This is a genomic window from Bradyrhizobium sp. NBAIM08 (assembly GCF_020193935.1).
GTDB classification, from domain to species: domain Bacteria; phylum Pseudomonadota; class Alphaproteobacteria; order Rhizobiales; family Xanthobacteraceae; genus Bradyrhizobium; species Bradyrhizobium yuanmingense.
Genome location: NZ_JADYVR010000003.1, coordinates 169,008 through 281,739, shown reverse-complemented (window position 1 = coordinate 281,739; position 112,732 = coordinate 169,008). Strand labels below are relative to the sequence as shown.

Annotated in this window: 116 protein-coding genes and 1 tRNA gene (2 of these 117 only partly in view); 45 read left to right on the top strand and 72 right to left on the bottom strand. The window is 64.8% G+C overall.

Features of this window, described 5'->3' with window-relative positions; translation table 11 throughout:
* From I6F37_RS12215 to motA, 24 genes are all read right to left on the bottom strand, one after another.
* Positions 1–72, bottom strand: partial view of a transglycosylase SLT domain-containing protein gene (locus I6F37_RS12215; RefSeq protein ID WP_225151325.1) — the start only. 510 nt of this gene lie to the left of the window's left edge; the window shows 72 of its 582 coding nt (coding positions 1–72); its start codon is at positions 70–72; the stop codon falls past the left edge of the window.
* Complete coding sequence (locus tag I6F37_RS12210) at positions 23–1,366, bottom strand: flagellar hook-length control protein FliK (RefSeq protein WP_225151323.1); 1,344 nt, start codon at positions 1,364–1,366, stop codon at positions 23–25. The genes I6F37_RS12215 and I6F37_RS12210 overlap by 50 nt, the downstream gene beginning before the upstream one ends.
* Positions 1,363–2,538 carry a chemotaxis protein gene (locus I6F37_RS12205; protein WP_036007028.1) on the bottom strand — a complete coding sequence of 392 codons (1,176 nt, stop codon included), beginning with the start codon at positions 2,536–2,538 and terminating at the stop codon, positions 1,363–1,365. The genes I6F37_RS12210 and I6F37_RS12205 overlap by 4 nt, the downstream gene beginning before the upstream one ends.
* A complete protein-coding gene (locus tag I6F37_RS12200) occupies positions 2,535–3,848 on the bottom strand; it encodes a MotB family protein (protein WP_036007025.1) in 1,314 nt (437 codons plus the stop codon). The genes I6F37_RS12205 and I6F37_RS12200 overlap by 4 nt, the downstream gene beginning before the upstream one ends.
* Positions 3,849–3,854: 6 nt before the next feature.
* The gene (locus tag I6F37_RS12195; protein ID WP_036007023.1) at positions 3,855–4,550 is read right to left on the bottom strand and encodes a hypothetical protein; all 696 of its coding nucleotides are present in this window, start codon (positions 4,548–4,550) and stop codon (positions 3,855–3,857) included.
* Complete coding sequence (gene fliF / locus I6F37_RS12190) at positions 4,547–6,172, bottom strand: flagellar basal-body MS-ring/collar protein FliF (RefSeq protein ID WP_036007021.1); 1,626 nt, start codon at positions 6,170–6,172, stop codon at positions 4,547–4,549. Before fliF (I6F37_RS12190) ends, I6F37_RS12195 begins: the two co-directional genes overlap by 4 nt.
* Positions 6,173–6,468: 296 nt before the next feature.
* Positions 6,469–7,383 (bottom strand): flagellin, encoded by a 915-nt coding sequence (locus I6F37_RS12185; protein WP_225151321.1) that lies wholly within the window; start codon positions 7,381–7,383, stop codon positions 6,469–6,471.
* A gap of 268 nt (positions 7,384–7,651) precedes the next feature.
* Positions 7,652–8,560 carry a flagellin gene (locus I6F37_RS12180; RefSeq protein ID WP_036007017.1) on the bottom strand — a complete coding sequence of 303 codons (909 nt, stop codon included), beginning with the start codon at positions 8,558–8,560 and terminating at the stop codon, positions 7,652–7,654.
* A 264-nt stretch (positions 8,561–8,824) separates the two neighbouring features.
* The gene (gene fliP, locus I6F37_RS12175) at positions 8,825–9,565 is read right to left on the bottom strand and encodes a flagellar type III secretion system pore protein FliP (RefSeq protein WP_036007014.1); all 741 of its coding nucleotides are present in this window, start codon (positions 9,563–9,565) and stop codon (positions 8,825–8,827) included.
* A complete protein-coding gene (locus I6F37_RS12170; RefSeq protein WP_057030123.1) occupies positions 9,562–10,005 on the bottom strand; it encodes a flagellar basal body-associated FliL family protein in 444 nt (147 codons plus the stop codon). The genes fliP and I6F37_RS12170 overlap by 4 nt, the downstream gene beginning before the upstream one ends.
* A gap of 42 nt (positions 10,006–10,047) precedes the next feature.
* Positions 10,048–10,746, bottom strand: coding sequence for a flagellar basal body L-ring protein FlgH (flgH, locus tag I6F37_RS12165; protein ID WP_036007011.1), 699 nt, complete (start codon positions 10,744–10,746; stop codon positions 10,048–10,050).
* Positions 10,747–11,493: a MotE family protein gene (locus I6F37_RS12160; protein WP_036027426.1), complete on the bottom strand. Its 747-nt coding sequence runs from the start codon at positions 11,491–11,493 to the stop codon at positions 10,747–10,749.
* 67 nt (positions 11,494–11,560) lie between these two features.
* Entirely contained in the window at positions 11,561–12,691 is a 1,131-nt protein-coding gene (gene flgI / locus I6F37_RS12155) for a flagellar basal body P-ring protein FlgI (protein ID WP_036007006.1), read from the bottom strand.
* Positions 12,688–13,164 carry a flagellar basal body P-ring formation chaperone FlgA gene (gene flgA, locus I6F37_RS12150; RefSeq protein ID WP_074447553.1) on the bottom strand — a complete coding sequence of 159 codons (477 nt, stop codon included), beginning with the start codon at positions 13,162–13,164 and terminating at the stop codon, positions 12,688–12,690. Before flgA ends, flgI begins: the two co-directional genes overlap by 4 nt.
* A 13-nt stretch (positions 13,165–13,177) precedes the next feature.
* On the bottom strand, positions 13,178–13,966 hold the full coding sequence (gene flgG / locus I6F37_RS12145) for a flagellar basal-body rod protein FlgG (RefSeq protein WP_036006992.1): 789 nt from the start codon (positions 13,964–13,966) through the stop codon (positions 13,178–13,180).
* 18 nt (positions 13,967–13,984) lie between these two features.
* The gene (locus I6F37_RS12140) at positions 13,985–14,314 is read right to left on the bottom strand and encodes a flagellar hook-basal body complex protein FliE (RefSeq protein ID WP_036006990.1); all 330 of its coding nucleotides are present in this window, start codon (positions 14,312–14,314) and stop codon (positions 13,985–13,987) included.
* Positions 14,315–14,316: 2 nt separating this feature from the next.
* Positions 14,317–14,733: a flagellar basal body rod protein FlgC gene (gene flgC / locus I6F37_RS12135; protein WP_036006988.1), complete on the bottom strand. Its 417-nt coding sequence runs from the start codon at positions 14,731–14,733 to the stop codon at positions 14,317–14,319.
* Positions 14,734–14,744: 11 nt separating this feature from the next.
* Positions 14,745–15,146 (bottom strand): flagellar basal body rod protein FlgB, encoded by a 402-nt coding sequence (gene flgB, locus I6F37_RS12130; RefSeq protein ID WP_225151318.1) that lies wholly within the window; start codon positions 15,144–15,146, stop codon positions 14,745–14,747.
* Positions 15,147–15,210: 64 nt separating this feature from the next.
* Positions 15,211–16,296 (bottom strand): flagellar biosynthesis protein FlhB, encoded by a 1,086-nt coding sequence (gene flhB, locus I6F37_RS12125; RefSeq protein WP_036027429.1) that lies wholly within the window; start codon positions 16,294–16,296, stop codon positions 15,211–15,213.
* Between the two features lie 13 nt (positions 16,297–16,309).
* The gene (locus I6F37_RS12120) at positions 16,310–17,350 is read right to left on the bottom strand and encodes a flagellar motor switch protein FliG (protein WP_036027431.1); all 1,041 of its coding nucleotides are present in this window, start codon (positions 17,348–17,350) and stop codon (positions 16,310–16,312) included.
* A 2-nt stretch (positions 17,351–17,352) separates the two neighbouring features.
* Positions 17,353–17,727 (bottom strand): flagellar motor switch protein FliN, encoded by a 375-nt coding sequence (gene fliN, locus I6F37_RS12115; protein WP_036006979.1) that lies wholly within the window; start codon positions 17,725–17,727, stop codon positions 17,353–17,355.
* Positions 17,728–17,803: 76 nt separating this feature from the next.
* On the bottom strand, positions 17,804–18,118 hold the full coding sequence (locus I6F37_RS12110; RefSeq protein WP_036006976.1) for a hypothetical protein: 315 nt from the start codon (positions 18,116–18,118) through the stop codon (positions 17,804–17,806).
* Positions 18,099–19,040 (bottom strand): flagellar motor switch protein FliM, encoded by a 942-nt coding sequence (locus I6F37_RS12105; protein ID WP_036006973.1) that lies wholly within the window; start codon positions 19,038–19,040, stop codon positions 18,099–18,101. The genes I6F37_RS12110 and I6F37_RS12105 overlap by 20 nt, the downstream gene beginning before the upstream one ends.
* The gene (gene motA, locus I6F37_RS12100) at positions 19,037–19,933 is read right to left on the bottom strand and encodes a flagellar motor stator protein MotA (protein WP_036027433.1); all 897 of its coding nucleotides are present in this window, start codon (positions 19,931–19,933) and stop codon (positions 19,037–19,039) included. The genes I6F37_RS12105 and motA overlap by 4 nt, the downstream gene beginning before the upstream one ends.
* 143 nt (positions 19,934–20,076) lie before the next feature.
* Here motA and I6F37_RS12095 point away from each other — a divergent pair, with 143 nt between their 5' ends.
* The 5 genes from I6F37_RS12095 (at position 20,077) to I6F37_RS12075 (ending at position 26,502) form a co-directional block, all read left to right on the top strand.
* A complete protein-coding gene (locus I6F37_RS12095) occupies positions 20,077–20,865 on the top strand; it encodes a DUF1217 domain-containing protein (protein ID WP_036006968.1) in 789 nt (262 codons plus the stop codon).
* Positions 20,866–20,868: 3 nt separating this feature from the next.
* Positions 20,869–21,597: a flagellar basal-body rod protein FlgF gene (gene flgF / locus I6F37_RS12090; RefSeq protein WP_225151316.1), complete on the top strand. Its 729-nt coding sequence runs from the start codon at positions 20,869–20,871 to the stop codon at positions 21,595–21,597.
* A 40-nt stretch (positions 21,598–21,637) separates the two neighbouring features.
* Positions 21,638–22,963, top strand: a complete 1,326-nt coding sequence (fliI, locus tag I6F37_RS12085; RefSeq protein ID WP_036006962.1) for a flagellar protein export ATPase FliI — start codon at positions 21,638–21,640, stop codon at positions 22,961–22,963.
* A gap of 815 nt (positions 22,964–23,778) precedes the next feature.
* On the top strand, positions 23,779–24,414 hold the full coding sequence (locus I6F37_RS12080) for a MarR family winged helix-turn-helix transcriptional regulator (RefSeq protein ID WP_036006959.1): 636 nt from the start codon (positions 23,779–23,781) through the stop codon (positions 24,412–24,414).
* Between the two features lie 1,023 nt (positions 24,415–25,437).
* Positions 25,438–26,502, top strand: a complete 1,065-nt coding sequence (locus tag I6F37_RS12075) for a ketopantoate reductase family protein (protein WP_036006955.1) — start codon at positions 25,438–25,440, stop codon at positions 26,500–26,502.
* Positions 26,503–26,524: 22 nt separating this feature from the next.
* Here the strand turns inward: I6F37_RS12075 and I6F37_RS12070 are convergent, their stop codons facing one another.
* Both I6F37_RS12070 and I6F37_RS45535 read right to left on the bottom strand, forming a co-directional pair.
* Positions 26,525–27,109 (bottom strand): LysE family translocator, encoded by a 585-nt coding sequence (locus I6F37_RS12070; protein WP_036006951.1) that lies wholly within the window; start codon positions 27,107–27,109, stop codon positions 26,525–26,527.
* Positions 27,106–27,228 carry a hypothetical protein gene (locus I6F37_RS45535; RefSeq protein ID WP_276324960.1) on the bottom strand — a complete coding sequence of 41 codons (123 nt, stop codon included), beginning with the start codon at positions 27,226–27,228 and terminating at the stop codon, positions 27,106–27,108. Before I6F37_RS45535 ends, I6F37_RS12070 begins: the two co-directional genes overlap by 4 nt.
* 118 nt (positions 27,229–27,346) lie before the next feature.
* On the opposite strand from I6F37_RS45535, the gene I6F37_RS12065 reads away from it, so the two are divergent.
* On the top strand, positions 27,347–28,861 hold the full coding sequence (locus I6F37_RS12065; RefSeq protein WP_036006945.1) for an ATP-binding protein: 1,515 nt from the start codon (positions 27,347–27,349) through the stop codon (positions 28,859–28,861).
* Positions 28,862–28,864: 3 nt separating this feature from the next.
* Here the strand turns inward: I6F37_RS12065 and I6F37_RS12060 are convergent, their stop codons facing one another.
* From I6F37_RS12060 to I6F37_RS12025, 8 genes are all read right to left on the bottom strand, one after another.
* The gene (locus I6F37_RS12060; protein WP_036006942.1) at positions 28,865–29,602 is read right to left on the bottom strand and encodes an ABC transporter ATP-binding protein; all 738 of its coding nucleotides are present in this window, start codon (positions 29,600–29,602) and stop codon (positions 28,865–28,867) included.
* Positions 29,599–30,447 carry an ABC transporter ATP-binding protein gene (locus I6F37_RS12055; protein WP_036006938.1) on the bottom strand — a complete coding sequence of 283 codons (849 nt, stop codon included), beginning with the start codon at positions 30,445–30,447 and terminating at the stop codon, positions 29,599–29,601. Before I6F37_RS12055 ends, I6F37_RS12060 begins: the two co-directional genes overlap by 4 nt.
* A complete protein-coding gene (locus I6F37_RS12050) occupies positions 30,447–32,270 on the bottom strand; it encodes an ABC transporter permease (RefSeq protein WP_036006935.1) in 1,824 nt (607 codons plus the stop codon). Before I6F37_RS12050 ends, I6F37_RS12055 begins: the two co-directional genes overlap by 1 nt.
* 54 nt (positions 32,271–32,324) lie before the next feature.
* Positions 32,325–33,482, bottom strand: a complete 1,158-nt coding sequence (locus I6F37_RS12045) for an ABC transporter substrate-binding protein (protein WP_225151313.1) — start codon at positions 33,480–33,482, stop codon at positions 32,325–32,327.
* Positions 33,483–33,540: 58 nt separating this feature from the next.
* Positions 33,541–34,116: an alkylhydroperoxidase domain protein gene (locus tag I6F37_RS12040; protein ID WP_036006929.1), complete on the bottom strand. Its 576-nt coding sequence runs from the start codon at positions 34,114–34,116 to the stop codon at positions 33,541–33,543.
* Positions 34,117–34,127: 11 nt separating this feature from the next.
* Positions 34,128–34,727, bottom strand: coding sequence for a CMD domain protein (locus tag I6F37_RS12035; RefSeq protein WP_036006927.1), 600 nt, complete (start codon positions 34,725–34,727; stop codon positions 34,128–34,130).
* Between the two features lie 38 nt (positions 34,728–34,765).
* Complete coding sequence (locus I6F37_RS12030) at positions 34,766–35,803, bottom strand: putative FMN-dependent luciferase-like monooxygenase (RefSeq protein ID WP_036006924.1); 1,038 nt, start codon at positions 35,801–35,803, stop codon at positions 34,766–34,768.
* Between the two features lie 160 nt (positions 35,804–35,963).
* Entirely contained in the window at positions 35,964–36,746 is a 783-nt protein-coding gene (locus tag I6F37_RS12025) for a MetQ/NlpA family ABC transporter substrate-binding protein (protein WP_036027487.1), read from the bottom strand.
* Positions 36,747–37,079: 333 nt separating this feature from the next.
* On the opposite strand from I6F37_RS12025, the gene I6F37_RS12020 reads away from it, so the two are divergent.
* Positions 37,080–38,867, top strand: a complete 1,788-nt coding sequence (locus tag I6F37_RS12020) for a peptide ABC transporter substrate-binding protein (protein WP_225151311.1) — start codon at positions 37,080–37,082, stop codon at positions 38,865–38,867.
* Positions 38,868–39,151: 284 nt separating this feature from the next.
* Here I6F37_RS12020 and I6F37_RS45900 read toward each other — a convergent pair whose 3' ends face one another.
* The 11 genes from I6F37_RS45900 to I6F37_RS11965 all read right to left on the bottom strand — a co-directional run bounded on the left by I6F37_RS45900 (position 39,152) and on the right by I6F37_RS11965 (position 51,076).
* Complete coding sequence (locus tag I6F37_RS45900; RefSeq protein WP_225151309.1) at positions 39,152–39,430, bottom strand: DUF2934 domain-containing protein; 279 nt, start codon at positions 39,428–39,430, stop codon at positions 39,152–39,154.
* A gap of 129 nt (positions 39,431–39,559) precedes the next feature.
* The gene (locus tag I6F37_RS12010) at positions 39,560–39,745 is read right to left on the bottom strand and encodes a hypothetical protein (protein WP_074447556.1); all 186 of its coding nucleotides are present in this window, start codon (positions 39,743–39,745) and stop codon (positions 39,560–39,562) included.
* The gene (locus tag I6F37_RS12005; RefSeq protein WP_074447557.1) at positions 39,742–39,903 is read right to left on the bottom strand and encodes a DUF2934 domain-containing protein; all 162 of its coding nucleotides are present in this window, start codon (positions 39,901–39,903) and stop codon (positions 39,742–39,744) included. The genes I6F37_RS12010 and I6F37_RS12005 overlap by 4 nt, the downstream gene beginning before the upstream one ends.
* A gap of 292 nt (positions 39,904–40,195) precedes the next feature.
* On the bottom strand, positions 40,196–42,214 hold the full coding sequence (locus I6F37_RS12000; protein ID WP_225151307.1) for a S8 family serine peptidase: 2,019 nt from the start codon (positions 42,212–42,214) through the stop codon (positions 40,196–40,198).
* Between the two features lie 47 nt (positions 42,215–42,261).
* Positions 42,262–42,492 (bottom strand): hypothetical protein, encoded by a 231-nt coding sequence (locus tag I6F37_RS11995; protein ID WP_036006916.1) that lies wholly within the window; start codon positions 42,490–42,492, stop codon positions 42,262–42,264.
* Positions 42,493–42,553: 61 nt separating this feature from the next.
* Positions 42,554–43,702 (bottom strand): hypothetical protein, encoded by a 1,149-nt coding sequence (locus I6F37_RS11990; protein WP_225126204.1) that lies wholly within the window; start codon positions 43,700–43,702, stop codon positions 42,554–42,556.
* A 97-nt stretch (positions 43,703–43,799) separates the two neighbouring features.
* On the bottom strand, positions 43,800–44,624 hold the full coding sequence (locus I6F37_RS11985; protein WP_051056908.1) for a BTAD domain-containing putative transcriptional regulator: 825 nt from the start codon (positions 44,622–44,624) through the stop codon (positions 43,800–43,802).
* 449 nt (positions 44,625–45,073) lie between these two features.
* On the bottom strand, positions 45,074–46,249 hold the full coding sequence (locus I6F37_RS11980; protein ID WP_225126205.1) for a Gfo/Idh/MocA family protein: 1,176 nt from the start codon (positions 46,247–46,249) through the stop codon (positions 45,074–45,076).
* Between the two features lie 15 nt (positions 46,250–46,264).
* Entirely contained in the window at positions 46,265–47,320 is a 1,056-nt protein-coding gene (locus tag I6F37_RS11975; RefSeq protein WP_225126206.1) for a sugar phosphate isomerase/epimerase, read from the bottom strand.
* A gap of 142 nt (positions 47,321–47,462) precedes the next feature.
* Positions 47,463–49,583 (bottom strand): glucans biosynthesis glucosyltransferase MdoH, encoded by a 2,121-nt coding sequence (gene mdoH, locus I6F37_RS11970; RefSeq protein WP_225151719.1) that lies wholly within the window; start codon positions 49,581–49,583, stop codon positions 47,463–47,465.
* The gene (locus I6F37_RS11965; protein WP_225151305.1) at positions 49,571–51,076 is read right to left on the bottom strand and encodes a glucan biosynthesis protein G; all 1,506 of its coding nucleotides are present in this window, start codon (positions 51,074–51,076) and stop codon (positions 49,571–49,573) included. Before I6F37_RS11965 ends, mdoH begins: the two co-directional genes overlap by 13 nt.
* 153 nt (positions 51,077–51,229) lie before the next feature.
* Between I6F37_RS11965 and I6F37_RS11960 the strand changes: the two genes are divergently transcribed.
* Together I6F37_RS11960 and I6F37_RS11955 are read left to right on the top strand one after the other, a co-directional pair.
* Complete coding sequence (locus I6F37_RS11960; protein ID WP_157785121.1) at positions 51,230–51,367, top strand: hypothetical protein; 138 nt, start codon at positions 51,230–51,232, stop codon at positions 51,365–51,367.
* An 18-nt stretch (positions 51,368–51,385) separates the two neighbouring features.
* Positions 51,386–52,210, top strand: a complete 825-nt coding sequence (locus I6F37_RS11955) for an SDR family NAD(P)-dependent oxidoreductase (protein ID WP_225123894.1) — start codon at positions 51,386–51,388, stop codon at positions 52,208–52,210.
* Positions 52,211–52,458: 248 nt separating this feature from the next.
* On the opposite strand, the gene I6F37_RS11950 is transcribed toward I6F37_RS11955, so the two are convergent.
* Positions 52,459–54,006, bottom strand: a complete 1,548-nt coding sequence (locus I6F37_RS11950) for a tetratricopeptide repeat protein (RefSeq protein WP_225151303.1) — start codon at positions 54,004–54,006, stop codon at positions 52,459–52,461.
* Positions 54,007–55,332: 1,326 nt separating this feature from the next.
* On the opposite strand from I6F37_RS11950, the gene I6F37_RS11945 reads away from it, so the two are divergent.
* The 3 genes from I6F37_RS11945 to I6F37_RS11935 all read left to right on the top strand — a co-directional run bounded on the left by I6F37_RS11945 (position 55,333) and on the right by I6F37_RS11935 (position 59,119).
* The gene (locus tag I6F37_RS11945) at positions 55,333–55,749 is read left to right on the top strand and encodes a hypothetical protein (RefSeq protein ID WP_225151300.1); all 417 of its coding nucleotides are present in this window, start codon (positions 55,333–55,335) and stop codon (positions 55,747–55,749) included.
* Between the two features lie 122 nt (positions 55,750–55,871).
* Positions 55,872–57,488, top strand: coding sequence for an ATP-binding protein (locus I6F37_RS11940; RefSeq protein WP_225151298.1), 1,617 nt, complete (start codon positions 55,872–55,874; stop codon positions 57,486–57,488).
* Positions 57,479–59,119, top strand: a complete 1,641-nt coding sequence (locus I6F37_RS11935; RefSeq protein ID WP_225151296.1) for a hypothetical protein — start codon at positions 57,479–57,481, stop codon at positions 59,117–59,119. The genes I6F37_RS11940 and I6F37_RS11935 overlap by 10 nt, the downstream gene beginning before the upstream one ends.
* 18 nt (positions 59,120–59,137) lie before the next feature.
* On the opposite strand, the gene I6F37_RS11930 is transcribed toward I6F37_RS11935, so the two are convergent.
* The 4 genes from I6F37_RS11930 to mnmA form a co-directional block, all read right to left on the bottom strand.
* Positions 59,138–59,214: transfer RNA gene (locus tag I6F37_RS11930), tRNA-Met, on the bottom strand.
* A gap of 245 nt (positions 59,215–59,459) precedes the next feature.
* The gene (locus I6F37_RS11925) at positions 59,460–59,813 is read right to left on the bottom strand and encodes a hypothetical protein (RefSeq protein ID WP_057027990.1); all 354 of its coding nucleotides are present in this window, start codon (positions 59,811–59,813) and stop codon (positions 59,460–59,462) included.
* 46 nt (positions 59,814–59,859) lie between these two features.
* The gene (locus I6F37_RS11920) at positions 59,860–60,498 is read right to left on the bottom strand and encodes a class I SAM-dependent methyltransferase (protein ID WP_225151295.1); all 639 of its coding nucleotides are present in this window, start codon (positions 60,496–60,498) and stop codon (positions 59,860–59,862) included.
* Between the two features lie 301 nt (positions 60,499–60,799).
* On the bottom strand, positions 60,800–61,981 hold the full coding sequence (gene mnmA / locus I6F37_RS11915; protein WP_225151293.1) for a tRNA 2-thiouridine(34) synthase MnmA: 1,182 nt from the start codon (positions 61,979–61,981) through the stop codon (positions 60,800–60,802).
* A 371-nt stretch (positions 61,982–62,352) separates the two neighbouring features.
* Between mnmA and I6F37_RS11910 the strand changes: the two genes are divergently transcribed.
* The 9 genes from I6F37_RS11910 to I6F37_RS11870 all read left to right on the top strand — a co-directional run bounded on the left by I6F37_RS11910 (position 62,353) and on the right by I6F37_RS11870 (position 72,044).
* A complete protein-coding gene (locus tag I6F37_RS11910; protein WP_368736768.1) occupies positions 62,353–63,930 on the top strand; it encodes a flagellar hook-length control protein FliK in 1,578 nt (525 codons plus the stop codon).
* A gap of 13 nt (positions 63,931–63,943) precedes the next feature.
* Positions 63,944–64,651 (top strand): flagellar hook assembly protein FlgD, encoded by a 708-nt coding sequence (locus I6F37_RS11905; protein ID WP_225151289.1) that lies wholly within the window; start codon positions 63,944–63,946, stop codon positions 64,649–64,651.
* A gap of 385 nt (positions 64,652–65,036) precedes the next feature.
* A complete protein-coding gene (locus I6F37_RS11900; RefSeq protein ID WP_002714638.1) occupies positions 65,037–65,312 on the top strand; it encodes a DUF1153 domain-containing protein in 276 nt (91 codons plus the stop codon).
* A gap of 178 nt (positions 65,313–65,490) precedes the next feature.
* Complete coding sequence (fliF, locus tag I6F37_RS11895; RefSeq protein WP_225151287.1) at positions 65,491–67,101, top strand: flagellar basal-body MS-ring/collar protein FliF; 1,611 nt, start codon at positions 65,491–65,493, stop codon at positions 67,099–67,101.
* A 32-nt stretch (positions 67,102–67,133) separates the two neighbouring features.
* Positions 67,134–68,228, top strand: a complete 1,095-nt coding sequence (fliG, locus tag I6F37_RS11890; RefSeq protein ID WP_035999044.1) for a flagellar motor switch protein FliG — start codon at positions 67,134–67,136, stop codon at positions 68,226–68,228.
* Positions 68,228–68,851 (top strand): FliH/SctL family protein, encoded by a 624-nt coding sequence (locus I6F37_RS11885; protein WP_035999041.1) that lies wholly within the window; start codon positions 68,228–68,230, stop codon positions 68,849–68,851. Before fliG ends, I6F37_RS11885 begins: the two co-directional genes overlap by 1 nt.
* Before the next feature lie 3 nt (positions 68,852–68,854).
* Positions 68,855–69,205 carry a flagellar motor switch protein FliN gene (gene fliN, locus I6F37_RS11880; RefSeq protein ID WP_035704875.1) on the top strand — a complete coding sequence of 117 codons (351 nt, stop codon included), beginning with the start codon at positions 68,855–68,857 and terminating at the stop codon, positions 69,203–69,205.
* Between the two features lie 48 nt (positions 69,206–69,253).
* Complete coding sequence (locus tag I6F37_RS11875; protein ID WP_025034232.1) at positions 69,254–70,639, top strand: sigma-54-dependent Fis family transcriptional regulator; 1,386 nt, start codon at positions 69,254–69,256, stop codon at positions 70,637–70,639.
* Positions 70,640–70,895: 256 nt separating this feature from the next.
* Positions 70,896–72,044, top strand: a complete 1,149-nt coding sequence (locus I6F37_RS11870; protein WP_225151285.1) for a M20 family metallopeptidase — start codon at positions 70,896–70,898, stop codon at positions 72,042–72,044.
* A gap of 112 nt (positions 72,045–72,156) precedes the next feature.
* Here I6F37_RS11870 and I6F37_RS11865 read toward each other — a convergent pair whose 3' ends face one another.
* From I6F37_RS11865 to I6F37_RS11830, 8 genes are all read right to left on the bottom strand, one after another.
* Complete coding sequence (locus I6F37_RS11865) at positions 72,157–72,312, bottom strand: hypothetical protein (protein WP_192893091.1); 156 nt, start codon at positions 72,310–72,312, stop codon at positions 72,157–72,159.
* 94 nt (positions 72,313–72,406) lie between these two features.
* Positions 72,407–72,988 (bottom strand): flavin reductase family protein, encoded by a 582-nt coding sequence (locus I6F37_RS11860; RefSeq protein ID WP_225151284.1) that lies wholly within the window; start codon positions 72,986–72,988, stop codon positions 72,407–72,409.
* 33 nt (positions 72,989–73,021) lie between these two features.
* Positions 73,022–73,870 (bottom strand): ATP-binding cassette domain-containing protein, encoded by an 849-nt coding sequence (locus tag I6F37_RS11855; protein ID WP_225126218.1) that lies wholly within the window; start codon positions 73,868–73,870, stop codon positions 73,022–73,024.
* A 19-nt stretch (positions 73,871–73,889) separates the two neighbouring features.
* Entirely contained in the window at positions 73,890–74,696 is an 807-nt protein-coding gene (ssuC, locus tag I6F37_RS11850; protein ID WP_035999023.1) for an aliphatic sulfonate ABC transporter permease SsuC, read from the bottom strand.
* Complete coding sequence (gene ssuD / locus I6F37_RS11845) at positions 74,693–75,859, bottom strand: FMNH2-dependent alkanesulfonate monooxygenase (RefSeq protein ID WP_225151282.1); 1,167 nt, start codon at positions 75,857–75,859, stop codon at positions 74,693–74,695. Before ssuD ends, ssuC begins: the two co-directional genes overlap by 4 nt.
* A gap of 8 nt (positions 75,860–75,867) precedes the next feature.
* Complete coding sequence (locus I6F37_RS11840; RefSeq protein ID WP_035999020.1) at positions 75,868–76,821, bottom strand: sulfonate ABC transporter substrate-binding protein; 954 nt, start codon at positions 76,819–76,821, stop codon at positions 75,868–75,870.
* A 38-nt stretch (positions 76,822–76,859) separates the two neighbouring features.
* Positions 76,860–77,810 (bottom strand): sulfonate ABC transporter substrate-binding protein, encoded by a 951-nt coding sequence (locus tag I6F37_RS11835; RefSeq protein WP_035999017.1) that lies wholly within the window; start codon positions 77,808–77,810, stop codon positions 76,860–76,862.
* A gap of 370 nt (positions 77,811–78,180) precedes the next feature.
* The gene (locus tag I6F37_RS11830) at positions 78,181–79,347 is read right to left on the bottom strand and encodes a cytochrome P450 (protein WP_035999015.1); all 1,167 of its coding nucleotides are present in this window, start codon (positions 79,345–79,347) and stop codon (positions 78,181–78,183) included.
* 655 nt (positions 79,348–80,002) lie between these two features.
* Between I6F37_RS11830 and I6F37_RS11825 the strand changes: the two genes are divergently transcribed.
* Together I6F37_RS11825 and I6F37_RS11820 are read left to right on the top strand one after the other, a co-directional pair.
* Positions 80,003–81,115, top strand: a complete 1,113-nt coding sequence (locus I6F37_RS11825; RefSeq protein ID WP_035999013.1) for a helix-turn-helix transcriptional regulator — start codon at positions 80,003–80,005, stop codon at positions 81,113–81,115.
* Between the two features lie 127 nt (positions 81,116–81,242).
* Complete coding sequence (locus tag I6F37_RS11820) at positions 81,243–81,446, top strand: hypothetical protein (protein WP_050995847.1); 204 nt, start codon at positions 81,243–81,245, stop codon at positions 81,444–81,446.
* A 49-nt stretch (positions 81,447–81,495) separates the two neighbouring features.
* Here I6F37_RS11820 and I6F37_RS11815 read toward each other — a convergent pair whose 3' ends face one another.
* Entirely contained in the window at positions 81,496–81,879 is a 384-nt protein-coding gene (locus I6F37_RS11815) for a hypothetical protein (RefSeq protein WP_225126226.1), read from the bottom strand.
* A gap of 290 nt (positions 81,880–82,169) precedes the next feature.
* On the opposite strand from I6F37_RS11815, the gene I6F37_RS11810 reads away from it, so the two are divergent.
* Positions 82,170–82,493, top strand: a complete 324-nt coding sequence (locus I6F37_RS11810; RefSeq protein ID WP_225151280.1) for a hypothetical protein — start codon at positions 82,170–82,172, stop codon at positions 82,491–82,493.
* A gap of 31 nt (positions 82,494–82,524) precedes the next feature.
* Positions 82,525–83,427, top strand: a complete 903-nt coding sequence (locus I6F37_RS11805; protein WP_225137776.1) for a tetratricopeptide repeat protein — start codon at positions 82,525–82,527, stop codon at positions 83,425–83,427.
* Positions 83,428–83,754: 327 nt separating this feature from the next.
* On the opposite strand, the gene I6F37_RS11800 is transcribed toward I6F37_RS11805, so the two are convergent.
* Positions 83,755–84,531 carry a helix-turn-helix transcriptional regulator gene (locus tag I6F37_RS11800; protein WP_035998997.1) on the bottom strand — a complete coding sequence of 259 codons (777 nt, stop codon included), beginning with the start codon at positions 84,529–84,531 and terminating at the stop codon, positions 83,755–83,757.
* Between the two features lie 195 nt (positions 84,532–84,726).
* The gene (locus I6F37_RS11795) at positions 84,727–84,993 is read right to left on the bottom strand and encodes a hypothetical protein (RefSeq protein WP_141697582.1); all 267 of its coding nucleotides are present in this window, start codon (positions 84,991–84,993) and stop codon (positions 84,727–84,729) included.
* Between the two features lie 101 nt (positions 84,994–85,094).
* Between I6F37_RS11795 and I6F37_RS11790 the strand changes: the two genes are divergently transcribed.
* The 3 genes from I6F37_RS11790 to I6F37_RS11780 all read left to right on the top strand — a co-directional run bounded on the left by I6F37_RS11790 (position 85,095) and on the right by I6F37_RS11780 (position 87,911).
* Positions 85,095–86,000, top strand: coding sequence for a LysR family transcriptional regulator (locus tag I6F37_RS11790; RefSeq protein ID WP_035998963.1), 906 nt, complete (start codon positions 85,095–85,097; stop codon positions 85,998–86,000).
* Positions 86,001–86,157: 157 nt separating this feature from the next.
* Complete coding sequence (locus I6F37_RS11785) at positions 86,158–87,432, top strand: SDR family oxidoreductase (RefSeq protein ID WP_225151277.1); 1,275 nt, start codon at positions 86,158–86,160, stop codon at positions 87,430–87,432.
* Positions 87,432–87,911 carry a DUF2269 domain-containing protein gene (locus I6F37_RS11780; RefSeq protein WP_035998956.1) on the top strand — a complete coding sequence of 160 codons (480 nt, stop codon included), beginning with the start codon at positions 87,432–87,434 and terminating at the stop codon, positions 87,909–87,911. Before I6F37_RS11785 ends, I6F37_RS11780 begins: the two co-directional genes overlap by 1 nt.
* A gap of 84 nt (positions 87,912–87,995) precedes the next feature.
* On the opposite strand, the gene I6F37_RS11775 is transcribed toward I6F37_RS11780, so the two are convergent.
* The 5 genes from I6F37_RS11775 to I6F37_RS11755 form a co-directional block, all read right to left on the bottom strand.
* Positions 87,996–88,730, bottom strand: a complete 735-nt coding sequence (locus I6F37_RS11775; protein ID WP_225151275.1) for a hypothetical protein — start codon at positions 88,728–88,730, stop codon at positions 87,996–87,998.
* Positions 88,727–89,143 (bottom strand): phage holin family protein, encoded by a 417-nt coding sequence (locus I6F37_RS11770; protein ID WP_035998950.1) that lies wholly within the window; start codon positions 89,141–89,143, stop codon positions 88,727–88,729. The genes I6F37_RS11775 and I6F37_RS11770 overlap by 4 nt, the downstream gene beginning before the upstream one ends.
* On the bottom strand, positions 89,140–89,817 hold the full coding sequence (locus tag I6F37_RS11765) for a hypothetical protein (RefSeq protein WP_035998948.1): 678 nt from the start codon (positions 89,815–89,817) through the stop codon (positions 89,140–89,142). Before I6F37_RS11765 ends, I6F37_RS11770 begins: the two co-directional genes overlap by 4 nt.
* 11 nt (positions 89,818–89,828) lie before the next feature.
* A complete protein-coding gene (locus I6F37_RS11760) occupies positions 89,829–90,788 on the bottom strand; it encodes a DUF3618 domain-containing protein (protein WP_035998945.1) in 960 nt (319 codons plus the stop codon).
* A 255-nt stretch (positions 90,789–91,043) separates the two neighbouring features.
* Positions 91,044–92,249 (bottom strand): LLM class flavin-dependent oxidoreductase, encoded by a 1,206-nt coding sequence (locus I6F37_RS11755; protein WP_225151273.1) that lies wholly within the window; start codon positions 92,247–92,249, stop codon positions 91,044–91,046.
* A 230-nt stretch (positions 92,250–92,479) separates the two neighbouring features.
* On the opposite strand from I6F37_RS11755, the gene napE reads away from it, so the two are divergent.
* From napE to I6F37_RS11720, 7 genes are all read left to right on the top strand, one after another.
* Positions 92,480–92,665, top strand: a complete 186-nt coding sequence (gene napE / locus I6F37_RS11750) for a periplasmic nitrate reductase, NapE protein (RefSeq protein ID WP_225139232.1) — start codon at positions 92,480–92,482, stop codon at positions 92,663–92,665.
* Between the two features lie 26 nt (positions 92,666–92,691).
* Positions 92,692–93,006: a chaperone NapD gene (locus I6F37_RS11745; RefSeq protein ID WP_035998976.1), complete on the top strand. Its 315-nt coding sequence runs from the start codon at positions 92,692–92,694 to the stop codon at positions 93,004–93,006.
* A gap of 16 nt (positions 93,007–93,022) precedes the next feature.
* Positions 93,023–95,536, top strand: a complete 2,514-nt coding sequence (gene napA / locus I6F37_RS11740) for a nitrate reductase catalytic subunit NapA (protein ID WP_074447709.1) — start codon at positions 93,023–93,025, stop codon at positions 95,534–95,536.
* Positions 95,533–96,003, top strand: a complete 471-nt coding sequence (locus I6F37_RS11735) for a nitrate reductase cytochrome c-type subunit (RefSeq protein WP_035998936.1) — start codon at positions 95,533–95,535, stop codon at positions 96,001–96,003. The genes napA and I6F37_RS11735 overlap by 4 nt, the downstream gene beginning before the upstream one ends.
* Entirely contained in the window at positions 96,000–96,653 is a 654-nt protein-coding gene (locus tag I6F37_RS11730) for a NapC/NirT family cytochrome c (protein ID WP_035998932.1), read from the top strand. Before I6F37_RS11735 ends, I6F37_RS11730 begins: the two co-directional genes overlap by 4 nt.
* Positions 96,654–96,919: 266 nt before the next feature.
* Positions 96,920–98,035, top strand: coding sequence for an ATP-dependent RecD-like DNA helicase (locus I6F37_RS11725; protein ID WP_035998929.1), 1,116 nt, complete (start codon positions 96,920–96,922; stop codon positions 98,033–98,035).
* Positions 98,036–98,310: 275 nt separating this feature from the next.
* Positions 98,311–99,396: a lysophospholipase gene (locus I6F37_RS11720; RefSeq protein WP_225151271.1), complete on the top strand. Its 1,086-nt coding sequence runs from the start codon at positions 98,311–98,313 to the stop codon at positions 99,394–99,396.
* Between the two features lie 6 nt (positions 99,397–99,402).
* On the opposite strand, the gene I6F37_RS11715 is transcribed toward I6F37_RS11720, so the two are convergent.
* Complete coding sequence (locus I6F37_RS11715) at positions 99,403–101,091, bottom strand: caspase family protein (RefSeq protein WP_225151269.1); 1,689 nt, start codon at positions 101,089–101,091, stop codon at positions 99,403–99,405.
* Positions 101,092–101,338: 247 nt separating this feature from the next.
* Here I6F37_RS11715 and msrA point away from each other — a divergent pair, with 247 nt between their 5' ends.
* The 4 genes from msrA (at position 101,339) to I6F37_RS11695 (ending at position 103,272) form a co-directional block, all read left to right on the top strand.
* Complete coding sequence (msrA, locus tag I6F37_RS11710; RefSeq protein WP_035998921.1) at positions 101,339–102,043, top strand: peptide-methionine (S)-S-oxide reductase MsrA; 705 nt, start codon at positions 101,339–101,341, stop codon at positions 102,041–102,043.
* A gap of 30 nt (positions 102,044–102,073) precedes the next feature.
* Entirely contained in the window at positions 102,074–102,493 is a 420-nt protein-coding gene (msrB, locus tag I6F37_RS11705; protein ID WP_109142549.1) for a peptide-methionine (R)-S-oxide reductase MsrB, read from the top strand.
* 108 nt (positions 102,494–102,601) lie between these two features.
* Complete coding sequence (locus I6F37_RS11700; RefSeq protein ID WP_035998916.1) at positions 102,602–102,766, top strand: DUF3309 family protein; 165 nt, start codon at positions 102,602–102,604, stop codon at positions 102,764–102,766.
* A gap of 212 nt (positions 102,767–102,978) precedes the next feature.
* On the top strand, positions 102,979–103,272 hold the full coding sequence (locus tag I6F37_RS11695; protein WP_024337713.1) for a hypothetical protein: 294 nt from the start codon (positions 102,979–102,981) through the stop codon (positions 103,270–103,272).
* A gap of 239 nt (positions 103,273–103,511) precedes the next feature.
* Here I6F37_RS11695 and I6F37_RS11690 read toward each other — a convergent pair whose 3' ends face one another.
* The gene (locus I6F37_RS11690; protein ID WP_085972009.1) at positions 103,512–104,054 is read right to left on the bottom strand and encodes a DUF4112 domain-containing protein; all 543 of its coding nucleotides are present in this window, start codon (positions 104,052–104,054) and stop codon (positions 103,512–103,514) included.
* A 57-nt stretch (positions 104,055–104,111) separates the two neighbouring features.
* On the bottom strand, positions 104,112–104,537 hold the full coding sequence (locus I6F37_RS11685; protein ID WP_225151267.1) for a DUF5413 family protein: 426 nt from the start codon (positions 104,535–104,537) through the stop codon (positions 104,112–104,114).
* A gap of 142 nt (positions 104,538–104,679) precedes the next feature.
* Here I6F37_RS11685 and I6F37_RS11680 point away from each other — a divergent pair, with 142 nt between their 5' ends.
* From I6F37_RS11680 to I6F37_RS11670, 3 genes are all read left to right on the top strand, one after another.
* The gene (locus I6F37_RS11680) at positions 104,680–104,922 is read left to right on the top strand and encodes a hypothetical protein (protein ID WP_035998910.1); all 243 of its coding nucleotides are present in this window, start codon (positions 104,680–104,682) and stop codon (positions 104,920–104,922) included.
* Positions 104,923–104,958: 36 nt separating this feature from the next.
* Positions 104,959–105,177: a hypothetical protein gene (locus tag I6F37_RS11675; RefSeq protein WP_036022080.1), complete on the top strand. Its 219-nt coding sequence runs from the start codon at positions 104,959–104,961 to the stop codon at positions 105,175–105,177.
* A gap of 252 nt (positions 105,178–105,429) precedes the next feature.
* Complete coding sequence (locus tag I6F37_RS11670; RefSeq protein ID WP_036022099.1) at positions 105,430–105,702, top strand: hypothetical protein; 273 nt, start codon at positions 105,430–105,432, stop codon at positions 105,700–105,702.
* Positions 105,703–105,823: 121 nt separating this feature from the next.
* On the opposite strand, the gene I6F37_RS11665 is transcribed toward I6F37_RS11670, so the two are convergent.
* Both I6F37_RS11665 and I6F37_RS11660 read right to left on the bottom strand, forming a co-directional pair.
* Complete coding sequence (locus I6F37_RS11665) at positions 105,824–107,413, bottom strand: hypothetical protein (RefSeq protein WP_225151265.1); 1,590 nt, start codon at positions 107,411–107,413, stop codon at positions 105,824–105,826.
* A gap of 37 nt (positions 107,414–107,450) precedes the next feature.
* On the bottom strand, positions 107,451–108,743 hold the full coding sequence (locus I6F37_RS11660; RefSeq protein ID WP_035998896.1) for an adenylosuccinate synthase: 1,293 nt from the start codon (positions 108,741–108,743) through the stop codon (positions 107,451–107,453).
* 423 nt (positions 108,744–109,166) lie between these two features.
* Between I6F37_RS11660 and I6F37_RS11655 the strand changes: the two genes are divergently transcribed.
* A complete protein-coding gene (locus I6F37_RS11655) occupies positions 109,167–110,099 on the top strand; it encodes a DMT family transporter (protein WP_035998893.1) in 933 nt (310 codons plus the stop codon).
* Positions 110,100–110,293: 194 nt separating this feature from the next.
* On the opposite strand, the gene I6F37_RS11650 is transcribed toward I6F37_RS11655, so the two are convergent.
* The gene (locus I6F37_RS11650) at positions 110,294–110,695 is read right to left on the bottom strand and encodes a DUF1330 domain-containing protein (protein WP_035998891.1); all 402 of its coding nucleotides are present in this window, start codon (positions 110,693–110,695) and stop codon (positions 110,294–110,296) included.
* A gap of 92 nt (positions 110,696–110,787) precedes the next feature.
* Here I6F37_RS11650 and I6F37_RS11645 point away from each other — a divergent pair, with 92 nt between their 5' ends.
* Entirely contained in the window at positions 110,788–111,723 is a 936-nt protein-coding gene (locus I6F37_RS11645) for a DMT family transporter (RefSeq protein WP_035998888.1), read from the top strand.
* Between the two features lie 97 nt (positions 111,724–111,820).
* On the top strand, positions 111,821–112,732 hold the 5' portion of the coding sequence (locus I6F37_RS11640) for a tripartite tricarboxylate transporter substrate binding protein (RefSeq protein ID WP_035998887.1). The gene runs 66 nt beyond the window's last position; only the first 912 of its 978 coding nucleotides appear in the window; it begins with the start codon at positions 111,821–111,823; the stop codon falls past the right edge of the window.

Below are 112,732 nucleotides of genomic sequence, written 5' to 3'. Positions count from 1 at the left end.
GGCGGCTTCCGAAGCGCTCGCGTTACAGATAAACAGGGCCGCGACGGTGATGCGGCGCCACGTCCTGCTCATGACGCGTCTCCTGGTTGAACTGGCGCCCCTCGCGGGCCTGCTTTGCGCCGCCGTCGGATTGCCCCGACGACGTGCCGGCACCGCCGAACGCGCCTTGCGACTGCGGCGAGGATTGTTGCTGGCCCGAGAGCTGGGGCTGGGACTGGCCGGAGCCGCTCTGGAATCCGTCCAGCGAGCCGTGCTGGACCGGCGCGACGTCGGCGACGTAGCCGGCCGACTGCATGAGCTCGCGGATCTGGTCGCGCTGCTGGTCGAGCATCTGGCTCGTGTCCTTGCGCTCGGCCGCGAGCTGGACGGACACTTCGGTGCCGACGAGACGCAGGCGCACCGTGACGTTGCCGAGCGCGGGCGGTTCGAGATTGACCGTCAGGATTCTGAGCGGCTGATCCGGTGCGTTGGTCTGGGATGCGGCGAGATCGGGTGCCGCGGACGCAGCCGGTGCCGAGGACTCCTTCAGCTCGGCGACGACTGCATTGGCAACCTGCTGCGGGGCGTTGAACTGCGCCGGTGGCAGATGGGTTTCCTGCTGGACCACGGTGACCTTGGTTGTCTCGGGTAGCGCGGCGCGCGCCGAAGCCTTGGCAGCGCGCTCGACATCGGCCGTAACCGCCTCGAAGCCGGGTGATGCCGGCCTTGCGCTCGAGGCTTCCGCACCTTGCGTCAGCGCAGATTGCGACGCCGCCATCGCTTGCGAAGCCGCCGCCTGCGAGCGCGCGCCGGCCGGGGCAGGACTGGATGGACCGGCATCGCCGGTCGCCGCCTTCACCGCGCCCGGTGCCTCGTGCTTCGCCGAGGGCGACCGCTCGTCACGCGCGGGCGCGTCCTTGTCTGCGGAGGGCACTTGCATCTGCGGTTTCACGGCAGACACAGCAGCTATCTCCTGCCCGACCATCACAGCGATGCCGGATTGATCCTGGCGATCTGTCCCGGTGAGATGATCGACCGGACGTGGTTGCTCCGCCAGCTTGTCGGACTTGGTGTCGGAGGTCTCGTCCATGGACTTTGGATCAGCAATGGTCGCGACGCGTTCGCGCAGCGCCGCCTCCTTCGGCTGCTCCTGCTCGGCCGGATGGATCGAACGCGTGCGCAGCGTTCCGGTCTTCGCGGCCGCCTCGCTGCCGTCTTCGCTCAGCGCCTGCTTGGCGAGATTCGAGACGGTGTGGAGCAGATCGTTGAAGGACGAGTTCGCCTGTGGTTTGGTCGCGGCACCCTTTGCCGCGCGCGACCCGCGCATGTTGAGACTCTCGGCGAGACCGTTGAAGAGCTGTCCGGAGGTTCCGCTGAGCTTGGTCATGGCCGGCGATCCTTGGTCAGGAGTTCGAGCTCCCCGAGCTGCTTCTGCGCGCGTGCGAGCGTCGCGGTCGATGACGCCAGATCGAGTCGCGCCGGCGTTGCCGGGGGCTTATCCGCCGCCGCGGCGGATCCGCCCGCGAACGGCTTGCGGACGTCGAGCGCGAGCTGCACCGTGGCATTGAGAAGGGGGACGTCGCGTTCGGGCAGCTTCGACCGGTCGAGCGCCTTCAGTTCGGCGAGACCGCCGTCATATTCGTCGGTGAGCACGCGCGAGGCGCCGCGGAGGAAATGGGCGCGCTCGCGTTCCGCCGATGTATCCGCGCTGAGGGTCAATGCCCGCTCGCCGGCCAGCCGGGTCACGGTCAGCCGTCCGCGCACCATCGCGGCGCGCGCCATCATGAGATAGAGCTTGAGGCGGCTGGCGCGATCGATCTGCTCGAGCAAGGCTGAGATCCGCGCAAAGCGGCGCTCGTCGAGTGCCAGGCTCGATTGCGTCAGCCCCGCGGAGAAGCGCTGCCAGAAATCGCCCGCATAGATCGAGTTGCGGTAATGGCGGATATAGGCCAGCGTCAGGAACTCGAACTTCTCGAAATCCTCCGCCTGCCCCACCAGCAGGATCTCGCGCCGCAGGGCCGCCTCCTCGACCAGCGTGCCGGGCAACAGCAGGCGCGCATCGTCCAGGCGCTCGATCGCGAGCGAGGCCTCGGCGCGCGCGAACAGCGCGCCCTGAACCAGCGCGACCTGTCCGCCCAGTCCCGAAGGAATCGTCCGCGGCTTGATCTCCTTGAGCAGCTCCCGTGCTTCCTCTTGGCGACCCTCGACATAGGCGAGCGCACCGTTGAACAGCCGCTCGTCGACGTTCAACTTGTCGCGCGGCAGTTTGCGGACGATTTGCGGCGCACCGCCGCTGAGCAGGTAGATAACGACCGCCTGGCCGTTCCGCGGATTGCTCCACACCGCGGGATCGGCCGCGAGAAACTTCTCGCCGATTTGCCGGATCAGCGCGATATGACTGCCATGTGCGGCGGTGTCGCCATTGGCGATGCCGTCCTGCACCGCTTGCAGCGCGCGGACGAGCTCATAGGGTTCGCTGCCCTGGGGTGCAGGCTGGGCAAGCGCATTTGCCGCGATGAACGGCAGCAGCAAGACGGCGCGGCGCAGCAGCCTGATCAAGGTCGCTTCTCCCGGATCAGGATTTCGATCCGGCGGTTCTGGGCGGCCGCCGGATCGTTCGGGAGCTTCGGCCGCCGATCGGCGTAACCTTCGATATGCTCGATCCGCCGCGCATCGACGCCGGAACGGACCAACATGTAATAGGCCATCTGCGCACGCGCGGTCGACAGCCTCCAATTGTCGTAGGTTTCCGATCGATACGGCCGATTGTCGGTATGCCCGCGGACGATGATCATGCCCTGGCGCTTCATCAGCAGCGGCCCGATCTTGTCGATCACGCGGATCAGCTCGGGCCGCGGCTCCGCCGAGCCGACCGCGAACATGCCGAAGCTCGCATCGTCGGTGAGGCTGACCAGGAGCCCTTCCTCGACCTGACGCACCTCGGCCGCCGGCCCCGCCCCTGCTTTGATGTCCGACAGCGCCTCCGCGACCGCGGACTGAAGCTGCTTGAGGGTGGGCTGCTGTGTTTGCGCCGCGTCGCGCGCCTCCGGCTCCTTCGCCGCATCGTTGGGACGAGCCTGCGGGGCGGTGCTCACCTGGACGCCAGCTTGGGCGCTGCCCTCGCGCGGCGACTGCGTCGGTGCGGCGCCCGGCGGCATCAGCGGCGACAGGCTTGCGGACGAGCTCTCCGGGCCCGGAGCCACGTTGCCGCCGGCATCATCCGTCCTGCTCCGGCGCGCCTGCACCTCGCCCGGATTTGCTCCGGCTGCGCCGTCTCGCGCGGAGGCATTCGGCTTCGGCTCGCTCTCGATGAAGCGATCGGCGTCCTTGGACGCCTGTGGCGCCAGCTTCCAATAGCCCGGATCGAATGGATCGCGATAGGCATCGCCCCCCTTGAGGCCGTCCTCTTCAGCGGAGGTCAGAGCGCCGGCGCGCCGCTGGCCCGTCGACTGGTTCGCGCTGTTGGCGATCTCGGCGAGCGTCGCATAGGGGTCACGGAACAGGACCTTCTCCTCGAAAGAGGCCGGCTTCTCAGCCGTCGGAGAATCGCCGCGCCTTTCCTCGTTCGTACCGGCCGGCTGACGCTTGCCGTCCTGGCCTTCGAACGACGACGGCTCCTTGTTGGAGAGATCCTTGAGGCCCTTTGGGGCAGGTGAGTTCTCAGCGAGCTTGATCGGATTGAAATAGCTCGCGACGACCTGCTTCTGGTCCTGGTTGAGCGCGTTGAGCAGCCACATGACCAGGAAGAACGCCATCATCGCGGTCATGAAGTCCGCATAGGCGATCTTCCAGACGCCGCCGTGATGCGCCTCCTCGGCGAAGGCGCTGCGGCGGCGGACGATCACGATCTCATGCTTGACCTCCTCCATGGCGGACTACCGGCGCGCTTCCTTGAGGCGTTCACTCCAGGCGGAGATCTGCGTCTCGATCACGGTCAGGTCGGCCACGACGCGCACCTCGAGCGTCTCGGCGGCCACGTATGCGATGCCCGTTCGCCTGGACGCCTCGAGCTGCGTCTTCACGAGGTCCAGCAGCTCACTCGGGCCGGTGACCTTGAAGGCGGGCGCCGACGAGCTGCCGGTCAGCGCCGCGATCTGCTCGACCAGCGATCCGATCGCCTTGTCGCGCACCGCATCGGCGAGGAACGGCAGCAGGATCCGCGCCACGGAGCTTGCGATGTTGGTCTCGATCTCGCGGCAGGCCGCCTCGAAGCCGCTGACGATCGCGACCGCCTGCTGGTCGGACCATTTGGCCCGCTCTTCGCCGAGCCGGATCGCACTGCGGACGCGCTCCTCGGCCAATTTGGCGTCGCCTTCCGCGACGCCCGCGGCATGGCCGCGCCGATAGGCATCGTCCAGGAGATTGACCGGCGGCGCTTCCGTCGCGGGCGCAGGGGACTGAGCCTGAAGCTGCGTGTGGGCCTGCGGCTGCGATTGAGGCTGCGGATCGCGCCTCGCCTCCTTTGGCCTGGTCAGCACGTCCTGGATTTTTGGAGGCGGGGGCGGCGGCGACGACTTGACCCGGCCGTTCGCATCGAACTGCGTCAGGAGTTTTCCGATTGCCGCGTTCATGCCGCCTCCTCGCGTCGCATCCAGTCTTTAAGGATCGCCGCCGCCTGCGTCTGATCGAGCCGGACGATCTGCTCGAGCCGCTTCTGCGGCGTTCGCTGCATCTTGCCTTCGAGGTCTTCGACGAGGTTGAGCTCGGCCTCCTCGCCGTCGGGCAGCGCAAGGGCCGCCGAGGCCTCGAGCTGGGCGGCCTCGGCCGCCTCGGCCTGCTCCTGCTCCGCGCGATGGGTCAGGATGCCGTTGACCGCCGGCCGCAGCCCGAACCAGACCAGCATCGAAGCCACGGCCAGGATCGTGATCGCGTTGATGACGCTGCCGAGCTGCTTGTTGATCATCTCGACGAAGCTGATCGGCGGCACCGGCGCCAGCTCACGCGAGCCCTCGATGAAATCGACGGCCGTCACCTGGATCTGATCGCCGCGCGCCTTGTCCAATCCGCCCGCGGTCGCCGCGAGCTGGCTGATCTCGGCGAGCTTGCTGTCGATGATGGCCTGGTTGCTCTTGTCGCCGAGATCGGCGACCAGCCGAGCGCGATTCACCAGGACGGCGATGAACAGCTTCTTGACGGAATAGCCGTCGCTGACCGTCGTTGTGGTCTTGGAGGAGACCTCGAAATTGGTGACGTCCTCGCGGCGGGTCTTGTCCTCGCTGGAGTTCTTGCCGCCGCCCGCATTCACCTGCTGGTCGGGGAGATTCTGCTGCACCGTGGTCGGCGACGAGCGGTCGGCGTTCTGCGAGGATTCCTTCTCGCGTACGGCCCGCACCGAGCGCTCGGCGCGGTTCTCGGGATCGTAGACCGTCTCGTTGATCTGCCGCTTGTCGGTGGACAGCTGCGGAGCGACGCTCACCTCGAAATTGTCGAGGCCCAGATACGGCGTCAGCGCCTTGCGAATGCTCTCCTGCACCATGCCGCTGACCGTCTTCTGCAGGCTCGCCATCTTGGTTGGCGCGGCGCTGGCCTCGTCCTCTTCGGCGAGCAGCATCGAGCCGTCGGCATCGAGCACCGTCACCTTGTCGCGGCTCATGCCGGGAATGGCGGCGGCGACGAGATGCCGGATCGACTGTGCCGTGCGCGCCTCGATCGCGCCGTCGGTGCGCAGCACGACCGATGCCGAAGGCGGCTGCTGCGTGGCGCGGAACGAGCCGCGCACCGGCAGCACGATATGCACGCGCGCCGCCTTCACGCCCTTCATCAGCTGGACGGTGCGGGCGATCTCGCCTTCGAGCGCGCGCAGCTTGGTGACCTCCTGCATGAACGAGGTCAGCCCGAGCGAGCCGATCTTGTCGAACAGCTCGTAACCGGAATTGGCGCTGGTCGGCAGCCCCTTCTCGGCGAGCAGCATCCGCGCCTGCATGGTCTGGCTTGGACGCACCGAGACCGCATCGCCGGCGGAATTGACGTCGAAGGTGATGTTCTGCTCGCGCAGTGCCGCGCCGATGCGCGTCACGTCTTCGCGGGTGAGGCCGGTGTAGAGCGTTTCGAACTCGGGGCGGCTGAGATAATAGGCGCCGCCGACGACGGTGACGAGAACCGCAAAACCGATCAGTCCCAAGGCCATCAGGCGTCGCGGCCCAAGCTCCAGCAGATTGTTGAGCAGTTGCTGTACCTGCGCACGACTGAGCATATGACCTCGTACCAATGCGAATGGTGACGACACTCAGCTGCCAACCTTGTCTGAAGGTTGCGCGAGGCGCGAATGTTCGGGTTCGCTGGCGAGGCGTTGCAAATATGCAAGACGGGGCGACGCAATCGGTTTGGCAGGCGCGAGCAAGCGCTCGCGCGCAGGGCAGCCCGACCGGCTGCGGCATGTCGCAAGACGTATGACGAAGGTTCGATTGCCGGCATATCGCGTGTCGGCGCCCACCATCACGGCGGGGACCGTGCTCCCTGAGGGAGCACGGTCGTTTTCGAAAGCGCCGCTTAGCCGCGGAACAGCGACAGGATGCTCTGGCTGTTCTGGTTGGCGATCGAGAGCGCCTGAACGCCGAGCTGCTGCTGGGTCTGCAGAGCCTGCAGGCGGGTCGATTCCGCATTCATGTCGGCGTCGACGAGCTGGCCGACGCCGCGATCCACGGAGTCCATCAGGGTCTTGACGAATTCCGTGTTGGTCGAGATGCGGTTCTTGACCGCGCCGAGATCGGCAGCGGCCGAGGCCACCGAGTTGATCGCCGCCGTGACCTGCGCGATGTAGCCATCGAGCGTGGTCTGATCGGCCGCCGAGTCGGTCAGCGCGGCGATGTTGATCGTGTCGACCGAGGCGCTGCCGGCCACGGTGTCCAGAATGCCGGTCTGCGTGGTCGAGTAGAGCGTGTAATTGGCGGTCGTCACCGTGATCGAGCCGATGGTGGGCGTGCCGCCGACACGCGAGTAGGACGAGACGAGGTTGAAGCTCGTCGGGGTGGTGCCCGTCGTGGTGCTCAGCCAGTTGATGCCGTTGAAGGTGGCCGAATTGGCCTTCAGCTTCATGTCCTGCTGGATCTGGGTGATGTCGGCCTGGATCTTGGTGCGGTCGATACCGGCGGTCTTGGCTTCGACCAGCAGCGCCTGGAGCTTGGTCAGACCCGAGTCCTTGTCGCCGATCACCGAGGTCAGAGCGGTGTATTCGGTGTCGACGGTCGCAGCCGACAGGCCGAGCGAGTCGGAGACCGCGGACAGCGCGGCGTTGTCGGAGCGCATCGAGGTCGCAATCGACCAATAGGCAGCGTTGTCCGAGGCGGTGGACACGCGCTGCCCGGTGGAAATCCGGTTCTGCGTGGCGGCGAGTTGCGTGCTGACAGACCGCAGGGTCTGCAGCGCGGTCATGGCGGAGGAGTTGGTGAGAAGACTAGAACCCATTTTGATGTCCCTTTGAAGATTGACTTGAGTTGGGGACATACCGGGCTTGCACCGGTACGACAGGGCGGCGTCATGCCTTTGGGCGTGCCGCAAACGCGGGTTCAAGGCCCAATCTGTCGTAGCGGCGAGGTTAGCGAGCGAAGCTTGTGCGGGGCTTGTGGCCCTGTGTTCCGGCCGCAACAGTCGGCCGGACTTGGGCGCGTGGCCATGCCCAAACGAAAGGGCCGCGCTTCGCGAGAAGCGCGGCCCTCCCCAGATGACTTCCGCCTTAGCGGAACAGCGACAGGATGCTCTGGCTGCTGTTGTTGGCGATCGAGAGCGCCTGCACGCCGAGCTGCTGCTGGACCTGAAGGGCGGCCAGGCGGGTGGATTCCGCGTTCATGTCGGCGTCGACGAGCTGACCGACACCGCGGTCAACCGAGTCCATCAGCGACTTCACGAAGTTCGTGTTGGTCGAGATACGGTTCTTGACGGCACCGAGATTGGCGGCGGCCGAGGCCACCGAGTTGATCGCAGTCGTGACCTGCGCGATGTAGGCATCGAGCGTGGTCTGGTCGGCGGCCGAGTCGGTCAGCGCGGCGATGTTGATCGTGTCGACCGACGCACTGCCGGCCACGGTGTCCAGAATGCCGGTCTGCGTGGTCGAGTAGAGCGTGTAGTTGGCCGTCGTCACCGTGATCGAGCCGATGGTGGGTGTGCCGCCGACGCGCGAGTAGGACGACACCAGGCTGAAGCTCGTCGGGGTCGTACCCGTCGTGGTGCTCAGCCAGTTGATGCCGTTGAAGGTCGCCGAGTTGGCCTTCAGCTTCATGTCCTGCTGGATCTGGGTGATGTCCGCCTGGATTTTGGTGCGGTCGATACCTGCAGTCTTGGACTGGACCAGCAGCGCCTGGAGCTTGGTCAGACCCGAGTCCTTGTCGCCGATCACCGAGGTCAGAGCGGTATATTCGGTGTCGACGGTCGCGGCCGACAGGCCGAGCGAGTCGGACACCGCCGAGAGCGCGGCGTTGTCGGAGCGCATCGAGGTGGCGATCGACCAATAAGCGGCGTTGTCCGAGGCAGTGGACACGCGCTGGCCGGTGGAGATCCGGTTCTGCGTGGTGGAGAGTTGCGAACCCACAGACCGCAGGGTCTGGAGTGCGGTCATGGCAGTCGAGTTCGTAAGCAGGCTTGACATTGCGAATGTCCCTTTATGTACGCGTTTACATTTTCACGAGGGGACATACCGGGCTTTCACCGGTACGGAAGGGCGGCATCATGCCTTTGGACCGATCTGTGTGGGTCCAACCCGCCGTACCGTGTTGCTAGCACGCCGAATCTTGCTTCCGCATTAAGACGAGCTTGAATTCCGCAGCAAAATCATATGGTTAAAATTACGCGCCGCTAACCATATCCAGCGCGTTTCGTTTAACCATAATCGGCCGGCGGGCGCTCGCGGCGCTCACGAGAACGAGCGGACCAGCCCGGAGGCCAGCAGATTCCAGCCGTCGATCAGCACGAAGAACAGCATCTTGAACGGCAGCGCGAGGATCGTCGGCGGCATCATCATCATGCCCATCGACATGGTCAGCGTCGCCACGATCATGTCGATCACCAGGAACGGCAGGATGATGAGGAATCCGATCTCGAACGAGCGCCGGAGCTCGGAAATCATGAAGGCCGGAATGATGACGCGCAGATCGACCCGCTTGTCGTCGAACTTCCTGCGGAAGCTTTCGGCGGCGAGCGCTTCGAAGGTCTGGAGATCCTTGTCGCGGACATGGGCCAGCATGAACTCGCGGAACGGGTCCGTGATCTTCAGATAGGCTTCCTCTTCCGATATCTCGTTCTTCATCAGCGGCTGGACGCCGCTCTCCCAGGCCCGGTCGAAGGTCGGCGCCATGACATAGAAGGTCATGAACAGCGCGAGGCTGATCAGCACCAGGTTGGCGGGCGTGGTCTGGAGGCCGAGACCGGCGCGCAGGAACGACAACGCCACCGCAAATCGCGTGAAGCTCGTCACCATGATCAGCAACCCCGGCGCCACCGACAGCACCGTGATCAGCGCCATCAGTTGGATGATCCGGCCGCTTGTCGAGCCGTTTCCGGGCGGCAGCAGCGAATTCAGGTCGGGAATCTGGGCCAGCGCCGCTTCGGGCAGCACGACCAGAACCAGCGCGAGCAGCAGGACTTTCACCCTCACTGGATCACCAGCGTTTCGATGATCAATTCGCGGACCTTGCCTGACGAGCGGATACTGGCGCGCTCGGTCAGGTCGTCGCGCAGATGCTGGAGCCCGCGCGATCCCTCGAACTGCGCCACCGTAGCCGACCGCAGATAGGTCACGATGTCCTCGCTGATATGGGCGGCCAGAATGCCGGCATCCTCGTCGCTCATGCTGTCGGTCACCATCGAGGCTTCTATGCGCGCCCAATTGTTGGCTGGCGCCGCGAGATTGGTCACGATCGGAGACAATTTCCTGAGCCGCGCGCTGCCGGCGTAGCTCGACGCGATCGGCGGCGATGTGGCGTTCTTCTTGGCGTCGGCAACGCGTTCGGCGGTCGCGATCAGATGCAAACCGGCAATCGCGCCCGCGCCGATCGCGATCAGGGTCAGCACGACGATGGCGGCGATCAGGCGCATGGCGTCGCCCGCCATCGCGGCGCGATCAGGCCGGCTCGGGCGTCAGAATGGTGCCACGGCGTCATAGATCCGGTGTCCCCATCCAGGCTGCTGCACGTCCGACAGATTTCCGCGCCCGCCATAGGACACGCGCGCCTCGGCGATCTTGTCGTAGGAGATGGTGTTGGCTCGCGAGATATCGCGCGGACGCACGATGCCGCCGACCTTGAGCACGCGCATCTCCGTGTTGACGCGAAATTCCTGCGAGCCGCTGATCATCATATTGCCGTTCGGCAGCACGTCGGTGACGACGGCCGCGATCGAGAGCCTGATGTCCTCGGTGCGGTCGATCTGGCCGTTGCCCTTGATCTGGGTATTGGTGCTGAGATTGGCGTTGGCCGAACCCGTGTCGCTCCATCCAGCGATGTCCATCAGCCAGTCGAGCCCGAACTTGACCTGCGAATCGCGCGAACGGCCAGTCTTGTTGTCGAGCTTGGCCTTGTCCTGCATCGAGATGATCACCGTCACGACGTCGCCGGTGCGGCGGGCGCGCGGATCGCGGTAGAGATCGGTGCCGTCGTCCCAGGTCGAGCGATAGCTGACGGGCGTGCGCATGCGCGGCGTCACCGGGATCGGATCGGCCTGCATCCGCAGGCCGCTGCCGACGGGCGACATCTGCGGACCGGTCAGGACTTCGGCCGGATGGTAGCACCCGGCCAGGAGCACCGACGCCGCGAGCAAGGAAAGGATCGGCCTGTTCATCTATTTGCTCTTTCCGTCGTCCACGCGACGCATGCCGCCGAGCAGGTCTGCGAGGTGCGCCGCGCGTGCCGTGTCCATCTCGTTGAAGATCGCGCTCGAACTGCGCGGGCTGAGCTTGGCGAGCACGGCGGCAGCGGTCTCGTCGGCCATGCCGGCGATCTGCGTCGCCGCAGCTTCGGGCTTCATGCGCGAATAGATCTCGACGACGCTCGCTTCGGCCTTCTTCAGGAAGTCGTCGCGCAGCGCCATCCACTTCTCGTATTCGGCGCGCTTGGCCTCGACCTCGGCGATGCGCTCGCGCAGCAGGCTCTCCGCCTTCTCGAGCTCCTTGAGCTGCCAGGCCAGCCTGGCATCGACGGCGGGATCGGCGACGTTGCTGCAGAACAGCGCGATTTCGTTGTCAGGGGGCGGCGCAGCCTGCGGCGGTGCAGGCTTCGGCGGCGCCGTGACGCTGCCAGGCTTGGCCGGACGGGCAGGCGCCGGTGTCTCCGGCACCGCACCGGTGACCGCGGGGCCCGAATCTTCGGCCGCCCATGCCGTGGCCCGGACCGACGCATTGTCGACAGGTGTCGCGGTGGCCGACGGCTGCGGCTTCTGCGGTCCGCCCGCGCGGGCGCGGGCGAAGGAGAGCAGGTTGAGCGGTTTCGACGGCTTGGCCTCGTCCAAGGCGAGCGCGGGCGAGGCGCTCGCGAGCATTGCTGCCGCGGCCAGCAGGAGGAGTTTGCCTTTGTGATCCAGCTTCAGCATCGGGCCGCGTGCGATTCTCGCTTCAGACCTGAGCATTGAGCGACCAAGCTTGCACGACGCTTGCGCATCATTGCACGATGACGTCGGCCTGGAGCGCGCCTGCCGTCTTGATCGCCTGCAGGATCGCGATGATCCCCGATGGCTTCAGGCCAATCTGGTTCAGCCCGCGCACCAGGCGCTGGAGATCGACCCCGCTCAGGATCGCCACCTGCGATCCGGCCTCGTTGGCTTCGACCACGGTCTGCGGGACGACCACCGTCTGTCCCCGCGAGAACGGCGCCGGCTGCGACACAACCGGCATCTCCGTGACGCGAACCGTCAGATTGCCGTGGGTCACGGCGACGGTGGATATCCGCACGTCGCGCCCGATCACGACCGTGCCGGTGCGCTCGTTGATCACGACGCGCGCCGGCGTATCCGGCTCGACCACCAATTCGCCGATCTCGGCGAGGAAGCGGACAGGGCCGACATGACGCGGCTTCGACAGCACGATGGTGCGGTAGTCGCGCTCGAAGGCGATCTGCGCGCGGTAGCGACCGCCGGCGTAGCGGTTGACAGCGTCCAGGATGCGCGTTGCGGTGACGAAGTCCGGGTTCTTCAGCTGTAGCACCAGGAACTCCATCTCGTGGAGACTTCCCTGCACCTCGCGTTCGACCAGCGCACCGTTCGGGATGCGCCCGGCCGTCGGCGTGCCCTGGCTGACGTTCTGCGCCTGGCCTCCGACGCTGTAGCCGGCAACCGTGATCGCGCCCTGTGCCACCGCATAGACGGCGCCGTCCGCCGCGCGCAGCGACGTCATCACCAATGTGCCGCCGAGCAGCGACGTCGCATCGCCGAGCGAGGACACGGTGACGTCCATGCGCTCGCCGGGCCCGATCGAAGGCGGCAGGTCCGCCGTCACCATCACCGCTGCGACGTTGCGCGTGCGCAGCGTGGTCGGACGCGGGGGATTGTTGGTGCTCGTGGTCTCGTTCCTGACGTTGATGCCCATGTTCTCGAGCATCGACTGCAGGGACTGTTCGGTGAACGGAGCGTTGCGCAGCGTGTCGCCGGTACCGTTGAGGCCGATGACGAGGCCGTAGCCGACGATCTGGTTCTCGCGCAAACCCTTGATGTCCGCTATGTCCTTGATGCGGACGGCGGCCTGGGCGCCGGCGGCCGACACCAGCAGCATGAGCGCAAGCAGGAGCCTGGTCATGACCCGTCCATGACCTTGACGCTGCCGTCCGGCTGGACGACGCCCCTGATGATCACGCCGGTGTCCGTATTGCGCACGGGGATCAGCGCGCCGGCCGCACCCGACTGCATGGCCGAGCCGTAAGTGACGATGGAGAGGCCGCTGTCCTCGACCACGACCTTGACCATGGCGCCGCGCGCGACGGTCCAGGGGTCCTCCACCGCGTTCGTCGGAATGGGCTGGCCCGGTAACAGCGCGCGCCGCGCCATGCGGCCGACCAGGATCTGACGCGCCTCGATGAACATGGCGACGCCGAGCAGGCTCGGCGCGAAGGCGCGCTCGGTGATCATCTCCTCGCGGATCAGCTCGCCGGCGCGGATCGAGACGGCCGGCACGGGAAGCCGCTTCTCCTCGGCCGCGGCGACCCGCGCCGTTACGAGAACCAGCAGCACGGCGGCCAACCCGCGCACGATCAGGCCCACCCTGTTCAACATCGAGACACCGGAACTAGCGCATGCCCTTCGAGACCGTCTGGGCCATTTCATCCGAGGCCTGGATGACCTTGGCATTCATTTCGTAGGCTCGCTGTGCCGAGATCAACTCGGTGATTTCCTTGACCGGGTCGACGTTCGAGGCCTCGAGCCATTTCTGGTTGATCTTGCCATAGCCGGCATCGCCCGGCAGACCGACGACCGGCGTGCCGGACGCCGTGGTCTCCTTGTAGAGATTGCTGCCCAGCGGCTCGAGACCCGCTTCGTTGGCGAAGTTGGCGAGGTTGAGCTGGCCGATCTGCCGCGGATTCACTTCCGTGTCGAGCTTGGCAAACACCTGGCCGGTCTGGTTGACGGTGACCTCGACCGTCCCCTGCGGGATGGTGATCGCGGGATCCAGCAGGTAACCGTCGATCGTGACCAGCTGAGCGTTGGCGTTGACGTTGAACGAGCCCGCACGGGTGTATTGCACCTCGTTGTTGGGGCCGAGCACCTGAAACCAGCCACGTCCATTGATCGCGAGATCATAGGGATTGCCGGTCTGCGTCAGCGCGCCCTGGATGTGCAGCTTGCGGATCGCCGCGGACTTGACGCCGAGGCCGAGATTGGCACCTTCCGGAATCGGCGACGAGCCGTTGGTGTTCGCGACCCCCTGCATGCGGTCCATCTGGTAGAACAGATCGGTGAACTCCGCGCGCGCCCGTTTGTAGGAGGTCGAGTTGATGTTGGCGATGTTGTTCGCGATGACTTCGATGTTGGTCTGCTGGGCGTTCATGCCCGTGGCCGCGATGGCGAGCGATTTCACTGGTCCCACTCCTTCAGATCAAATCGACATCCGAACGACTTCCTGGTAGGCCTGGACGACCTTGTCGCGAACCGCGACCGCCGTCTGCAGGGCCTGCTCGGCCGACATCAGCGCTTCCACGACGCGGCGCGTCGATTCCTTGCCCTGCATTGCAGAGATCGATGCCGCCTCGCCCGCCTTCAGCGTCCCGATCGCATCCGACGTCACCTGCTTCATCACCGATTCGAAGCCGACGTCGTCACTGGTCTGGATCGCGGTGGTCGCCGCCGGCGAGACGGCCTGCGTCTCGGTCGCACGGCTCGCGGCTTGCCCTGCGGAAATCGCGGTGGATGAAATCGCCTCAAGCATGGTCAGCTCCTCAAGAGATCGATGGTCATGCCGAGCATGGACCTCACCTGCTTCACGACCTGGAGATTGGCCTCATAGGAGCGGTTGACCTCCCGCATGTCGGCCATCTCGATCATCATGTTCACGTTCGGCAGCTTGACGTAGCCGGCCTTGTCGGCGGCGGGATGCCCCGGATCGTACTCCACCCGGTAAGGCGTGGTGTCGACCCCGATCTCCTTGACCTTCGCGAGCTGTGCGCCCGAGGCGCGATCCATCGCCGCATCGAAGGTGATGGTCTTGCGCTGATACGGATCGGCGCCGGCGGCGCGCCCCGTCGAGGTGGCGTTCGCGAGGTTTTCCGAGACGATGCGCATGCGCGTCGACTGCGCTTCGAGCCCGGAGCTTGCGACCGTCAGCGAGGCGCTCAATGAGTCCAGCATGTCAATTCACCTCAGGCCTTTGCACTCGACAGCACCATGCGGTGAAACGACCGCACGATCGCCGCGTTCATCGAATAGTCGCGATTGACGTCGCTGCCCTTGATCATTTCCTGCTCGAGGCTGACGGAGTTGCCGGAGTGAACCACTTCCCAGCTGTCCTTCTTCGCGGTCGCCCGCGTGTCGGTCTCGGCTGCGGCCAATTGCATGTGCGAAGGCGACGTCGTCGCAAGCCTCACCGGCATGCCATCGAGCACCTTGTTGAACGGCTCGACGTCGCGCGCCCGAAAGCCCGGCGTGTTGGCGTTGGCGACGTTGGCGGCGATGGTCGACTGACGCAGCTCGAGATAGCGCGCCTGCGACGATGCGAGTTCGAAGAGAAAAAGCGGTCCCACGACGGCCCCATTCTGATCCATTCGGGACGAGCCTAGGGCGTTAAGCTTTCGTCAAGCTGTTGCGCGAAGCACCATCCTCGGAAATCTATCGAACGTTCTCGGGCCGCGGCGCCTGCTTGGATTGGAGGAAGTAGATGATCTCGGCAACGGGCCGGAAGAATTCCGCCGGAATCACCTGATCGACCTGGACTGCCTCGTAGAGCGCGCGCGCCAGCGCCTTGTTTTCGATGACGGGGATTCGGTTCTGCTCGGCAATCTCGCGGATCTTCAGCGCGATCACGTCCATGCCCTTGGCCACGACCAGCGGCGCGGCGTTTTCCTCGCGCTTGTAGCGCAGCGCGATCGCGAAGTGCGTCGGATTGGCAATCACCAGCGTCGCGCGCGAGGCCGAGGCGATCATGCGCTGGCGCGAACGGTCGCGCGCCAGCGAGCGCAGGCGCGCCTTGATCAGGGGATCGCCTTCCGCCTGCTTGTGCTCGTCCTTGATCTCCTGCTTGGTCATGCGCAGCTCGCGCCGCCAGTGGAAGCGCGCCCAGGCGAGATCGATCGCAACCAGCACGATGGTGGCGATGCAGATCGCCGAGACGATGCGCATCGCGATGTTGAGGATCATCTCCGGCAGCGCGACCGGGTCGGTGTACATGGCCTCGAACGCCCTCGCTTCGGACGCGCGCAGCACGAAGGCGACCACGGCGGTCACCGCGGCGAGCTTGAACAACGACTTGGCGAACTCGATCAGGCCCTGCGTCCCGAACAACCGCTTCCAGCCGCTGACTGGAGAGATTCGCGACATGTCAGGCTTGATCCGCTCGAGCACCAGGCGCGGCGCGTTCTGCAGCAGCGAGGCCGCGAGCCCGAACACAACCAGGATGACCACCAAGGGTACCAGGAACCGCAGCGCCTGCAGGCCGACCACGGTGAGCAGGTTCTGCGCGTCCGCACCGGTCGAGAGCGGGAAGCCCTCGGGATCGTCGAGCAGGCTCTTCAGCGTCGGCGTCAATTGCTGCACGCCCTGGCCGATCAGGAATGCCTGGATCACCATCAGCGCGGCCATCGAGGCGAAAATGGAGGCCTCCCGAGAGACCGGAATCTTGCCCTGTTCGAGCGCATCGCGGACTTTCTTCTCGGTCGGCTCTTCTGTCTTGCTCTCCTGATCGGATGTTTCTGCCATGCCCGTTCAGCGGTCAGCGGAAGACCAGCCCATCCTCCTGCTCGGGGTTGAGCTCGATTTCGCCCTTCTCCGCGAGGTCGAGTGCAAGGTCGGTGATCACACGGCGCGCCTCGAGCACGTCGCGCTGGTTCGACGGCTCGCCGATCGCGAGCTCGGCCTCGACGACGCGGCGGACGCGCGAGGCGACCGCGGACAGGATCACCTCGCGGAAATGCTTGTCGGTGCCCTTCAGTGCGACCACGATGCGGTCGGTCGGAACCTGGTCGAAGATCATGGTGCGCGCCTTCGGCGCCAGGTTGATGACGTCGTCGAAGGTGAACAACAGCTCCTTTAGCACCTCGGCCGACTTCGGACGCTTCTCCGACAGGCTCTTCAGGATGTCCTCGATGTGGCCGCGCTCCATCTTGTTGATGATGTCGGCGACGCGGGCGTAGGTGTCGGCGCCGAGGTTGCGGGCGAAATTCAGCGTCAGATCTTCGTGCAGCGTCTTCTCGAGGACCTTCATGGCGTCATCAACGATCGGCTTGAGGCTGAGCACGCGCCGCATCAACTCGTTGCGCAGACTCGACGGCAGCTGGCTCATGACCTTGGCGGCGCAGGACGGCTTGACTTTGGACAGGATGAGCGCCGCGGTCTGCGGATGCTCCTTGGACAGGTAGGTGGCCAGCGAATTTTCCGACACCGACGAGACGCGGTCCCACACAGAGCGGCTCGAATTGCCGAGTAGGTCCGTCATGATCGCCGAAACCTGATCGGCCGGAAGCACGTCGCCGAGCACCGCTTCCAGGCCACCGAGGGTGCCGAGAATGTTCGCGCCCATCGAGAACTGCTGGGCGAACTCCTCGACGATCCCCTCGAGCTCCTGCGCGGTGATCGGCCGCAGCTCCGCCGCCGCCTTGGTGACGATGCGGATCTCCTGCGGCTCGAACTGCTGAAGCACGCTCGCCGCCGCCTGCCGGCCCATGGCCAGCAGGAGCGCGGCGACCTTTTCCGTGCCGCCCAGCGTGGTAACGCCTCGCTGCTTGACGGGAGCGATGCCGACCGGTGCCGCCATGGTCAGGTATCACCCTGCCCCAGCGGTCCGACGATCTCCGTGAGTGAGACGCCGAAGCGGGAATTGTCCTCTTCGACGACGACCACCTCGCCGCGGGCGACGATGCGGCCGTTGACGACGACGTCGACGGGCTCCCCGACCCGGTGATCGAGCGGAACCACCGCGCCGCGTCCGAGCTTCATCAGGTTCGCCACCGGAATGGTCGCCGATCCCAGCACCACCTGCATGGTGACGGGAATGCGCAAGATGGCGTCGACATTGGCGAACTTGCCGGTCTCCTCGGCCGTGCGCTGGGCGATCTCGGCCAAGCGTTCCAGCGGTGACGTCTCGGTCTCAGCCGATGCAGGTGCAGACTCGTAGTCGAATGATTGCGCCATATGGTATCGCCTCTTGGTACTTCCGCTGCCGGAGCGCCGTGGCGTTCCGGCCGTATTGCTCTGCCGGTGCCGGCATTCAGTGCTTGTTCAGCTCGGCGGTCGCGGCCGTCGCCGCGGGTGCGAGCCCGCTGCGCGCATCGAGCGCTGCGATCGCCTCGTGAGCCTGGTCGATCTTCGTGCTCAGCACGTTGGCGAGGCGTCCGAGATTCGCCGTGGAATCGTGCGCCGCGGTGATGACCGTGTCGAAGGCACCCGCGGTCTCGTGCATGATGGTTGAGAATTCGCCCTGATAGCTGCGCAGCCGCGCCAGCTCGCGATGCATCCTGGTCACCCGCAGGCTGGTGAAGGCGAGCGCAACCAGCAGCACGATATCAACGAGATAGGATATCATCGACGAACTCCCGCTTCTGATCGACGGGATCTGCCACCTGCATGGCGTAATAGCCGTCGAGCTGGCCGATCTGACACCAGAACAACACCTGATTGTTGCTTTCGAGACGGGCCAGCGTGCGCGGCGTGGCCTCGAGCTCGAGCACCTGCCCGACCTCGAACTTCACGACGTCGCCGAGCGTCACCATCTTCTCGTCGAGGACGGCGCTGAGGGTCACCTCGGTCCGCTGCACCTCGCTTTCCATCTGTTCGCGCCAGCGTGGGTCGGCGGCGCGACCGTCGCTGACGACCACGTGAGCGAGCTTCTGACGCAGCGGGTTGAGCGCGGAGTGCGGAATGATCAGGAACATCTGACCGCCGCGGTAGAGTGCCTGCACCATCATGTTCGCGCAGATCGACATGTTGCTGGCGCGTCCGATCGCCAGCGACGCCATCGCGGTCTCGACACGCTCGACGCGGAAGGTGACGTTGGACGTTCCGGCGAAGGCGCCTTGCAGCGCCTTGGCGAACCGCTCGAACAGCGCCTGGACCAGCCGTATCTCAATGTTCGAGAACGTCCGTTCGACGTCAAGCGGCGGTTCCGCTCCGTCAGAGCCGAACATCGCCTCGACCATCGTGAATACGAAGTCGCGGTCGAGCATGATAATGACGCGCGAATCCCACTGCTCGGCATAGAGCACGGCCGCGACCGCGTTGCCCTCGTAGTCCTTGATGATGTCGCCGAGCGGATCGTTGGTGATGCCGTTGACCGAGAAATAGCAGGGCGTTCCGGCCATCGGCTGCAGGCTGTCGGTGCACGATGCCGCCATGCGATCGAAGATCACATTGAGCATCGGCATACGCTCGATCGATATGCCGGCAGCGTCCAGCAGGTAGTTCGGCAGCTGCTTGCGCTGGTCGACTTCAGCGTCTTCCATCATCATGCGCGCGCCGCCTTGGGTTCAGCGTCGGCAGCGACGGGCTTGGGACCTGCGATCGTCTCGTTCTCGACGACGTCGATCGAGGGACGTTCGCTGCTGGAGATCATCTTGCGGCCGTGCTCGACGGCGATCTGCGGCATGGCACCGTTCATGAACGCCAGCAGCGTCTGCTTGACGATGATGTAGGGCCGGCATTTCTTCTCACGCGTCATCTTGATCTTGATCGCGAAGGGCGAAAGCACGCCATAGGACAGGAAGATGCCTGCGAAGGTGCCCACCAGGGCTGCACCGATAAAGCCGCCCAATAGCTTCGGAGACTGGTCGAGCGCGCCCATCGCCTTGATGACGCCAAGCACGGCGGCGACGATGCCGAGCGCCGGCAGCGCCTCGGACACCGTCACCAGCGCATGATAGGGCGCCAGCTTGCCTTTCACGATGGTATGGATCTCCTCGTCCATCAGTGCCTCGATCTCGTGCGTGCGCGCATTGCCCATGATGATGAGACGGACATAGTCGCAGATGAACTGGAGCAGCGAGGGATCTCCGAGCACGCTCGGGAACGCCTTGAAGATCTCGGAATTCGAGGGGTCGTCGATATGCGCCTCGACTTCGTTGCGCCCCTTGCCCCGCAGCTCGCGCATCAGAGCGTGGAGCGCGCCGAGCAAGTCAAGGTAGTAGCGCTGGCCGGGCACCGCGCCGGTGATGGCCTGCATGCAGGCGACGCCCGTGTCCACCACCGTCTTCCATGGATTGGCCACGATGAAGGTGCCGACCGCGGTTCCCATGATGATCACGAACTCCCACGGCTGCATGAGCACGGCCAGGTGCCCGCCCATGGCGGCAAAGCCGCCGAGCAGCGCCGCTACCGTGATGAAAATCCCCACGAAACTGCCCAACGCGCCGCTCCATCGCCGATCCCACCTGGAATACCTAGTCGGCGACGCTTGCGCGAAGCTGGCTTCGAGGTCGCCAGCCCCGCGCAAGCAATTGGCGGCAGCTTGAAGCGGGGTCGCGACCTGCGGCCAGAGGGGCGCGTGTCATGCTATCCACCATCGCGGACTACACCAGGCTGACCAAAGACATGGGCAAGTCGCTGACGCAGGTCGCGAAGCAGCCGGACGTCAGCCGCGACACCGACTATTTCCTCGGCCATATCGGCAAAGTGAAGACTATCGACGATTTCCTGAAGGACTATCGTCTCTATTCCTATGCGATGAAGGCCTATGGCCTCAGCGACATGACCTACGCCAAGGCGTTCATGCGCAAGGTGCTGACCGAGGGGGTCACGAGCAAGGACGCCTTCGCCAACAAGCTGACCGACACCCGCTACCGGCAATTCGCGACCGCCTTCAATTTCGCCGCACTCGGCGACAAGGCGACCCAGACCGCCGCGGCCACGACCGGCACCGCGACCCAGTACGTCACGCAGACGATGGAGGAGAAGGCCGGCGATCAGAACGAAGGCCTGCGTTTGGCGCTGTATTTCACCCGCAAGGCTTCCACGATCACGACCGCCTACCAGATCCTGGCCGACAAGGCGCTGACGCAGGTGGTGCAGACCGCGCTCGGCCTGCCGTCGACGATCAGCGCGGCGAACATCGACGCCCAGGCCAAGATGATCGCGGACAAGATCAAGCTCACCGACTTCCAGGATCCCGCCAAGGTGACCAAGTTCGTGCAGCGCTTTGCGGCGATGTGGGATGCGACCCAGGCCCGGAACGACAGCTCGACCAATCCCGCGCTGGTCCTGATCGCCGGCGCCGCGACGTCGGTCAGCATGGATACCAACGTGCTCACGACGCTTCAGAACATCAAGTTCAACAGGTAAGTCATGCAATCGGCTCTCTATGTGGGATTGTCGGCGCAGGTCGCCCTCGAAAAGCGCCTCCAGACGATCGCCAACAACGTCGCCAACGTCAACACGGCCGCGTTCCGCACCGACGTGGTGAAGTTCGAGACCGTGCTGTCCAAGGCCGGTCCGACGCCGGTGGCGTTCTCCTCGCCCGGCGACAACATCATCTCGCGCGAGATGGGCAACATTACCGAGAGCGGCAACCCGCTGGACGTCGCCGTGGTCGGCCAGGGCTGGATCGCCTTCGCCGGTCCGAACGGCACGGTCTACACGCGCGACGGCCGGCTCCAGATCGCCCCCAACGGCGATCTTCAGACCGTGAGCGGCTTTCCGATCGTCGATTCCGGCGGCGCGCAGATCACGCTCGACCCGAACGGCGGACCGATCTCGATCGCGCGCAGCGGCGCGATCATCCAGGACAACAACGAGATCGGCACCATCGGCCTGTTCAGCATTCCGGCCGACGCCAATCTCGAACGCTATGGCAATTCCGGCGTGACGCCCGACCGGCCAGTGACCGCCATCGCGGACTTCTCCCGGGACGGCTTCAAGCAGGGCTATGTCGAAGGCTCCGGCGCCAATCCGATGCTCGAACTGACGCGGCTGATCTCGGCATCGCGCGCTTTCGATGGCACCAACTCGATGATCGAGGGCACCGAGAGCTCGCTGCAGAACGCGATCCGGACCCTCGGCGAACCCGGCAAGTAGATTGCGCGCCAAGCGCGCAGGATGAGGTTGGACGGTTTCCTTGAACGCTCTTCGGCAACTCGAGTGGGCGCTGCTGGAGCTTCAGCAGAGCACTCCCCTGGCAAGCGTCAGTGGCGCGATCTCCGAGATCGCGCCGACGCATTTCCGCGTCTCCGGCCTGTCGCGCTTCGTCAGGCTCGGCGAGCTCATCGGCGTCGATTGCGGCGGTAAGCGCCAGATCGGCGAGGTGGTGCGGATCGACAGCGACGGCATCATCGCCAAGCCGTTCGACCGGCAATTTGGTGGCGGGCTCGGCTCGGCGGCCTACCGGATGCCGCCGCTGTCCTTCGCGCCCGATCCGAGCTGGAAGGGCCGCGTCATCAACGCCCTCGGCGCGCCGCTGGACGGACAGGGGCCGCTCACGCAAGGGTCGCAGGCGGTCTCGGCGGAGGCGGAGGCGCCGTCGGCCATGAAGCGTGCGCGCGTGCACAAGCCGCTGCGCACCGGCGTACGCGTCATCGACCTGTTCGCGCCGGTCTGCGCCGGCCAGCGCGTCGGCATCTTTGCCGGATCGGGCGTCGGCAAATCGACGCTGCTCGCGATGCTCGCCCGCAGCCAGGGCTTCGACACCGTCGTGCTGGCCCTGGTCGGCGAGCGCGGCCGCGAGGTGCGCGAGTTCATCGAGGACGTGCTGGGCAACGACCGTCATCGCGCTGTCACAATCGTCTCGACGGGCGACGAAAGCCCGATGATGCGGCGACTGGCGCCGAAGACGGCGATGGCGGTCGCCGAATATTTCCGCGACCGCGGCGAATCGGTCCTGCTGATGGTGGATTCGATCACCCGTTTTGCCCACGCCGCCCGCGAGGTCGCGCTCGCCGCCGGCGAGCCCGCGGTGGCGCGCGGCTACGCGCCGACGGTCTTCACCGATCTGCCGCGCCTGCTCGAGCGCGCCGGTCCGGGCGAGGAGGGATCCGGCACCATCACCGGGATCTTCTCCGTGCTGGTCGACGGCGACGATCACAACGAGCCGATCGCCGACACCATCCGCGGCACGCTCGATGGGCACATCGTGCTCTCAAGGCACATCGCCGACCAGGCGCGCTATCCGGCCGTCGATGTTCTGGCCTCGGTCTCCCGCCTCGCCCACAACGTCTGGGACCCCGAGGAGCGCGAATTGGTGAGCAAGCTGCGCGCCATGATCGCGAAATACGAGGACACGCGCGACCTTCGCCTGATGGGCGGCTATCAGCCGGGACGTGATTCGGGCCTCGACCAGGCGGTCGAGATGGTTCCGCGAATCTACAACGCGATGCGACAGGGCGCATCGGCCCCGCCGAGCGCCGATCCGTTCCGCGAGCTTCGGGACATGCTCAAGGGCGACTGACGGGTGGAGAGGGTGAGGCGCCTGCCGTCCGCCCTGCCCGTGGTTTTCGACAAGAGATTGCGCATGTCGCTACGCTTCCAGCGCATGCGCGTGCACACCGGCTCACCCATTTTCGTCGTGAGCGAATTCGCCGTTCGCGGTGTGCACGAGCTGGCAAGCGCTGTGCAAGCGATCGAAGAGTCTATTCTGCAAGCACGACGGGAACAACCGCCGCGTGCAATTCCAATGAGTTCCCTCGACGATTCCGCGGCAGAACGCACAAGTTGTGGATGACGTGCCGCCAAACGTCATCGTGATGCACAAGCTTCGATCAGTTTGCATCAACGCAAGACAACAACGCGCGTGCAATCAAACTCTCACAATATCGAGTGCATATTACTCGCCGCGCCATGTATTGCGTTCACCATCATGTGTCCCGAACAACGAGATTGCCCTTGAACGTTACATTCGCCTGCCACGACATCCAGCCTGTGAGAGGGTCTCTACTTGATTTTGTTGAGAAGCTCATCCATCGTTTTGGTTGAGTATAAGAAACGTCTGCTTGTGACTTGAACTTTGGGGGCTTCGGTTGAGCTACTCCGATCCACCGTTTGCCGGCGACGGCAACCCGAGCTCCCGCGCGACGACCACGCCGTTGGCATGCCATCAGCGATACGGCTTCTCGCTGCGGACGATGCGACGCTCATCGGCCGAGGTCGGGCGCGGTGCGATCCGCGCCATTGTGCGAGAGTTCGACAGGGCATGCTCGTCTGACACTCAGGGCGCAAAGCGGCTTCGGGACGCCGCAGACGAAGTTCCGGGGACGAGGTAGATTCATGCCATTGGCGCGGGAAGCCGTCGAGCTGCTGGTTCAGGCGGCGCGGGCTTGGTATTTCGAAGGCAATCAGCATGGATTGCGCGATCGGGAATGGATGGCGCTGCGCTTTCTCGGGCGCGCCAACAGGTTTTCGCGCACGCCGTCCGCACTGGCCGGCTTCATCGGCGCCACACGCGCGACGGCGTCGCAGATCGTGAAGACTCTGGAGAGCAAGTCGTTCCTGGTGCGAAAGCCGTCGCATGAGGACAAGCGTTCCGTCGTCCTGCACGTCACGCCGCAGGGCGAGAAATGCCTGAGCCAGCACGACCCGATCAATCACGTGGTCAACGCAGTGACGTCGCTCGGGACCGAGGAGTGCATCAGGCTGCGCGACTCTCTCCGCGAGATCCTCAATCACCTCGATGCTGCCCATCAGCGGCTCGAAGCGAGCATCTGCCGGGACTGCATGTTTCTCGCAGAGCGCGGGCCGGGCACCGGCAAGGGGCGTGGAAACGCCGAATTCATGTGCCGGCTCTATCGTGCTCCGATCTCGCTCGAGGAGACCGAGCTGCTCTGCACCAGCTTCGAGCGCACGCGTGACCGCCCCAAGATCGAGCAGCATCTCGACCGCGAGCGCATGGCGAGCCAGGGCTGAGGCCGCCAAGAAGCGGCGCTCCATCAACGTCATTGCGAGCGAAGCGAAGCAATGACGGAGTATGAGGCGATAGCTCGCTCTCCGAGTGACGGCTGTCATTCCCCGCGAAGGCGGGGAATCCAGTACGCCGCGGCCTCTGCATTGAACAACTGTCGTCTCGGAGTACTGGATCGCCCGGTCAAGCCGGGCGATGACAGCGAGTGTGTGGTCGCAGACGTGCATATTCATTCTCGCGACTGATTTCGCCCGAGCTTTGCTTCGTCTCGCCGCCCTCATCGGCAAGAGGGCGCAGGGAAGACCGGGTGCTGACATCGCACCCGCGGTCCGCTGCGCAAAACGCACACGCAGAAAACCGCACAGCAGCATACAGGTGGTGCCGATCACTCGGCCTTCCCTGCGCGATGGTCGGACGGCTTATGCCGCGCTCTCCCGGGAGCCGAGTTCCTTCTGGCCTCCCTCGCCCTCACGGAATTCACCGGCCTCCGCGCCGGTTGACGCGAGATGCCGCCTCCGCAAGAGCTTGACCGTAGCAACGACGGCCAGGACCACACGGTTTTGCCGTACGCACGGCCCGCCATTTCGCCGCAGTATTTCTAGCTCCGTCGACGAAGCCGGAAACTTACAGACGAGACGAGACCTAGCAGCGCCGTTCGTCCGCGCGCGGCCGCGAGCTCACCGGGGACTACCCTCCCTGCCCGCACCTTTCGCGCCCGACGCTGCCGCGTCCACCGCAAGCCCGGCTCGCGACAATGACGACCTCATGATCGCCCCTCGAGATTGAGCCGGGATGACCGACACATACGACAAATCCGAATTTCGGTAAAGAAGAATATCTTTGCTTCACTGGGTTGACACGAGACCGAAACAGGCCGCCAGGCTGGCCCTCGAACCCGCGGGGACCAGACGCACTCTTGTATGCATTATCCCAGTTGCCATTCCCCTGCGCTTCGCTTTACATGCCCTCAACTGCCCCGCGGAACGGCCGGGGCCGGAAAAATCACACAGATTTCCAGGGGACGGAGCATGGCGCGCAACATATTGATTCTTGGGGCTTCTTACGGCTCCCTGCTGGGCACGAAGCTGCTGATGGCCGGGCACAACGTGACCCTGGTCTGCCGCGCAAAGACTGCGGAGCTGATCAACCGCGACGGTACCGAGGTGCGCATTAAGCTACGCGACGAGGCGGTGCACCGGGCGATCTTCTCGCGCAACCTCCCCGGCAAGCTCGATGCGGTCACGCCGGCCAATGTCGACCTCTCGCGCTACGATCTGGTCGGCCTCGCGATGCAGGAGCCGCAATACACCAACCACACGGTGCGCGTCCTCATGGTCAAGATTGCCGCGGCGAAGCTGCCGTGCCTGTCGATCATGAACATGCCGCCCCTGCCCTACCTGAAGCGGATTCCGGCACTCGCCGACATGGATCTCGAGGAGGCCTACACCAATGCGCAGGTGTGGGAGCGGTTTGAGCCCGGGCTGGTGACGCTGTGCTCGCCCGACCCGCAGGCCTTCCGGCCGCCGGAAGAGGCCGCCAACGTGCTGCATGTCGGCCTGCCCACCAACTTCAAGGCGTCGGTCTTCGCCGACGAGAAGCACAACAAGCTGCTGCGCGAGCTGGAGGCCGACATCGACGCGGTGACGCTCGACGGCCACGACGTGCCGGTGAAGCTGAAAGTGTTCGATTCCCTGTTCGTGCCGCTGGCGAAATGGTCGATGCTGCTGACCGGCAATTACCGCTGCATCACGCCGAACGAGCCGCAGTCGATCCGCGACGCCGTGCACGGCGATCTCAATCGTTCGCAGACGATCTACGACCATGTCGATGCGATCGCCCGCCGCCTCGGCGCCGATCCGCAGGACCAGGTGCCGTTCGCGAAGTACGCCAAGGCCGCGGAGAGCCTGCTCAAGCCGTCATCGGCGGCGCGCGCGGTCGCGAGCGGTGCGCCCTTCATCGAACGCGTCGACCTGCTGGTGAAGCTGATCTCGCATCAGCTCGGCGTGCCCAACGCCGAGATCGACCGCACCGTCGACACCGTGGACCAGAAGCTGAACGAGAAGATCGTGCAGGGCGGCTCCGGCGCGCAGTAGCGCCGCTCCCACCGAGGTCCGCTCAGGCAACCAGGAAGGATTGCAGCCAGATCAGGCCGGTCACGGCGACCAGCGTAACCGCGCCGGTGCGCGTGACGAGGTCAGGGCGCCCGAGGCGACGGGCGCCGCGGCCGAGCGTTGCGCCGAGAATGATCCACGCGGCGCCGGCGGTGAGAATCTGCAGCACGATCACGCCGAGCCACGGCAGCAGTTCGAGCGGCCCGGCCCCAAGCGGCAGCAGCAGGAACGCGAAGACCAGTGCTTTCGGGTTGAGCAGCGTCGTCAGCAGCACCTGGCCGAACGTCACCGCAGCGCCGTCGCGCAGCTCGCGCGTATTGACGCGCCAGAGCATGACCGCGAGGCACAGGATGTAGATGGTCACGGCGACGCGGAGCAGCAGCGCCGCAATCGGGATGTCGCTGATGACCGGACCGAGCGCCAGCCGCAGCACCGCGATCGCCAGCAGATAACCGCACAGCTCCGCGGCGAGCAGTGGAAGGGAGCGCAATACGCCGGCTCCGGCCCCTGATGTCGCAAGCAGGGTGTTGGTCGGCCCCGGTACCGCCAGCAGGAAATAGGTCGCCGTGAAGAAGGTCAGAAAGGTCATACGGCCAGATAGCAGCTCTCGAACCCGTCGATCTTGATCTGCGTCATTTGGCGAGCGATGGCGATCTGCACCATCTTCCCCGAGCCGAGGCCGTTCGGCACCGGGTTCCTGCCGCTCACGGCGAATGCTTTCCGTTTTGGCGTGGGCAACACCGCCTGATTCGCGCTGGAGCGCTCGACGCGCCGCGGCTGGATTGATAAGCCGCTGTCCGCGAATGACGGACTTTGAGTCGGGGACATGACGGTTGCGATCGAGATGGGGCAGACCACGGCAGGCGCCGCGGCCGCCATGGACCTCGAGGAACTGCTGGCGACCCGTCTCCTGGTGCAGGGCAATTCGGGCTCCGGCAAGTCGCATCTCTTGCGGCGGCTGCTGGAACAGAGCGCGCCCTGGGTGCAGCAGGCCATCATCGATCCCGAGGGCGACTTCGTCACGCTGGCCGAGCGCTTCGGCCATCTGGTGATCGAGGCCGAGGATCACACCGAGCGCGGCCTTCAGGTCGCGGGCGAGCGGGCGCGGCTGCATCGCGTCTCCACCGTGCTCAATCTCGAAGGGCTGGATGCCGAGAACCAGATGCGGCGCGCGGCTGCCTTCCTCGGCGGGATGTTCGACGTCGACCGTGATCATTGGTACCCGATGCTGGTGGTCGTGGACGAGGCGCAGCTGTTTGCGCCGGCGGTGGCGGGCGAAGTCTCGGACGAAGCACGCAAGCTCTCGCTCGGCGCCATGACCAATTTGATGTGCCGCGGCCGCAAACGCGGGCTTGCCGGCATCATCGCAACCCAGCGCCTGGCCAAGCTCGCCAAGAACGTCGCGGCCGAAGCCTCGAACTTCCTGATGGGCCGCACGTTCCTCGACATCGACATGGCGCGCGCCGCCGACCTGCTCGGCATGGAGCGGCGGCAGGCGGAAGCCTTCCGCGATCTCGAGCGCGGCCAGTTCATGGCACTGGGACCTGCGCTGTCGCGCCGGCCGCTGCGCCTCAACATCGGCCCGACCGAGACCAGCCCGCGCAATTCGACGCCGCGGCTGATGCCGCTGCCGGAAGCCACGCTTGAAGATGCCCGCGCGGTCATCCTCGCCGCACCGCCGCCCGATGCCAGCCGGCCGCAGCGACGGCCGGCTCCGGATCTGCTCGAGCAGCTTCGCGCGGCGAAGGCCGCCGCGGTGCCGGAGATTCGGCTAGAGGCGGTCGAGACTCCCGTCAGTGCCGAAGAGCTCGCCGAGCGGCGCGAGCGCGTGGATCGCACGCTGCGTGCCGTGATGGCCGAGCCCGATGCCGGCTTCCGCGCCATCGGCGTGCTCTATCAGGAGTTCGTGGTTCGCTGCCGCATCGAGGGGTTAGGGGCGGCGGTGCCCGATCTCAACGAATTCCGTCGCATGCTGACGCATGCGCGCGCCGGGCTCGGGACGGATCTCACCGAAGACGACGCCTGGCAGGACGTGGCGCTGCGCGCCTCGATCCTGCCCGACGACATGCAGGGCGTGTTCATGATGATCGCGCGCGCGGCGAAGGAAGGCTGGCCGTGCCCCGGCGATGCCGCGATCGCCCGCGCCTACGGCTCGCACTCGCTGCGCCGCGCGCAGCGCCTGCTCAGCTACATGGAGGAGCAGGGCCTGATCGTCGTCCAGCTCGACGGTGGCGGCCGCCGGATCGTGACGCTGGTGGAGCTCGCCTGGGCGACCGCGCCGGGCGATCCCAACGGCGATGATCAGCCGGCGGAGCAGGTCGCGAGCGCGGCGTCGGCTTGATTGTCAGGCCGCCTCGGAGCCGCCGAGATAGGCGTCGCGGATGCGGGGGTCGTCCTTCAGCGCGCGCGCGGGGCCCGACAGCACGATCTTGCCGGTCTGGAGCACATAGGCCTCGTGCGCGATCTCGAGCGCGAGGCTGGCGTTCTGCTCGACCATGAAAACCGAGACGCCCGCCTGGTTGATGCTACGGATCAGCTCCAGCACGCGATCGACATAAAGCGGTGACAGGCCCATGGTCGGCTCGTCCATCACGATCATGCGCGGGCGGCTCATCAGCGCGCGCGCCATCGCCACCATCTGCTGCTCGCCGCCGGAGAGCGAGCCGGCGCGCTGCGACAGCCGCTGGCCGAGCTTCGGGAACAGCGTCAACATCCTGTCGAGATCCTGCGCAATGGCGTCGCGGTCGTTGCGCACGAACGCGCCCATCAGGATGTTCTCGCGCACGCTCATGTCGGCGAACAGCCGCCGCGCCTCCGGCACCGAGGCGATGCCGCGGCGGACGATCTGCGGCGTGGTGAGCCCGATCAGCGAAGCGCCGTCGAACGTCACCTCGCCCGAGCGCGGCTTCACTAGGCCTAAGATGATCTTCATCGTCGTCGACTTGCCGCTCGCGTTGCCACCGAGCAGGCAGACGATGTGGCCGCGCGCGACCGTGATCGACAGGTCGAAATGCACCTGGGCCTGACCGTAGAAGGTGTTGACATCAGACAAAGCCAGCAGCGCTTCGGGTGCGCTCGTCATGCCGCGCTCTCCTGTTCCGCCGTCCCTGACAGGCCGTGACCGAGATAGGCCTCGATCACCTTGGGATCGGTCCGCACCTGCTCGCCCGGCCCTTCCGCGATCTTCTTGCCCTCGTCCATGACGATGACGCGGTCGGACAGGCGCATCACCATCTCCAGCTTGTGCTCGATCAGCAGGATGGTCAGCCCTTCGGCTTTCAATTCGGCGACGAGCCCCTGCATCTCCGCGGTCTCGGTCGGATTCATGCCGGCGGTGGGCTCGTCGAGCAGCAGCAGCCGCGGCTTCAGCGCGAGCGCACGCGCGATCTCGACGCGGCGGCGGTTGGCGTAGGAGAGGCTATAGGCGGGCTGGTCGATGCGCGGCAGCAGCCGTTCGCCGAAACGCGCGAGGATCGCTTTGACCTCCTCACGCAGCCGCTCCTCCTCGGCCCTGACGCGCGAGGGACGCAGCAGGGCCAGACCCAATTCCAGCAGCGGACCGATCACCGGCACGGCCGGCTTCACGGCGCGCAGCCGCGTGTGCGCGCCGATCAGGACATTGTCCATGACGCTGAGATTGCCGAACACGCGGCCGAGCTGGAAGGTGCGCGCGATGCCTTCGGCCGCGAGCCGCTCCGGGGACAGGCCGGTGATGTCCTGCCCTTCGAAGCTGACGGTGCCGGCATCCGGCCGGTCAAGCCCGGTGACGAGATTGAACAGCGTCGTCTTGCCGGCGCCGTTCGGGCCGATGATGCTGATCAGCTCGCCCCTGGCAAGGTCGAGGTCGATGGCGTCGACCGCGGTGAGGCCGCCGAAACGGCGCGTCAGGCCGCGCAGGGACAGCATGGCGTGAAGCTGCTTCTCCATCAGACCGTTCCCAACAGGCCCTGCGGCCTGAACCGCACCAGCAGCAAGAGAACGATGCCGTAGATCAGGATGCGGTACTCGGCCGCGATCCGGAACACCTCGGGCAGGCCGACCAGCGCCACCGACCCGACGATCGCGCCGACGACGTTGCCGAGGCCGCCGAGTATGACGACGGTCAGCGCCAGGATGGATTGCTGCGTGTTGAAGGTCTCGTGGTTGATGTAGGAATAAAGATGCGCGGCGATGCCGCCGCTGACGCCGGCGGCGAAGCCGCCGAAGATGAAGGCGATCGACTTGTAGCGGTTCAGGCTGAGGCCATAGGCGCGCGCGGCGATGTCGTCGTCGCGGATGGCGCGAAAGCTGCGGCCGAGATGCGAGGTGAGCAGCCGTCCCTGCAACAGCGCGAGCACGACCATGACCGCAAGGCTGAACCAATAGACCGAGGTCGGGCTGATCAGGTCATAGCCGAACAGCGACAGCGGCGGGATGCCGGAGATGCCGATCGGGCCGCGCGTCACGCTCTCCCAGTTCAGGATCACCAGCGCCACGATCTCGCCGATCGCGAGCGTCGCGATCGACACGTAATGCCCGCGCAGGCGGAAGGACGGCGAGATCAGGAGCGTGCCGAGCGCGGCGCTCATCAGGCCACCGCCGATGACGGCAAGTCCGGCCGGAACGGCCAGCGTCAGCGACAGCAATGCGGAGGTGTAGGCGCCGATCGCAAGCAGCGCGGCATGACCGAGCGAGACCTGCCCCATCGTGCCCGCAACCAGCGTCAGGCTGAGCGCGAGCATGCCGAGCAGCCAGGCGTTGATCAGGGTCTGGAGCACGTAGAAGGACACCGGAAACAGCGGCAGGATCGCAAAGCCGGCAACCGCGACCAACAGCGCCCAGCGGGGAATATTCACCGGGCGGCTCGGCGCGATGAACGTGCCGGTGAGCGGCTCGGGCGGCGCCTGTCGTGCGCTGACGAACAGGCCGTTCGGCCGCAGCACGAGCACGACGACGAGCAGCAGGAACGCGAACAAATTGCGGTAGCTGGTGCCGAGCACGGCGACGCCGTAGCTCTCGACGAGGCCCAGCAGCAGGCTGCCGATCACCGCGCCCGGCACGTTGCCGGCGCCGCCGACGACTTCCGCGACGACGCCCTTGAGCGTCGCCTGAAGGCTCATCGCCGTGTCGATCTGGTTGTAGTACATGCCGACCAGCATGCCGGAGACGCCGCCGAGTGCCGCCGCGATACCGAACACCGCTTGATTGACCCGGTTGACGTCGACGCCCATCTGCATGGCGGCGTCGCGGTCCTGTGCCGTGGCACGCACGGCCCAGCCGAGCTTGGTGTAACGCAGGAACACGAACAGCAGCAGCGCACTGGTGAGGCCGACGCCGGCAATGAGCAGATCAAGCGGCCCGATCGTCCCGCCACCGACCTGGAAGCGGACATCGGGCAACTGGCTCGGCAGCGCGCGCGGATTGGGCGAGAAGATCAGCATCACCAGTTGATCGAGCACGAAGCTGATGCCGATGGTCGCGAGCAGCGGCGCGATGCGCACCGAGTTTTGCAGCGGCCGCAGACCGAACCGCTCGATGATCAGACCGACGATCGCCGCGGCCACGGCGACCACGATGATGGTGAGAGGCAGCGGCGTGTGCAGCTGCACCACCGCGATCCAGCCGATATAGGCGCCGACCAGATAGATCGACCCTTGCGCGAAGTTGATCAGCCGGCTGACGCCGAAGATCAGCGCAAGCCCGACTGCAACGAGCGCGTAGACATTGCCGACGATCAGCCCGTTGATGGTGTGGTCGAGCCAGGAGGACACTTAGCATTCCTAATCAGGGAGAAAGCGGCCGGAGCGATCGCTTCGGCCATCACATCAGGTCGGCTTGCCGTCCCAGAGCGCGAACTGGCCCTTGCGCACGACGAGCTCGGCATTCATCGCGCCCTTGACGCGGCGGCTCTCGATGTCGAACGTCGCCTGACCGAAGATGACGCTGGAGACGTCCTTCACCTTGGCGAAGGCATCGCGGATGGCGCGGCGGTCGGTGCCGCCGATCTTCACCACGGCAGCGGCCATGTTCATCGCGTCATAGGAATAGGCATTGAAGGCGTCGGGCTCCTGCCCGTTGTACTTGGCCTTGAAGCCGTCGATGAACTTCCTCACCTCGGGCCGCGGATCTTGCGGGAAATAGCGCGTGCCGAGATGGACGTCCTCGACCGCCTCGCCCCCGAGCTCGATGAATTTCGGCGAATACACCGAGCTGGCCGCGCAGATCGTCTGCTTCAGGCCGACCTGGCGGGCCTGGCGCGCGATCAGCGCGCCGTCGGAATAATAGGAGATCAGGATCAGGCCGTCCGGGCTGGCGTCGCGCACGCGCACCAGAGTGGAGCGGAAGTCGCGTTCCTCCGCGATGTAGCCCTCGGTGATCGCGACCTCGGCGCCGTATTCCTTGGCCGCCTTGACGAAATGATCGCGGCTGGTGCGGCCCCAATCGGTGTTGAGGTGCAGCACCGCAAGCTTCTTCAGACCGAGCCGCCTGACGGCGTAGGACGCCAGCAGCGGCTGCTCGTCGGCCTGGCTCACGGACGTGCTCCACATGAAGTCACCGCCCTTGGTGAAGTCGGGGTGCGAATTGGTGAAGCCGAACTGCACCAGGCCGCCGCGCTGATAGATCGGGGAGGCCGCCATCGAGGCGGGACTGGAGAAATCGCCGAGCTCCATGACGATGCGGGGATCGGAGACGAATTTCTGGGCGATCGCGACCGACTGGCGCGGATCGCTCTGGCTGTCCTCGAACTGGTAGGCGAGCTTGCGGCCGTTGATGCCGCCGGCGGCGTGAATCTCGTCGAGCGCGAGATCAAAGCCCTGCTTCCACTGCGCGCCATATTGCGCATTCGGTCCCGTGAGGGGGCCGCTGACCCCGAGCAGGATCGGCTCGGCGGATTGCGCCAGTGCGGCGCGCGAAAAGGCTGTGCCTGCCATCATGGCGGCGAGCGAGCCTTTGACCAGGGTACGGCGATCGATGTTGCTCATTCACGGCTCCATCCATTCAATGTTGATACAGCAGCAATTCTCGTGCCGGTGAGATTGCCTATTTCGAGGGCTCGCCGAGCGACAGCATCAGCCGGTTCGCCCAGTTGAAGAACGAGGCGCCGTTGATGACGTCGACGATCTCGGCGTCGTCGAGACCGGCGCGGCGCAGCTCGGCGATATTGTCAGGCCCGAATGCGATCGGCGTTGCGGCCAACGCCACCGAGGCCTTGACCACCGCATTCCAGCGCTCACCGAGATCGGCCCCAACGCCCTCGTCAAGCAGACGCTGCACGTCGTCGCGGCGCTTGGAATAGGTGCTGGCGAAGCGCGCATGCACGGAGGCGCAATAGATGCAGCCGTTGTAGCGCGAGGTCGCCGCAGCTGCGAGCTCGCGCTCGGCGCGCGGCAGGCCGTCGGCGACGTTGTAGAAGATGTCCTTGTCGGTCTTGGTGCGGGCCTCCAGAACTTCGGGATCGCGCACCAAGAGACGAAAATATTCCGACTTGGCGCGGGCGCGGTCGACGAGGCCGGCGTAGTGCCGCTCGGTCAGCTCGGCCTCGGGCAGCGGGTCGATCCACGAGACCCAGCCGAGCTCGTCCTGGGTGAAGACGACGGGCGGATTGACGGTGCTCATGATTGGGCCTCCTACGCGCTTGCCGCGGCGAGCGTGCGCAAGCCGCTGACGACGCGCACCTGGAACGACAGGAATGCAACGAGCTGGGACAACGTGACGATGCCGGTGGATGACCAGCCGGCAGCCAGCAGCGCCTTCATGTCGGCGGACGCGGCATCGCGCGGGTGGAAGAGAAGCAGATGCGCGTGCTCCAATGCTGCGACCAGCCTGGCGCCGAGGACAGGCTTGCGCTCCGCGCTGACGCGATAGATCAAGCCGGCCTTGTTCTCGATCGACAACGGACCGGCCGGATAGGCGCCGTATGGGCCGGAGGTCTTGCCGCGCTCGATCTCGGCGTTGATCGCATCGAGCAGAGGCGCGCCATCCGCAGTCGCGGCAAGCTTGTCGCGATAGAAGGCGGCGACGGGGGACTCGCCATGGAGCCCGGTCACGAAGGCCGCGACCACCGCGCGCTCGGCAAGCGAAAAATCGCCGGCCTCGATCGGCTCGAACAAAGCGAGATAGCTCTTCTGCGCATTCTCGCGCGCCTGCAGGCGGCGCGCGCGGATGGCGTCGAGCGTGGAGCCGGGCTCGATGCCGGCGAGCGTGTCGATGATGTCTTGCGTTCCCATTATTCAGCCTCGTGCAACGCGTTTTTCGTTCATTCCGGCTAACCTGCGAGGGCAATGTCTTTGGCGGCCGTCCGGGTCCAGCCCAGCACTGGGGCGACCTGGTCGGCGACGAGCTCGATCGAGCGCAGGACGTCAGGATGCGGCGCATCGACCGAATGCACCTGGAAGACGAGATCGGTCACCCGTTCCAGCGTGGCGTCGGTGCGGAGCGAGGCAATGACGTGGTCGGCATCGCCGACATGGGTGTCGAACGCGGTGATCATCTCCTCCAGCGTCTCGCCCGGAGGGGGATGTCCGCCCTTCATGAATTGCGGCAGCGCGCGGCGCAGTCCGATATCGGCGAGGCGCAGCGCCTCGCGATGGTCGTCGGCAACGAAGATGCTGCGCGAGGCCATGATGCGCGGCTCGCAGCCCGGCGGCAGCGCGGCGAGATAGGCATCGATGATCGGGTTCTGGATCTCGGCGAGCGTCGCGTTCGGCGCGTCCTTGGCCCGTGGCTGCGTGCGCGAGAGCAGGAGGCCGTCGCCGGCCTTGCCGGCGCGGGCGCCGCCGGCAACGGAGAACGTCGCCTGCCAGATGCGCTTATCCAGTTGCGGCCGCTGCGGATAGAGCGTGTCGCCGCCATTGAGCGGCTCGCCGGTCAGGGCCTTGCGGACGATGTTCAAATTGCGGGCAAAGATCTCGTTGCGCTGGGCGCTGTCGAGGCCGAAAGCGGCGAAGGCCGACGGATTGCCGCCGGTGCCGACGCCGAGCTCGAAGCGGCCGTTGCAAAGGAGATCGAGCACCGCGGCGTCCTCCGCCACCCGCACTGCGTTCTCCAGCGGCAGCGTGACGATGCCGGTGCCGAGGCGGATGCGCGAGGTCTGCGCGGCCGCATAACCCAGGAACGTGAAGGGCGACGGCAGGCCGCCCTCGCGCTCATGGAAATGATGCTGAGCGATCCACGCGGAATCGAGCCCGGCCTTCTCGGCGCGCACGATCTGCTCGGCGGCGAAGCGATAGCGGTCCGCCGCCGGCGCCTCGTCGAGCAGCCGCGTGAAGAAGCCCAGACGTTTCAGATTGGCAAAGCGTTTCATACGATCCCTGTCGGGCGAGGATGGGCCCCGATGATGTCGGTTGCCGCAGTTCCCGACAAGCGGGCATTACGCAGGGCACATACGCAAGATTCCTGCGCAAGGCTGATCGCAAGGCTGCCCGCCGGATCGCCTTCATGTGGACTCTGGGCGGGCAGATTGCCTACCAGCTCGGCAGCACCGCGCCCTTGAACTTGGTCAGGACGAACTCCTTGACCTCAGGCGTGTGGTAGCTGTCCACGAGGATCTTGACCCAAGGCTTGTCCTTGTCGGCGCTGCGCACCGCGATCAGGTTGACATAGGGCCCCTTCGGGTCCTCGCGCAGGATCGGATCCTTGACCGGATCGAGGCCCGCCTGGGTTGCGTAATTGGTGTTGATCGCGGCGGCGTCGACGTCGTCGAGCGCGCGCGGTGCCTGCGCCGCGTCGACCTCGATGAACTTCAGCTTCTTGGGATTGTCGGTGATGTCGAGCACGGTCGGCTTGAAGCCGGTGCCGTCCTTCAGCTTGATCACGCCCTTGTCGCGCAGCAGCAGCAGCACGCGGCCGCCATTGGTCGGATCGTTCGGGATCGAGACCTTGCCGCCCGCGGGGATATCGCCGAAGGCCTTGTGCTTCTTCGAATAGACGCCGATCGGGAAGTTCACGGTCAGGCCGACGGATTCGATCTTGTAGCCGCGGTCGGCCTTCTGGTTGTCCAGGTAAGGCTGGTTCTGAAACGAATTGGCCTGGATCTCGCCGGCATCGAGCGCGGCGTTCGGCACCACGTAATCGGAGAATTCTAGCAGCTGGATGTCGAGGCCCTGCTTGGCGGCGATCGGCTTCACCGCTTCGAGGATCTGCGCATGCGGCCCGGGCGTCACGCCGATCTTGATGGTCTCGGCCGCGGCTGCGGCGGACCATGCGGCCAGCACGGCAGAGAGAATCAGGGGAAGGCGAAACGGCATCTTGGTCTCCTTGGGTCTTGCGGCAACGGACCCGTATTCCCTTTTCTGCGGTGCGAAATCAATGAAATGGAAATCCATATTGTCCGCGGCTCGGGGCCAGCCTTTCTCCATTCGGCCGCAAACGGAAAACGAATGCAGAGTGCGACAAAGTGCGCGCGCGTAACCCGGATGAAGCGCCGCGCAAGCAGGGCTGCTGCCGCTCGTGGCAAGAATCCCGGATTACACTTTCGTTCCATCCGCAGCCGGGCCGGCGTCCTTCTCTTTGACTCCACCACGCCCGACGTGCTGAGTTAGCGCGCACTGAGCCGGTGGCGACGAAGTGGGGATCATCCAATGAACGAGAACGAAATCCGCAATCTGGTCGCAGAGGTGAAGCAAGGCACGCTGTCGCGGCGCTCATTCATCAGGACAATGGCCGCGGTCGGAATCGCGGCGCCGATCGCGAGCCAGATCCTGGTCTGGCACGACGTCGCGATGGCTGACGCCACGCTGCCGTACAAGCCGGCCAAGGCCGGCGGCGGCGGCACGCTCAAGATGCTGCTCTGGCAGGCGCCCACCCTGCTCAATCCGCATTTCGCGCTCGGCACCAAGGACCAGATCGCCTCGCGCATCTTCTTCGAGCCGCTCGCCGGCTGGGACAAGGAGGGCAACCTCATCCCCTGCCTCGCCGCCGAGGCGCCGACCAAGGCGAACGGCGGCCTTGCGGCCGACGGCATGAGCGTGATCTGGAAGCTGAAGCGGGGCGTGACGTGGCATGACGGTAAGCCCTTCACCGCCGACGATGTCGTCTTCACCTGGCAATACGCCGCAGATCTCGCCACCGCGGCCTACACCACGGGCTCCTACAAGGACATCAAGGTCGAGAAGATCGACGACCACACCGTCAAGGTGATCTTCCGGGCGCCGACGCCGTTCTGGGCCGATCCGTTCGTCGGCTCGGTCGGGATGATCCTGCCGAAGCATCATTTCGGCGAGTATGTCGGCGCCAAGTCGCGCGAAGCGCCGGGCAATCTGAAGCCGGTCGGCACCGGCCCGTACAAATTCGTCGAGTTCAAGCCCGGCGATATGATCCGCGCCGAGCGCAATCCCGACTATCACATCAAGAACCAGCCGCATTTCGACATGGTCGAGATCAAGGGCGGCGGCGACGCGGTGTCCGCGGCGCGCGCCGTGCTGCAGACCGGCGAGTACGACTTCGCCTGGAACATGCAGGTGGAGGAGGAGGTCCTCAAGCGCATGGAGGCCGGCGGCAAGGGCAAGCTCGAGATCACGCCTTCAGGCAATGTCGAGTTCATCATCCTCAACACGACGGATCCCTGGACCGAGGTCGACGGCGAGCGCTCGAGCGTCAAGACCAAGCATCCGACGCTGTCCGATCCCGCCGTTCGCCGCGCGATCAACTTCCTGATCGACCGCGATTCGATCCAGAAGTTCATCTACGGCCGCGGCGCCATCGCCACCGCGAGCTTCGTCAACGCGCCCAAGCAGTTCAAGTCGCCCAAGCTGAAATACGAGTTCGACATCGACAAGGCCAACAAGATCCTCGACGAGGCCGGCTGGACCAAGGGCGCGGACGGCATCCGGGAGAAGGACGGCAAGAAGCTCAAATACGTATTCCAGACCTCGACCAACGCGCCGCGGCAGAAGACGCAGGCCATCATCAAGCAGGCGTGCCAGAAGGCCGGCATCGACATCGAGATCAAGGCGGTCACCGCCTCCGTGTTCTTCTCATCCGACGTCGGCAATCCCGACACCTACTCGAAATTCTATGCCGACATGGAGATGTACAACACCACGCAGCCGCAGCCCGATCCGGAGCGCCTCTTGAACCAGTGCGTGTCCTGGGAGATCGCCACCAAAGACAACAAATGGCTCGGCCGCAACAATTCGCGCTATTCCGATCCCGAAGCCGACAAAGCCTACAAGGCCGCGCAGAACGAGCTCGATCCGGTCAAGCGCGCCGCGCTGCTGATGAAGGTCGACGAGATCTTCTGCGAGGCCAACGTGTTCCTGCCCCTGCTCTCGCGCCACGTCGTCAACGCCGGCGCCAACAATTTGATGATCGACATCTCCGGCTGGGACACCATCACGTGGAACCTGTCGGCGTGGTATCGGACCTGAGGAGCTCGCGAGCGCGCTGATGGTTGCAGCGCAGCGCGGGTGTCCTAAACGCGAGGCCGAATCCTGTCCACTGTGTGCTCCAGATCACAGCGGAATCGTGCGCCATCGCCTACAAGGATCGGGCATGGCCGCAAACAAGGTAACGGCGGTACGCACGAGGCTGGGAAGATCAACAGCTACGGACTTGCGAAGCCGTCAGGATGAAAAATCCGGCGGCTTTTTCCTTGCTTTGCGCGAGCGGCACCCGCGAGACCGCGTGCAGCGGGCACGGATCCCGCCTGGCGCTATGAAGCGCCCGAGCCCTTCTTCTCCTCGCGCTCTTCCTCGATCTGGCGTTCGGCTTCGAGCCAGAACTCCAACTCGCGATTGCTCGGCCGTCCCGCCTGCTCCCAGAGCTCATATGCGCGTGTGCGCACCTTGCCACGGCGCATTATGCGAAGCAGCTTTCGTTTCAGTTCCTCCGCGAAGCTCCTGAAGCGTTGTCCGGTGGTTTCATCCCTGACGAGCGAGGCCGCTCGCGTTGCGAGTTCGATCTGGTGCTCTAGCTTCTTCTGCTCGTCCACCACCGAAGCTGCCGCGGAAAGAATTGTTGTCGGAGCCGTGCGGACACTAAATTCCTTTCCGGGATGGTCCGTTCCCTGAGGTGCAGCGTTTCGGAAGTGACCAGCCGAGCAGGCATCGGTTGGGCGCCGCTAGTGCCACGTCGTGTCGGCTTCGACGATCACCACCCTGATTTCAGGGTCCTCAGTCGTGTTGCAGGAGCAGGGCATGCCCTCGCCACAGCGGCAGCCGCCGAGCTTCTCGCTCCAGACCCGGAGCGGATGGTTTTCGCAGACCCATCCAAGACCCTGGCAGAATGGGCAGGTCTTGTCGGTCACAGCGTATCCGGCGTCCGCAGCGTGCTCGACCTGTCCTCGTTGCGCAGCTCCTGCTCCGCCGCGTGCCAAAATTCCTCCTCGCGCCCTTCGGGCTTGCCCGCCTGCTCCCACAATTGGTGCGCGCGTTCTCTGATCTCTTGCTCGGTCGGCTCGGACAATTGCACCTCCTGCTTGGAAGCACGGCCCCACCCAGGGGGGTATGGGGGGCTTGGAGGCGGGGCCGTGCAGGCCAGCGATCGGCGGCGATGCTGACCCGCGGAGTCAAGTTTCGATCGGGCGCGAGAGTTCCAAGCTGCGCCTGTGCGGCACGACGCCGCGAAGGAAAATCCAGGACGCGGCAAACAATCCACCATGTTCCCAAGGCGAGCGGCCGCAGCAATTGCCTCAAGGCAGTCGGCACTCGGGGCACAGCTGCTGCTGTGCCCCTTTCTGAGATGCCAAGGACGCGCGTTAGAGCAATCCCACCCTGTGCATGATTTCCCGGATCTGCGCCGGATTCGGATCCACCATCATGGGCGCGACTGCCGCGCCTGCGGTCTGTGCGGGACCGTGAGCGACGGAGCTCGATCCGTTCTTGATCGGATCGACGGACTGCAGATTCATTGCGGCCGCCGTTTGTGCCGGACCGCGCGCCACGTGGATCGCACTGCCGTGCACGGGATCGGCGGACGGCGGCGGCGACCCCACGGGAACCATGCTCGGCGCTTCGACCGACTGCAATCCAAGCAGACGCCGCAACGTTGCCAGCGCAGGATCGGTAGCGGCGGCGATCACCGGGGCGACGCCGGTTTCCAGGCCGAGTGCCCGCATCACGTTCGGCAATCCCGCGCCGGTCCGATTTGGGTCGCCAAACTGCAGCGGCGTCGCGGTTTCCTTCAGAATTTGGAACAGCCGCTCGACACGGCGTGCGTCGCGATTCTGAAAGTTGCCTTTGGTGAAGTCTGGATGATGCGCCAGCACCAGCGCGGCCAGGCCCGTGACATGGGGAGTCGCCATCGAGGTGCCGTCCCATGCTCCGAAGCCATCGGCGGGAAGCGACGAGACGATCGCCACACCAGGCGCGCAGACGTCGACCTCCGGACCGAAGCAGGAGAACTTTGCCGGAAAATATCCGTCGCGGCTCTGGAAGCCGTCGAGGGCCTGCTGCGAATGATAGCTGTCGTTGGGGAATTCGCCCCACTTGCCGATCGCGGCAACCGCCAGGCAATGCGGCGTCGACGCGGGAAACTGCACCGGCCCCGAGGAATTGCCCGCGGCGATGATGCAGGCCATACCCATTTGCTTGGCCCGGATGATGCGTTCCTCGATAATGCGCGAAGGCTCGCCGCCGCCCAGGCTCATATTGGCAACATCGATGCCATGCTCCATGCAGTAATCGAGCGCGGAGACGAGATCGCTGAACCGGCCGCCGGGGAAGATGCGGCAGACGTGGATTTCCGCCGCGGGAGCGAAGCCGCGGATGCCGCCACCGGCGCCGACGGGTCCGCCAGCGATGATTCCAGCGCAATGCGATCCGTGGCCGATCGTATCGACGGTCCAGGCCGCCTTGTCGGTCCCGACGATACTGGTGCCTGCCGTGATGCCGTGCAGATTGCGATGGGTCGGCGCCAGGCCGGAATCGATGACTGCGATCTTCATGCCGGCGCCATCGAAGGACGGAGGCAGACGATCAAGGCCCATCGCGCGCTCACCCCATCCCATCAATTGCTGGCCGGGGAAATTCCGCAACACGGCGCCGAGCGCCCTGGCAACGATCCGGTTGACGCTGTTAGGAACGAGCTGCGGACGATCGAGCCAGAAGGTCCAGTAGTCGATCTTCGGTTTGACCAGGATCGAGCGGATGGTCTCGGGTCTTTCGCCTTGCAGGGTCACTGTGGCGCGGCCGGTGGCGTCGGTGATGCCTTGGGCCGGCCACATGCTGCCGAACACATAAACCTCGGCTTCAGGCAGCGGACCATCCTGGCCCAGCACTTCGATCGTGGTCGTGAAGCCGTCGGCCAGCGGTGTCAGCACCCCCGGATTGGGCAGCTGCGGCGTGGTCGGATCGAGCATGTAGCTCAGCCGCTCGTCGCGCTCCACCGCGCAACGCTGTCCCGCCTGGGTCTGCAGCAACTTGGCCTTGTCAGGAGTCATCTTGGCGAGGACCAGCGGGCTGAGCGGCACTTGTCCGAGCTCTGCGCTCTGAAATCCGAACAGGCGCGGCGGAGAGACAGTTTTCACCACTTCGATGTCGGGACTGTTGCTGAGCTGCTGAGTCAGGAAATCGACGCTGAAGGTCGCAAGCCCGGGCTGCTGCTGCGGGGCGATCATGAATTGCGCCGGGCGCGCTGCGATCGTTGCGGGCTCCTGCCCCCGTGACGATGATGGAGCGGTGCCCTGGTCCGGAACGGACCCGTTGCCGTTCATCGCGGCTTCGGTCGCGTCGTGCTCGCCCTGCGTGGAAGTTCCTGATTTGCCTTTCGTGGCCATCTGCGGCCTCCTTGATGTCTTGCGTGTCCAATGTTTGCCCACCGACGTCAGTCGGCATCGAATGGCTTCAGCGCTGAATCCGGTTCGACCACCAGCGTGGCAAACGTCGATTTCAGGCGGTCGGCCTGTGTCGTCGTCATCGACAGGATGACGACATCGGGTGCGACTTGCGCGACTCGCTTCACGCCGGGTTCACGCTGCAAGTGTTCGTTGAGCTCACCGGATTGGACCGGGCCTCCCTGCACGATGAATTGCTGCGACGCGGTTGAATCGGCCATCTGGTTTCCATTCACGTCTAAGCGCAGAGGGCGGGCTTGCGCCCGCCCCCACGCGTTGGGTCTAGTGCATCGTGCCAGCGGGCTGGCCGGCGTTGAAGACTCCGAGCTGACGGCCGATATCGAGGCCGGTCTGGGCGCCTTGGCCGATCTTCTTCAGCACGCTCCAGAAGCCCTGCAGCTCGATGTCGGAGACCTGCGCCGCCGCGGGCTGCAGGCCGGGCTGGGCGCTGAACACGCCGAGCTGCTTGCCGACATCCAAGCCGGTCTGCACGCCCTGGCCGATCTTCTTCAGCACGCTCCAGAAGCTCTGCAGCTCCATGTCGGAGACTTGCGCCGCCGCGGGTTGCAGGCCGGGCTGGGCGCTGAACACGCCGAGCTGCTTGCCGACGTCCAAGCCGGTCTGCACGCCCTGCCCGATCTTCTTCAGCACGCTCCAGAAGCCCTGCAGCTCCATGTCGGAGACCTCCGCCGCCGCGGGCTGCAGGCCGGGCTGGGCGCTGAACACGCCGAGCTGCTTGCCGACGTCCAAGCCGGTCTGCACGCCCTGGCCGATCTTCTTCAGCACGCTCCAGAAGCTCTGCAGCTCCATGTCGGAGACTTGCGCCGCGGCAGGCTGACCGCCGGGGCCGGCACTGAACACGCCGAGCTGGCGACCGATATCGAGGCCGGTCTGGGCACCCTGGCCGATCTTCTTCAGCACGCTCCAGAAGCTCTGCAGCTCGATGTCGGAAACCTGCGCCGCGGCGGGCTCCAAGCCGGGCTGGGCGCTGAACACGCCAAGCTGCTTGCCGACATTCACGCCGGTCTGCACGCCCTGACCGATCTTCTTCAGCACGCTCCAGAAGCTCTGCAGCTCCATGTCGGAAACCTGCGCCGCCGCGGGCTCCAGGCCAGGCTGGGCGCTGAACACGCCGAGCTGCTTGCCGACATTCACGCCGGTCTGCACGCCCTGGCCGATCTTCTTCAGCACGCTCCAGAAGCCCTGCAACTCCATGTCGGAGACCTGCACGGTACCTTGCATGTCCGGACCGGCCGAGAACGGCAGGAAGCCACCACCGATGTTGCCGATCGCGCCGCCGATCTGCTTCCCCTTCTTGCCGCCGAGCAGGTTGCCGATAACGCGTCCGGCCGCGCCGCCGAGGATCGAGCCGAAGATCCCCTGCGGGTCCAATTGGCCGTAGTCCTCAGTCTGTTGCTGAAATCCAGTCATGTTCAAAATCTCCTGATGAAGTGCTTGAGCCGTGAGCGACACGCGCTCCCCACAGGGAGGCGGGATCACTGCGCACGATTGTGCGAGCGGCTGAAGGCTACGACAGGGATCGTGATGCAGGCGTCACGTCGAGCGTGAAAGTTGCGTCAGAATTCTTATCGCGAGGCAATTTGAGTGAAGTAGATCTTACAGCGGCTCGGAACGTGTGCCGGATTTCGAGCTGCAGCCGTTCCGTCTCTCGCTCCGGCGCTGCGCGAACCTCGCGCCACAGTACGGAGCGGCAGAGATCGTACTGACGGAGCGCATCGGTCCGGCGGCCTTGCTGCGCGTAACAGCGCATCAAGATGCGATGAATCTCTTCCTGCAACGGGTCGATTGCGAGGATCCGTAGCGCGAGTGCGATCGCGATATCCATGTGTTCGCGCCCGCCGGAGTCGAGCAGGCCCGCAAGCGCCCGCATCGCCTGGGTCCGCAGTCGCTGGCGCTCGGCAGACAGCCAGGCCTCGAATTGGCATGATGTCGAGCCGATGCCCTCGAGAAGGTCACCGCGATAAAGCACCGCCGCGCGGGCCAGACGTTCGGGATCCCCTCCCGTCAAAAGCCGCTCGAATTCCCCGACATCGGTGCTGATGCTGTTCGGACAGATGCGTATATCATCGCGATCGGCCAGGATCACATCCGAACATCGCGGCAGCTCACGCCGCAACGTGAGCAGGGCTTGTCGAAGACTGGCGCGCGCGCGATCGCCGAAATGACCGTCCCACAACAGCGTCGCGAGCTTGCCGCGCGAAATGGCGCGAGGAGAACTGAGCGCCACGTAGCCCAGGAGAGTTGCAGCCTTGCGACTGGGGATCAACACCGACTCGCCGGTCGCACACACGACCTCGACACCGCCGAAGAGATTGATCTGGAGCAGCGACATTGTCCTTTTCCTTCGGTCATTGTCTTCTGTCCCTCATTCTATCCGGGGGCGAACATTCTTCTTATGATCATGATCACTAGGACACGGACAGCGCCGATTGGCCGCACATCGTCGATCAGACCGGATGCTCTTACGGGCACCATACAATCTAGGTTAGACAAAGCAATGGAACTCGCCTTGGCTCCGCGTCAGCAATTTGTGAGAGCGGAAATTTCAGATGTGTGAGGTAGCCCATAGTCAGCATGCAAATTGCAGGCGCCACAATTGCTCGCATTTGATGCATTTTTCGTGCGGACGCCGGGCGCCGCAAGCTGTCGCATGACGTGACGCACCGAATGCCGTGCGAGTTGTCTCACTCGGCGGTACTCGACAAAGCGAAGTCATGGGTCATGATTGCATCCATATAGAGCAGATCCGTCGACAACGGGTTCCGCGGCTTCGCGACCGCCTTACGTCATTCGAACCCAGACGCCATTACCCGCGGACGACTTCACCGCAGCCTCGATCAACTTCACGCCGGCGAGGCCATCCTCGACCGTCGGGAAGACGACATCGGGATGCGGCTTTTCACCGGCCGCTGCCGCGCGGATGGCGCGCGCCGCCTCGGCATAGATCGTTGCGAAGCCTTCAAGGTAGCCCTCAGGGTGGCCTGATGGGATGCGGCTAACGCGGGCGGCCTCGCCCATTGCGCCGGCTCCGCCGCGGGTCAGGAGCTGCCTGGGCTTGCCGTAGGGTGTGAACCAGAGATGGTTCGGATTCTCCTGCGCCCATTCGAGGCCGCCTTTGCTGCCGTAGACGCGCAGCGTGAGCCCGTTCTCGTTGCCGACGGCAACCTGACTCGCCCACAGCATGCCCTTGGCGCCGCCCTTCCACTTCAGGAGGATCTGGACATCATCGTCGAGCCGCCGTCCCTCGACGAAGGTCGACAATTGCGCGAGCAATTCGTCGAGCTCGAGCCCGCTGACGAAGCAGGCAAGATTGTAAGCATGGGTGCCGATGTCGCCGATGCACCCGCCGGCGCCGGACCGGGACGGGTCGGTGCGCCACGCCGCCTGCTTCTGGCCGGTGGTTTCCAATGGCTCGGTCAGCCAATCCTGCAGATACTCGACCTTGACGAGACGGATCTCGCCGAGATCGCCATTCGCGACCATGGCGCGCGCTTGCCGGATCATGGGATAGCCGGTGTAATTGTGCGTGACGACGAAGATCCTGCCGGTCTTCCTGACCAGCGCCACCAGTTCCTCGGCCTCTGCAACGGTCGTCGTCAGCGGCTTGTCGCAGATGACGTGGATGCCGGTTTCGAGGAAGGCTTTCGCGACCGGGCGGTGCATGTGGTTGGGCGTCACGATCGCGACCGCCTCGATGGCATCCGCCCTCGCCGCTTCAGCCCGCGCCATCTCCTCGAACGAGCCATAGGCCCGGTCGTCGGCGATACCGAGCTCCTTTGCGGACGTCTTGGCGCGAACCGGATCCGACGCGAGCGCGCCGGCGACCAGCTCGAACTGGTCGTCGATGCGCGCGGCAATGCGGTGGACGGCACCGATGAAGGCGCCTTGGCCCCCGCCGACCATGCCGAGGCGGATACGGCGATGGCCGCCGGTTTCATTGCTTGCTTCGATCGCCATGTTGCACCCTCTCTTTTAGGAGATGCCGAGCATCTTGCGGTTGGCAGCCGCGTCAGCGCCGCCGCCTGCGAAATCGTCGAAGGCTTTCTCCGTCACCCTTATGATATGGTTTTGGATGAACTCGGCGCCTTCGGCCGCGCCTTGCTCGGGATGTTTCAGGGCACACTCCCACTCGAGCACCGCCCAGCTGTCGTAATCGTATTGCGTGAGCTTGGAGAAAATGGCGCCGAAATCGACCTGACCGTCGCCGAGTGAGCGGAAGCGGCCGGCACGGTCGACCCAGCTCTGGAAACCGCCATAGACGCCCTGGCGACCGGTCGGATTGAATTCGGCGTCCTTGACGTGAAACGCCTTAATGCGCTGGTGGTAGATGTCGATGTAGTCGAGATAGTCGAGCTGTTGCAGCACGAAGTGCGAGGGATCGTAGAGCAGGTTCGCGCGCGGATGATTGTTCACCCGCTCGAGAAACATTTCGTAGGAGACACCGTCGTGGAGGTCCTCGCCAGGATGGATCTCATAGGCGAGATCGACACCGTGCTCGTCGGCATAGTCGAGGATCGGCCGCCAGCGCTTGGCGAGTTCGTCGAAGGCGGTCTCGATCAGGCCGGCGGGGCGCTGCGGCCAGGGATAGACATAGGGCCAGGCAAGCGCGCCGGAAAACGTTGCCTGGGCCGTCAGCCCGAGCCGCCGAGACGCCAGGATGGCGCGCTTGACCTGATCGACGGCCCATTCCGTGCGGGCCTTGGAATTGCCACGCACGTCCGGCGCGGCGAAGCCGTCGAACGCCGCATCATAGGCCGGGTGAACGGCGACGAGCTGGCCTTGCAGATGGGTCGAAAGCTCGGTGATGGAAAGCCCGTGCCGAGCCGCAACACCCTTCACCTCGTCGGCATAGGTCTGAGACTCCGAGGCTTTGTTCAGGTCGAAGAGCCGCCCATCCCAACTCGGAATCTGAATTCCCTTGTAGCCAAGCGAGGCGGCCCATCCGCATATGGCATCGAGCGAATTGAACGGCGCCGCATCGCCAGCGAACTGAGCGAGGAATATCGCAGGCCCCTTGATCATCTTCATCGCGTGCTTCCTTCCTTGGACGTTTTTGGGCGCTTTTCCGCGCACTTGGTTCGAGGATGCCGGCCATCAAGGGAGAGAGCAATACCGGACTATGCAACGAGAAAAGCTTCAAACGGCCGCAGGACAGATCCAGGCCGCAGCTTCATCGCTTCTGCAACACTGTGGAGAGCGCCGAACCATCGTTCAAGATCGAGAAGATTTCTCGCGAGGATAGATGCTCTGCGGCCTCCTCGAAAGTTTCGCTTGCATCGACCTTGGCACGGCCGACCGCCAGGTTGGCGTCGACCGTATCGGGCCTGGTGGCGCGAGGAGGCAGCAGCTGCGCGAGGTGGAAGGCCAGGAGCGCGGGGTCTTGGCGCAGCTCCACCAAGGCGGGGCTGCCCCCTACGTCTGCCGACGCGCTGAGTTCGTTCGCTCGCCGCAGCACGGAAGGCGGCTCTCGTTCTTCGGGAGTAACAAACAATCTTCCGGAGGCGGGCATGGCGGTCAGCGCGCCTATGGGAACGGCGAACAGCAGCCCAACGATGACCGGCGACATCCAAAGCAGAAGGGGCACCGAAACCGCGTACGCGCTTGCGGCCATCGCAACGCCGCACAGGGTTGGAATGCCGTACTTCCGATAGAGTTCGCGGCGCTCCACCGTGCCGTCGTCGCGCCTCTGGGTCTGCCAGCCGGCATCGCGGCCGGCCAGAATCTCGACGACGGCGATCGACTGAAAGATCATCATCACCGGCGCCATCAGCGCGGACACGACGATCTCTGCGAGAACTCCGGCCGAAGCACGCAACGCGCCGCCGAACTGGCGTCTCACCGAGCCCCGCATCCAAACGAGGACCAGGCTGAGCAGCTTCGGCAACAGCAGCAACCCCATGGTGGCGACGAACACCCAGATGGCGAGCACGGGATCCTGGGCCGGCCAGGTCGGAAACAACGAGAACCCCTTCGGAAAATACTCCGGCCGCACGAACCGAGCCTGCAGCGAGATCAGCATTCCCAGCAGCAGGAACAGCAGCCACAGCGGCGCCGTCAGATACGCTCCTATGCCCACCATGAAATGGACACGCGATACCCAGTGGAGGCCCCGCGCTGGCACGACAGCCAGATGCTGAAGATTGCCCTGACACCAGCGTCGGTCGCGCGCCGCAAAATCGAGCAGCGAAGGCGGCACCTCTTCGTAGCTCCCGCCGAGCGTCGGCAGCATGTAGATGCCCCACCCGGCCCGCCGCATCAAGGCAGCCTCGACGAAATCGTGGCTCAGGATGTGCCCGCCGAATGGCTTGCGCCCGCGCAACTGCGGCAGCGCGGCCGATTCCGCGAACGCCTTCACCCGGATGATCGCGTTGTGGCCCCAGTAATTACCTTCCGAGCCGTGCCACCAGGCGACGCCGGCGGCGATCATCGGTCCGTAGAGGCGGCCCGCGAATTGCTGGACCCGGCTGAACAGGCTTCGCGCGTTGACGACCATGGGGAGCGTCTGGACGAGGCCGGCGCTCGGATTGCTCTCCATGGCATGGACCAGTCGGACGATGGTCTGCCCGCTCATGAGACTGTCGGCGTCGAGCACGATCATGAAGTCGTAGGCGCCGCCGAACCGCGTGATCCACTCGGAGATGTTGCCGGCTTTCCGAGCCGTGTTGTCGGCTCGATGGCGATAGTACAGCCTGGGCGTTCCGACGGCTTGTCGCAGCACGAGGAGCGCTTTTTCCTCGGCGACCCAGATGTCGGGATCGGTGCTGTCGCTCAGAACGTACCAGTCGAACAGCCTTCCTTGGGAGGTCGTCTCCAGGGATTCGATGATCGCGCGAAGCCGCGCCGTCAATCGGTGCGGATCTTCATTGTAGGTGGGAAGCAGCATGGCGGTGCGGCTTGCGATCACAGGCAACTCCGCCTCTGGCGCGAGGGCGCCCGGACGATGGGCCAGCAGCACGACGAAGCCGGCCAGCGCGGAGGCGAACGAGAAGGCGACCCAGGCGAGCAAGACCAGGAAGAGCGCCAGCACCATGGCTTCAAGGACGGTGACGCCGCCGACCTGCAGCACGCGATACATCTCATATCCGCCGGCCCCCGTGAGCGCCGCCGTCGAGAGCAGGATGAGGCCGCGCCGCCAGGCCATTGCGGGGGCAGCCGGCGCAGGAATACGGTCGGGTACCAGGCTTTTTCCGAGGTCGCCAGGAGCCATCGGAAGGGGGGCCTCCGTCGGCAGCAGGCGCTGGGTCGCGATATCGCCGGCAATCGGCCGCGGTGCAGTGCTCAGGGTGCCCATCGGTAGACCCAGATTTCCGACAAGGGCTTGTCGCCTTCTGCCAGAAATGCCCGCAGCTCGATCGGCTCGCTTTTCACCTGGCACTGGAAGCTGAGCCGCCACCCACCGGTGTAGGGATTAGGCTGCGTGACGATGTTCTTCACCTCAGACTTCCCCGCCGACACCACGCCTTTGACAGCGGCAGGATCGACGCCCTTGAGGTTGTCGCCATGCAGATCGAGCACGAACAGGCGCGCATCTCCGCCCCTCGCCCCTATCCCGCTTCGCGTAAATCTGGCCAGCGAATGCGGCTTCGGGCTATCTGGCCCCCAATGCAGCCGATAGGTGTAGTTGTGTTCGCCCTTGGCCTGGAGCGGGCTTTTCGGGCGCCAGAATGCGGCAATGTTGTCGTGGATCTCCTCCTTGGTCGGGATCTCGAACAGCACGACGCCGCCCTCGCCCCAATCGCCGATCGGCTCCATCCAGAGACTTGGACGTTTTTCGAAACTGGATTCGATGTCCTGGTAGGCGAAGAAGTTTCTCTCCCGCTGCATCAGCCCGAAGCCACGCGGATTGAGATCCTGGAAGGTGCTGATCTGGAGATCGCGGGGATTGCTGAGCGGCCGCCAGAGGCTTTCGCCCTTCCCGTTGAAGATCGCAAGGCCATCGGAATCGTGGACGGAGGGGCGGAAATCGTCGATGTCGTTGCGGTCGTTCGGACCATAAAAGAACATGCTGGTCATGGGCGCGAGACCGGCGCGCGGCATCTCGACGCGCGGGTAGACCGACATCTCGACGTCGAAGACCGTCGTCTCCCCGGGGCGCACCGTGAACCGGTAGCTCGCGGCGCAGCTCTTGCTGTCGAGCAGAGCATGGATCACCAACGATGTCGCACCCGGCGCCGGCCGTTCGAGCCAGAACGTCTTGAAGAGCGGAAATTCCTCGCCCTTGGCTTCGCCCGTATCGATCGACAGCCCCCTCGCGGAAAGCCCGTAGGTCTGCCCCTTGGCCACGGCGCGGAAATAGCTCGCGCCCAGGAAGACGCAGACCTCGTCGTAATAGTCGGGACGGTTCATCGGCGCATGGATGCGGAAGCCCGCGAACCCGAGATCGCTGTCCTCGAACGGCGGGACCTTCTCGCCGAAGGAGAAGTCCGCCTTGCGGTACTTGAGCTCGGATGCCTTTCCGTCCGCGACCTCGAAGATGTTTACTCTGTTCTTGTAGAAGAAGCCGCGGTGGAAAAACTGCGCCTCGAACGGAAGATTCTTGCCGCGCCAGAGCGCCCGCTCGGGCAAAAAGCGGATCGAACGATACTGATCGTAGTCCAGGTCCTTCAATCCGCCCGGGAGCTTCTCGTCGGGCGCCTCGTAGGGCTTGCCCGCCAGCCTCCGCGCCAGGTCCCTCACGGTGGACGGCCCGAACATGTCATCCGAAGGGGCGGCCAGACTGCATCGGGAAGCAAGCAGCAACGCCGGCAGCACTGCCGACCCTTGAACAAGCTGGCGTCGGTTCACGTGCTCTCCCCGATCGTTACTGCTGCCCCGGCCAAGCAAACGACCATCACGCCCACGAGTTCCAGCCGGTCCGGCGCCCAACTCGAGGAGCGGCCAAATAGAGGTAAGCTAAATGCCCAAACCGGATGAAATTCGCCGTCCGGCAGTGTCTCTGTGCGAACGCGCGCCATCGAGGGCGCCAGCGCCGTCTTCAAGATCCAGGACATGCCCAAGCCGGTGCTCCGCACGCGGGTGGCGCCGATGTGCCTGGTGCAAGCGCTGGCGATCGGCTTCAATGTCGCAGCGGAGTGACATAGCAGGAAGAGGATCATGGCATCGCCTGACAGGACGAGGATTTTGGCTGGGCAGGTGGCCCTGGTGACCGGCGCAGGGCGAGGGCTCGGCCGCGCCTTTGCGGAAAAGCTCGCCGCGCTCGGTGCCAGCGTCGCGATACACGGCATGCGCGAGAACGGACCGGCCGAATATGGCGAGGGCACCACGCTCACTGCCGTTGCCGCGGAGATCAGCCGAGAATTCGGCGTGAGCACCGTGCGCGTGCTTGGCGATCTCACCAGGACCAACGATATCTCGCGGGTGATTGCCGAAACCGAGGCCGCTCTCGGGCCGATCGACATCCTCGTGCACAATGCGGGCGGCGATATCGCGGCTGCGGGTGGCAAGCCCGATCCGAACGATGCCGTGAACATCAAGGAAGCCGACATACGGGCCGTGCTGGAGCGGAACCTGCTCTCGACCATCCTGACCTGCCAGGCGGTCGCGAAGGGCATGATGGAGCGGCGGCGCGGCCGCATCGTCACGCTCGGCTCGGTCGCCGCCTTCAAGGGCCGCACCAACGGCTCGATCTATGCGGTGGCGAAGGCCGGCGTGACGCATTACACGCGTTGTCTTGCCGACCAGCTCCGTGCCTACGACATCGCCGTCAACTGCATCGCGCCCGGTGACACCCGCACCGGCCGATTTCTTGGCACCCGAGCGGTCGACCCCAACCGGATGGTCGAGACCGGGACGCTCGACCGCATCGCCACCGTCGACGAGGTCGCGCGCGTGGTCGAGTTTTTTGCAGGACCCATGGGTGCCTTCGTCTCGGGCCAGGTGTTGCGGATCGACGGCGGTGGACAGGCGTGGCCGGCGTGAGCGGCCGAAAATGTCACCATGTCGCAAGTCCGATTGTCGGGCACGATGCGTGACCCGCGGACAGGACCCTTGCGCCGATGGACCAAGGGGCAACATGCCTCCGACAGGCGCCACTCATTGCAGGCGACCTAGCAGCGCCGTTCGTCCGCGCAAGGATGAGCCGGGATGGGCGGGTTTTCTGCGGTATTTTCCGAATTTCGGCTCAATACCGTGAATTTTGGCCCGCGCAACAGCCAAAGCCTTGCGTCTCATTTCCCGGCAACGAAGTAAAAATCCTGCCGGCCCGAGACCGATCCGTAGCTGAACGGCTTTTGTGCACGATTGGTCGCCTCCATAACGTCGTCACGCACGACGTCGAACAGCCGGCGCACCTCGAGACCGGGCTTGCGCATATTATTGACGAACGCCGTGGCGAACGGGCTGTTCCTGCCCTCTCCGTCGAGCGCCATCTCTCCGTCCTTGGCGGCATACACCACCAGCGTGCCCGCCTCGGGCTCGATCGCCGCAAGGCCGCGCGATACCGAACGCGACGCCAGCGTCATGGTGCGCTTCATCTGGTTGGCGAAGGGATTGTCGCGGCAGGCATCGAGGACGATGAGGCGCAGCCGCTTGGCGCGTTCCGCCGCGTTCAACACCTGGTCCAGCGCCACGGCTTCGAAGCTGACGTCGCGGTCGGAGGCGATCTTCGCGTCGATCGGGATCAGGTAGTTGACGCCGCCGACCTCCATGCCGTGACCGGCGTAATACACCATCGCCCAGTCGGCGATTTCCGCCTGCCTTGCAAAGTCGCGCAGCGCCGCGGTCAACGCATCCTTGCGCAGATCGGTCAGCAGCGTGACGGATTCGAATCCGGTGAGCTTGAGCGTTTCGGCGACGAGCGCCGCATCGCGCGCCGGATTGGCGAGCGCTGCGACATTCTCATAAGCGGAGTTTCCGACCACGAGCGCGATGCGCCTGTCATTTCTGCTTGACGGTCCCGGCAGCGCGATGACCGACGTGGTGGTGGCGGGAACGGTCTTGATGGACGTATCGTCCAGCGCGGCGAGGCGTTCGCGCGCCTTGTCCATCGACCATTTCGCGCTGTCGTACTTCTGCGGGGCAGCCAGAGCTGCGTTGAAGTCGGCGCGGGCCTTTGCGACCTCGCCCAGCTTCTCGAACACCATTCCGCGGTTTACCAGCGCGCTCTGATGTTGCGGATCATTGCGCAGCGACTCATTGAAATCGGCGAGGGCTTGATCGTACCTGCCCTGAAGGAGATAGATGTCGCCGCGGTTGTTGTAGGCCAGCGTCGTCCTCGGCAAAAGCCGGATCGCCTCGCTGAAATCGGCCAGGGCACGCTCGGACTGGCCGGTGTCCCGATAGGACAGTCCGCGATTGTTGAACGCATAACCGTAGGTCGGGTCAATGCGAATGACCTCGGAGTATTCGGCGATCGCCCGGGTGTGGTCGCCCTTGCCGGCATAGAGCCGCCCTCGATTGAAGTAGGCGAACTTGAACCTCGGATTGATGCGGATCGCTGCGTTGTAATCCGAAAGCGCGCGCTCGGAATCACCCGCAGCGGCATAGGCCATGCCGCGGTCGTTCAAGGCGTTCAGATTGTTTGCATCGAGCCGGATCGACACGGTCAGGTCGGCGATGGCCCGATCCACCTCGTTCCGGCGAAGCAGGGCGGCGCCGCGATGCTGCCAGGCAAGCGCGTATTTCGGATCGATGCGGATGGCCTCGCTGAAATCGGAGATGGCGCGATCGTAGTCGCCCTTGTCGCCATATTCGGCACCGCGATTGTCGAACGCCACGGCGTCGCGCCCGCCGCTCTTTGCGATCAGCCGCGAGCACGCGGCGATGCGGTCGTCATGGCCGCGCTGCGCGCAGATGGTCCGATCGTCTGCGGCCGCAGGATCAGCGGCTGCCAGAGAAGTGAAAAAAAAGAAACTGAAAACCAGTGCAATCCGATTCCGCATGGTCGCCACCCTGCTCCGAGCCGGCAATATAGACAGAGAAAGGCCGCCACGCCTGTGATGGTGATCACAGAACCGGTCGCTTGCTTCCCGAGCAAACCTTCGAGGGCCGGCGCGACGGCCAGGTCAAATCGGTATTCGAGCATAAACCGGCGTGAGCGGTCGAGGGTCTCGTCCTTGTCTCCAGCACGGACAGGGCGCCCGCGCCGAGAGAGTAAAGGGCAGCGTCGTGGGGCCCGACAGCGCTTCGCATCACAGACACGCCTTCGCAGCCTCGCGGCTGATTTCGCCCGAGCTTTGCCGGATGTTTCGCCCATCTGAAAGCCAAGAGGGCGCAGGGAAGGCCGGGTGCCGACATCGCACCCGCGGTCTGCTGCGCAAAATGCACACGCAAAAGACCGCACAGCAGCATACAGGTGGTGCCGATCACTCGGCCTTCCCTGCGCGATGGTCGGACGGCTTATGCCGCGCTCTCCCGGGAGCCGAGTTCCTTCTGGCCTCCCTCGCGCCTCGCGGAATTCACCGGCACCCGCGCCGGTTGACGCGACTGCCGCCTCCGCAAGAGCTTGACCGTAGCAACGACGGCCAGGACCACACGGTTTTGCCGTACGCACGGCCCGCCATTTCGCCCGCAGTATTCCCTGACACCGTCGACAGCGCCGGAAACTTACAGACGAGACGAAACCTAGCAGCGCCGTTCGTCCGCGCGCGGCCGCGAGCTCACCGGGGACTACCCTCCCTGCCCGCACCTTTCGCGCCCGACGCTGCCGCGTCCACCGCAAGCCCGGCTCGCGATCAAGACGACGACGCGATCGCCCCTCAAGATGAGCCGGGATGGGCAGGGTGTACGATATTTCCGAAATTCGGTAAAGTGGAATATTTTTGTGGGAAGGGGTTGACGGGGTGAAGGGGTGTTTTGCCCGACGGGCACCAATGTCTTGCGAGAGAGTCGGCGGACGCGCCGGAACTTCTGACTTAGCCGGCCGCCAGCAGATACTGGATGCGTGGCTTTCCAACTAACGTAGCACCCCTGCCTTGGCAAATTCAATTGCCTGAGCTTCAAGAGCACGCCATGGTTGTAGGAAGGTCTCTGCGACTCGTCTCCCGCCCGCATCCACATTTTCCATCCTGCGGCCCGGTAACCGAATAAGGCAACATCAGTTTATGACGAATCGTGCGTTCAAATTTCTGCTCCAGAAGGACACCCACCCGTTTCGTCCTTCGACATGTTTCATCGTCGCTGACCCAAAGATTAATGATCGCAAGCTCTGGACGCTTGAACTGGAGCGCCCCGCGGATGCGGAATGGGTTTTTCAGATAGACGACATCAAGGATTGGATGCTGCATGGCAACAAACCAGTGCGGCAGATGTTCTACGACACACAAAATCCGCTCACGCCCTACAGGGAGTTGGACCGCGATGAGGTCTACCGCGAATACCTCCGGAAGATCCTTGAGAAGCTGCCTGCGCAGTATCGACAGCGCCGGAAGTACGCATTGATGCCTTCGATTGGCGACGACAAAACACGTACCCTCTACTCCTCGGGATCAAACAGCCTGCCGAGCTCGAGCATCAGGTAACTATCCTGGATCCAAACGATCCATTTATCGATGACGGTGGGATACGCCCAATCGAAGACCTTCCATTATTAGCGAGAGGATCGCATCCAAAGATGCGAGTCGTCCCCGGGGGAGCAGCAGGCGTGGCTGCGCGTAAGGGGCGCAAATTCAAGGCGCTGGAGGTCTGGCAGTCTCCAGGGAAGATGAGTATCCACTGGGATCCGATCAAGCAACGGGCTACGGTTCTTTCCGACCAAGTGTTGGATACCAAATCCACATTGTGGATTGATGCGAACACCCTCCGCAAGCGTGAAGAGCCGGCCTTAAACCCCTTCGACGGCGATCTGCTGCCGGGCGCATTGGCGGTGGATGAAGCGGAGGACGTCGTTCTCGATCTCGGCATGTCCAAGATTGTCGCCTTGACCGCTGATCGCGGCTGGGTTTCAGCCGAAGAACTTGAACGGTTGGTGCGAGACGGGTTGGATCATGAGCAACTGATACCCGACCCCGGCTCGCAGCCCGAGGAAGGCCGCTTGGCAGTCGCCCCAGGCGAAGGTCCGAGGTTAGTCGCCGGACGTGTCGAACCTTCGTCCGACGCCGAAATCCTATATTCGACCTCAGCTTCAAGAGGCGCCGTCTATGATGAACACTTGTCTGATGCACAAGAGGAGCGAGACGAGGGCCTCGCATTCCGCGGCACGTCTTCGAGATCGGAGCAACTTTCAAGCCCGGTATCCCTCGTGTCCACCGAGCCGAGACAAAACGATAGCTTCGATTGGGGCACGCGGATCCCAGACTCGCAGTTTTCACACGCTCTCGAGTCGCTCAAAAACGCCGTGAAAGCCCCAACGCCACATCGCTGGTTCGACGATATCGTCGTGGCACTTCTTGCGTTGGCGGTACGCCCGATCGTACTCCTCGCAGGACCACCCGGCTGTGGAAAGTCTACTCTTGTACGGGTGATAGCCCGCGTTCTTGGAATGGAGCCCGGTAAGACGTTTCATGAAGTTGCAGTACAAGCGCATTGGGACAACGACAGCGTCCTCTTCGACAAGAAAGGCCTGCTGCATCATCTACTCGAAGATCAGACGCGATCGCATGTTGTAATGTTTGATGAGTTCAATCTCACCCGTCCAGAATACTATCTGTCAAGGATGTTTCACGCGCTCGATAATGCTGGAGGCGCGATGGACGCGGGCATCAGAATAGCGCCGTGTCGGGTGCTCGGGACGATGAACATCGACGACTCATCACGACCACCGTCGCCGAAAGTGATTGATCGCTGCTTCCTCGTTGAACTCGCTCAAGTCCCGTGGGATATCGAGCAACCTGTCGGGCTACCGGACCTAGGTTCAGTTCAACCCTTGCCGGGGCTTCCACTGGCATCGGTCGATGGAGCAAGTACGGACGAGCGCATCACCAGCATCCTGAGAGCTTTGCACGTAGCCGTCGTCGACAACGATCTTCGTCATGACCTCCTTCCATCACGACGAGCGTTATCAGATGTAAAGGCGCTACTAGGACTTCATCATAGATTGGATCTTCAGGGTAAGGACCTTCTTAGCCGAGATGATCTGGTCGATCGTGTTCTGGCGAGCCGCATCTTGGTGAAGCTATCGGGTGCCTTCGACCAGATACAGCCGGCTCTTGACGCTTTGGACAAGGCCGTTGACGGGATGGAGGAGTTGCAGCGAACGCGTCGGCGCCTGAAGCTGGCGCGACAACAATCCCGTCTCGGATTCGTTTCTCCATGGCAGTAGCAAGCTCCGAGATCGAAGCCGTACGCGTCAAAGGCGACGACGGCATCTCTGCACAGTACGAGTGGAAGCCGTCCACGTGGTACATCGTACGTGACGATTGTCCGTATTTGGACATCCTCGTCAGAGGATTTCACGCACAATCGACGGATAAACACACCAAACTCGAACGGCTGACCGACACAGCACCGGAAGGACGGAGTTGGCAGCGCTGGAGCTTCGAAAAGGAAATAGGTCGCAACCGCCGATTTGGCGAAGTCACACTATCCCTGAAGATTCCCGAAGATACGGTGTTGCGCTGCTACGTGGTTCCGACACTGCTGCTCAGCTATCGCGACGTATTCGCCATGATCGAGGATATAGAATTCGAACTTGGGGTAACCGCCACTTGGGATGTGATCACGGAGCGAGCGGATCGATCCTGGAGCCGGCTCGGCACGAGTGGGGGACATATTGCGGCGAGCGAGCTCGTCAAATTCGTCGACGAAGAACTCCATTTTGCCCACGCCATACGCCGCAATCCCTACTCCGAGCTGGGACCTCGATCCAGACGCAATATCCCGCTGCCAGAAAATGCGATCGTCTCTCATTGGGCGATGAGAAGGCATAACCAATTGCAGCAATCGAGCGACAAGGTTGCAAAGGAACTGCAAATACTCACGAATAGGGTAGCAAGGCACAATCCCGAAGGTCGACTGCCCGACTTGCATCGTGAGATCCACCGGATACGCATTCTGTCAGATAAAATTGCCAATCTGCAGAGAACGCTATCTCGTCTCTGCAGCGAGGCGGAACTGCAAACCGGCATATATCCAGGTCCTATATTCCAGCGGGACTATCGTCTGCGACATTTGCTACGTGCATTCGCACCTCGCCTTTCCGAGGCACTCTCGCCGAACGAATCCGCAAGATCGCACTATCCTCCCATTTATCTGAACACGCTATGGGAGCTCTGGGGAGCAGTCTGGCTAGCGAAAGAATTCAGACGGTGGGGCTTTGTCGGCTCGTGCTTCGTGAACCCGGTAGACATGCTGCACTCCTGTTCTTGGCGATTGCAACTGGGCGATGTCGTTATTGAGCTGGACTATGAAGCAGAGCCAGCGCTGATCGACTACGGTGGAATCCCTCCAGTTCATGATCGTAGAATGCCAGCTCTAGAGTGGGCTGCGTTGAATCAAGAGTTCGATCAAAAGCGTCCCTACTTCGGATCGGAGGAGAAGTGCTCGCCCGACTATCTCATCAGGATCACCACGCCTGCTCGGCGGACACTCATGGTCGGAGATGCCTGTCTCGCAAGCCCAAAGCACCATGGAGTTCCGAACAGGCTAGATTCCAAACTGTACACCGTAGAAAACTACAGGCGCACCGTCGCCTGGGCTGCGGAGAACGAAGTCGTTAGATGCCATCCACTGGGCGGTTTCGTACTATATCCCCCGCCCGCAGAAGCATGGGCCTACCTTCAGCAGCTTCCGGGAGCAAGCGATTGCACAGTTCTCTGTCCTAGCCCGCTCGGCGACGAGGGGGCCAGCGAAAGACTCGCCAACCTCATAATTGCCATCGCACCTGAGGCGACAAAACATCCGCAACGAGAGCACGCTGCCGCACGGGCTAACACACCTGATGACCTTCGTTAGGCAAGCTTTTGATGTGTTTGGTAGCGGGGGAGGGACTCGAACCCCCGACCCCAGGATTATGATTCCCGTGCTCTAACCAGCTGAGCTACCCCGCCACAGGGATCGCGGCGGCGACTTGAGGCCGATCTCGCGAACGCGCGGCATATAAGGAAGGGGGCGGGGGTAAGTCAATCCGCCTTCGCTAAAGCTTCGGCGCGACAAGTCCGCTTCGGGCCGATTTCTCACCAGAATTTGCGATTTTTTACGGCGCCGAACTCGCGGATGGTCCCCCTCACCCGGAATCCGCGCGTTGCGCGGATTCCGGCCTCTCCCCGGCGGGGAGAGGCGAAGGGAAGCGCCCTTACTTCGGCCTCACATTGGGGTCGCCGCCGGGGCTGCCGGGGGGCGGGATCACGGGGGTGTTGCTGTCGGTGCTGGGGGCCGGGGCGTGCATATCGGGATCGACGCCCGCGGGCGGGCAGAGCACGCCGTCCGTCTTGGCCAGCTTGTCGCCGAGCGGTTCCCGGGACTGGCCGGTGGTGGTGCCTTCCGGGGTGGTCGCCAGCCGATCGGATGGGGCACAGCCGGCGGCGCGTTGCGGGGATGGCGGCGCGGTCGCTTGCGGCGGCGTCGCCGGGGCGGGCGGGGCCTGCGCGATCGCCGGTGCAGAGGCGGCGATCAGGAGGCCCGCAAGAATGAGGTTTGTCGTGCGCATGGGAAGCAAACGCGCGCGCGAGGCCCCCTGTTCCCGCAGGTGGCAATCACGATTTGCGGTAGCGGATCAGCGAGAAGTGGCCCATCGGCGGCATGGGACGGCGCTCGGTGAGCGCGACGCCGCCGTGCCTTTTGGCCCAGCCCTCGAGGCGGGCCCACGGGAATTCCGGGCGCCAGCCGAGACGGCGGGCGATCGGCGCGAAGGCGAGCTCGAACAGCTTGCGAGGGCCGCTCTCCGCACCGATGTGATTGACCAGGATCAGCTCGCCGCCGGACTTGAGCACGCGCATGAACTCGTCGAGCGTGCCTTCGGGATCGGGCACGGCGGTGATGACATATTGCGCCACCACCGCGTCGAAGAAATTGTCGGGGAAGGCGAGGTTCTTCGCATCCATCACCGAGAGCACTTCGACATTGGAGAGACGTAAGCTCCGGACACGCGCCTGCGCCTTGCGCAGCATCGGCTCGGAGATGTCGACGCCGCAGACCTTCGTGGTGCGCGCGTATTCGGAGAGCGAAAGACCGGTGCCGACGCCGACGTCGAGGACGCGGCCGCCGATGCGGTCGGCCTCGGCGATGGTCGACTGCCGGCCGGCGTCGAACACCTTGCCGAATACGAGATCATAGACCGGCGCCCAGCGGCCATAGGCCTTCTCGACCCCGGCCCGCGAGATGTCTGCTGCCATGCCCCCTGCCCTTGCGCGAAGATTCTCTAAGGTGTGTTTGTTGGTGAGAACGGATCCTGCCCCGCGCGCGGTCTGGAGCCTCTCCCGCTTGCGGGAGAGGTCGACACGCTCGCAAGAGCGTGGCGGGTGAGGGCTTTTTCATCTCGCGATATATCGCGTGTGGAGAGAGCCCTCTCCCGTAGCCGATGCTTCGCATCGGCGTCCAACTTCAGAACGGCCGCCAAGGGCGGCCTGTGCCTCTCCCGCAGGCGGGAGAGGGAGCGCACTTCCGGTGTCGCGAGAGTGCGATCCAATTTCATGATCAGCCGCGCACGGCTTCCGCGAGCGGGCGCGATGTGCCCGTGCCGACCTTCGCCGCGGCGCTCTGGATGAAGCCGCCGCCAAGCACGCGGGCCTGGCCGCTCGCTGCGTCGTAGAACACGCAGGCCTGTCCCGGCGAGACGCCCTCCTCGCCGGCGACGAGCTCGACCTCGTAACGCCCGTGGCTGCCGCGCAGCCAGGCTGCTTGCGGACTGCGGGTGGAGCGCACGCGCACGAACATTTCGAGGCCGCTTCCGATGGCGCGGTCGATGTCGCCGTCGCCGATCCAGTTGACGTCGCGAAGTGCGATGCGGTGCATCTTCAGCGCCTCGCGCGGGCCGACCACGACGCGGCGGGTGGCCGCGTCCAGCCGCACCACGAACAGCGGCGCATGGGCTGCGATGCCGAGGCCGCGGCGCTGGCCGACGGTGAAATTGGCGATGCCGTTGTGCCGGCCGAGCACGCGGCCCTCGAGATCGACGATGTCGCCGGGGTCCATCGCATTGGGACGCAGGCGGGTGATGATGTCGGTGTAGCGGCCGGTCGGCACGAAGCAGATGTCCTGGCTGTCGTGCTTGTCGGCGACCGCAAGGCCAAAGCGGCGCGCGAGCTCGCGCGTCTCGGGCTTGGTCATGTCGCCGAGCGGAAAGCGCAGGAAGTCGAGCTGTTCCTGCGTGGTCGCGAACAGGAAATAGCTCTGGTCGCGGTCGGCGTCGGCGGCGCAGACCAGCGCGCGCGAGCCGTCATTCCGGCGCCGTGAGGCGACGTAATGGCCGGTGGCGAGCGCCTGGGCGCCGAGCTCGCGGGCGGTCTTCAAGAGGTCGCGGAATTTGACGCTGCGGTTGCACTCGATGCAGGGCACCGGCGTTTCACCAAGGGCATAAGAATCGGCGAAATTGTCGATGACGGACTCGCGGAAGCGGTCCTCGTAGTCGAGCACGTAATGGGGAATGCCGAGCTTGGCAGCGACGTCGCGGGCGTCGTGGATGTCCTGGCCGGCGCAGCAGGCGCCCTTGCGGTGGGTGGCCGCGCCATGGTCGTAGAGCTGCAGCGTGATGCCGACGACGTCGTAGCCCTCAGCCTTCAAGAGCGCAGCCGTCGTCGAGGAATCGACGCCGCCCGACATGGCAACGACGACCCTGGTGTCCTCGGGACGGCCTTCGAGATCCAGACTGTTGAGCATGGGCCCTAGAGCGTTGTGACGGCGGCGACGCGCGATCCGCGATTTGCTTTCTCGGGGGACGGCGGCGATCCCCCGGAACCTTGGTTCCCGAAGAGCACGACTGCCCAAGTCGAAAGCGGCTGAGAGTAACCTCTTTAATATAGGCGGCATTCCGGTGAAGCAATCGCGCGAGCCCCCCGCTTAGGGCAATTCTTGCCGGGGCGGCAGAAATGGCGGGGTCGGAGCCGGCGGCCCGGCAATGCACCCACATCACTAAATCATTGATTATATTACTGAAATATTCAGTTCGGGACGCTGGCCCGCTCCTTGCTCCCTCTTGATGCGAAGTTGCTTGCAAGGGGTTGCCTGTGGTCGGTCGGATGTCAGATGTCGTGGCAAGCGTGCAAATCCAGAGCGCGCAGGAGAAGCCTGCCCGGTCGCAAGGCCCGAAGGACACGCCCGCGAGCGAGGCTTTCGGCTCGCTGGTCGACAGCAACACGCAGGCCATCGGCAACAATGCGCCGGCGCAGGACAGCCCGCCGCGCCGGAGCGAGCAGACCTCGTCCTCCCCGGCGGCCGAGCGGCCGTCGCGCGACACCTCGTCCACGGACCAGCCTTCGCAGAGCAAGGCGAGCGACGACACCGAGGCGTCTGCGCCTGCGGAGAATGACAGGGGCGAGGCGCCCAGCGATCCGACCAAGGACGCCGGCAAGGTCAAAGACAAGTCCGAGACGGCCGAGGCCAAATCGGCCGACAAATCCGACGAGCCCGAGAGCGACGCGACTGATGGCACCGAGGTCCTCACCGCCGCCGTCGAGGCGGCTGCCGCCGCGCCGTCCGCGACGACGCAGACCGCCCTGCCCGATCTTGGAATCATCGTTGCCGCGCCGGTCGTCCCGGTCGACCCGAATGCAGCTGCGAACCAGGCTGGCGATGCCGCCGCCGCGCCGCTCGCGATCGCCGCGGCAGGTCTTGCCGCCAGCGCCTCCATCGCGGCCCAGATCGCCGGCGCCAAGACCGATACCGCCACGGCGAGCGCCAAGGCCGCAGGCGCCGAGGTCGATGCCGAGACCACGACGACGCTCGGCGAGGCCGCCGCCGGCACGACCGAGACCGCCTCGACCGATGCAAAAGCTGGTGGCGGGCTGATCGCCGCGGTCAGCCAGGGCACGCCCAAGACCGCGTTCAAAGAGGCCGCCACGGCGCAAGCCCAGACCGACATCTCCAATATCGGCCAGGACACCGGCAAGGCGAACGTCGCTGCGCAGGCACCGGCCGCCAACGCCGCCCATGCGCAAGGCTTGAAGCCGCAGGCCGATCACGTCGCGACCGACGCCAAGGCGGGTCCCGCCGACCGCGCCGCCGATCAGGCCCAGGGCACGTCGGCCGCGCCGGCGCATGCCGGCCCGCAAGCCACGATCGCTCCGACGGATACCAGCGCGCAGGCCGCTTCTACCGTGCAGGCGCCGCTGACGAATGCGACCTCGGCCGCGACAGCATCAACCGCGACGCTCACCGCGACCGCGGCGACCCACACTACGGCGGTGCCGATCAGCGGCATCCCGATCGAGATCGCAGCCGCCATTCGGTCCGGCAAGTCGCGGTTCGACATCAGCCTCGATCCGGCCGAGCTCGGCCGCATCGACGTGCGCATCAACGTCGACCGCGCCGGCAACGTCACCTCGCATCTCACCGTCGAGAAGCCGGAGACGCTGCAGATGCTGCGTCAGGACGCGCCGCAATTGCAGCGCGCGCTCGACGATGCCGGCTTCAAGACCGGCAGCAACGGCCTGTCCTTCAGCCTGCGCGACCAGAATTCATCGGGCCAGCACTCAGGCCAGAACAACGACAATGGCGGCAATGCCCGCCGCCTGATCATCAGCGAGGACGACAGCGTTTCCACGGCGCCCATCGGGCGCGGCTATGGCCGCATGCTCGGATCGAGCAGCGGCGTCGACATCAGAGTGTGAGGAGTATCTGGCAATGACCACCACGAATGCCGCCACTTCGCCCCCGGTCGTCTCCGGGACGACCGACCTGCCGAAATCCTCGTCGAATTCGTCGATGAGCTCGACCACGGGGTCGACGCTCGCCGGCAATTTCCAGACCTTCCTGACCCTGCTGACGACGCAGCTGCAGAACCAGAACCCGCTCGATCCGCTCGACACCAACCAGTTCACCCAGCAGCTGGTGCAGTTCGCCGGCGTCGAGCAGCAGCTCAAGACCAACGAATCGCTGGCTCAGCTCGTCACTCTGCAGCAGACCACGCAGGCGACCCAGGCGCTGGGCTTCGTCGGCAAGACCGCGCTGGTCGACGGCTCGACCGCGACGATGACCAACTCGACGGCTGTCTGGCATCTCAACGTGCCGACCGACTCCACCGTCGAGATCTCCATCGCCAATTCGAGCGGCCAGACCGTGTTCAACGGCAAATATACCGCCGCCGCCGGCAACGACATTCCCTTTACCTGGAACGGCATGGGTAATGACGGCACGCAATGGCCCGACGGCAAGTACACGATCTCGGCCACGGGCAAGGACGTCGCGAACAACAATGTCGGCATCGCCGCGCAGGTGCAGGGCGTGGTGTCGTCGGTCGATCTGACCCAGTCGCCGCCGCTGCTCACCATCGACGGCGCCAGCTACACGCTGAGCCAGGTCAAGAGCATCATTGCGACCGGCAGCAATTGAGGGCGGGCAAGCGAACCACATACGAGATGTCATCCCCGCGAAGGCGGGGATCCATAACCCCAGGAAGTCGTTTTCGCATTAGGTCGTAACCCCGAGTCGTCGTCAAACTGCTCCCTGGGATTATGGGTCCCGGGCTCGCGCTACGCGCGCCCCGGGACGACGGTTGGGCCTCCGCGGCACCGCGCTCCGACCCTCGTTCGTTAGTAAAGTATTTACCTTCTGCCCCGCTCAGCCGGCCGAGACTGCGTCTTTGGCCCGCCGAGTCGGCCGCGTTCCCGCAAGATTCAACGAGAATTGTATTGAACCCTTAGGCTTAGCGGATTTTTAAGCCGCGGGGGTTACGGTTACGGCGTGAGTTCAGTGGTTGAGAGTTTGTGAGTACGCCATGACAGAACCCCATCGCCCGAGGGTAAAATACGTCATCGGGCCGGACGGCAGTCCGTTGACGATCGCGGATCTGCCTGCACCCGGCACCAAACGCTGGGTCATCCGCCGCAAGGCCGAAGTCGTCGCCGCTGTCCGTGGCGGACTTCTCTCCCTGGAGGAGGCCTGCAGCCGTTATACCCTGACGGTCGACGAATTCCTCTCCTGGCAGTTTTCCATCGACCAGCACGGTCTGGCGGGTCTTCGCACCACCCGCATCCAGCAATATCGCCAGTAGGCGATCCGGAATTCTGCGGTCTTTGACGAAAATCGGCCTCGCTCTGCGAGGCCGATTTTTTTCATGATGCACTTTTGTCCGACCTCTTAACCTTCGTTAACCATATCGAAACCATCACCTAGGCAATAATTGCCCAGTCGACCGCTCGGTTGCGGGTCGGATTGGTCGGGGCGGTTGCTTGCAAGGTCTTGCGGACTTCTTAAAAAGTATCGGTGCCGCCCGGTTCGGGGCGATGATCGCGGTCACCGCCGCGCTCATCGGCTTCTTTGCCTTCGTCATCATGCGTGTCACCACGCCGCAGATGACGACGCTGTTCACGGACCTGTCCGTCGAAGACTCCTCCAGCATCATCAAGGACCTGGAACGCCAGGGCATCCAGTTCGAGATCCGCAATGAGGGCTCCATCATCATGGTGCCCAAGGACAAGGTCACCCGGCTGCGGATGAAGCTCGCCGAGGGCGGCCTGCCCAAGGGCGGCGGCGTCGGCTACGAGGTGTTCGACAAGTCGGACGCGCTCGGCACCACCTCCTTCGTCCAGAACATCAATCATCTGCGCGCGCTCGAGGGCGAGCTCGCCCGCACCATCCGGGCCATCGACCGCATCCAGGCCGCCCGCGTCCATCTGGTGCTGCCCGAGCGGCCGCTATTCGCCCGCGAAGCGCCGGAGCCGTCGGCCTCGATCGTGGTGCGCGTCCGCGGCGCGCTGGAAGCCCAGCAGATCCGCGCCATCCGCCACCTCGTCGCCTCCGCCGTCAACGGCCTGAAGCCGCAGCGGGTCTCGATCGTCGACGAGGCCGGCCAGCTGCTCGCCGACGGCGCCCAGACCGATCCGGAACAGGCGATCGGCGAGGAACGCCGCATCGCCTTCGAGAAGCGGATGCGCAAGCAGGTCGAGGACATCGTCTCCTCCGTGGTCGGCTCGGGCCGCGCCCGCGTGCAGCTCTCCGCCGATTTCGACTTCAACAAGGTCACCCAGACCTCGGACAAGTTCGACCCCGAAGGCCGCGTGTTGCGCTCGAGCCAGACCCGCGAAGAGCAGAGCATGACCGCCGACAACAACGGCCAGGTCACCGTCAACAACGAGCTGCCCGGCAACCAGCAGAACAACGGCGTCGCGCCCAAGGACCAGAGCAAGAAGACCGAAGAGACCAACAATTACGAGATCTCCCGCACCACCAAGACCGAGGTGACCGAGGCCGGCCGGGTCAACCGCATCTCGGTCGCGGTGCTGGTCGACGGCATCTACAGCAAGAACGACAAGGGCGAGCTGGCCTACCAGGACCGCACCAAGGAGCAGCTCGACCGCATCGCCACGCTGGTGCGCTCGGCGATCGGCTTCGACCAGAAGCGCGGCGACCAGGTCGAGGTCGTCAATCTGCGCTTCGCCGACGCGCCCTCCACCGCCCCGATCGGCGAGCCCAGCGGCTTTCTTGGCATGCTGCAGTTCACCAAGGACGACGTCATGTACTTCGTCGAGCTCGGCGTGATGATGCTGCTCGGCCTCGTCGTGCTGTTCCTGGTGATCCGCCCGCTGGTCAAGCGCATTCTCGCCTCCGACGAGGTCGCCGCCGCCATCTCCGGCGTGCTGACGGGCCCAGCCGCCTCGGAAGAGGCGGCGCCGGCCGGCCAGCCGCTGCTGCCGAGCGGCGGCACCAGCGCCATCGACGTCGCCACCATTCAGGGCCAGGTCCACGCCCAGTCCGTTCACCGCGTCGGTGAGCTCGCCGAACGCAATCCCAACGAAACCGTCGCAATCATCCGCCAGTGGCTGACTGAGCCGACGAAATAACCAACGCCAAGTGCATCAAGAAGTGATCTGACATGGCCGCCTCCTTGCAAAACGCCAACTCCAACGACATCACCAGCGTGATCTCCACGCTCGGTCAGCGCGCCGGCAGCCGTGAGGGCGGACCCAAGACAGAAGGTCTGACAGGGCCGAGGCGCGCCGCGATCCTGATGCTGGCGCTCGGCGAGCAATATGGCGGCAAGATCTGGAGCCTGCTCGACGACGACGAGGTCCGCCAGCTCTCGCTGGAGATGTCGACGCTCGGCACCGTCGAGGTCGACACCGTCGAGGACATGCTGCTCGAATTCGTCTCGCGCATGTCGGCCTCGGGCGCGCTGATGGGCAATTTCGACGCCACCGAGCGGCTGCTCCAGCAATACCTGCCGCCGGAACGCGTCAACGGCATCATGGACGAGATCCGCGGTCCCGCCGGGCGCAACATGTGGGAGAAGCTCTCCAACGTGCAGGAAGAGGTTCTCGCCAACTATCTCAAGAACGAATACCCGCAGACCATCGCCGTGGTGCTGTCGAAGCTGAAGCCGGAGCACGCCGCGCGCGTGCTCGGCATCCTGCCCGAGGAGCTCGCGCTCGACGTCGTCAACCGCATGCTGAAGATGGAGGCGGTGCAGAAGGAGGTGATCGAGAGTGTCGAGAAGACGCTGCGCACCGAATTCATGTCCAACCTGTCGCAGACCCGCCGCCGCGACGCCCACGAGGTCATGGCGGAGATCTTCAACAATTTCGACCGCCAGACCGAAACCCGCTTCATCACCTCTCTGGAAGAGGACAACCGCGAATCCGCCGAGCGCATCAAGGCGCTGATGTTCACCTTCGACGACCTGGTGAAGCTCGATTCCGGCTCCGCCCAGACCTTGATGCGCAACGTCGACAAGGACAAGCTCGGCGTCGCGCTCAAGAGCGCCAACGAGGACGTCCGCAACTTCTTCTTCGGCAACATGTCCTCGCGCGCGGCCAAGATGCTCCAGGACGACATGGCGGCGATGGGCCCCGTGCGCCTGCGCGACGTCGACGAAGCCCAGGCGCTGCTGGTCAATCTCGCCAAGGACCTCGCCGCCAAGGGTGAGATCATGCTGACCAAGAACCGCGCCGACGACGAGCTGGTGTACTGATGGCCGCTCCGGCAAAATTCCTGTTCGATACCGACTTCGCGGCGCCCGAGCGCGCGACGCGCGAGAAGGCCGCGACCGCGGCAGAGATCGCGCAGAAGGTCGCGGAAGCCGAGGCCCGCGCCTATCAGGACGGCTTTGCCGCCGGCCAGCGCGAAGCCAAGGCCGAGAGCGACCGCCGCGTTGCGCTCGCCATGGAAGAGATCAACATCGCGATTCGGGGCGTCGCCTCCGGCATCGGCAACATCGAGACCAGGATGGAGACCGAGGCGGTCGAGGTCGCGGTCGCGGTGGCGCGCAAGCTGTGCGCCGACCTTGTCGCCGCCGAGCCGCTCGGCGAGGTCATCGCGCTGGTCAAGGACTGCTTCTCGCATCTGGTCGCGACGCCGCATCTCGTCGTCCGCATCAACGATTCGCTCTACGACAGCGCGCGCGAGAAGATCGAGCGGCTCGCCAAGCAGAGCGGCTTCGAGGGCCGGCTGGTGATCCTGGCCGAGCCGGAAATTGCCACCGGCGACTGCCGGATCGAATGGGCCGATGGCGGCGTCGTGCTGGAGCGCGGCGCCATCGCGGCCAAGATCGACGAAATGGTCGGACGCTATATCGCGTCTCGCAGGGGGAGCTAAACCATGAGCGACACCGACGGACAGGTTCCGCTGCCCGATCTCAACGGCCCGATGCCGCCTGCCGGCACCGACGTCGGCTACAACGAGGACGAATATGCGGCGCGTGCCGCCGCCGACCTCGAGGCGGTGTTCGACGTGCCGGTGCAGGTCTCGGCCGTGCTCGGCCGCTCCAAGATGGACGTCGGCGAGCTCCTGAAGCTCGGACCGGGCACCGTGCTCGAGCTCGACCGGCGCGTCGGCGAGGCCATCGACATCTACGTCAACAACAAGCTGGTCGCCCGCGGCGAGGTCGTCCTGGTCGAGGACAAGCTCGGCGTGACCATGACGGAAATCATCAAGGCCGAACGCGGCTGACAAAGGACATGACGCGCGACGGCGCGAGCAGACGGATAGGAGACTGACATGCGGCTTCTCATCGTTGGCACATTGAAGGGCCAGCTCACCACCGCCACCAAGATCGCGATGGAGAACGGCGCCACCGTGACCCATGCCGAGGATCACGAGCAGGCGATGCGCGTGCTGCGCGGGGGCAAGGGCGCCGACCTCCTGCTGGTCGACGTCGCGCTCGACATCCGCGACCTCGTGCTGCGGCTGGAAGCCGAGCACATCCACGCCCCGATCGTCGCCTGCGGCATCACCAACGACGCCCGCGCCGCGGTCGCCGCGATCCATGCCGGGGCCAAGGAATACATCCCGCTGCCGCCGGATCCGGAGCTGATCGCCGCGGTGCTGGCTGCTGTCGCCAACGATTCCCGCGAGCTGGTCTACCGTGACGATGCGATGGCAAAGGTGATCAAGCTCGCCCAGCAGATCGCCGGCTCGGACGCCTCGGTGATGATCACCGGCGAATCCGGCACGGGCAAGGAAGTGCTGGCCCGCTACGTCCACTCCCGCTCGGCCCGCGCCAAGCGCCCGTTCATCTCGATCAACTGCGCCGCCATCCCGGAGCACCTGCTGGAATCCGAGCTGTTCGGCCACGAGAAGGGCGCCTTCACCGGCGCGGTCGCCCGCCGCATCGGCAAGTTCGAGGAGGCGACCGGCGGCACGCTGCTGCTCGACGAAATCTCGGAGATGGACGTCCGCCTGCAATCGAAACTGCTGCGCGCCATCCAGGAGCGTGTGATCGATCGCGTCGGCGGCACCAAGCCGGTTCCGGTCGACATCCGCATCATCGCGACCTCGAACCGCAATCTCGCCGAGGCCGTGCGAGAGGGCACGTTCCGCGAGGACTTGCTGTTCCGCCTCAACGTCGTGAATTTGAAGATCCCGCCGCTGCGCGAGCGTCCCGCCGACATCCTCGAGCTCGCCCAGCACTTCGTGAAGAAATATGCCGAGGCCAACGGCGTGCCGCTGCGTCCGCTCTCGGCCGAGGCGCGCCGCGTGCTCTCCGCCAACCGCTGGCAGGGCAACGTCCGCGAGCTCGAAAACACCATGCACCGCGCGGTGCTGATGGCCCAGGGCGACGAGATCGGGCCCGACGCCATCATCACCCCGGACGGCGACCGCCTCGACCTCGCCAAGACCGCACCTGCCGTGGCACACGCGACCATGGCCGCCGAGCAGGTGACGCGCGCGCTGGTGGGGCGCACCGTCGCCGACGTCGAACGCGACCTGATCCTGGAGACGCTGAAGCACTGCCTCGGCAACCGCACCCATGCCGCCAACATCCTCGGCATCTCGATCCGCACGCTGCGCAACAAGCTCAACGAATATGCCGACGGCGGCATCCCAATCCCGCCCGCAGGCACGCCCGGGGAATATCCGCGGATGCCGATGATGGGGGCGTAGGCGCCCGCGACCATCGAGCGGACGCGAATGCCCGGGCCAAGTCCGGGCATTTTCGTTTGGCGCAGGCCGCCACCCCGTCATTGCGAGCGCAGCGAAGCAATCCAGAATCCTTTGGCGGCGACAGACTGGATTGCTTCGCTGCGCTCGCAATGACGAACCTCAAGAGCGTCCTTCGCATGACCGAACCGCGCCACGTGACTATGCCATCCGCGCGGCACGCCCTATAACCCCGCCCGAAAACCACGCGAGGGACCACATGTCTGAAGCTCAAATCACGGGTTGGCTGGCGTCGCAGAAGCAGGCGATGATCGACCTGCTCCGCGACATCGTGAACATCGATTCCGGCTCCTACGACAAGGAGGGCGTCGATGCGGTCGGTGCGCGGTTCGAGCGGCATTTTGCCGAGCACGGCATTCCGTTCCGGCGCGAGGCCAACGCCACCTTCGGCGACGCGATCCATGCCGAGGTGGCAAAGCCCGGCAGCAACGAGAAGCCGGTGCTGTTGATGGGGCACCGCGACACCGTGTTCGGCAAGGGCGAGGCCGCGCGGCGTCCCTTCACGATCCGGGATGGCCGCGCCTATGGGCCCGGTGTCGCCGACATGAAGTCGGGCCTCGTCATGAATGTGTTCGTGGCCGCCGCCTTCCACAAGTTCGGCGGCGCACCGCACCCGATTAAGGTGCTCATCACCTCCGACGAGGAGATCGGCTCGCCCTCCTCGCGCCCGGTGATCGAGCGCGAGGGACGCGCGGCCCGCGCGGTGTTCAATTCCGAGCCGGGCCGGCCCGCGGGCAACGTCGTCACCGGGCGCAAGGGCGGCATCTTCATGCACATGGCCATCACCGGCAAGGCCGCGCATTCCGGCGCCAACTTCGCCGCCGGCGTCAGCGCCATTGGCGAGCTCGCGCACAAGATCGTCCAGATCCACGCGCTCACCGACCTCGACAAGGGCATCACGCTCAATGTGGGCCTCGTCTCGGGTGGGCAGTCCGTCAATACGACGGCGCCTTACGCGGAAGGGCAGATCGACCTGCGCTATGTCGATCCGGCCGATCGCGCGCGGATCATGGGTGCGATCGAGAAGATCGTCGCGACGCCTTACGTGCCCGGCACCAGCGCGACGCTGTCGATCAAGGGCGAGTTCGTGCCGGTGGTGCAGAGCGCGGACTCGAAGGCGCTGTTCGAAAACTATCAGGCGGCCGCAAGGCAGGTGGGCCTCACCACGCTGCAGGGCGAGTTCTCCGGCGGCTGCGCCGATTCCGGCTTCACCGCCGCGGTCGGCACGCCGACCATTTGCGGTCTCGGTCCGGTCGGCGGGCTCGCGCACACGCCGGAGGAATATTTGGAGATCGACAGCATCGTGCCGCGCGCGCAGGCGCTGGCGCTGGCGATTCTGCGGGGGTGAACGGAGGTGCGTAGGGTGGGCAAAGCGAAGCGTGCCCACCGTTCCGGTTGCTGCCTTGGAGAGATGGTGGGCACGGCGCAAGGGTTGCCCACCCTACGAGACCGACCAAGTTCTACGAATAGCTCGGCGCATCCGGCTTGCGGAAGATGTGGATGGGATCGCCCGGCACGATCGGAGAGCCAGAGAACATCGCGTAGGCGTAGAGCGCGAGATAGGCGATCGCGAGCGCACCGACGGCGTAGAAGATCAAGGTAGCCACGCGCTTCATCGTTCCGCTCCATGCGTCCGGCGGGACAGCTCGGGGCGCTTCTAGAGCGACGAGGCGGAAAAGGCCAGCCTTGCGCGAGGCTCGCCGACGGCGATCAAATGCCGCGCCGGCCGCGCGCGGGAAGGCTGACATCGGCCAGCCGGGCCGCGTCTTCGTCCTGGTCGACCGCCACGTACTGGCCATGCCAGTAGGCCAGCGCGGCGGTGCGGGTCGAGCTCCTGATGTCCCGGACACGGCCGATGACGATGCCGTGCGAGTGCCGCTCGACGATCTCCTCGACTTCGCAATCGAAGGCCGAGAGCGCGCCGACCAGCAGCGGGACACCAGAGACTGCCGTCACCCACTGGCTGCCTGCAAAGCGATCCGCACCCTTCAGCCCGCCCTTGCCGGCAAAGCGTTCGGCAATGTCGAGTTGGTCGGCATTGAGGATATTCACGCCGAAAGCGCCAATGCGGCGGATCAGCGGAAACGACGAGGCGTCGCGGTTGATGCTGACCAGCAGCGTCGGCGGCTCGACCGACAGCGAGGTGACCGAGGTCACCGTCATGCCGGAGATGTCCTTGCCCCGCCCGGCCGTGATGACGCTGACGCCGCCGGTAAGGTGGCGCATGGCGCCGCGGAAATCGGCGGACGAGACGGGAATTTCGGTCATGAGCTCGCGGGGCACTACATTCATGGCGCTACTCCCCGCAAGCGGGGTTCCCTCTATTTAGGTACGATCGTCCGCCGACAACAGGTGGCTCAGGATCGAGCCTTCGAGCCCGGCAAGCTCGGCCGAGCCGCGCTGGCGCGGCCGGGCGGCGTTAACCGTGACGTCATGGGCGATGCGGCCCTCCTCGATGACGAGCACGCGGTCGGCCAGCGCCACGGCTTCCGAGACATCGTGGGTCACCAGGATCGCGGTAAAGCCCTGATCGCGCCAGACCCGCTCCAAGAGGCGCTGCATTGAGATACGGGTCAGCGCATCCAGCGCGCCGAGCGGCTCGTCGAAGGCGAGCACGCGCGGGCGCGAGACCAGCGCACGGCCGAGCGCGACGCGCTGCTTCTGGCCCCCTGAGAGCACCGAGGGCCATTGATCGCGCTTGTCGGCGAGGCCGACCTCGATCAGCGCCTTCTCGGCGCGGGCATGCGCATCGCTTGAGGCACGATCGCGGCCGAGGCCGACCTCGACATTGGCGAGCACGCGGGCCCAAGGCAGCAGCCGCGGCTCCTGGAACATCACGCGGATGTCCTCGGGCTGAATATCCTGCCCGAAGCTGATGCTGCCGGCATCGATCTTGTCGAGGCCGGCGATCAGGCGCAGCAAGGTGCTCTTGCCGCAGCCGCTCTTGCCGACGATCGCAACGAACTGCCCGGCGGGAATGTGCAGGTCGATGCCGCGCAGCACCTCGTTGTTACCGAAGGATTTGCGCAAGCCGCGGATGCTGAGCGGCAGGCCGCTGGCCTGAACTCGGTGTTCTTTTTGCCGCTCCTCGCGCACCACGCGGGCGTGTGGGGCGAAAGCGGCGCGGCCGGCGAGCTCGGTCTCGGGAAGAGAGGTACGAAGCGCTGTCTGCATGTGATTCCCAGTATTTTGCTCAACGTTTCTGGAAGGCGGGGTGCCAGGAGAGCGTCAGACGCTCCAGCACGCGGGAGGCGCTGTCGGCGAGCTTGCCGAGCAGGGCGTAGATCAGGATCGAGAGCACGACGACGTCGATCAGCATGAACTCGCGCGCTTGCATCGCCATGTAGCCGAGGCCGGAAGAGGCCGCGATGGTCTCGGCGACGATCAGCGTCAGCCACATGATGCCGAGCGCAAAGCGGATGCCGACGAAGATCGAAGGCAGCGCGCCCGGGAAGATGACGCGGCGGAACAGTTCGCCATCGGTCATGCCGTAGATGCGGCCCATCTCGATCAGCTGCGGATCGACGGTGCGGATGCCGTGCAGCGTGTTGAGATAGATCGGGAAGAACACCCCGAGCGCCACCAGGAAGAGCTTTGCGCTTTCGTCGATGCCGAACCAGAGGATGACCAGCGGGATCAGCGCCAGATGCGGCACGTTGCGCACCATCTGCAGGGTGGTATCGGTGAGCCTGGCCGAGAGCTGCGACAGGCCGTTGGCGAGGCCGAAGGCGAAGCCGATGCTGCCGCCGATCAAAAAGCCGACCGAGGCGCGCCAGAACGACACCCAGATGTTGCGGACGAGCTCACCGGAGACCAGCAGCTTCCAGCCCGCGAGCACGACGTCGCTCGGGGCCGGCAGCACCCGCGTCGGCACGAAGCCGGTGACGCTCGCGACCTGCCAGACCGCGATGATGGCGAGCGGCACGATCCACTGGATCAGGCCGTCGGCCCGCGGCAGGCGGATGCTGCGCGGAAGCGAAATGCTGTCGATCAGGCTCATGACTGCGACACCCGGTGCTGCGGACGGAAATCGCTGCCGACGGTCTCGCCGAACGGACCGCCGTTGAAATGCAGCTTCGTCACGTTGCTCGGCTGCTCCAGCGCGAGCAGCGGGAACACCAGCTCGGCGAAGCGATAGGCTTCCTCCAGATGCGGATAGCCCGACATGATGAAGGTATCGATGCCGAGATCCTGATACTCCTTGATGCGGGCCGCAACCGTCTGGGCGTCGCCGACCAGAGCCGTGCCGGCGCCGCCGCGGACGAGGCCGACGCCGGCCCACAGGTTCGGCGCGATCTCGAGCTTGTCGCGCTTGCCGCCGTGGAGCTGCGCCATGCGGTGCTGACCGACCGAGTCCATACGGGCAAAGTTCTTCTGCGCCAGCGCGATGGTGTCGTCGCTGACATGCCTGATCAGCTCGTTCGCGGCGTGCCAGGCTTCTTCGTTGGTCTCGCGGACAATGACGTGTAGACGGATGCCGAAGGAGAGTTTGCGGCCACGAGCGGCGGCAACCTCCCTCACCTTCGCGATCTTCTCGGCGACCAGCGCCGGCGGCTCGCCCCAGGTGAGATATTTGTCCACGGTGTCCGCCGCGACGTCGATGCCGGCATCGGAGGAACCGCCGAAATAGAGCGGGGGCCGCGGCGACTGCACGGGGGGAAACAGCAGCTTGCCGCCCTCGATGCGGATGTGCTTGCCCTCGGCGTTCACCGTCTTGCCGGCGAGCAGGTCGCTGTAGACGTTGAGGAACTCGCGGGTGACCTCGTAGCGCTCGTCGTGGCCGAGGAAGATGCCGTCGCCCTTGTTCTCGACGGGATCGCCACCGGTGACGACGTTGACGAGGAGCCGGCCGTTCGAGACGCGATCGAGCGTCGCGGTCATGCGCGCGGCGACGCTCGGCGATTGCAGGCCGGGCCGAACGGCGACGAGATAGCGCAGCCGCTCGGTGAACGGCGCGACCGAGGACGCAACGATCCAGGAATCCTCGCAGGATCGCCCGGTCGGCAACAGCACGCCGAAATAGCCGAGCTGATCGGCGGCCTGCGCGACCTGGCGCAGATAGTTGAAATTGACCTCGCGGCCGCCGATGCCGGTGCCGAGATAGCGGCCGTCGCCGTGGGTCGGCAGGAACCAGAGGATGTTGGCGTTTGATTGCTTGCTCATGAGTGTGCTCACGTTCCCGGCTTCCGCGCCACGTCGGAAATCTTGATGGATTTGGGGATCAGGCCGAGCGCGAAGAACGCGTCGGCCACCTGCTGCTGGTCGGCGATGACGGCATCGGTGATCGGCTTGATGCCGTAGGACTGGCGCTTCAGGGCCACCTCGACCACGGGGACCGGGAGACCGATCGAGGGAGCCAGCTGCTCGGCTACGGCGCGGATGTCGCCCTTGGCCCAATCATCGACCGCGCTGAGTTCGGCGAGCACGGCATCGACGATCTTCGGGTTGGCTTCGAGGAATTTCTTGGAGGCGAAGTAGAACTGGTAGTTGGCCACGATGCCGCTGCCATCGGCCAGCGTGCGTGCGCCGGTGGCCGCTTCCGCCGCGGCCTGGAACGGATCCCAGATCACCCAGGCATCGACTGCGCCGCGTTCGAAGGCGGCCCGCGCGTCGGCTGGTGCCAGGAACACGGTCTCGATCTCCGAGTATTTGACGCCGGCTTTCTCAAGCGCCTTGACGAGGAGATAGTGGACGTTGGAGCCCTTGTTGAGCGCGACCTTCTTGCCCTTGAGGTCGGCAACGGATTTCAGCGGACTTTCCTTCGGGACCAGGATCGCCTCGCCCTTCGGCGCCGGCGGCTCGTAGGCCACATACTGGATCGGCGCGCCGGCGGCCTGCGCGAAGATCGGCGGAGCTTCGCCGGTGTTGCCGAAATCGATCGCGCCGACGTTAAGCGCTTCGAGCAGCGGCGGACCGGACGGAAATTCGGTCCACACCACCTTGTAGCCGTCAGCGGCGAGCTTCGGCTCCAGCGTGCCCTTGCTCTTGAGCAGCACCAGCTTGCCGTACTTCTGGTAGCCGATGCGGACCACCTTATCCTGACCGTAGGAGGTGCCGACCGCGGCCGCGACGATGCCGATCGACAGCACGATGGCTGCGATCACGCGTTGAACGATGCGCTTCATGTTCAGACCTTTTTGAACGGGAAGAGTTGTCGGCACGGTCAGGCTGCCGGGTTGCGCCAGACGATGTCGCGAATATGAATCGGCTTCGGGATCAGGCCGAGCTTGTAGAAGCGGTCGGCGACGCCCTGCTGGGTCGCAACGATCTCGTCGGTGACGGGGCCGACCACGAAGTTCGCGCGATTGGCGGCGACGGTCTGGATATCCAAGGGAACGCCGGTAATCGCGGCGAGCGATCTGGCGACCTCGTCGCGGTGCTGCTCGGCCCATTGGCCTGCCGCGGTCGTCACGTCGACGATCTGCTGCAGGATCGCCCCATGGTTCTTCGCGAACTCGCGGTTGGCGATGTAGAAGGAATTGGTCTTGGTGACCTCGCGCGCATTGATCAGGATGCGGCCGTTCTGCTTGGTCTCGCCGATCGCGAAATACGGATCCCAGATCGCCCAGGCCTCGATGCTGCCATTGGCGAAGGCGGGGCCGGCATCCGGCGGCGTCAGGTAGACCGGGGTGATGTCGGCATAGGTGAGGCCGGCCTTCTCCAGCGTCTGCACCACGACGTTGTGGGCGCTGGAGCCCTTGGTGAAGCCGATGCGCTTGCCCTTGAGATCGGCGATGTCGCGGATTGGCGAATCCTTGGGCACCAGGATGCCCTGGCCGTTGGTGATGGGCTGGCCGGCGGCGTAGACGATCGCCGCGCCCGCGGCCTGGGCAAACACTGGCGGGGAATCACCCACCGCGCCGAAATCGACGCTGCCGACGTTCATCGCCTCCATCATCGGCGGCCCCGAGGAGAACTCGATCCACTTCACCTCGATGCCTGAGGCTGCGAAATGTCTTTCCAGGGCAGCCTGCTGGCGCGCGATGACCAGCACGCCGGTCTTCTGGTAGCCGATACGAATTTCCTTCACCGCGCCTTGCGCGATCGCATGCGATGCGAACGCAGCGGCGGCCGCAGTTCCAACCGAAAGTTTCAGAAAGTCCCGACGCTGCATTCCACACTCCCGGCCGCATGTGGCCGTCATCATTCACGTATGCCGAATGATGGTGCGCGTCATCGGAAGTGTCGAGACGTCCGGGAAAATAGCGATGCGAGCACTGCGCTGCATGCCGCGCGCGTGATTAATCTTTCAAGCGGGGAAGCGAATGAGGATGGAATTTTTCTGCACGCGAATGTGAGAGCTCCACGGATTTGGTCGAGCGGTCTTTGGCGCGAAACATAAAACGCGAAAACAACCCCATGCACAGTAGACGAGACGTGCAAGATCAACGACTTACGAATTATCCGAAATTTGTTTGACCTGTCGGGCAAAACAGCGGCAGAATGGCACGATTGCAGCCTTGGGGGAGAGGCTCCTTACCGGCCTATTGCTCCCACCTCACCGGCAGATTCTGCAGCCCGCGGAAGGCCCAGCCGCCGATCCGCACCTCTTCGTCCTCGGCGAGCTCGATGCGCGAGGCCCGCGCGAACAATGTCGGCAGCGCGACGTCGGCGATCATGGCGCGCGAGGCGAAGGCGCCGGCGCAGAAATGCGGGCCCGCGCCGAAGGCGACGCTCTTGGAGGTGTCGCGCCGCACGTTGAACTGGTCCGCGCGCTCGAAATGCTTCTCGTCGCGGTTGGCGGAGCCGAACATCAGGAATACGCGTTCGTCGAGCTCGAACGCCACATCGCGAATGGTCCAGGGTTTTGCGATGCGGCGCGGCGACATGCCGATCGGCGAGATCCAGCGGGCATATTCCTCGAAAGCCTGCAGCCAGGACACCTCGCCGCGCAGGACCAGATCGAGCTGGTCGGGATGGGTCAGCAGCGCCCAGACCGTGCCGGCGATCGCCTTGCGCGGCTCGTTCTGGCCGCCGGAGATGGCAAGCTTGACGTTGGCGCGCACGCTCTCCATCGGCATGTCCGAGGCGAGCAGCACGCCCAAAATGCTCTGGTCGGGATGCTTGCGCATCACCGGCAGGACGTCGTCGATCGCGGCGTCGATGCCCGCGGTTGCTGCATGACAGCGCGCCTCGACCTCAGGGTCGCCGGCATAATTGGCGATGCCTTCGATCATGCCTTGCGACCACGCGTCCATGTCCTGAAAGCCGATATTGGTAAGGCCGGTGATCGACTTCAGGCATTCGCCGGAGAACGGCAGCGCGAAGTCGCGCATGAGATCGATCCGGCCCGGTTCGAGTGAAGCGATGATGCGATCCGCATGGGCCTGGAACTGTGCGGTCCAGTAGCCCTTCACCGTCTTCGGTGAGACCGTCGGAAACATCGCCCGGCGCTCGACGAGATGCGCCTCGCCATCCTTGCGCATCATGTTGTGGCCCATCAGCCGGTTCATCAGGCCGGCGGGCTGGTGCGAGGAGAACACGTCGATCTGCTTCTCCGAGATCGAGATGTCGTCGCGGCTCGTCAGCAGCGTCGAGCCGAGCTGCGGCACGAAGGCGATCGGCGCCTCCTTCCGCATCTTGGCGAGCATCGGATAGGGGTCGGCCCAGAAGGCAGCCGGGTCGATCTCGATGCGCGGCGCGGTGCTCAAGCTTCGCTCCCTTGTCGTCTCCTCGATGCCGAGGCTAGCGCCTTTCAGTTGCCGCCGTCTGTCCCCATGGATTGGGACAGGCGGGCCAAAAGCTGCCTTTGTCTGCTTTCAACTCAGATGGCAGCTCCGGCCAGCAAGAAAGCGCCGCCAAGCGCGACCATCACAAGTCCAGGCCAGTTCGATTTGACGCCGAAACCGCTACCGGGCCTTTCAGGCTCCAGCGTGTCACGTCCGGAGCGAAGCCACTTCCCACCACTGAATCGACCTCGCCAAATGGGCTGAAACGCCATTTGGAGTACGCCGCCGAAAACAAGGAGCACTCCAAGCCATATGAGGATCATGCTCGCCTCCTCTACCCGCGAACGCCGATAGGTTGATGCGCCGAGAACCGTGGTCCATTCAGCGCTGCCCCCGGCTTACGGGATCAGACCGACCTTGAAAGCCGCCGGGACAACCTCTGACCTGTCAAATAGTTGATATATGGACATGATTTCTGCTAGCCGTCCATCCGGGCCGGCTTGGGAAATAGTAGCAATTGGTTCCGCCGAAGCGGATTGGTATCAAGGGCCTTGGGCGGGCGAAGCACGAAGGCTGCTGCAGAAATGCACGCCGCGCGTCTGAAAGATCGGTCGAATCTGATGGGTCCAGCGCAGCAATGACGGGCATCGATTTCGAGCAGATCGTGGACCGCATCCACGAGGCAGCGACCGTTCCGGAGCTCTGGCCGGACGTCCTGGAGAACATCGCTCATGCCGCGGGCGCGCATGGCATGGTCATGATCACCTCGGACTCCGATCAATGGTCCGGTGTCTGGAATGGTGTCGTGACGTCGCCGTCGATCCGCGAGGCTTTCTCGGCGTTCCTGCGTGGCGACCTCTCCAGCCGGACGGAGACGACCCCGCGACTCCTGGCGCTTGATCACCCCGGCTTCGTCGGCGAACACGAGGCATTTTCGCCGGAGGAATGGGAGCGCGATCCCTATCGGGTGGAATGGAACAAGAAGTGGGGCTTCGAACACGCCTGCGCGACGGCGGTCCGCAGCCCGTCCGGTGAGATCATCGTCTTCCACATGGAAAGACTGGCCGGCCGCCCCGCCTTTTCGCGGCAGGATCTCGATTTTCTCGACCGCTTTCGCCCCCATCTCGCGCGGGCGGCTTTGCTGTCGACACGCTGGCGCCTCACCCGGATGCGGGCGGCAACCGAGGCGCTGTCGCTGGTCGGCTTGCCGGCCCTCGCGATCACGCGCTCCGGGCGGGTTCTGACCGCCAACGCCTTGATCGAAGCCATGACTGACCTTCTGCAATGGTTGCCGAAGGACCGGATCGCGATCAAGGACCGGGCGGCCGACACCCTGCTGCGCGCCGGCCTCACCCAACTCGATGTGCCGGACAAGGCCGTGTGCTCCTTCGCCGCGCGTCGCGCCAGCGATCTCGATCGGGTGGTGCTTCATCTCGTGTCGATGCCTGGCGAAGCCCGCGATCTCTTCGATGGGGCGGTTGGCCTCCTCATCGCAACGCCGGTCGCCGCCTCGCAGGCACCGAGCCTTGCCCTCATTCGTGGCCTGTTCGATCTCACCCCGAGCGAGGCGCGCGTTGCGCGCGGAATTGCGCAAGGACAGACGATCGGCGACATCGCCGCGCATCACGGGCTCAGCCGCGAAACCATCCGCACGCAGGTCAAGGCCGTCCTCGCCAAGACGGGAACGCGGAACCAGAAGAGCGCAGCCGCCCTCTTCGGCGCGATCCCCAAATTACCGCTGAGAGATTGACGCCGGACTTGTCCGGTGGCGTGCGTCGGCAGGGACAAGCTTCGCTTCACCCAAATGGGTGAAGACACAGGCCGGCGCTCCGGGTTCAACTCCGCCCAAATTGGATGTCTGGCGAGAAGCGGCGGCGATGGCGGGACCGGAATTTCCGATTTTCGAAGTGACCCTGGCGCAGCGCAGGCGCAGGACATGGAGCTGGAGCGTCTGCACCATTCAAGGCGCGGTGGTGATGCAGGGCCGGGAAGCCAGTCGACCCGCAGCAAAGTACCAGGCCGAGAGAGCGCTGTTCATGCTGCTGCTCACCGCGCCCTATCGTTCCCGACTTTCCGCATAGCAAGGGGCTCCTCGAGCGCTGCAGGGTTGCCAGTGTGCGGGACAGCAAGCTAAGCGTCGGTCGGCGAGCGACCATGCGTCAGCCAATGGTCGATCTGCCAGGTCTCGTAACCGAGCAATTCGCCGAAGCGCCGTTCTCGATCATCGGACCAGGCTCCGGGCTCGTTCAGCAGCGCAAGCATGGCGTCAATCCGCCACTCGTGACCGGGCAATGTGTAGAACAGCATCCGATATTCGAGCTGCGGCGCCCCAGGACATGGCTCGATCAGCTCGCGCTTCGTCAGGCGGCCTTCAGCGACATGCCGGTCGAACATGCGCCAATACCGGATACAGATGTCCGGCTCCTGGCCGACGATATCCATGAAATATGCGAGGGGCTTGGTGCCCCGGAGCATCAGGCCGAGCTCTCTGTTGGTGTGAACCAGATAGGGCACTTGACGACGCCGTTTGGAATGCATGTCGAGCATGTTGGCGACGCAACGTTAATTTCCGCTGAGGGACCCCGCGCGAACGTCGTGAGCGAAAGGCAACGACGGCTTCCGGCTCAATCCGGACAATTGCAACGAATTTCACGGTGTGCCCTCGTGACGGTGGGCGTCATGATGGCCAAGGCGTCCAGCAAAGAAACGGCTAACCACGTTGCAACGACCGCATGCGCGAGAGCATGGAGGAGAAATCAACTCATGATAGTATCGGCCTTGTCAGCCGACCAAAGGGAACTGCCGTGACTGAAATGACCAAGCTTCGATCTCGACTTCTGTTGATTGCCTTGTGGGTCAGTCTCGTCGGAGCTCTCGTCGCTTTCTTTGCGTTCGCCAACACACCAGGCGGAAGCGGTGGTTCATCCTGGGTCTTTAATCTGATCGTGTCCTGGTTGCCGTTCCTGGTGCTGGTGGGCGCCTGGCTATGGTACTCGCGCACGATCCGGCGCTCATCATCCGGGGCGAGCTGGGTCGATCTATACGAGCAGCAGGTCGCGGAAAACAGGCGAACCAATGCATTGCTGGAGAGGATCGCGACCGCTCTGGAAAAGCCGTCTCCTGGTTAGCGCGAACACCGGGCATCGCGGGGACGAAGTCATGCGCTCGGGCATTGCCGCCCACATCCTGCTGGTTGTTCTGGCACTCGCAGCCGCCGTCGTCAGCCGGCCAGCGGCTGCCGACGATCGACAAGTCTGTTTGGAACGGACGAAGGAAGCCTCTGCCGAGATCATCGCTGCCTGCACACGCGCGATCCAGAGCGGAGACTACAACGGCGAAGACCTGTCGAGTTTGTATCATGCGCGTGGCTGTTCCTGGCCATGGACAAGCTTCGCCGATCGCGATGACCGCGCCCTGGAAGATTTCACCGCGGCGATCCGGGTAAACCCGAAAGCTGGCGGCTCACTGCTCAACCGGTCGCACATCTACAACCAACGGCACGACCACGACCGGGCAATAGCCGACGTCGACCAGGCATTCGAAGCCGGCCTGTCAGACCATGGAAAGCGGGTCGGATACGGCGAGCGCGGCTACGCCTATCAAAGGAAAGGGGACAACGACCGCGCCATTGCCGACTATACCGCCACCATCCAGCTGAATGCGAACAATAGCTTCGCTCTCATGGCCCGGGGCAACGCCTATTTTGCCAAAGGCGATTTTGACCGTGCCATTGCCGACTACAACCGGGTGATCGCAGTTGATCCCGAATATGCCCACGACTATGCCGCCTACGGCAGCCGCGCGATTGCGTACCTACGCAAGGGCGACCTCCGCCAGGCCTTCGCGGACGTCGACCGGAAGCAGGCGCTATCCTGGCTCGCTGCCGGCGTCTTTCTGGCAGCGCTGATCTGGCTTTGTTGCCGAGGGGGCGCACGGGCGTTCGGATGGCGGTCTGGACGAACGATCATCGAGATGTGCGAACAGCAGCTGGTCGACTTGCGGCACACAAACGCCGCCCTGGAGAAAATCGCGGCGGCTGTCGAGAAGCGATCGTCGGGTTAGCTCGGGTTCGCCGGACGTTGGCCGCGCCGACGTGTGCTAACTTCCGGAATGACCGTCAGAGCCGCCGGACCAACCGTCATTCTGGCCGGGTCCAAAGTTCGTATTGCTTCGATCCGGCGGGACCCTCATGCCCTGGTAAAAGGCATAGCCGATGAATCCCAGCAAGGCGACCAAGCAGATAAGTGCAAGAAGCCAGTCTGGCATGTTCTCATCCTCGGATCCGCCCTACGCGCCGCAATCGCAGCGGATAATAGGCCGAATGCTTCAACTACAGATCCAATCAAATGCTAAAATTGGATGGATACGGACATCGCGGACTTGGAGCCCCTAGTTCAGGCCGCTCGGACCCGTCAGCAGGCGCAGCACGATCGCAAACAATTCGTTCTGCGAGGAGATGCCCAGCCGCTCATAGGCGCGCTTGCGGTAGGTCAGGGTCGAATGCAGGCTGATGCCGAGTCCTTGCGAGATCGCCTCGGAGCTGAAGCCTGCGAGGATATGGCGGCAGACCTCCTGCTCGCGCAGGGTGAGCGCGGAGAGCGGCTTGCGCGTCGCGAACAGGGACGCAAGATCGGACGTCGGCGTCTCCTGGAAATGGCGCGCGACGCTGGCTGCGATCGCCGGCGCGATTGTCGCGAGCCGCTCGCGTTGCACGGCGCTGAAGCGGCCCTGCGCGGCGATCCGATAGAAGTTGACGTAGAAGCAGGTGTCGCCGGTCCAGATCGCGGTCGCACATTTGTCGACGATGCCGGAATCCTGGAAGAAGATCTTGCGGTAGCGCGCACCATACATGCGCGGCGCGAAGCGAGGCAGCATGATCGGCGCGCCGCCCTCGCCTTCGAACAGCGCATCGCGGTTGGGATCCGTTTCGTGAAACTGGCCGGCATAGGCGGCGCCGAGATCGCCGCCGATCGGGATGTTGCCGGCATCGAGCAGGCAGCTTGCCGCGCCGGCCCGGCTCAACGCGAACACCATGCAATGGCCGACATCGGCCTGCCGGCGCAACGTGTCGATGAGCACATCGGGAAAATCGGAGCGGCCGATGGCGAGCACCGCGGGCGTGACATCGCCGGCCGACGGATCGAGGGTTATCCCGTTGGGTCGCACCGTATTCCTCCGCAAGACGCTCTTTTGCGAGAGGATAGCAGCAACGGAATCTTACCGGAAGCGCTCACGAGCACCGCCGCCCAGGGCCGCTCGGCTGTTGCAGACACCATTGGCGGGTCTCACGCTGCGCCTCCCCCTTCGAGACGGCATCGTCGCGATTTTCTCAGATGAGGCTGATCCGATGGCCCCACCGAGTCACTTCACCCTGTGCCTGAAAGCAATCTCGCGCAGATGACTGAAAAGCTTTGAGAGCCGCTTCAAGCGCTCACTGACCAGCGCGCAAAGAAGCATCAGCCACGTTGCGAGCGCGACACACCACAACAGAAATTCCAATGCTGCGGGCATGAGGGCACCTTTCGAAACGAGTTGCGAAACAAAGGCGGGGCACTGATGCTCGTTGAAAAACGCGAGCACTGCGTCTGCGTTATCAGCCTTTATGGCCTCTCGCGCTGCCGCGATCATGATCGCCTCCGCTGCCGACCGCATTCGAAGGCTATTACGACCTCCTGAATTGCACTAGAATTAATGCTGAAAGTCACAATTCCATTTCGGGGAATGATCCGATGGACAGGCTCGATGAACTTGCGACATTCGTCGCGATAGTTGAGGTTGGAAGTCTGGTAGGCGCAGCAAAGCGATTGAAGCGTTCGCCTCCCGCGGTCACTCGCGCGCTTGCGGCCCTCGAGGAAAGGGTCGGAAGACGATTGGTGGAGCGAACAACCCGCCGCCTTGCACCGACGGATGCCGGACGCCACTTTGCTGAGCGCGCCCGCGAGCTGGTCAACGGCTACTCGACCGTCATGAGCAGGCTTGTCGAGACGGAGGGGGCTCCGCTGCACGGTATCCTGCGAATAGCCGCTCCCACCATCTTCGGACGCCGTCATGTCGCCCCGATCGTATCGAGCTTCCTTGACGCTCATCCGGCGATCCGTATCGAGCTCGTCATGGGCGAAAGGTCGCTCGACCTGATCGGTGAAGGCATCGATGTTGCGGTCAGGATAGGTCAGCCGCGCGACTCGCGCCTCGTCGTCAGATCAGTGGGGTCGGTCCGTCGCGTCCTGGTGGCCAGCCCTTCCTACTTGCGCAGGCAACCTGAGCCTCGACATCCGCGAGACATACCGAAGCACGATGTCGTGTTCTTTTCCGGATTTGCGGGGCCGACCGAACTGCGTTTTCAAAATCGAGGTCGCTTGCACACGGTTCGCGTGATGCCGCGCCTCATGACGACAGATCTCGACACGGTCATTGCCGCCGTGACATCGGGCCAAGGCATCGCTCGACTTTTATCCTATCAGGTCGAAGCCGAGATTTCGTCAGGCAAGCTCGTGCGTCTTCTTCCGGCCTATGAGCCGCCGGCCGTACCGGTTCAAGTCGTGATTCCCGGTTCCCGGCGCACCGCACCGGCTGTGAGGGCATTCGCGGATCACGCCGCTGCGTCGCTCCGTACCCTTTCGATCATCCGCCATTGACTTCAAGGGAGCTGCGCGGGGCGGGGTGTCCGGTTCTCTGCCTGCAGCCAAACCCATCAGTTCCCCCGCGAGGAACGATTGCAGCCCCGCTTTATTGGTCCGTATCTTCAAGGCTTGATCAGGGCGTTGCCCAGGCCGCTCATCGAAGGATCAGTCGATGCGCATCCTTCTCGTCGGGGCTACAGGACTCATCGGATCGGCGATCCACGCCAGGCTGTCCGCCGAAGGACATGACTGCATCTTGGTGTCGCGCCATCCCGCGGCGGCGCACGATCCTCGCCACGTCGCGCTCGACGTCGCCCGGACCACCGATGTGTCGAAATGGAAGGGCCTTCTCGCCGGCGTCGATGCCGTGATCAATGCAGCGGGTGCGCTGCAGGGACAGGACATGCAAGGCGTTCATGTCGCCGGCAGCGCGGCACTCTATGCGGCCTGCGAGACCGCCGGAGTCCGCAGGGTCATCCTGTTCTCGGCAATCGGCAGCAATGTCGATGCGCTCAGCGATTTTTCCCGCACCAAGCGCGAGGGCGAAGCCGCCTTGATGGCGCGGGAGCTCGATTGGGTGGTGCTGCGGCCTTCTGTCGTGGTCGGCCGGCCCGCCTATGGTGGCAGCGCGCTGCTGCGCGGGCTGGCGGCGCTGCCGGTACTGCCGGTCATGCCGGACACGGCGGCGATTCAACCGGTGCATCTCGACGACGTCGTTGAGACCGTGCTGTTCTTCCTGCAGCCCGGCGCGCCTTCACGGGTCGCGGTCGATCTGGCCGGCCCGCGGCGGATCGCCTTCAGCGATGCGGTCGCGCTGTTTCGCGCCTGGCTGCGCTGGCGCCCGGCCTATCGCCTGCAGCTGCCGCGCTGGGCGGCTTCAATTGCCTATCGTGCGGGCGACGTTGCGCAGATGCTGGGATGGCCAACGCCCATCAACACGACGGCACAGGCGGAAATGCGCCGCGGTGCGACCGGCGATCCCGAGCCCTGGCGTCGATTGACCGGCACTCCACCGCGCGATCTCGAAGTCGCGCTCGCACGCGAGCCTGCGTCGGTGCAGGAACGCTGGTTTGCACAGCTGTATGCGCTCAAGCCGCTGATCTTTGGCGTCTTCGGCGCGTTCTGGATCGCCACCGGCATCATCTCGCTGAGCGCGGGCTGGAATATCGGCATGTCGTTGCTGCTTGAAGGCGGGCTGCAAAGAAACGTCGCGGCGCTCGTCGTCACCGCGGGCGCGCTCGCCGACATCGTCATCGGCATCGCCATTCTCTGGCGGCCTCTGAGCCGCTACGGACTCTGGGCCGCACTGATCATCTCGCTCACCTATGCCGTGATCGGCACCGTCCTGGTGCCGCGACTGTGGGCCGATCCGCTGGGACCGATGCTGAAGATCTGGCCGGTGATCATGCTCAACCTGGTCGCCATGGCCATCCGCGAGGATCGCTGATGCTCTACTTCCTCGTGAAGATGGCGCACATCATCGGCGCTGCCGTGCTGCTCGGCACCGGGGCCGGCATCGCCTTCTTCATGCTGGTGGCGCATCTGCGCGGCGACCCGCGCGAGATCGCGGGCGTCGCGCGGACGGTGGTGCTGGCCGACTTCCTGTTCACGGCGAGTGCCGTGATCCTGCAGCCGATCACCGGGACATGGCTCGCCTGGTCGAGCGGCTATTCCCTCGGCGACGGCTGGGTGGCGGCGTCGATTGTACTGTATCTCGTGACCGGCGCCTTCTGGCTGCCGGTGGTGTGGATGCAGATGCAGATGCGCGATCTCGCCGTCGCAGCGGTCGCGAGCAACGGCAAGCTGCCCGCCCGCTATCACCGTCTCTTCTGGTGGTGGTTCGCCTTCGGCTTTCCGGCGTTCGCGGCGGTGCTGATGATCTTCTGGCTGATGATCGCCCGTCCGGCCATTCCATACTGGGATTAGGTTCGCCTTCAGGACAACCCACCTGCCTGATCACCCAACCAGAGCGGGGCGCGTGGCCAACGCACCCCGCTCTCCCTCGCCTCATTACGGAGCCTTTACCTCGGCGCGGGCAGCTGCCGCGGCGTCCATCCCGGCCTGCTTGACCCGGTCCACAATTTCGGCGCCGGTATCGCTGATTTCCGAGACAACCGTGTCCGAGGCTTCGCGCAGGGCCTGCGAGACCGCGCCGGCGCGCCGGTTCAGGTCGGCCTTCACGTCGTCGCTGACGTCTCCGATATACTGGTTCTCGATCTCGGAGGCGCGGAACGCGCCCGCCACGGCCGCACCAATTGCGATGCCCACGACCCCCAGCACGAGCGGTTGCCGCTCCAGCATGTCCGCCAGTGACGACTTCGCACTCGTCATGGTGTCCTTGTTCGGAAGCGCATTGCCCAGCTTGCCGAATTGCTCCTGCGCGAAGGCGACGCCCTCGTCGAAACGATCCCGGACGCCCTCGGCGGCCTGCGAGACAGTATCGGAAGCGGCGGCGGTCGCGCCACGCAGGATCTCCCCGACCCCTTGCGAGCCGTCGTTGTCCATTTCGGGGGCGGTCGGCGGCGCGGCGGTCCGCTTGATCGCGGATGCTGCCGACCTGAAACCACTCGTCCCGATATCGGCAACAGGTTCGACGGCCTCGGCAGCGGAACGCGCCACAGTCTTCAGCCTCTGGTCGCCGGCCAACAGCCAAAGCGCGCCGCCTCCGATGAGGGCTGCGGCAAGCGGGTTGTCCCTGGCGGCTGCCACCAGATTGTCGATAAAGCGGGTCCTTGTGCTGCTCATCGCACCATTCCCTTCACGGTGTCCTTGTCTTTTTCCAGCTGGCCGATCGTTTCGCGGGGAGCCAGCTGACGCATATCAAGCCGGTTCATGCCCATGGCGACCAGCGCGGCGGCGACGGCCGCAGCGATGACTGCCGATGTCAGATATGACAGCGGCTGCGACCATCCTGCGGAGATCAATGCGGCGGATAGAGCGAATAAGGCCATGACGATGGCCGGGATCACCAGAACGGCGCCGCCTACGATCAAGCCGACGGCGCCGCCGATCTTCTGGAGCTTCTCGCCAAGTTCTGCCTTTGCCAGGTCGATCTCGTTCTGGAACAGCTTGGCGAACTGCGACATGGCTTCGCCGAGCAGCGTCGAGATTTCCCTGAACTCGCTTTCGCTGGTTTTGATATCGCGCTCGATGCTCATGGTAACGTGCTGCCCTGGAAGGATGAGGATTGTTGCGTATGGGGGTTACGGGTCCCGGACTCCTGATTCCAGTTTTGCTCTCCCGCCGAAAACGGTCTCCCGCCCGACGTTTGCCCGCTCCCCGACGTGCTGCCGGGGGTGTTGCGCTGCCCTTGGGATGACGACTGTCCGCCCGATGCCTTCAGGAAGCGAACGGCCGCGAAGCCAGCCAGCACCGATATGCCAAGAAAGGCGGCCGGCTGACGTTTGGCGAAATCGGTCGCGCCTGCGACAAGATCTCGGAAGCTTCCGTCCCGAATCTTCTGGGCGGCATCCTCGACATAGTCCGCCGCCGAACCGATGCCGCGTGCGGCGAACGGTACGTCGCTCTCGAAAGCCCGTCCGGCCTCGCGGATGTTGGCCGCGAGGCGCTCGACGAAATCGGCGCCCGATCGCTGCTGTTCGCGCGCCTGGCTCTGAATCTGGTCCATGGTTCCGTCCGCGACGCCCTTTGCTGAATCCGCGGCCTCGCCGAACTTGTCTCGCGCGACGTCGGCCGATGCCCGGAACGCATCGCCGGCGCGCTGCTTCATCTCCGCTCCGGCATCGCCGATCTGCTCTTTCATGTCCTTCGCGGTGCCCTTGTCCTGGTTCTTTGTGAACTGCTTCACGTTCTGCGGGTCCAAATCGCTCATGATGGTTTCCTTCAGGTGTTGGTTTGAGAGGGGCTAAAGGCAGCTTTGACCACGTCGTCCGCAGCCTCCTTCAGAGTGTCCGCCATGTTCTGCGTCATGCGGCTGGCATGGGTGCCGAGATCAGCATCGGCGACCCTTTGCACCGCAGCATCGGCCGCCGACGTGGTGGCGTCTTTCGCGGCCTCGAACCCGGATTGCGCCGCGGCGGCAGCAGCCTGCTTCACCTCGTCGCTCGTCCGGCCCATAACCTTAGCTTCGACCTTGGTCTCGGGAAGAGCAGCCGCAATGATGGCGCCGATCGCGATGCCCAGGCCGCCGATGAGCGCAGCATTGTCGCCAATGGCCTGCCGGGCCTGGTCAGGCGCGCTCGCGGCGGCATCCCTGGTTGCATTCATGCCACTCTTGAGCTTTTCACTCGCAAAACTGGCAGCACGCGCCGCGCTCTCCCGCAGATCGGCGGCAATGCCGGCGGCCTTCTCCTGCGCGTCATCAGCCATGCCAGCGGTTCGGCTTTGCGCGGAGGATAGCGTCTCCTTGGCGTCACCCTGCATCGCCCGTGCGCTCTCGGCCACCTCCTCAAGCATGTGCCCGGCTTTGTCCATGACCGGGGCGGTGACGTCTGCAGCACGATCGCGCACCGTCTTCGAGGTCAGAGCGAGTCCTGCGCCGATCATGAGAAGTGGCAACGGCGTACCTCGCACCAACCGAAGCAACGGAACGCCCACTGCGGCGCCGGCGGCCACTGCGCCCATCGGATTGTCCATGATCTGTTGCTTGAGCCCTTCGACCCAGCTCTGGGTCTTGTGGCTGACGTATTCGGTGACTTCGGATTTGATGTGCTGCGGCGAGACTTTGTGGCGAATGTCCTCGGCGGTGTCCGATATCTGCTCCTTCAACCGTCCGACCGTTGCCGCCAGCTCCGCGCGGCTACGCTCGGACTCCCGTCTCAATTCCTCCACGGATCGTGTCATCGCGTTACCCTCTTGCTTTGTTTCTTGGATTTGAGGTCGAACTCACGCTGTGTTGAATCGTTCCTCGCGCCGCTTGGGCGCTTGCTGGGACGACGATATGCGTGAAGCAGCGCAACGGCGCGCGACCTCGGCCGCCTAGCCATTGCTGGATGCAGAGAGTTCGAAAGGTCTGCTCCGGGTCAAAACGCCGCACTCCTGCGCGGCTCACCGCACCGGCTTCAGCGCCAGGAAGCAGGACCTGTCGTTGCTTACACGCTACCCCGCCGCCGCCTTCGCGGGGGCCACGTTGATCGCCAGCTTGCCGTAGCGATCGGTGAAGGCCTCGGTATCGATCTCTTCCAGCTCGATCTCGCCGCTCATCACCCCCTGCTTCCAGGCCGCCTGCGCCGGATCGTTTTGGAACTCCGGCATCACCTCGCTGCCGAACAGCTCCAGCGATTCGCAGATATGTTCGTGGCTGTTCTTGCCGGCCTGGTTGAGCAGGATGACCTGGTCGATGTGCGAGGACTGGAAGCGCCTCAGCTTCTTGCGGATCGTGTCGGGTGAGCCGATCAGGCCGCCACGCAGCGCCGCCTCCTGGGCTTGCGGATTGTCGCGCTTCCACTTGTTGTACTCGTCCCACATGTTGACGGTGTAGGGCGCGGGGCGCTGGCGGTTCTGCGCGGCGCCGTAGAAGCGCAGCGCGAACTGGAAGAAGGTGGCGCCGTCGGCGCGGGCACGCGCCTCCTCGTCGGTCTTGGCGCACATGAAGAACGAGACCAGCGCCATGTTCGGGTTGATTTCGTAGTCCGCGAGCTTGTGCAGCCGCTTGGTGATCGCGTTGTAATAGGCGTGCACCCAGGCGTGCGCGGCATCGGCGCTGACGAACTGGAAGCCGAGCGCGCCGAAACCGTGGCGGCCGGCACGTTCGATGGTCGGCAGCTGCGAGCACGCCATCCACAGCGGCGGATGCGGCTTCTGCACCGGCTTCGGCACGACATTGCGCAAGGGGATGTCGAAATATTTGCCGTGATGCTCTGAGCCGGCATCCCGAAACATCGGGAAGATGGCTGCGACCGCCTCCTCGAACACCTCCTTCTTGGTCTCCATGTCGCGGCCGAACGGCTCCAGCTCGGTGATCGAGGCGCTCTCGCCCATGCCGAACTCGCAGCGGCCGTTGCTGAGCAAATCCAGCACTGCGACGCGCTCGGCAACCCGCGCCGGATGATTGGTGGTGAGCTGGAGGATGCCGTGGCCGAGCCGGATGTTCTTGGTGCGCTGGCTTGCGGCAGCCAGGAACGATTCCGGCGAGGGCGAGTGCGAATATTCTTCGAGGAAGTGATGCTCGACCACCCAGGCATGGTCGTAGCCGAGCTTGTCGGCGAGCTCCATCTGCGAGAGCGCATTCTGATAAAGGGCGAGTTCGTCGCCGGCCGCCCAGGGCCGCGGCAGCTGCAGCTCGTAGAAGATGCCGAACTTCATGGCGTCGCTCTCCCGCTTGTTGTTGTTAACGGCATCTTAATGCGCGAGGCGACGCTGTCTACGGATGCGCAATTCCGCCACGTGGGAGACGATCCATCCTCCGGCGCAGCGAGAGGCAGCCAACCGACATTGATCCAAATCAACGCGCTGTCGGGTGGAACGTATCTAAAGTGCAGCAAGGCGACGGCCCGGATGCCGTCACGATTCCCCACAGCTTCAAGAGACCGAATATGTCGGCCCCTGACGACACGACGTCGCGCGTGCGCCGTAAGCGCATGGAGATTTTCGCCTTCCTGTTCCTGACCGCGATCGTGATGCCCATGCTCGCGGTCGGGACCGTCGGCAGTTACGGCCTTGGCGTCTGGATCTACCAGATGTTCGCCGGCCCTCCCGGCCCGCCGCCCTCCCCGCATTGATCGGCAACCAGCGAAAGACAGGCATCATGGCTCACGCCACACTCAACCGCCGCGCCTTGATCACCGGCCGGATGCTCAGCGCCGACCGCGTCATCGCGCCGCCGGGCGCCGAGATCGCCAGCATCATCGTGCAGGCGCGGCCCGAGCGCCTTGCCGAACTGGAAGCGGAGATCGCAGCGCTTCCCGGCTGCGAGATTCATGCCCGCGACGCGCGCGGAAAGCTCGTCGTCGTGGCTGAAGCGGCGGATGCCGGCAGCCTTGGCACCATGCTCAACACCATCCAGTCGCTGCCGAACGTCTATTCCGCAGCGCTCGTCTTCCACGCCATTGAAACCGCCTGAGTCAGGAAGAGCCATCATGACATCGCCGAAGCTCGACCGCCGCCAGATGCTCAAGCTCGAGGCCGCCGCGATCGCCGCGGCCGCCGCCGGCCTGCCGGCACCGGCGCTCGCCGCCAACCTCGCCGCCGAGCGGAAGGAGAGCGAATTGAAATGGGACAAGGCCGCCTGCCGCTTCTGCGGCACAGGCTGCTCGGTGATGGTCGCGACCAAGGACAACCGCGTCGTCGCCACCCATGGCGACATCAAGGCCGAGGTCAATCGCGGCCTCAACTGCGTCAAGGGCTACTTCCTCTCCAAGATCATGTACGGCCATGACCGGCTGACGCAGCCGATGCTGCGCAAGACGGGCGGCAAGTACGACAAGAACGGCGAGTTCACGCCCGTCACCTGGACCGAAGCCTTCGACATCATGGAGCTGAAGTGGAAGGAAGCGATCAAGAAGCGCGGCCCCAACGGCGTCGCCATGTTCGGCTCCGGCCAGTGGACGATCTGGGAAGGCTATGCCGCCGTCAAGCTGTTCAAGGCCGGCTTCCGCACCAACAACATCGATCCCAATGCGCGGCACTGCATGGCCTCGGCGGTCGCCGGCATGATGCGCACCTTCGGCATCGACGAGCCGGCCGGCTGCTACGACGACATCGAGGCCACCGATGCCTTCGTGCTGTGGGGCTCCAACATGGCGGAGATGCATCCGATCCTGTGGACACGCATCGCCGACCGCCGGCTGTCCGCACCGCATGTCCGCGTCGCCGTGCTCTCCACCTTCGAGCACCGCTCGTTCGACCTCGCCGACATCGGCATGGTGTTCAAGCCGCACACCGACCTGTACATCCTCAACGCCATCGCCAACCACATCATCAAGACCGGTCGCGTCAACAAGGACTTCGTTGCCGCACATACCGTGTTCAAGCGCGGCCAGACCGACATCGGCTACGGCCTGCGGCCCGAGCATCCGCTGCAGAAGAAGGCGACGGGCGCGGCGAAACCCAACGACGCCACCGACATGAGCTATGACGAATTCGCCAAGTTCGTGTCGGAGTACACGCTGGAGAAAGCCGCCCAAATGTCGGGCGTGCCGCTGAACCGGCTCGAGGCGCTGGCCGAGTTGTATGCCGACCCGAAGACAAAAGTGGTCTCGTTCTGGACCATGGGCTTCAACCAGCACACCCGCGGCGTCTGGTGCAACAACCTCGTCTACAACATCCACCTTTTGACCGGAAAGATCTCCGCGCCCGGCAACAGCCCGTTCTCGCTGACCGGCCAGCCCTCGGCCTGCGGCACCGCGCGCGAGGTCGGCACCTTCTCGCACCGTCTGCCCGCGGACATGGTGGTGACCAACAAGAAGCATCGCGACCACACCGAGCAGATCTGGCAGCTGCCCGAAGGCACCATTCCGGACAAGCCGGGCGCGCACGCCGTGCTGCAAAGCCGGATGCTGAAGGACGGCCTGATCAACGCCTATTGGGTGCAGGTCAACAACAACCTCCAGGCCGGTCCCAACGTCAACGAGGAGATCTATCCAGGCTTCCGCAACCCCGACAATTTCATCGTGGTCTCCGACGCCTATCCAACCGTGACGGCGCTCGCCGCCGATCTGATCCTGCCCACCGCGATGTGGGTGGAGAAGGAAGGCGCCTACGGCAATGCCGAGCGGCGCACCCAGTTCTGGCACCAGCTCGTCCCCGCGCCGGGCGACTCGAAGTCGGATCTCTGGCAACTCATGGAGTTCTCCAAGCGCTTTAGAATCGAGGAGGTCTGGCCCGCGGAGCTGATCGCCAAGAAGCCGGAATATCGCGGCAAGACCCTGTTCGACGTGCTCTACAAGAATGGCCAGGTCGACAAATTCCCGGTCACCGATATCGAGCCGGGCTATGCCAACGACGAATCCAAGGCGTTCGGCTTCTACGTCCACAAGGGCCTGTTCGAGGAATATGCCCAGTTCGGCCGCGGCCATGGCCACGACCTCGCGCCGTTCGACACCTATCACCGGGAGCGCGGCCTGCGCTGGCCCGTCGTCAACGGCCAGGAGACCAAGTGGCGCTTCCGCGAAGGCAGCGACCCCTACGTCAAGCAGGGCACCAACGTGCAGTTCTACGGCCATGCCGACGGCAAGGCCCGCATCTTCGCGCTGCCCTACGAGCCGCCGGCGGAATCGCCCGACAACGAATATCCCTACTGGCTCTCCACCGGCCGCGTGCTGGAGCACTGGCATTCCGGCACCATGACGCGCCGCGTCCCCGAGCTGTTCAAGGCCTTTCCCGAAGCCGTCTGCTTCATGCATCCGGACGATGCGCAGGAGGCGAAGCTGCGCCGCGGCGACGAGGTGAAGGTGGTCTCCCGCCGCGGCTTCATCCGCGCCCGCGTCGAGACGCGCGGCCGCGACCGGCCGCCGCGCGGCCTCGTCTTCGTGCCGTGGTTCGACGAATCCAAGCTGATCAACAAGGTGACGCTCGACGCCACCGATCCGATCTCGCTGCAGACCGACTTCAAGAAATGCGCCGTGCGCATCGAGCGGGTGAACATGTCATGATGAAACGATCCGCAATCATCCTGCTCGCCTTCGCGATCGCAGCGGGCACGAGCTCGCTGACGGCGCAGACGGTGACCTCCGGCCTGCGCGGCCCGACCCCGCTCAACGACGAGGGCCCGGCGCCGCCGATGCTGCCGAACCGCAACACCTCCGAGAAGGAGGTGCGCAACTATCCGGAGCAGCCGCCCGTCATCCCGCATAATATCGACGGCTACCAGGTCGACCTCAACGGCAACAAATGCCTGTCCTGCCATGCACGGGCGCGCACGGCGGAGTCGCAGGCGCCGATGGTGTCGATCACGCACTTCATGGATCGCGACGGCCAGTTCCTGGCCTCGGTCTCGCCGCGCCGCTTCTTCTGCACCGAATGCCACGTGCCGCAGAACACCGCCAATCCTCCGGTCAGCAACGATTTCACCGACATCGACACGCTGCTGTCACGCGCAAGCCCGGGTGGCCGCAGATGACGACGACTGCCGACGATCCCAACGCGGAGCTGAATGCCAAGCGCGGCGTCATCGCGCGCAGCCGGGCGTTCCTGCTCGAGCTGTGGCAGGTGCTGACCCGGCCGAGCTCGGTGTTCGCGCTCGGCACCCTGGTGCTGGCCGGTTTCGTCGCCGGAGTGATCTTCTGGGGCGGCTTCAACACCGCGCTGGAGATCACCAACACCGAGAAGTTCTGCACCGGCTGCCACGAGATGAAGGACAATGTCTACGCCGAGCTGAAGTCGACCGTCCACTTCACCAACCGCTCCGGCGTGCGCGCGACCTGCCCGGACTGCCACGTGCCGCACAACTGGACCGACAAGATCGCGCGAAAGATGCAGGCCTCCAAGGAGGTCTGGGGCAAGATCTTCGGCACGATCGACACCCGCGAGAAATTCCAGGATCACCGGCTCGAGCTCGCCGCGCACGAATGGGCGCGCTTCAAGGCCAACGACTCGCTGGAATGCCGCAACTGCCACAGCGCCGATTCCATGGACATCACCAAGCAGTCGCCGCGGGCCTCGGTGGCGCACCAGCGCTTCCTGTTCACCAAGGAAAAGACCTGCATCGACTGCCACAAGGGCATCGCCCACCAGCTGCCCGACATGCGCGGCGTTCCCGGCTGGCAGTAGGGTTTGGCGACGCCTGAGCGAACGCCTCGTCCTTCGAGATGGCTGCTTCGCAGCCTCCTCAGGATGAGGCTCAACGGCATCTTGCCCGCCAAAAATGCCGCCGCGCACTCCGCCCTGATCCTGAGGGCCCGCCAAAGGCGGGCGTCTCGAAGGATGGCGGCCGGGAACGGACTTCAAATGCGACGGGCCCGCGCTTGAACCAGCGGGGCGAATGGTTAGTTTGGGGGAAGGCGAATCGCCTCATTCGCCGCTCCCTCAAGACAGACATGGCCACTTTCACCCCGCACCAGGATGCTGCGCTCAAGGCCGTCGGCGACTGGCTCAAGGCCAAGCCGGGACGGGGCGGCACGCCGCCGGTGTTCCGCCTGTTCGGCTTTGCCGGCACCGGCAAGACCACGCTGGCGCGGCACATTGCCGAGGGTGTCGACGGCGAGGTGAAGTTCGCCGCCTTCACCGGCAAGGCGGCCCTCGTCATGCGCAACAAGGGCTGCGACGGCGCCTCCACCATTCATTCGTTGATCTACCGCGCCCGCGAATCCGGCGAGGAGCAGCCGAGCTTCGAGCTGTGGGACGATGCGCCGGCGTCGAAGGCGAAGCTGATCGTGATCGACGAATGCTCGATGGTCGATGCCGAATTGGGGCGCGACCTGATGTCGTTCGACTGCCCGCTGCTGGTGCTCGGCGATCCCGCGCAGCTGCCGCCGATCCAGGGCGGCGGCTTCTTCACCAATTCCGAGCCGGACGCGATGCTGACCGAGGTGCATCGCCAGGCCCAGGACGATCCGATCGTGCGGATGTCGATGGACGTGCGCGAGGGACGCGAGCTCGACATCGGCCGCTATGGCGAGAGCGAGGTCGTCTCGCGCAAGGAGCTCGATCCCGATCGCGTCATGGGCGCCGACCAGATCCTGGTCGGCCGCAACAACACGCGCCGCGCCTACAACATGCGGGTGCGCCAGCGCCAGAACATCGAGGACCAGTTCCCGGTCGCCGGCGACAAGCTGGTGTGCCTGCGCAACAACCGCAAGAAGGGCCTGTTCAATGGCGGCCTGTGGCGCGTCAAGTCGCGCAACACCTCGCGATCGAAGTCGCGCATCCTCTCGATGCGGCTGTCGCCGGACGAGGATTTCGGCCACAAGGTGACCAAGGTCTCGGTGCGCGCCGATTGCTTCGAGGGCGGCGTCGAGCAGATCGCTTGGGAGCAGCGCAAGCCCTATGACGAGTTCGACTACGGCTATGTCCTGACCGTGCACAAATCGCAGGGCTCGCAATGGGACGACGTCGTGCTGTTCGACGAGAGCTTTGCGTTCCAGGATTCGCGGGCGCGGTGGCTCTATACCGGCATCACGCGTGCCGCGAAACGGCTGAGCGTGGTGGTATGAAGCTGCCGTAGCGCGGATGAGCGTAGCGATATCCGCCGCTTGTAGCTGCGCTCATCCGGGCCACGGACCCGCACAATGAGCAGCCACGACGAGGTGCGTTCACCGCCCGCTAGGCTTTGTGCTGTATCAGCTTGCGATCTGCCTCGGAGTGGAACGCATGACCTCTCGCGCGACAAAGCCTGATGACCTCGATCGCCGGCTCGATGATGTTGCAGTGAGCCGCCGGAGCTTCCTCAAGTCCGGAAGCGCGGCAGCGATATGCGGCACGAAACGACGTGGAGCTGCGGCGCATCGTCACCTTCACGCGCATCCCGGATACCGGAGAACGCGTCAAGGTCAGCGGCCTGCTTGCGGTTCCGGTCGGCGCGCGCGGCACCTTGCCGCTCCTGTCATGGCAGCACGGCACGATCCTCTCCTTCGATCAGGTCCCGTCGAACCTGCTGCGGCTGAAGGACGAAAATTACGAGCTGCGCGACAATGTCGATTCGATCGAGACCCTGTTCAACGTCCAGCGCTTCGCCGGCAACGGCTATGCGGTCGTCGCGGCCGATTATGTCGGCAAGGGCCCTTATCGCAACGGTCGGAGCGAAGCCTATGCCGTGAAGGGCGCGACCGTGCAATGCTGCGTCGACATCCTGACGGCAGGGTTGCACGAATTGCGGACACTGAGCCTGCGCCAATCAAACCTGTTCCTGAACGGTTGGTCGCAAGGCGCCTTGAACACGCAGTGGCTGAAACAGGAGCTGCAGCGCCGCGGCATCAAGGTGCGGGCGACCGCCACACAGAGTCCGTTCAATGATCTCGCCGAGAGCTTTCACTATTGGACGAACCCCACGGCCTATATTCCGGCCTCGGAAACCTCCTACCCGATGCCGCCGGCCTGGATCACACCCTGCCTGATCGTCCTGCTCGGCAGCTATCGCCGCTACTACGGGCTGACCGACTTGTTCAAGACGGCGGTCAAGCCCCAATATCAAGCCTTCGCGGAGAAATACTGGTCCGATTACAGCCTCGAGGGCGAGATCGCGAAGAGCATTCCGCCCGCCGGCGATTTCCTGGTCGAAGGCTTCTTCGATCGCTTCACCAACGAGACCAACAGCGCATTGCTGCGCCACCTTGGTGGCAATGGTGCGACGTACTGGCAGTACGATTCCCCGATCAGATTTTACTACGGGCTGGCCGATGAGGCGCTGCATCCCCGGCTGGTGCGGCCCGCAATCGCCGCCGGTGGGCATTTCGCCGCGGGCGTCGCGGTCAATGGCGCAAGCCATCGCGGCACGTTCCTGTCGAGCCTCTATGGCGAAGCGGCCGTTCTGAACGGAAACGCGACGGCGTTCGACTGGTTCAATTCGCTGGCGTGAGCGCGGCTACTTCCCAGCGACGAAGTAAAAATCTTCCCGCCCTGGCGGCGACCCATACGTGAACGGCTGCTGCTCGTGCCTGGTCGCGGCCCAGACGTCGTCGCGCACGATGTCGAACAATTTTCGGATCTCGACCTTCGGCTGCTTGATCTCGCGCGCGAGCGCGGTGGCGAACGGGCTGTTGGGGCTACCATCGCCATCCATCGCGGTCTGGCCGTGCTTGGCGGCGTAGACCACCATGAAGCCCGCACCTGGCTCGATGTTGGAAAAGCCCTTCTCGACCAGCTTCAGCGACAGCGTGCGCTGCATGGCCGGCGCGAACGGATTGTCGCGGCAGGCATCGAGGACCACGAGGCGCACTTTTCGCGCCGCGCCGACCGCGGCGATCACCTGCTCGAGCGCGACGGCCTCGGTCTCGGCGTCCTTGTCGGCGGTGAGCTTGGCGTCGACCGGAACGAGATAGTTCACCCCGCCGATCTCGAAACCATGGCCGGCATAATACACCATGGCCCAATCGGCCTTTTCCGCTTCCTCCGCGAAGGCCTTCAGCGTCTGGAAGAACGCATCGCGGGTGAGGTCCCTGGTGTCCATCACGGTCTTGAAGCCGAGGTCGCGCAGCACGCCCGCGATCAGCTTCGAGTCGCGCGGCGGATTGGGCAACGCATGGACGTTCTTGTAGGCGCCGTTGCCGACCACCAGCGCGACGCGACGGCCGGTCGTCGCGCTCGCCGCCTCCTTCGGCGTCAGGGCGGCGAGCCGCTCCTGCGCGATGGCGCGGGCGCGCGCAACCTCGGTCTCGTCGAACCTCGTCAGCGAATAGGCGGCGGCGCGATAATCGGCGCGGGCCTGCGCGAGATCCTTCCTGCGCTCGTAGATCTGGCCGCGGCCGGAATGGGCGCGGACATTGTTCGGGTTGTTCTGGATGACCGTGTTGTAATCCTTCAGCGCCGCGTCGAGATCGCCCTTCATCATGTTGACGTCGGCGCGGTTGTTGATCGCGAACGCGTTCCTGGGCTGCTTTTCGATCAGGCCATTGCAATCGGCCAGGGCTCGGTCGAACTTGCCCATCATGCCGTAAGTGATGCAGCGGTTGCCGGCGATCTGCGGCGCAGCCGCATCAATCTTCTCGGCCTCGGCGAAATCGGCGATGGCGCCGTCGAAATCCTTCATCAGCGTGCGCGCGCGGGCGCGATTGGTCCAGGCGAGCAGGAATTTCGGCGTGTACTTGATCGACAGGCTGAAATCGTCGATCGCGCTCTGCAGCGCACCGCGGCGCGCGTGGATGACGCCGCGGTTGTTGTAAGGAACGCCATAGGCCGGGCGTTTCCGGAGCGCGAGGTTGTAGTCGGCCATCGCGAGATCCTCCTGGCCGCTCCGCTCATAGGCGAGGCCGCGCAAGTTGAGCGCGACGACGTTGTCGGGATCGAGGTCGATGGCCATGGACAGCGTCTCGATCGCGTGGACATGGTCGCGCTTGTTTAGCAGGACATTGCCACGCGCGGACAGGGCGATCGCCTTGTCCTTGGCGGTGAGGCGATCGGCGCTCAGCAGATTCTCGCAGGCGGCGGCGCGGGCCTGCAGCTCGGCCTGGCGGTCGCGGCACAAAGCGAGATCGTCGCCGGCTCGGAGATCGGCCGCGGCAAAGCAAGTGCCGGCGGCGAGGACGGCCAGGATCAGGAGTACGACGCGCAGCATGTTGTCAGGCCAGCTCCAGCCACCATTTGGTCGATCATCGATCGCGCCGGTTCATCTAGCGCGGAGTTCCGCATCCCGCCAAGCCGGCCCGTCGCCGCGTCAGCCGCGTCCTCACGGTCTCGTGTCCGCCCCGGCGTAACAATCTGCGGTACGGCCCGTATCTCGGATGATGCGAAAACGCGGCCGGGCAGGCTGTTCGCCCGGTCCCGACCGCCCTAGACTGTCAGCCCTTCCGAAAGAGGATGCCATGCGCCGAACCGCCCTCTCCACCCTGCTCGCCGCAACCACCGCCCTGACGCTGGCTTTCGTGATGCCGTCGCGGGCCGCGGAGGAGGCGGTCGTGATCCCAGCCCCTACCTTGGACGCGGCGCCCGCGAGCGGCGTCCAGACCGCCGTGCTCGCCGGCGGCTGCTTCTGGGGCGTGCAAGGCGTCTTCCAGCACACCGCAGGCGTCGTCAACGCGGTCTCCGGCTATGCCGGCGGCACCAAGGCGACCGCCGATTACAAGACCGTGTCGAGCGGCCGTTCCGGCCATGCCGAGGTGGTCGAGATCAAGTACGACCCGAAGAAGATCTCCTACGGCAAGATCCTCCAGATCTACTTCTCGGTGGTGCACGACCCGACCCAGCTCAACCGCCAGGGTCCCGACGTCGGCCCGCAATATCGCTCGGCCATCTTCACCACGTCGGACGAGCAGAAGAAGGTCGCGGAGGCCTATATTGCCCAGCTCAACGGCGCCAAGGTGTTCAACAAGCCGATCGTGACCAAGATCGGCGCGCTGGAGGCGTTCTATCCGGCGGAGGCCTATCACCAGGATTATCTGACGCTGCACCCGAACCAGCCCTACATCGTCTATAACGACATCCCGAAGGTCGAGAACCTGAAAAAGCTGTTCGCGGATAACTACATCGAGAAGCCGACGCTGGTGAATGCCGGCAAGGCCACCAACTGATCGCGAGATCCCCAAAGCAACGGGAGACCCATGCCCGACACCAAGACGAAAGCGACCGACGACAAGGTCATCAAGAGTGAAGAGCAGTGGCGGCGCGAGCTGACGCCGATGCAATACGCCGTGCTGCGCGAGAAGGCGACCGAGCGTCCCTTCTCGGGCGAATATGAGCACGACCACCGTGCCGGCACCTATGTCTGTGCCGGCTGCGGCAATGTGCTGTTCGAGTCGGATGCCAAGTTCGATTCCGGCTGCGGCTGGCCGAGCTTCACCCAGCCCGCGATCGAGAGCCACATCGACGAGGAGCGGGACACCAGCCACGGCATGATCCGCACCGAGGTGCTCTGCTCCAAATGCAGCGGCCATCTCGGCCACGTCTTCCCCGACGGCCCAGGGCCGACCGGCCTGCGCTACTGCATCAATTCCGCGGCCCTGAAGCTCGAGCCCAAATAACCCAAGCCCGCCGCCGGGTTCCCCCGTGGAACCCGGCGGCGCGATGTGCTTTTCTGCTCTGGCGGTGCGGCCGATCATCGCATTTCGGTGGCCGCCAGGGAGGATGCCATGGCGCTTGGGACCATCCTGATCATCCTGGTGATCATCTATCTCGTCGGCGGCCTGTCCGGCCGGTTCGGCGGCTACGGCTATGGCCTTGGCCATTCCGGCATCGGGATCGGCGGGGTCGTGCTGGTGATCCTGGTCGTGCTGCTGCTTCTTGGCAAAGTTTAAGCCATATAAGTCATTGAAACATTGATAAGTTTCGTCTCCGCGGGGCTGCCATGCGCTGATTCATCATCTCGCATCGCGGGGGTCGCATTTTTGTCAAATCGGCCTATATTAGAGGGCGACAACGACATGCGGCGGGCCCGCTCGATTGCGGCCCCTGCCCTCCCCAACCCCACGCGCTTAAAGCCCCAGAGAAGATCACGAGGTCTTTGACCATGCGTCCACTGCGTCCGTTCAACTTCAACACCTCCGCCGAACTCTTCCCCGCCGCCATCCGCAAGAAGAAGCGCGCGGGCTTCACCTATCGGCGGTTCGGCACTGCGGCCGAGGCCGTGCAGTTCGCGATGGAGCAGTTGCCGACGGACTCGCTGAACGGCGCCTATCTCCAGGTCGAGGAAGCGCGCTTCGACCAGAACGGCATCCGCTCGCTGTACGAGAGCGATGCCTTCCCGCTGCCCCGCCGGCCCAAGCCGGCCCCGGCCGCGGAGACCGACGCCGACGCGGCGTAAGCTTTCGCAACAAAGTTCGATGTGCGCAGAGGGCGCGATGGCCGAAAGGTCGTCGCGCCTTTTGTGTTTGGGGGCTTTCTCACCCGCTATCTCTCATCCGTCATTGCGAGCGCAGCGAAGCAATCCAGCGTCCCTCCGCGGAAAGATTCTGGATTGCTTCGCTGCGCTCGCAATGACGACGCAGGGAGATCGAGCGCATTGTCGACCAGTCGGACTCGCGGCGAGCGCTCTCAGCCAGGCTACATCCGCGGCTGCTTTTCCAGCCAGCGCTGGAGCAGGCGGACGTTGCGCGTGTTGGCGCGGAACATGACGTCGAAGGCGTCGCCCGCGAACGGGACGAGGCCGACCACGCCGTCAACCGCGACATTGCCGAGCATGCGCGCCGTGATGTGCCAGGGCGCGCCCAGCGCGCGGGCTTCGCGCACCAGCCACAGCGAGATCGCGGTGGTGATGACGTCGCCGACGACGGGAATCAATCCGATCAGCCCGTCGATGCCGTAGCGGATGTTGGTGCCGGGCAGGATGAAGGCGACGTCGAGCAGCTTGGCGATCGCCTCGAGCCGCGCGATCCGCTGCTCGCGCGTCAGATTGCCGAACGGGCTGCCTTGACCGAACTCGAAACGAAACTCGCGAAATCCCTGCTCCAGGCTTTCCGGCCTGATCTCGTGGCCGTCCTGGTCGATGATCGGGCCGCGCGCCTCGTCGCGCGAAAAGCGCGCATGCGAGCCGCTCCCGGAACGGGATTTGCGCGGAGCGAGGATGTCGTCGTCTTGCATGGCCATGGCCTTCAGTGAACGCGCCAGCGCGGCGGAGGTTGGGCCGCGCCCGAACGCCGCGCGTCAGGTCAGCACCGGCGCGGCTTGCGGCTCCTCGACGTAGCGATGCACCAGCCAGGATGAAATCACCGCCGGCACGAAACCGACGAGCCCGTACAGGATGAACTGCACCGCGCCCGAATCCGGCCCGCGCGAGCTGTGGGTGAGCGAGGCCAGAGCGAAGGCGAACAGGCCGACCAGGAGCATCCGCAAGACCGGCCCAATCCGGCGGATGTGGATCAGGATGTCATCGACTGCGCCGATCATCAGCGCAGGCAAGAACCCGAACAGGTAGCTGTATTGGAGCGTCTTGAAGAACACCGCGAACAGCTTGCCGACCTCGCCGAGGTTGGTCTGGGCCCAATAGCCGGACTGGTAGGTCGTCGTCAGCAGCAGCAGGAACCCGCCGATGAATGGGACGACCAGCGCAAATACCAGATAGCGTTTCATCAAGCACCTCACACTCTGCAGGCGTTATAGCAGCGCAGCGGGAACCTTGAACAGCGGGCGCCGGGCTCCTTAAGGGGAACAAGTGGCAAGGCGATGAGTTCATGCTGGACCTGGATTGACCCCTGGCAGACTGGAGCCGCCGATGGCCCGCAAATTTCTCCTGGCGACGATCGCGCTGGCGGCCTTGAGCAGCCTGCCGACGGCACCCGCGCTGGCCCAAGGTCAGATGGGCACGCCGCAGGAGCGGCAGGCCTGCACGCGAGACGCTCAGCGTTTCTGCCGCAAGGACCTTGGCAACGAGATGGCAGTGCAAGGCTGCCTGCAAGCCAACAGGGCCAAGCTGTCCAAGTCTTGCAGCAAGGTGTTTCAGAGCCACGGCATGTGAGGACGGACCCATAACCCGCGAACGGAGAGTGACGCCATGTTGCACGACGAAGAGCTCTCGATCCTGCGGGACATCAGCCAGTCCGTTGCCTTTGCCGACGACCGGCATGGCAAGATGGGGCAATTGATCGCCGACGGCTACGTGATGAAGGACGGCGATCTGTTCGAGCTGACGCCCAAGGGCGTCACCGCTGTCGAGGAGCACGCCGCCGCTCTCGGCGCGAGCGATGAGGAACAAGCATCTCCGATCGGCTGATCTGATCGCGCGACGTGACTGGCGTGCAACAATTGCGAATTCCTTTGTGCCGGCCATTGCGGGCGCGTGACAATGGCGCATACTTCGCTCGGGCGGCGCAGCACTTTCGATTCGAGCATCAAGAAGTCGAGCGACCACACGCGGGATCGAAGCTCCCGACGTGAAGGCTGCGACATGCGGCAGATCAAGCCGCGTGCGGCGCCCCAAAACCAAGCGGCTCAAGCCTTAAGGGAACTCGGGGATCCATTCCACATGACACGCCTTCAGACCATCGCTTCGCTCTTCGCAGTCGCCACCACCTTCGCTCTCCAGACCTCACCCAGTTTCGCCTTCACGCAAGAAGCCCAGCAGATGTGCTCGGGTGACGCCATGCGGCTGTGCTCCAGCGAGATTCCCGACATCCCGCGGATCACCGCCTGCATGGTGCGGAACAAGGCGCAGGTCAGCCCCGGCTGCCGCGCCGTGATGGACCGCCAGCACGCCGCCGCCGCGGCATCGCGCAAGCGGGAAGCCGCGGCGCAGTAGTCCTCTCGGACGTCATTCCGGGGCGTGCGAAGCACGAGCCCGGAATCCATCGGGCGGCATGTGACGCGGTGAAATGGATTCCGGGTTCGCGCTACGCGCGCCCCGGAATGACAGAAGAGCCTCAATCGCCCCACTGCGCGAAGGCGTCGTTGAAGGCGCGCTCGCCGGGGGCGCCCTTCTCGATGGCGATGATGGCACGGCGCTGGTTGGCGTAGACCAGCGGCACGTCGAACCAGGAGCGCTCCTTCAGGAGCTGGACGTTGCGGGCGCGGTCGGCGTCGACATTGGAGAGGCCGACCAGGAAGAAGCCGTCGGTGACCTTGACCGCGAGGCCGGCGAGCGGCGTGCCGCGGGCCTGCTCGTTCGACTTCATCAAGATGCCCGGCACGTTGGAGACGCTGCCGCCGGGGAAATCCTGCGGCAGGATGAAGGTCAGCTCCGCCGTGTGGCTCGCCGGCAACGAGGAATCGGTGTTGCGGCGGAACGACATCGTCATCTTGAACTTGCGGTCGGGAATTTCGATGTCGGCGCGCACGGCGACGTCGGCCTTCTGGTTGCCGGAGGCCTTGATCGGCTCGAGCCGCCACACCACCGAACCGACGTATTGCTTGCCCTTCGGATCGGACGGATCCTCGTCGTAGAGCACGACCTTCTGCGCCACCGGCGCGACCGGCTGGTCCGCCGAGGGCTGACCGACGCGATCGGGAATCTTGGGCTTGCTCTGCGGCTGCGCCGGCGTCGTCGGCGTGTCAGCAACTTGCGTCGCGGACGGCTTGAGAAAGCCGTTGACGATCTGGACCAGTTGCTTGCCCCAGAGGATGCCGGCGCCGACCAGGATGAGCACGATGCCGACGGCAATCGCGCTCTTGAACGGAAAAGCGGAGCCGGTGCGGGCGCGCTTCTTGACGTCGCGATCGGGGGCGATGCGCGGACGCGGCGACGGCGGCTGCGGCGTGTAGCGCTCGGCCTCCTCGATCGACTCGTCGTAGGAATAGGGCGCTTCGGTCTCACCGGCGCGGTTTTCCAGGCTCGGCTCCAGCCGGTCGAATTCCGGCGAGGGCGAGGGCACGTTGGCGTAGGTGCGGCGCGCGGCGCGGCTGGCCTGCGCGGCGGCACCGCCGAGATCGTTGGCGTCGGCCGTGATGTCACGGAAGCCGCGCACGCCGGGTGAGGACGGCAGCGGCGGCGGCGGGCCGACGTCGGGCGGACGCCGCCCACCCTGGCGATCGCGGCCGGCCGGCGGCTCCGGCGGCGGGGCGGCGGGGCCAGGTGGGCGCGGGGCGTCGAAACGGGGCGCGCGCGGCGGCCGCGGGGCCTCGCCTTGATCATCGACGTTGAAGGACGGGCGGTCGGCGCGCGGCGGCGTCGGGGCCGGACGCGTGCGCGGCGGAGCCGCAGCCGGGCTCGCCTCGGTGGCACGGGTGCTGGCGCGGCGGAAGGCATCGCCACTCGAGCCGGAGCGGGCGGCGCCACCGGGACGCGAGGCCTCGCGGGCCCGCTGGGCGGCCTCCGATTCGACCTTGCGGACGGCCTCCTCGAGCGACAGCCGTTCCCGGGTGATCTCGGATTCGGAGAGCGGCGGCTGCACGCTGCGCAGTTGCGCAATCAGGGCCGTGCGCGCCCGCTCATAGAGCGCGCGACGGCTTTCGCCGGGAGCGTTGGGGTCCAGGGCGGCAATAGCGCGGGCGATCAGCGGATAGTAATCAGCCATTTCTACTCAACTATACGCGCGTCCCGGTAAGATATCGTTAAGCCTCAAACGGATTTTGCACCAGGATAGTATCTTCGCGTTCCGGGCTGGTGGAAAGCAGCGCGACCGGACATCCCACCAATTCCTCGATCCGCCGGACATATTTGATGGCCTGCGCCGGCAGGTCGGCCCAGGACCGCGCATTGGCGGTCGGCTCCTTCCAGCCCTCGATGGTCTCGTAGATCGGCTCGACCCGGCTTTGCGCGCCCTCGCCGGCCGGGAAATGGTCGATCTCCTTGCCGTCGAGCCTGTAGCCGGTGCAGACCTCGATCGAATCGAAGCCGTCGAGGATGTCGAGCTTGGTCAGCGCCAGGCCGTTGATGCCGCAGGTCCGGACCGCCTGGCGGACCAGCACGGCGTCGAACCAGCCGCAGCGGCGCGGACGGCCGGTATTGGTGCCGAACTCGCGGCCGCGCTCGCCGATCTTGCGGCCGATCTCGTTGTCCTGCTCGGTCGGGAACGGGCCCTGGCCGACGCGGGTCGTGTAGGCCTTGCACAGGCCGAGCACGTAGCCGACCGCGCCCGGCCCGAGGCCGGCGCCGGTCGCGGCCTGCGCCGCCACCGTGTTGGACGAGGTGACGTAGGGATAGGTGCCGTGGTCGACGTCGAGCAGCGCGCCTTGCGCGCCCTCGAACAACATGCGCTTGCCGGCGCGCCGCTCGATATCGAGCAGCCGCCAGACCGTCTCGGCATAGGGCAGCAGCTGCGGCGCCATCGCCATCAGCTCCTTCAGGATCACCGCGCCGTCGAATTCCGGCAGGTTGAGGCCGCGGCGCAGCGCGTTGTGGTGCGCCAGCAGGCGGTCGATCTTGTGTGGCAGCGTCTGATGATCGGCCAGATCCATCAGGCGGATGGCACGGCGGCCGACCTTGTCTTCATAGGCCGGCCCGATGCCGCGGCGGGTGGTGCCGATCGCAGTCGCGGCGCTGGCGGATTCGCGGTGCGCGTCGAGCTCGCGGTGCAGCGGCAGGATCAACGTGACGTTTTCCGCGACACGCAGGTTGTCGGGGCCGACATCGACGCCCTGCGACCTGAGCCTGGCGACCTCGTCGAGGAAAGCGGCGGGATCGAACACGACGCCGTTGCCGATCACCGACAGCTTGCCCTCGCGCAGCACGCCGGAGGGCAGCAGCGCGAGCTTGTAGGTCTTGCCGTTGATCACCAGCGTGTGGCCGGCATTGTGGCCGCCCTGGAAGCGGACGACGATATCCGCCTGCTCCGACAACCAGTCGACGATCTTGCCCTTCCCTTCGTCGCCCCACTGGGCGCCGACGACGACAACATTGGCCATTCGCGGGTAATCCTGTTCAATCTGTCTCTAGAAGGCATGATCCTCGCGGAAAACCGGTGCCCACTCTTCCGGGATCACGCCTGCGCCCAGCCCAATCGGCAGCCGGAGCCGCCCGCACGCAAGGCAGCCAACCGGATAAAGGAAGCAGCCCTTCTAGGCAAGCAAGAACGGGGCTTTTTCGGGGTCCAACGTCCGGTCCAAGCCCTTGATATCCGCGGAAAATCCCGGACCCTGGCGGGCCGGCGCAGGCGGCTTCGACCAAAGCGGGAGAGGCCGCCTTCGCCGCCAGCATGGTCGCGATGCGCCCGTCCCCGTTGATGCAACCTGGTTTTCCGTGTCTTTGGACCTGCCGGGTGATCAGCCGGCCCGGACCTCGCCGGGCCGGAGGGCTCGGCGTACTCGACGCGGGGCTCAACCATCACAATGTCCGCCACCGGCCAGACCACGCCCGCGGAAACATCCGGCCACAGCTGGATCGCCAACCAGCCTTACCTGCTGCTCAGCATCACCGCGCTGTGCTGGGCCGGCAACGCCATCGTCGGTAGGCTCGCTGCCGGCCACATTCCGCCGGTGACGCTGTCGTTCCTGCGCTGGTTCTTCGCCTTCCTGCTGGTGCTGCCGTTCGCCTTCAAGCACCTCGTGCAGGACTGGCCGGCGATCCGCGGCAAGCTCGGCCTGATGGTCACGCTCTCGGTCACCGGCATCGGCGCCTTCAACACGCTGCAATATTGGGCCCTGGAGCACACCCAGGCGCTCAACACGCTGCTGCTGCAGTCGGCCGCGCCGCTGCTGGTGGCGCTGTGGTCGCTGGTCATCCTCGGCATTCGTCTCACCGCCGCGCAGGCCTTCGGCGTGCTGCTGTCGATGTGCGGCGTGCTGACCATCCTGCTGCATGGCGATTTCACCACGCTGTCGAGCATCGACTTCAACAAGGGCGACCTGATCTTCCTGCTCGCGCTCCTGATCTTCGCGCTCTATTCGGTGCTGTCACTGAGGCGGCCGCCGATGCACGGCCTCTCGTTCCTCGCCTTCACCTTCGGCTGCGGCGCCGCCTGTCTCATTCCGCTGGAGATCTGGGAACTGTCTGCTCGCCCGGTGATGAAGCTCGACGGGCCGAACCTCCTGACGCTGTTCTACGTCGCCGTCTTTCCCTCGACGCTCGCCTATCTCTGCTTCAATCGCGGCGTGCGCCTGATCGGCGCCAACCGCGCCGCACCGTTCTTCCACGTCGTGCCGGTGTTCGGCTCGATCATGGCGATGGCGTTTTTGGGCGAGCACCCGCAGGCGTTCCACTTCATCGGTTTCGCATTGGTGCTGGCGGGCGTGTTCGCGGCGTCGCGAAAGCAGGCAAGTTAGGCGGCTTCATCGAAGCGCTCGCTGCACTTCCCTTCTCCCCTTGTGGGAGAAGGTGGCGCGAAGCGCCGGATGAGGGGTTGTCTCCGCGCATTCAATTGGGAGTGGACTCGCGGAGAGAGACCCCTCACCCGTCTCGCCGCTACGCGGCGAGCCACCCTCTCCCACAAGGGGAGAGGGGAAAAGTGCACGCGCTGCTACTTCGTCTTGAACTTGCTGTACGCCTCGCTCGTCGCAATGATCACGTGCTCGGCGCAGCCGTTGACGCGATGCGGATCGGCTTCGCGCTCGTAGGCTTGCGAGGTCATCATGTCGAGAAAGGCCGAGACGGACGGGTAATGGACCAGCGCGACGAAGTCCCAATCGTTGCCCGCGTGCGGACCGAGTGCGACCTCCCTGCCTTCACCGGTCCAGAGCAGCGTGCCGCCGCGCGCCTTGATCATCGGCACCGTGATCGCGCTGTAGCGCAAGTATGCGTCCCAGCCCGACCCGTCGCCATCGAGCGAGCGCGCGTGGAAGCGCATCAGGTTCAGCATCACCACCGGCGCATTCGGATCGAGCCGCTCCAGGCCCTCGATGTTCAACATATTGACCGCCAATGGCACCTCCTTAGGGCTCGGCTGCATTGTAGCATTGCGGCGCTGTGACTTGTGCCATCGCGGCAATCGGGCGCAAGTTGTATCCAACGCCCATGACGACCGCTTCGCCCGCGCCACCGGCCGCCAATCCGGCCAGCTGGCTCAACAACCAGCCTTATCTGCTGCTCAGCCTTAGCTCGCTGTTCTGGGCCGGCAACATCGTGCTCGCGCGCCATGTCGGGGCGCATGTGCCGCCGCTGACGATCACCACGATCCGCTGGTTCGGCGTGTTCCTGATCCTGTTGCCGTTCGCCTGGCCGCATCTGAAGCGCGACTGGCCTGCGTTGCGCAAGAGCATGCCCCTGATGCTGTTCCTGTCGCTGGTCGGCTTTGCCTTCAACAACGCGATCTCGTACTGGGCGCTGCAATACACCGAGGCGCTGAATGCGCTGCTGATCCAGTCGGCGGGTCCGCTGTTCGTGGCGCTGTGGTCGCTGGTGCTGTTCGGCGTGCGGCTGACCGGCGCGCAGCTCGGCGGCATCGCGATCTCGCTGCTCGGCGTGCTGATCATCATCCTGCGCGGCGACCTCGCGGCGCTGGCAAGCATCAGCTTCAACAGGGGCGACATCATGTTCGCCTCCTCGCTGGTGGCGTTCGGGCTCTACTCGGCCTTCATCCCGCGCCGGCCGAAGATCCACCAGCTCTCCTTCCTGTCCTTCACCACCTGCTGCGGCGCGACGATGCTGCTGCCGACGGCGATCTGGGAGGCGGCGAGCGGCCTCGTGCTGCAATTCGACGCGACCACGCTAGCGACACTGGGCTACATCCTGATCTTCCCCTCCACACTCGCCTATCTCTTCTTCAACCGCGGCGTGGCGCTGATCGGGCCGAACCGGGCGGCGCCGTTCTTCCATTTGGTGCCGGTGTTCGGCTCGGCGCTGGCGATCGTGCTGCTGGGCGAGAAGCTCCAGCCGTTCCACCTAATCGGTTACGCCCTGGTGCTCGCCGGGGTCGTGCTTGCATCGCGCCGGGGCTCGGCGATGACATAATTCCGCGCGACGGACGCGGTCACGACCTATAGCCATCTTCCGATTCCCCTTTGGACAAGCTAGGTTCCCCGCCAACCAAAAAGAGGGAACGACCGACATGATTTCAGGGCTGATTCGAAACCTGCGGACCGTCGCCGCGGCCGCGCTATGCCTCACGGCAGCATCCACCGCTCACGCCGACACCTATCCCAGCCGCAACATCACGCTGGTGCTGCCCTTCGCGGCCGGCAGCGGCACCGACACCACGACACGGCTGATTTCGCAGCATCTGTCGCAGGCGCTCGGCGTTCCCATCGTGATCGAGAACAAGGCGGGGGCCAACGGCATGCTTGCCGCGACCTATGTCGCGAAGGCTGCTCCCGACGGCTACACGCTGCTGGTGACGACCAACACGACGCATTCGGCCAATCCCTATCTGCTCAAGAGCCTCACTTACGATCCGGTCAAGGATTTCACCCCGATTGCCCGCACCGGCGATCTGCCCTTCATGCTGGTCATCAATCCCGAGGTGCCGGCCAAGACGGTCGGAGAGCTGGTGGCCTATGGCAAGGCCAATCCGGGCAAGCTGAGCTACGCCTCGGGCTCCTCGGCGGCGATCGTGTCGGGCGCGACCTTCGCGCACAATGCCGGGCTCGACCTGCTGCACGTGCCCTACAAGAGTTCGCCGCCGGCGCTCAACGACGTCATGGGCGGCCGCGTGTCGATGATGTTCGTCGACATCCTGACCGGCCTGCCCCATGTCAACGGCAACGCGCTGCGCGCGCTCGCCGTCACCACCAAGAACCGCACGCCGCTGGTGCCACACCTGCCCTCGATGCAGGAGGCCGGCGTGCCGGACTTCGACATCACGTCCTGGCAGGGCTATTTCGGCCCGGCCGGCATGCCGAAGGAGATCGTGACCCGGCTCAACACCGAGATCCGCAAGATCATCGAGAACCCGGAGATCAAGGCCAAGCTCGCCACGCTCGGCATGGACGCTTTTTCCGGCACGCCGGAGCAGCTCGGCACC

Bases quoted from the DNA above. Each gene is read 5' to 3' on its own strand.
- I6F37_RS12060 (WP_036006942.1), bottom strand. From the start codon at position 29,602: ATGACGAGCGCACCCGAAGCGCTGCTGGCTTTGTCTGATGTCAACACC.
- I6F37_RS12195 (WP_036007023.1), bottom strand. From the start codon at position 4,550: ATGAACGCGGCAATCGGAAAACTCCTGACGCAGTTCGATGCGAACGGC.
- I6F37_RS11685 (WP_225151267.1), bottom strand. From the start codon at position 104,537: ATGAAACGCTATCTGGTATTTGCGCTGGTCGTCCCATTCATCGGCGGG.
- I6F37_RS12140 (WP_036006990.1), bottom strand. From the start codon at position 14,314: ATGCTTGAGGCGATTTCATCCACCGCGATTTCCGCAGGGCAAGCCGCG.
- I6F37_RS11655 (WP_035998893.1), top strand. From the start codon at position 109,167: ATGTCCGCCACCGGCCAGACCACGCCCGCGGAAACATCCGGCCACAGC.
- ssuD (WP_225151282.1), bottom strand. From the start codon at position 75,859: ATGAGCAAGCAATCAAACGCCAACATCCTCTGGTTCCTGCCGACCCAC.
- I6F37_RS11925 (WP_057027990.1), bottom strand. From the start codon at position 59,813: ATGCGCACGACAAACCTCATTCTTGCGGGCCTCCTGATCGCCGCCTCT.
- I6F37_RS11945 (WP_225151300.1), top strand. From the start codon at position 55,333: ATGACGAATCGTGCGTTCAAATTTCTGCTCCAGAAGGACACCCACCCG.
- I6F37_RS12065 (WP_036006945.1), top strand. From the start codon at position 27,347: ATGACGGTTGCGATCGAGATGGGGCAGACCACGGCAGGCGCCGCGGCC.
- I6F37_RS12030 (WP_036006924.1), bottom strand. From the start codon at position 35,803: ATGAAACGCTTTGCCAATCTGAAACGTCTGGGCTTCTTCACGCGGCTG.
- I6F37_RS11745 (WP_035998976.1), top strand. From the start codon at position 92,692: ATGGCTCACGCCACACTCAACCGCCGCGCCTTGATCACCGGCCGGATG.
- I6F37_RS11795 (WP_141697582.1), bottom strand. From the start codon at position 84,993: ATGATCGCGGCAGCGCGAGAGGCCATAAAGGCTGATAACGCAGACGCA.
- I6F37_RS12105 (WP_036006973.1), bottom strand. From the start codon at position 19,040: ATGATGATGGAAGACGCTGAAGTCGACCAGCGCAAGCAGCTGCCGAAC.
- I6F37_RS11835 (WP_035999017.1), bottom strand. From the start codon at position 77,810: ATGCAGCGTCGGGACTTTCTGAAACTTTCGGTTGGAACTGCGGCCGCC.
- I6F37_RS12120 (WP_036027431.1), bottom strand. From the start codon at position 17,350: ATGGCGGCACCGGTCGGCATCGCTCCCGTCAAGCAGCGAGGCGTTACC.
- I6F37_RS11785 (WP_225151277.1), top strand. From the start codon at position 86,158: ATGCGCATCCTTCTCGTCGGGGCTACAGGACTCATCGGATCGGCGATC.
- I6F37_RS12025 (WP_036027487.1), bottom strand. From the start codon at position 36,746: ATGCCGTTTCGCCTTCCCCTGATTCTCTCTGCCGTGCTGGCCGCATGG.
- I6F37_RS12185 (WP_225151321.1), bottom strand. From the start codon at position 7,383: ATGGGTTCTAGTCTTCTCACCAACTCCTCCGCCATGACCGCGCTGCAG.
- I6F37_RS12000 (WP_225151307.1), bottom strand. From the start codon at position 42,214: ATGGCCACGAAAGGCAAATCAGGAACTTCCACGCAGGGCGAGCACGAC.
- I6F37_RS12020 (WP_225151311.1), top strand. From the start codon at position 37,080: ATGAACGAGAACGAAATCCGCAATCTGGTCGCAGAGGTGAAGCAAGGC.
- I6F37_RS11660 (WP_035998896.1), bottom strand. From the start codon at position 108,743: ATGGCCAATGTTGTCGTCGTCGGCGCCCAGTGGGGCGACGAAGGGAAG.
- I6F37_RS12040 (WP_036006929.1), bottom strand. From the start codon at position 34,116: ATGAGCACCGTCAATCCGCCCGTCGTCTTCACCCAGGACGAGCTCGGC.
- I6F37_RS11730 (WP_035998932.1), top strand. From the start codon at position 96,000: ATGACGACGACTGCCGACGATCCCAACGCGGAGCTGAATGCCAAGCGC.
- I6F37_RS12055 (WP_036006938.1), bottom strand. From the start codon at position 30,447: ATGGAGAAGCAGCTTCACGCCATGCTGTCCCTGCGCGGCCTGACGCGC.
- I6F37_RS11695 (WP_024337713.1), top strand. From the start codon at position 102,979: ATGCGTCCACTGCGTCCGTTCAACTTCAACACCTCCGCCGAACTCTTC.
- I6F37_RS12095 (WP_036006968.1), top strand. From the start codon at position 20,077: ATGCTATCCACCATCGCGGACTACACCAGGCTGACCAAAGACATGGGC.
- I6F37_RS11905 (WP_225151289.1), top strand. From the start codon at position 63,944: ATGACCACCACGAATGCCGCCACTTCGCCCCCGGTCGTCTCCGGGACG.
- ssuC (WP_035999023.1), bottom strand. From the start codon at position 74,696: ATGAGCCTGATCGACAGCATTTCGCTTCCGCGCAGCATCCGCCTGCCG.
- I6F37_RS11985 (WP_051056908.1), bottom strand. From the start codon at position 44,624: ATGTCGCTGCTCCAGATCAATCTCTTCGGCGGTGTCGAGGTCGTGTGT.
- flgI (WP_036007006.1), bottom strand. From the start codon at position 12,691: ATGACCAGGCTCCTGCTTGCGCTCATGCTGCTGGTGTCGGCCGCCGGC.
- I6F37_RS11935 (WP_225151296.1), top strand. From the start codon at position 57,479: ATGGCAGTAGCAAGCTCCGAGATCGAAGCCGTACGCGTCAAAGGCGAC.
- I6F37_RS11790 (WP_035998963.1), top strand. From the start codon at position 85,095: ATGGACAGGCTCGATGAACTTGCGACATTCGTCGCGATAGTTGAGGTT.
- I6F37_RS12110 (WP_036006976.1), bottom strand. From the start codon at position 18,118: ATGATATCCTATCTCGTTGATATCGTGCTGCTGGTTGCGCTCGCCTTC.
- I6F37_RS11975 (WP_225126206.1), bottom strand. From the start codon at position 47,320: ATGAAGATGATCAAGGGGCCTGCGATATTCCTCGCTCAGTTCGCTGGC.
- flhB (WP_036027429.1), bottom strand. From the start codon at position 16,296: ATGGCAGAAACATCCGATCAGGAGAGCAAGACAGAAGAGCCGACCGAG.
- I6F37_RS11775 (WP_225151275.1), bottom strand. From the start codon at position 88,730: ATGAGCAGCACAAGGACCCGCTTTATCGACAATCTGGTGGCAGCCGCC.
- I6F37_RS11980 (WP_225126205.1), bottom strand. From the start codon at position 46,249: ATGGCGATCGAAGCAAGCAATGAAACCGGCGGCCATCGCCGTATCCGC.
- flgB (WP_225151318.1), bottom strand. From the start codon at position 15,146: ATGGATCAGAATGGGGCCGTCGTGGGACCGCTTTTTCTCTTCGAACTC.
- I6F37_RS11680 (WP_035998910.1), top strand. From the start codon at position 104,680: ATGGCCCGCAAATTTCTCCTGGCGACGATCGCGCTGGCGGCCTTGAGC.
- I6F37_RS11670 (WP_036022099.1), top strand. From the start codon at position 105,430: ATGACACGCCTTCAGACCATCGCTTCGCTCTTCGCAGTCGCCACCACC.
- I6F37_RS11755 (WP_225151273.1), bottom strand. From the start codon at position 92,249: ATGAAGTTCGGCATCTTCTACGAGCTGCAGCTGCCGCGGCCCTGGGCG.
- napE (WP_225139232.1), top strand. From the start codon at position 92,480: ATGTCGGCCCCTGACGACACGACGTCGCGCGTGCGCCGTAAGCGCATG.
- I6F37_RS11840 (WP_035999020.1), bottom strand. From the start codon at position 76,821: ATGAAGCGCATCGTTCAACGCGTGATCGCAGCCATCGTGCTGTCGATC.
- I6F37_RS11875 (WP_025034232.1), top strand. From the start codon at position 69,254: ATGCGGCTTCTCATCGTTGGCACATTGAAGGGCCAGCTCACCACCGCC.
- I6F37_RS12160 (WP_036027426.1), bottom strand. From the start codon at position 11,493: ATGCTGAAGCTGGATCACAAAGGCAAACTCCTCCTGCTGGCCGCGGCA.
- I6F37_RS11920 (WP_225151295.1), bottom strand. From the start codon at position 60,498: ATGGCAGCAGACATCTCGCGGGCCGGGGTCGAGAAGGCCTATGGCCGC.
- fliG (WP_035999044.1), top strand. From the start codon at position 67,134: ATGGCCGCCTCCTTGCAAAACGCCAACTCCAACGACATCACCAGCGTG.
- fliN (WP_036006979.1), bottom strand. From the start codon at position 17,727: ATGGCGCAATCATTCGACTACGAGTCTGCACCTGCATCGGCTGAGACC.
- flgH (WP_036007011.1), bottom strand. From the start codon at position 10,746: ATGAACAGGCCGATCCTTTCCTTGCTCGCGGCGTCGGTGCTCCTGGCC.
- I6F37_RS12035 (WP_036006927.1), bottom strand. From the start codon at position 34,727: ATGGGAACGCAAGACATCATCGACACGCTCGCCGGCATCGAGCCCGGC.
- I6F37_RS12045 (WP_225151313.1), bottom strand. From the start codon at position 33,482: ATGAGCAACATCGATCGCCGTACCCTGGTCAAAGGCTCGCTCGCCGCC.
- I6F37_RS12080 (WP_036006959.1), top strand. From the start codon at position 23,779: ATGCCATTGGCGCGGGAAGCCGTCGAGCTGCTGGTTCAGGCGGCGCGG.
- mdoH (WP_225151719.1), bottom strand. From the start codon at position 49,583: ATGGGCACCCTGAGCACTGCACCGCGGCCGATTGCCGGCGATATCGCG.
- I6F37_RS11780 (WP_035998956.1), top strand. From the start codon at position 87,432: ATGCTCTACTTCCTCGTGAAGATGGCGCACATCATCGGCGCTGCCGTG.
- I6F37_RS11955 (WP_225123894.1), top strand. From the start codon at position 51,386: ATGGCATCGCCTGACAGGACGAGGATTTTGGCTGGGCAGGTGGCCCTG.
- I6F37_RS11645 (WP_035998888.1), top strand. From the start codon at position 110,788: ATGACGACCGCTTCGCCCGCGCCACCGGCCGCCAATCCGGCCAGCTGG.
- I6F37_RS11995 (WP_036006916.1), bottom strand. From the start codon at position 42,492: ATGGCCGATTCAACCGCGTCGCAGCAATTCATCGTGCAGGGAGGCCCG.
- I6F37_RS11865 (WP_192893091.1), bottom strand. From the start codon at position 72,312: ATGAAGCGCGTGGCTACCTTGATCTTCTACGCCGTCGGTGCGCTCGCG.
- flgC (WP_036006988.1), bottom strand. From the start codon at position 14,733: ATGCTGGACTCATTGAGCGCCTCGCTGACGGTCGCAAGCTCCGGGCTC.
- mnmA (WP_225151293.1), bottom strand. From the start codon at position 61,981: ATGCTCAACAGTCTGGATCTCGAAGGCCGTCCCGAGGACACCAGGGTC.
- I6F37_RS11715 (WP_225151269.1), bottom strand. From the start codon at position 101,091: ATGCTGCGCGTCGTACTCCTGATCCTGGCCGTCCTCGCCGCCGGCACT.
- I6F37_RS11855 (WP_225126218.1), bottom strand. From the start codon at position 73,870: ATGCAGACAGCGCTTCGTACCTCTCTTCCCGAGACCGAGCTCGCCGGC.
- I6F37_RS11805 (WP_225137776.1), top strand. From the start codon at position 82,525: ATGCGCTCGGGCATTGCCGCCCACATCCTGCTGGTTGTTCTGGCACTC.
- I6F37_RS12070 (WP_036006951.1), bottom strand. From the start codon at position 27,109: ATGACCTTTCTGACCTTCTTCACGGCGACCTATTTCCTGCTGGCGGTA.
- I6F37_RS11675 (WP_036022080.1), top strand. From the start codon at position 104,959: ATGTTGCACGACGAAGAGCTCTCGATCCTGCGGGACATCAGCCAGTCC.
- napA (WP_074447709.1), top strand. From the start codon at position 93,023: ATGACATCGCCGAAGCTCGACCGCCGCCAGATGCTCAAGCTCGAGGCC.
- fliF (WP_036007021.1), bottom strand. From the start codon at position 6,172: ATGCTCAGTCGTGCGCAGGTACAGCAACTGCTCAACAATCTGCTGGAG.
- I6F37_RS12075 (WP_036006955.1), top strand. From the start codon at position 25,438: ATGGCGCGCAACATATTGATTCTTGGGGCTTCTTACGGCTCCCTGCTG.
- I6F37_RS11725 (WP_035998929.1), top strand. From the start codon at position 96,920: ATGGCCACTTTCACCCCGCACCAGGATGCTGCGCTCAAGGCCGTCGGC.
- I6F37_RS11765 (WP_035998948.1), bottom strand. From the start codon at position 89,817: ATGAGCGATTTGGACCCGCAGAACGTGAAGCAGTTCACAAAGAACCAG.
- I6F37_RS12200 (WP_036007025.1), bottom strand. From the start codon at position 3,848: ATGGAGGAGGTCAAGCATGAGATCGTGATCGTCCGCCGCCGCAGCGCC.
- I6F37_RS11770 (WP_035998950.1), bottom strand. From the start codon at position 89,143: ATGAGCATCGAGCGCGATATCAAAACCAGCGAAAGCGAGTTCAGGGAA.
- I6F37_RS11870 (WP_225151285.1), top strand. From the start codon at position 70,896: ATGTCTGAAGCTCAAATCACGGGTTGGCTGGCGTCGCAGAAGCAGGCG.
- flgA (WP_074447553.1), bottom strand. From the start codon at position 13,164: ATGTTGAACAGGGTGGGCCTGATCGTGCGCGGGTTGGCCGCCGTGCTG.
- I6F37_RS11665 (WP_225151265.1), bottom strand. From the start codon at position 107,413: ATGGCTGATTACTATCCGCTGATCGCCCGCGCTATTGCCGCCCTGGAC.
- I6F37_RS12210 (WP_225151323.1), bottom strand. From the start codon at position 1,366: ATGACCAAGCTCAGCGGAACCTCCGGACAGCTCTTCAACGGTCTCGCC.
- msrB (WP_109142549.1), top strand. From the start codon at position 102,074: ATGCCCGACACCAAGACGAAAGCGACCGACGACAAGGTCATCAAGAGT.
- I6F37_RS11900 (WP_002714638.1), top strand. From the start codon at position 65,037: ATGACAGAACCCCATCGCCCGAGGGTAAAATACGTCATCGGGCCGGAC.
- msrA (WP_035998921.1), top strand. From the start codon at position 101,339: ATGCGCCGAACCGCCCTCTCCACCCTGCTCGCCGCAACCACCGCCCTG.
- I6F37_RS11820 (WP_050995847.1), top strand. From the start codon at position 81,243: ATGGCGGGACCGGAATTTCCGATTTTCGAAGTGACCCTGGCGCAGCGC.
- I6F37_RS11690 (WP_085972009.1), bottom strand. From the start codon at position 104,054: ATGGCCATGCAAGACGACGACATCCTCGCTCCGCGCAAATCCCGTTCC.
- I6F37_RS12180 (WP_036007017.1), bottom strand. From the start codon at position 8,560: ATGTCAAGCCTGCTTACGAACTCGACTGCCATGACCGCACTCCAGACC.
- I6F37_RS11760 (WP_035998945.1), bottom strand. From the start codon at position 90,788: ATGACACGATCCGTGGAGGAATTGAGACGGGAGTCCGAGCGTAGCCGC.
- flgF (WP_225151316.1), top strand. From the start codon at position 20,869: ATGCAATCGGCTCTCTATGTGGGATTGTCGGCGCAGGTCGCCCTCGAA.
- I6F37_RS11735 (WP_035998936.1), top strand. From the start codon at position 95,533: ATGATGAAACGATCCGCAATCATCCTGCTCGCCTTCGCGATCGCAGCG.
- I6F37_RS11825 (WP_035999013.1), top strand. From the start codon at position 80,003: ATGACGGGCATCGATTTCGAGCAGATCGTGGACCGCATCCACGAGGCA.
- I6F37_RS11700 (WP_035998916.1), top strand. From the start codon at position 102,602: ATGGCGCTTGGGACCATCCTGATCATCCTGGTGATCATCTATCTCGTC.
- I6F37_RS11885 (WP_035999041.1), top strand. From the start codon at position 68,228: ATGGCCGCTCCGGCAAAATTCCTGTTCGATACCGACTTCGCGGCGCCC.
- I6F37_RS12170 (WP_057030123.1), bottom strand. From the start codon at position 10,005: ATGCGCCTGATCGCCGCCATCGTCGTGCTGACCCTGATCGCGATCGGC.
- I6F37_RS11860 (WP_225151284.1), bottom strand. From the start codon at position 72,988: ATGAATGTAGTGCCCCGCGAGCTCATGACCGAAATTCCCGTCTCGTCC.
- I6F37_RS11990 (WP_225126204.1), bottom strand. From the start codon at position 43,702: ATGACTGGATTTCAGCAACAGACTGAGGACTACGGCCAATTGGACCCG.
- fliN (WP_035704875.1), top strand. From the start codon at position 68,855: ATGAGCGACACCGACGGACAGGTTCCGCTGCCCGATCTCAACGGCCCG.